We start from the raw sequence: 113,696 nt of genomic DNA on the forward strand, positions 1-113,696 counted from the left end.
CAGCTACAACTCCAGCTACGACAACGCCCGGGAAAAATCCTGGCAAGTGCGCCACGACTACAACTTCGTTGCCCTCGGCGTGCCTGGCCTGACGCTGATGAACCGCTACATCAGTGGCGACAACGTGCACACCGGTACGATTACCGATGGCAAGGAATGGGGACGTGAATCGGAATTGGGCTACACCGTGCAGAGCGGCGCGCTGAAAGACTTGAACGTGAAATGGCGCAACTCGACCATGCGCCGGGATTACAGCAACAACGAGTTCGATGAGAACCGGGTGATCATCAGCTATCCGATTAGCCTGTTGTAAATTTCACCACCACCATCGCGAGCAGGCTCGCTCCCACATTAGACCGCGTCCGCCATGGCAACTCGGTCAACTGTGGGAGCGAGCCTGCTCGCGATGGCGTCAGCTCAAACACCGCTGAATCCAGAGATCACTCCCGCGATTCAACCCCCAACTCATCCCACACCGACTCCGCCAGGTGGATCGTCGCGTTCGCTGCCGGAATGCCGCAATAGATCGCACTCTGCATGATCACTTCCTTGATCTCGCCACGGCTGACGCCATTGTTGGCGGCGGCACGCAGGTGCAGTTTGAGTTCGCCCTCGCGGTTCATGCCGATCAGCATGGCGATGGTGATCAGGCTGCGGGTGTGGCGTGGCAGGCCGGGGCGTGTCCAGATGTCGCCCCAAGCGTGACGGGTGATCATCTCCTGAAACTCCGAGTTGAACTCGGTCAGGGCGGTCAGGCTGCGGTCGACGTGGGCGTCGCCGAGCACCGCGCGGCGGACTTTCATTCCCTCGTCGTAACGTTGTTTCTCGTCCACAAAAAAATCCTCAATGAGCCGACAGAAACGCCAGAACCCGCTCGCTGAACGCGCTGCCGGCCTGGACGTTGGACAGGTGCGCGGCATAAAACTCAGCGTATTCGGCGCCCGGCACATGTTCCTGAATGAAATGCCCGCCGGACGGCGGAGTGACCGCATCCTGAGCGCCGGCGATCACCAGCAATGGCGCCTTGATCGACGACAACTGATCACGGAAATCGGCATCGCGCACCGCCGCACAGTTGGCTGCGTAGCCTTGCGGCGAAGTCGCCGCGAGCATGTCGGTAATCTGTTTGGCCGCCTTCGGGTTGGCCTCGGAGAAGTCCGGAGTGAACCAGCGTGCAATCGACGCGTCACGCAGGGCAACCATGGCCGCCTGACCATCGCGCAGCACCATTTCAATGCGCGGATTCCAGATCGACGGATCGCCGATTTTCGCTGCGGTATTGCAGACGATCAGCTTGTTCAGACGATCGCCGGCATTGACGCCCAGCCACTGACCGATCAACCCGCCCATGGACAATCCACAGAAATGCGCACGCTCGATGTGCAAGGCATTGAGTAGCGCCAGCACGTCGTGGCCCAGTTGCTCGATGCTGTACGGCCCCGGCGTCACCAGCGATTTGCCGTGACCGCGAGTGTCGAAACGCAGCACGCGGAAATGCTCGGTGAATGCAGGGATTTGTGCGTCCCACATGTGCAGGTCAGTGCCCAGGGAGTTGGACAGCACCAGCACCGGCGCATCGACCGGTCCATCGAGTTGGTAATGCAGTTCGCCATCGGCGAGTTGAACGAAAGCCACAGCAATCTCCTTCAGGCAGTCAATGCAGAATGTTCGGACACCGCTCGCTCGACCCAGGTTTTGGCCTGGCCGAGGTAATAAGCGGGGTCCAGCAGATGATCGAGTTCGGCGGCCGACAGTTCGGCAGTCACTTGCGGTTCGTCGCCAAGCACCGCACGCAGATGACGCTGTTCGGCCACGGCGCGTTTGCAGCATTGCTCCAACAGATGATGCGCGGTATCGCGCCCCACCCGTTGTGCGAGAACGATGCTCACCGCTTCGGCGAGCACCAGGCCTTGGGTCAGGTCGAGGTTGCGCGCCATGCGTTGGGCGTCCACTTCCAGACCCTGGGCGACCAACAGCGCTTGTTGCAGGCTGCCGGACACCAGGCAGCAAATCTCCGGCAGGGTTTCCCACTCGGCATGCCACAACCCAAGGCTGCGCTCGTGTTCCTGGGGCATGGCGCTGAACAGCGTCGAGAGCAAACCCGGTACGCGAGTCGCCGCGCCGATCAGCACAGCAGCCCCTACCGGGTTGCGTTTGTGCGGCATGGTCGAGGAACCGCCCTTGCCTGGCGCCGACGGCTCGAACACTTCGCCCGCTTCGGTTTGCATCAACAGGCTGATGTCGCGACCGAATTTTCCGAGGCTACCGGCGATCAGTCCAAGCACCGCGCCAAATTCCACCACGCGATCGCGTTGGGTGTGCCATGGCTGTTCAGGCAGATTCAGTTGCAGCTCTTCGGCCAACGCCTGGGCAATCGGCATGGCCTGATCACCGAGCGCGGCGAGCGTCCCGGAAGCACCGCCGAATTGCAGCACCAGCAGGCGTGGCTTGAGTTCGATCAGACGCTGGCGACTGCGTGTTACCGCGCCCAGCCAACCGGCGATTTTCATGCCGAGGGTGACCGGCGTGGCGTGCTGCAACCAGGTGCGTCCAGCCAGCGGCGTGGCCGCATAACGCTGAGCCTGAGTCGCCAGAGTCTGCCCCAATTGCGCCAGTCCTTTCTCGATCAGTTCCAGCGCCTGGCGCAGTTGCAGCACCAGGCCGCTGTCCATCACATCCTGACTGGTCGCGCCCAAATGTACGTAGCGCTCGGCTTCGGCATCCTTCGTGGCGATCTGCTTGCCCAATGCCTTGACCAACGGAATCGCCGAATTCCCCGCCGTGGCAATCGCCTCGCCGAGGGCTGCAAAGTCGTAATGCCCGGCCTGACACGCCGCCATGATCGGCGCCACCGCCGTCTGCGGAATCAAACCGACCCGTGCTTCGGCCCGGGCCAACGCTGCTTCGAAATCGAGCATGGCCTGGACCCGGCCCTGATCGCAGAACACGTCGCGCATATCTCGGGCAGTGAAATAGGCATCGAACAATTGATTGCCCGGTCGCTGGTTCATAAACAGTCCCTGGAGGCGCGGGCCGGTGAGGCCCGCGTAAAGATCAAAGATCGTGGTGCAGATACTTCGCCTGTCTCGGCAGACGCAGGCTGAACAGGAACGCGATCGCCATCATCACCGTCACGTACCAGTAGAAGGAGTTTTCCATGCCCACGGCCTTGAGGCTCAAGGCCACATATTCCGCCGAACCGCCGAAGATTGCATTCGCCACCGCGTACGCCAGGCCAACGCCCAGTGCGCGCACTTCCGGTGGGAACATTTCGGCTTTCACCAGGCCGCTGATCGAAGTGTAGAAACTGACGATTGCCAGCGCCACGGTGATCAATACAAACGCCAGGAACGGGCTGCTGACGCTTTTCAGGCTCAGCAAAATCGGCACGGTGCACAAAGTGCCAAGGGCGCCGAACCAGAGCATCGAGTTACGTCGGCCGATCTTGTCGGCGAGCATGCCGAAGATCGGTTGCATGCACATGTAAAAGAAAAGCGCGCCGGTCATGATGTAGCTGGCGGTCTTGGCGTGCATGCCGGCGGTGTTCACCAGGTACTTCTGCATGTACGTGGTGAAGGTGTAGAAAATCAGCGAGCCACCGGCGGTGTAACCCAACACGGTGATGAACGCGGCTTTGTGGTCGCGAAACAGCGCCTTGATGCTACCGGCATCCTTGTTCTCGCGCATTTCCTTGCTGGTGGTTTCTTTCAGCGAACGACGCAGGAACAGCGAAATCACCGCCGCCACCGCACCGACCACGAACGGGATCCGCCAGCCGTAGGCACGCAATTCGTCTTCATTGAGGAACTGTTGCAGGATCACCACCAGCGACACCGCCAACAGCTGGCCGCCAATCAGGGTCACGTACTGGAACGACGCGAAGAACCCGCGCTGGCCCTTGAGCGCGACTTCGCTCATGTAGGTCGCTGTGGTGCCGTACTCGCCACCCACCGACAAGCCTTGCAGCAAGCGAGCGAACAGCAACAGGATCGGCGCCCAGACGCCGATGCTGGCGTACGTCGGCAGGCAGGCGATCAGCAAAGAGCCGAAGCACATCATCAGAATCGAGATCAGCATCGAATTCTTGCGCCCGTGCTTGTCCGCGACACGGCCGAAGATCCAGCCGCCAATCGGCCGCATCAGGAACCCGGCGGCGAACACCCCCGCGGTGTTGACCAACTGCACCGTGGGGTTGTCAGACGGGAAGAACGCCGGGGCGAAGTAGATCGCACAGAAGGCGTACACGTAGAAGTCGAACCATTCGACGAGGTTGCCGGACGAAGCGCCGACAATGGCGAAGATCCGCTTGCTGCGTTCTTCGCCCGTATAAAGAGCTGTAGGTGCTGTGGGCGTTGTCATTGTTTTTTCACTCAATGGGGACAGTGAGAGTCTAGACACACTTTGCAACAGTCCCGTTCCGCAGATAGATCAGCAACATAAACCCCTGTAGGAGCGAGCCTGCTCGCGATGGCGTCGTATCAGGCGATATCAATGTTGTCTGATACACCACTTTCGCGAGCAGGCTCGCTCCTACAGGTGTTGCGGTGTTCACTTAATAATCGAAAAACACCGTTTCCGCATCGGTACCCTGCAGAATCACATTCCACTGGTACACACCCGCCGCATCCGGCTTGGCCAGCAGCGTCCCGCGACGTTCGACCGGTACGCATTCCAGCAGCGGATCGTCGACGTTGGCCGGCTCGCCATCAAAGTAGATGCGCGTCAGCAGGTGCTTCACCAGGCCACGGGCAAACACCAGCACGACAAGGTGCGGCGCCTGGGTCGAGCCCTTCAGGCCTTCGACCGTACCCGGTTTGATCGTGGTGAACCGGAAACGCCCTTCAGCGTCCACCGGCACCCGGCCAAAACCTTCGAAATTCGGGTCGAGGGGTTTGTCCTGTTCGTCTTCCGGATGGTCGTACTTGCCGGCAGCGTTGGCCTGCCAGACTTCCAGCATCGCGTCGTTGACGACATCGCCGTTGCCATCGACCACTTGCCCGGAGATCGCCACGCGCTCGCCCAGGGTTTGTTCGACGGTCAGGTTTTCGCGGTTCAGCCAGGTCAGGCCGATGTGATAGTACGGCCCGACGGTGTGGGACGTGGTCGCAGTCAGCGTCATCTTATTTCTCCATCGGCGTGGCATCGCGGCCGCGCAAGACGATGTCCCAGCGATAACCGAGGGCATAGGAAGGGATGGTTTTTTCCAGATCGAACGTGGCGATCAAACGCTCTTTGGCGCGGGTATCGGGCACGCAGTTGTAGATCGGGTCATACGCCAGCAGCGGGTCGCCCGGGAAATACATCTGCGTGACCAGACGCGTCAGGATGCTCGGCCCGAACAGCGAGAAATGGATGTGCGCCGGGCGCCAGGCGTTGTGGTGGTTACCCCACGGATACGCGCCAGGCTTGATGGTCTGGAACTGGTACCAGCCATCGGCGTCGGTCACGGTGCGACCAGTACCGGTGAAGTTCGGGTCCAGCGGCGCGTCGTGCAGATCACGGGCATGGGCGTAGCGACCGGCGGCGTTGGCCTGCCAGATCTCCACCAGAATCCCCGGCACCGGCAGACCGTTCTCATCCAGCACACGGCCGTGGATGATGATGCGCTCGCCCTGCGGCTCACCTTCGTGTTGAGCGGTCAGGTCGTTGTCTTTCTCATTGACGCGCTCGGCGCCGATGGTCGGACCGGTGATTTCCGACAGTGAGTGCGGCAAGAACACCAACGGCTTGGACGGCGAGCGCAGGTTGGTGGATTGGTAGGTCGGGTGCAGGTATGGCGGTTGAGTGCCTTCCTGCGGACGACGGTAACCAGGCTTGTCAGTCATGAAACATTCCTCTGTTCTTATAAATCGTCAGAGCGCGTCAGACGCGCTCGATCGCCAAAGCCAGACCTTGGCCGACGCCGACGCACATGGTCGCGAGACCTTTCTTGCCACCGGTTTTTTCCAGCTGATGCAACGCGGTCAACACCAGACGCGCACCGCTCATGCCCAACGGATGGCCCAACGCAATGGCGCCACCGTTAGGGTTGACCTGGGCCGCGTCGTCGGCGACTCCCAGCTCACGCAACACCGCCAGGCCTTGGCTGGCGAAGGCTTCATTGAGTTCGATCACGTCGAAATCGCTGACCGCCACACCGAGGCGCTCGATCAGTTTGCGCACCGCGGGGACCGGGCCGATACCCATCACGCGTGGTGCAACACCGGCGCTGGCCATGCCCAGCACTTTGGCGCGAGCGGTCAGACCGTGTTTTTTCACTGCTTCGGCTGAAGCCAGGATCAACGCGGCGGCACCGTCGTTCACGCCCGAGGCGTTGCCGGCAGTGACGGTTTTGTCGGGACCATTGACCGGTTTGAGTTTAGTCAGCGCTTCCAGCGTGGTGTCGGCGCGAGGATGCTCGTCCTGGCTGACCACGGTTTCACCCTTCTTATGGCTGATGCGCACTTCGACGATTTCTTCGGCGAAAAAGCCTGCGGCTTGCGCGGCGGCGGTGCGTTGCTGACTGCGCAGGGCAAACGCGTCCTGATCGGCGCGGGACACCTTGTAGTCGTCAGCCACGTTGTCGGCGGTTTGCGGCATCGCGTCCACGCCGTACTGGGCTTTCATCAACGGGTTGATGAAGCGCCAGCCGATGGTGGTGTCTTCCAGCTTCATGTTGCGCGAAAACGCCGCATCAGCCTTGCCCATCACGAACGGCGCACGGGACATCGACTCGACACCACCGGCAATCGTCAGCTCCATTTCGCCACTGGCGATGGCGCGGAACGCGGTGCCGATGGCGTCCATGCCCGAAGCACAAAGACGATTGAGCGTTACGCCCGGAATGGTTTCCGGCAGGCCCGCCAGCAGCAGCGCCATGCGCGCCACGTTGCGGTTGTCTTCACCGGCCTGGTTGGCGCAGCCGAGGAACACCTCGTCCACCGCGTTCCAGTCCACCGACGGATTGCGCTCCATCAAGGCCTTGATTGGCACGGCGGCCAGGTCGTCGGCGCGAACGGTCGACAAGCCGCCGCCAAAACGGCCGATGGGGGTACGAATCGCATCGCAGATATAAACGTCACGCATCAAGCTTCTCCTGGGGTTTGGCCATGGGCGGCAGCGGTACGGGCTTCAAGATCACGCAGTGCGGTGAGTTCAACCTCGGACGGCTCCGCGGTGATTGCCACGCTGTCGGCAAAACGGATCGGCCAACCGGTGGCGGCGACCACTTGCTCGCGGGTCACGCCCGGATGCAATGCGGTGACCACGAATTCGTGGGTGCCCTCTTCCGGCTCCATGGTGCACAGGTCGGTGATGATCCCGACTGGACCAGCGCCGGGCAGGCCGAGACGCTTGCGCGAGTCGCCGCCTTCACCGTGGCCGACCGAAGTAATGAAGTCGAGCTTGTCGACGAAGGAACGCGACGATTGCTTGAGGATGATCAGCACGCTCTTGGCGGAACCTGCAATCTCCGGCGCGCCACCGGCACCGGGTAGACGGACTTTTGGTGCGTGGTAATCGCCAACCACGGTGGTGTTGATGTTGCCGAAACGGTCGACTTGCGCGGCGCCGAGGAAACCGACGTCAATGCGCCCGCCCTGCAGCCAGTAACGGAAAATCTCGCCGGTCGGGACCACGGTGTCGGCGGTTTCCGCCAACTCACCATCACCGATCGACAATGGCAACACGCTCGGCTTCGCACCGATCGGACCTGATTCGTAGATCAGCACGACGTCCGGTGAAGACGTCAGGCGCGCCAGGTTGGCGGCTTTCGATGGCAGGCCGATACCGACGAAGCACACCGAACCGTTCTTCAGACGGCGAGCGGCGGCGACGGTCATCATTTCATTGGTGGTGTAAGTCATGACTTCGCCTCCGAAGCGGCGGCCAGTTTGGCCTGGAACTCGCTAAAGTCTGCGCTGCCATGGATGTACTCGTTGATCCACGCGGTGAAGGTGTCACGGTCGCGGGCAATCGGGTCCCAGGCTTGATAGAAGCGGTTGTCGCGTTCGTTGTAACCGTGGGCGTAGGACGGATGCGCGCCGCCCGGTACATGGCAGACCGCGCTCAAGGCCCAGGTCGGCAGCACGCAAGAGTTCATCGGCGCGTTGAGGTCGTCGACGATTTCTTCAACGGTAACGATGCAACGCTTGGCGGCCAGTGCGGCTTCTTTCTGCACGCCGAGGATGCCCCACAGCAGCACGTTGCCCTTGCGGTCGGCTTTCTGCGCGTGGATCACGGTGATGTCCGGGCGAACCGAAGGCACCGCGGCCAGCACTTCACCGGTGAATGGGCAGGTGACCGATTTGATCAGCGGGTTGACCTTCGGCAGGTCGGAACCGGCGTAGGCACGCAGCACCGCGAACGGTAGGCCGGAAGCGCCGGCGACGTAGGCATTGGCCAGGTCGGCGTGGCTGTGTTCTTCGATTTCCAGCGCGCGTGGCCACTGCTTCTCGACCGCGTCACGCAGACGATGCAGCGAACCGACGCCCGGGTTACCGCCCCAGGAGAAAATCAGCTTGCGGGCACAACCGGCACCGATCAACTGGTCGTAGATCAGGTCAGGGGTCATCCGCACCAGGGTCAGATCTTTCTTGCCCTGACGAATGATTTCGTGACCTGCCGCCGTAGGGATCAGATGGGTAAAGCCTTCGAGCGCAACGGTATCGCCGTCGTTTACGAACTGCTTCACCGCGTCGTGCAGCGAAAGAATCTCAGCCATTGGGGCAGGCTCCCATTTGGTATTAACCGACAGTGAAAAAAAGGCGCCGATGCGCAGCGCCTCAATGACTGCAGATTAAGCCTGTGAAAAATGCCAAACAATCCGATAATCGACTGAGTGTTCGTTTATCGAACACATTGTTGTCTGGCTACCGATCGTCGCTCAAGTCGCGTCCGCATGGCTGACCATGCCCTTGATCACCACCGCCGTGGTCGCCAACGCTGCCGGAATCACCAATGCCGTCAGCACTTGCTCGAAGTTCCAGCCCAGGCCCAACAGCGTCGCGCCCATCCAGGCGCCGAGGATCGCGCCAAAGCGGCCGATGCCGAGCATCCACGACACACCGGTCGCACGTCCCTGAGTCGGATAGAACCGCGCAGCCAGCGACGGCATCGCCGATTGAGCACCGTTGACGCACATCCCGGCTACCAGCACCAGAGTCGCCAGCAACGTGATGTTGCCCAGGCTCTGCCCTACCGCGTAGGCAAATACCCCGGCCAGCAGGTAGAAAATGCCGATGACCTTGTGCGGATTGAACCGGTCCATCGCCCAACCTACGCCCACCGCGCTCAGTACACCGCCAAACTGGAACAGTGCGCCGATGAACGCTGCTTGCTCCATGCTCGCGCCGCTGTCGCGCATCAGGGTCGGCAGCCAACTGGTCAGCAGGTAAACGATCACCAGGCCCATGAAATAGGTCAGCCACAGCAGCAACGTGCCGACGCTGTAGGTGCCGGAGAAGATCACCGCAAACACGTTGCGCGCCTTCACGGTTTTCTGTTCCGGCACGCTGAAGCTCGACGCTTGGGCTACGACGGTTGGGTCGATGGGCGCCAGGGTCTTGCGCACCTTGTCGGTGCCACGGTTACGGACGACGAGATAGCGCGCCGACTCCGGCAGCCAGAACAGCAGGACGACCGCAAGGATCAACGGCAAAATCCCGCCGATCAGCAACAGGCTGTGCCAGCCGAATGCCGGGATCAGCTTGGCCGAAATGAATCCGCCACCGGCCATGCCCAGGTTGAAACCACAGAACATGCTGGTCACCAGCAGGGATTTCTTGCGTTCCGGGGTGTACTCCGACAGCAGCGTGGTGGCGTTCGGCATGCCCGCGCCCAAGCCCAAACCGGTCAGAAAGCGCAGCACCAGCAATTGATCGACGTTGGTGCTGTACGCCGAAGCCAGGCTGAAGGCGCCGAACAGCAATACCGCGCCCACCAGCACGACTTTTCGCCCGAAGCGGTCAGCCAACGGGCCGGAGCCCAGTGCACCGAACACCATGCCGATCAGTGCCGCACTCATCACCGGGCCCAGGCTGGCGCGGTCAATGCCCCAGTCCTGAGACAGCGCCGGCGCAATGAATCCCATGGCCGCGGTATCGAGGCCATCGAGGAAGACAATCAGGAAACACAGGATCACCACCCGCCACTGATAGCGCGAAATGGGTTGAGCATTGATGAAGGACTGCACGTCTAGGCAGTTACCTACAGCGGACTGAGGCTGGTTCATTATTTTTATCCATGTATCACAGTCAAACGGGGAGCCAGCCAACGCTGGCGCAGCCGCGACAGTAATGATCCGGAGGAAACAGCGTCAATTCGCCGGACGCAACTCTGTGCGTTTATCGAACACCTTAGGCAAACAGCTGAGCGCTGAGGTCGCGACTGGCGCTTAACAAGCCGGGAAGAAAGCGTTGTTCCAGTTCGTTGCGGCTGACCCGCCCGGCATGGGTGCTGACGTTAAGGGCCGCGACCACTTGACCGGAGGCGTCGTACACCGGGACGGCAATCGAGCGCAGGCCTTGCTCTAGCTCCTGATCGACGATGCACCAGCCCTGTTGTCGAACTTCCTGAAGGCATTCGAGCAGCGCTTCGGGTGTGTGAATGGTTCGGCTGGTCTTGGCCTGCATGTCGGCGTGATCAAGGTATTCGCCGAGCGACGTGTCATCCAGCGCGGCGAGCAAAATCCGGCCCATCGACGTGCAATAAGCCGGCAAGCGCCCGCCCACCGAAAGGTCGACCGAAATCAGGCGCTGGGTCGTCGCCGAACGGGCGATGTAGAGGATGTCGTCGCCTTCCAGGGTGGCCATGTTGCAGGCTTCGTGCAATTGCTCGCTCATGCGGTCCAGGTACGGCTGAGCCGAAACCGCGAGTGGCGTCGAGGATACGTAGGCATGGCCGAGGGTCAGCACTTTGGGCAGCAATGAATAGGTGCGACCGTCGGTGGTGGCATAACCGAGTTTGATCAGGGTATGCAGGCAACGTCTGACAGCGGCGCGAGGAATTTCCGTGCGGTGGCTGATCTGGGCGATGGTCAGGTGCCGTTTGCGCTCCTGGAATGCCTGCACGACAGCCAGCCCACGCGCCAGCGAGGTCATGAAGTCCGGGTCACCGGTCATGGCCTGGATCCGCTTGGCGGGCGAAGCGACGATCGGAGGTGCGACTGAAGCGAAGGAATTGCGCAGTTGATCGTTCATTTAAGGTCCTTTTCCCACACGGATCAGCGCCTATTACAAGCGCCATGGACCCGGTAAACAAGACCGGGCAAGCAACATCGGGCGATTATCGAACCATCGACCGATAATCGCAATCGACTGATCCCACCTTTGCAGCCATCAACAGACGGGATTACGACCCTCTCATTACATATTTTTGCCGAGGCCGGAATGCAGACTTAAAGGCAGATGTAGTTGCCACTAAGTTGTTCGACTTAATGGCGCCAGAAAGGCATCGCTGCACCGTGACCCTAGCCAATGCGCTAGTTGACAGTAAAAGTTACGAGCAACAAAACAATCACACATCAAGATCTACTTTTAACTGTTTGGCGATAGTGTTCTGTGAATCGCTCGCTATAATGCAAATCAGTAGCCAGACGGTTTTTTACTCGCCGTTCCCGCTACCTGGTGGCGCGATGTCCCATCGCCGCTGCCTCCGGCAAGCGCCCTACGCTGACTGCATTCGCATCGCCAATGCGCTCGCCGAAACAGGAATCTGATGCTACGTCAGCTATTTGCCTCTGGTGCCGTGGCCGCCTGCAACATGGACGTATTGATCGCCCTGCCGTAAAAACAATGCCTGCATGGGCCTTGTCCTTTCGACGAGCGTGGTCAATACATTGAACGCAGCGCGTTTCACCAGAATTTATCTCAACTCAATCAGGTAGCACTGTGACGAAAGACGAACTGCGCGTGGAACTTGAGCGCCAGGAACAACGTTACAAGGAAGTTTACGGCGGGGAAGTCACCACCTACGCCGCCCAGCCCGAACCGGAACGCAAGCCCTGGCGTAAACGCGCCACCGTTCAGGATCAGGTTTTCAAGCAAGAACTGGAAAAAATGGAAAAGGAACTCAAAACCGAAGAGCCATGACGACCTCGGTTTGAATCCCTCCAAGGGTCTGCGTTTGCACCCGGTAAAAGCGGGATGCATCGATGTTGCCTTTCGCGCCCGCTACAAGCGGGCAGCGGCCACCTTGATCATCTGACAGGGTAAAAGGCTCATAACTGACCCTGTTCTCAGAATTTTCATACAAGCGAACAAGCCCGTCCTCCAGGCTTGCGAAACCCTTGTAGCAAAAGCGTTTTCGAATAAATTCAATGACTTGCAACCCCTGAAAAAACACGGGGACCGAAGCTACGGTCCCAAGAAAATTCGTTGAAGAATGTTACCGACGAGCAGCTAGTGCATTGATTGGCACGCTTTTCTGGCATAATCCCGCCCCCCTTATGACCGGGTCAGAAAACCTTCATGATCGATTTATTCAGCGGACTGGATGCTTGGGTGCTTGTGAGCCTCCTGCTCGCCCTGACTTTTGTCCTCGCCTTCGAGTTCATCAACGGATTTCATGACACCGCTAACGCGGTAGCCACTGTTATCTACACCAAAGCGATGCCGCCTCATCTGGCAGTGTTCTTTTCCGGTGTGTTCAATTTCCTCGGCGTGTTGCTGGGCGGCGTTGGCGTGGCGTATGCCATTGTCCACTTGCTGCCGGTGGAACTGCTGATCAATGTGAACACCGGTCACGGACTGGCGATGGTGTTCTCGTTGCTCGCCGCAGCCATCACCTGGAACCTGGGCACCTGGTACTTCGGTATCCCCGCTTCCAGCTCCCATACGCTGATCGGTTCGATCCTCGGCGTGGGCCTGGCGAACGCCCTGATCAACGAAATTCCGTTGGCCGATGGCGTGAACTGGCAGAAAGCGATCGATATCGGCATGTCGCTGGTGTTCTCGCCAATGGCAGGTTTCCTGATCGCCGCGCTGATCCTGATCGGTCTGAAATGGTGGCGTCCGCTGTCGAAGATGCACAAGACCCCGGAACAGCGCCGCAAGATCGACGACAAGAAACACCCGCCGTTCTGGAATCGCCTCGTGCTGGTGATCTCGGCCATGGCCGTGAGCTTCGTGCACGGTTCCAACGACGGTCAGAAAGGTATCGGCCTGATCATGCTGGTGCTGATCGGTATCGTGCCGGCGCAGTTCGTTCTCGACTTGAACAGCACCACGTACCAGATCGAGCGTACCCGCGACGCCACCCTGCACCTGAGCCAGTTCTACCAGCGCAATTCCGAAACCCTGGGCGAGTTCCTGGCCCTGGGCAAAAGCGTGGAAGGTGACCTGCCGGAGAAATTCCGTTGCAACCCGCAACAGACCGAACCGACCATCACCGCCCTGCTGGGCACTCTCAAGGGCGTAGCCGACTACCACTCGCTGCCGTCTGAAAGCCGCATCGAAGTGCGTCGCTACCTGCTCTGCCTGGATGACACGGCGAAGAAGGTCAGCAAGCTGCCAAGCCTGGCCCCTCGTGAAAAGGCTGACCTGGACAAACTGCGCAAAGACCTGACCACCACCACCGAATACGCGCCGTTCTGGGTGATTCTGGCGGTCGCACTGGCCTTGGGCCTGGGCACCATGGTTGGTTGGAAACGCGTGGTACTGACCATCGGCGAGAAGATCGGCAAGCAGGGCATGACCTATTCCCAGGGCATGTCGGCGCAGATCACCACTGCCAGCCTGATCGGCATGGCCAACATCTTCAGCCTGCCGGTGTCGACCACCCACGTCCTGTCCTCGGGCGTAGCCGGCACCATGGTCGCCAACAAAAGCGGCCTGCAGGGCGGCACCGTCAAGACCATCCTGCTGGCCTGGGTTCTGACCCTGCCGGCAACCGTGGCCCTGTCGGCCGGGTTGTTCTGGTTGGCGTCGAAGGCACTCGGCAGCTGATAAGCCGCCGAACGAAAAAGGCGCGCTCCGCAAGGACCGCGCCTTTTTTATTACCGAATCTTCGCGACATCACAAATCACGGCAGGAGCTGCCGCAGGTTTGCGCGTATCAATTTTCAGGATCGAGTAGGAGGCGGGGTTGCCCCCGCCGTCCTCTCACACCACCGTACATACGGTTCCGTATACGGCGGTTCCTGCCTACTGACATACAACGTCAGCGAGCTTGGTTCCGTTGATGTGTCGCCTGTGGTATCTAAGCGCCCAGACCGGCCCTCGGAGCTTCCGGCTCCTACCTCCTGATGGTCTCGACCCCCGCTATGCGGTGTTTCTGCTTTACGCTCCAACAGAGATCACACCCGACTATCCACTCATGGCAGGTTCAGCCCTTCGTTACTCCGGTGTCGAGCAACTACTACGGCCTCTGCTGACTTCTGTCGCCCATCCCGTCATCTCGCGACGCCGGTAGCACATGGCAGGCTATACAGATCTCCCAGGGTGATTCGCGCGACCTTCCTGCTTATGCCTGTCGGATCTACGTCACAGCGTTCCGTGCAAGTATTGGGCTTTGAAGATATTGGCCTTCTTACCCCGCTGCACCGCCTAATCCGCTTCCTGTTCGTCAGGCCAGCATTTTGCCTCGGGCTTCCTTCAGATTCGCAGTCACCCGCGACACCCTTGCCTCTGGCTAACACTTCCCCTTGCCGGGTGTGTAGAGGACTTTCACCTCCAAGTCACCAGCGTGGCCACCACAGCCAAGCTGGTTGCGCTTACGCGCAACGCGCCATGCCTGGCGCACCAAAAAAAAGGTTCTCCACGGAATCCCGGGAAACACAGAAACAAGAACGCCGATTTGATTGATGATGTTCGTGCGAGCAAACACATCTAACAAACCGGCGTTCTTATGCGCGATATTAATACTTTCCTTCCGTTTTGGGAGGGCTTTTCTGTCGTCACGATCAAGCCTGAGGGTGATGCCCTACGGATCGAACTGACTCCTCACGCCACCCGATTTCCTTCCTGTGGCGGCTGCCAAAAGCCTTGTTCAACCACTCATGAGTATTGCGAGCGAACCGTTCGCGATTTGCCCATTCTCGGCCGCGCGGTACGCCTCAGCGTGCTGCTCAGGCGCGTTGGCTGCCGCGACTGTGGCAAACGCATGGAGGCCGTGAGTTGGCTGGATCGCTATGCGCGCATGACACGCCGCTTGGCTGATGCGGTTATTCAGGCCAGCGAACGCCTTCCCACCCTGCACGTGGCCCAGATGTTTGGGCTGCATTGGGACACCGTGCGGTTGCTGGAGCGTCGGGCCTTGCAAGCGGCATTGAGCGAGTTGCCGACGGCTCAACCACGACGCCTGGTGATGGATGAATTCGCGCTGTTTAAAGGGCATCGCTACGCCAGTGTTGTGTTGGATGCCGATACGCGACGAGTGCTATGGATCGGCGAAGGTCGCAGCCGGGCGGCAGTTCGGCCCTTTTTCGAAGAGCTTGGGCCAGAGGGATGTGCTCGAATCGAAGCGGTGGCAATGGACATGAACACTGCGTTTGACCTGGAGGTTCGTCAGCACTGCCCGAAAGCGCGTGTGGTCTACGACCTCTTTCATGTGGTGGCCAAATATGGCCGAGAGGTCATTGACCGGGTCCGCGTCGACGAAGCTAACCGATTGCGTCATGACAAGCCGGCTCGCAAGGTCATCAAGCAGGCGCGATGGCTATTGCTGCGCAATCCACAGAATCTGAAAACGCCGGAACAGCAGGTTCGCTTGCAAGATTTGTTGGCGGCCAACCAATCGCTGATGACGGTGTATTTGATGAAGGCTGAGCTCAAAACACTCTGGACACCGAGTGCTGCCTGGGCTTGGCGATCGGCCTGGAAGCAATGGCTGCGCCATGCTCATGAAAGCGAACTACCGGCACTGATCCAGTTCGCCAATCGGCTGAAGGCTTACTGGCGAGGCATCGTCAGTCGGGTTCGCTGGCCGATGCACACAGGGCAGTTGGAAGGTATAAACAATCGAATAAAGGTCATCAAACGGATGGCGTACGGTTACCGGGATAGCGAATTCTTTTTCATGAAGATCAAGAGCGTCTTTCCCGGTAATCCGTGAAGAACCAAAAAAAAGGGCAACCGAAGTTGCCCAAAATGCCTTGCGTGCTCATTACATCCAGAAAGACCTACGGCTTTTTCCGCTTGTGCGAATCCTTCCAGATAAAAAATCCGAATCCTGCAAAAAAAACGAACATGAGGCTGACAGTCAGCACTCCGGCGATCACCACGTTGTCGAAAAACATGACGCGTCTCCTGCTGTTGCCCTGTTGCGATAGGGCTAAGTTACCCAAACGGGCAGGAGAAAATATTGACCGGGATCAATGTCGCCCGAGACTGGGCCTAAAGGAGGGGAAAAACTGACCTGCATCAATCGATGCAGGGGATTCAGCGTTTTTTCGGCTTGTTTTTCGGCTTCTTCTTCTCTTTACCCAGCGGCATGGCCTGTTCGAACGCCTGGCGAACTTCATTGAGTCGCTTGTCGTTGAGGTCATGGACACGCTTGGCGCGTTCGGCGTTGAGGTCGATTAACTTGTCGTCTTGGCTCATGTTCTGTGCATCGCTTGGAATGAAATTCAGCTGCCGCAACATCCGACAGGATTGCCCCAATAATGCGGTCTGGCGACGGTGCTGACCAGCCGCGACCTCAAATCTCGATATCGACCCACAAGCCCTGACGGGGCTGATCTTCCATCAGCGGCGCCACAGGTACCGTGTTGTCGGCATTGAGTTCGTCACCCGGAATGGCCAGGTGCGCTTCAGGGTCTTCGTCGGCTTCTCGGCGACGCCTTTGCTGTTCCTGCTTGCGACGCTGTTCCTCGCGCAGCAGCAAGGCGGCGTCTTCAGGATCGCGTTTTTTCAGGTCGATGGTGCTGTCGGTGGAGCTTTCCTGCACCGGTACAACGGGCGCGATGTCCGGGCGCGGGCGGACCGGGTCGTGCTGGGAAGTGATCGGCACGGCACTCAAGGGAAGCATCGGTGGCAGCATATTTTTTAGTCTCCTGTCAGCAGGATGTCGGCTGCGGGGATAGCGACTTGAGCCATCGGTCGCAAACTGTGACCCAATTGGCACTGTAGTGACGGTCGCAGGCTAGGATTTGTTCAGGTCCTGAAGATCAAAGGATCGCAGCCAAAGACAGCGCCTGCACAGGTATTCCTTTGGTCTGAAGAGCTGATTCCGTTAAGATAGCCCGCTTTTTCAAGGTGGGAGTCAGGCAGCATGGCGCAGCAGTATCAACCGGGGCAACGCTGGATCAGTGACAGCGAAGCCGAGCTGGGTTTGGGCACCGTTCTGGCACAGGACGGCCGCTTGTTGACCGTGCTCTATCCGGCCACTGGCGACACCCGCCAGTACGCGCTACGGAATGCGCCCCTCACTCGTGTGCGGTTTTCGCCGGGTGACACCATCACTCATTTCGAAGGCTGGAAACTCACCGTTCGCGAAGTCGATGACATGGACGGCCTGCTGGTTTACCACGGCCTGAACGCGCAGAACGAAGTGGTCACCCTGCCGGAAACCCAACTGTCGAACTTCATCCAGTTCCGCCTGGCCAGCGACCGTCTGTTCGCCGGCCAGATCGACCCGTTGGCCTGGTTCTCCCTGCGTTATCACACCCTGGAACACACCAGCCGCCAGTTGCAGTCCGCGCTGTGGGGCCTGGGTGGCGTGCGTGCGCAACCGATTGCGCACCAGTTGCACATCGCCCGTGAAGTCGCCGACCGTATCGCGCCTCGGGTTCTGCTGGCAGACGAAGTGGGCCTGGGTAAAACCATCGAAGCCGGTCTGGTCATTCATCGCCAACTGCTCTCGGGCCGCGCCAATCGCGTGCTGATCCTGGTACCGGAAAACCTCCAGCACCAGTGGCTGGTGGAGATGCGTCGCCGTTTCAACCTGCAGGTTGCGCTGTTCGACGAAGAACGCTTCATCGAAAGCGATGCCTCCAACCCGTTCGAAGACACCCAGCTCGCGCTGGTGGCCCTGGAATGGCTGGTGGACGACGAGAAGGCCCAGGACGCGCTGTTCGCAGCCGGCTGGGATTTGCTGGTGGTCGACGAAGCGCATCACCTGGTGTGGCACGAAGATCAGGCCAGCCCTGAGTACTCGCTGGTTGAGCAACTCGCTGAAACCATTCCCGGCGTGCTGCTGTTGACCGCGACCCCGGAACAACTCGGCCAGGACAGCCACTTCGCCCGTCTGCGCCTGCTCGATCCGAACCGTTTCCATGACCTGGCCGCCTTCCGCGCCGAGAGCGAAAACTATCGCCCGGTGGCCGAAGCCGTCCAGGAGTTGCTGGAGAAGGGTCGCCTGTCGCCAGCAGCACACAAGACCATCCACGGTTTCCTCGGCAACGAAGGCGAAGCCCTGCTGACTGCGGTCAACGACGGCGATACCGAAGCCAGCGCCCGCCTGGTGCGCGAACTGCTCGACCGTCACGGCACCGGCCGCGTCCTGTTCCGTAACACCCGCGCCGCGGTGCAAGGCTTCCCGGAGCGCAAACTGCACCCGTATCCGCTGCCGTGCCCGGACGAATACCTCGAACTGCCGCTGGGCGATCACGCCGAGCTGTACCCGGAAGTCAGCTTCCAGGCCCAGCCGGACGCCAGCGAAGAAGAACGTTGGTGGAAATTCGACCCGCGCGTCGAATGGCTGATCGATCAGCTGAAAATGCTCAAGCGCACCAAAGTGCTGGTGATCTGCGCCCACGCCGAAACCGCCATGGACCTGGAAGACGCCCTGCGCGTGCGTTCCGGCATTCCGGCCACGGTGTTCCACGAAGGTATGAACATCCTCGAGCGTGACCGCGCCGCCGCCTACTTCGCCGACGAAGAGTTTGGCGCGCAAGTGCTGATCTGCTCGGAAATCGGCAGTGAAGGCCGCAACTTCCAGTTCTCCCATCATCTGGTGCTGTTCGACCTGCCGTCCCACCCGGACCTGTTGGAACAACGCATCGGTCGTCTGGACCGGATCGGCCAGAAGCACATCATCGAACTGCACGTACCGTATCTGGAAACCAGCCCGCAAGAGCGTCTGTTCCAGTGGTACCACGAAGCACTGAACGCATTCCTCAACACCTGCCCGACCGGTAACGCGTTGCAGCACCAGTTCGGCCCGCGCCTGCTGCCGCTGCTGGAAGAGGCCGACGACGGTGAATGGCAAGCGCTGATCGACGAAGCCCGTACCGAGCGTGAACGTCTGGAAGCCGAGCTGCACACCGGTCGCGACCGCCTGCTGGAACTCAACTCCGGCGGCGCTGGCGAAGGCGATGCACTGGTTGAAGACATCCTTGAGCAGGACGACCAGTTCGCCCTGCCGATCTACATGGAAACCCTGTTCGACGCTTTCGGCATCGACAGCGAAGACCATTCGGAAAACGCCCTGATCCTCAAGCCGAGCGAAAAAATGCTCGACGCCAGCTTCCCGCTGGGCGACGACGAAGGCGTGACCATCACCTACGATCGTAACCAGGCGCTGTCTCGCGAAGACATGCAGTTCATCACTTGGGAACACCCGATGGTGCAAGGCGGCATGGACCTGGTGCTGTCCGGCTCCATGGGCAACACCGCCGTGGCGCTGATCAAGAACAAGGCGCTGAAACCCGGCACCGTGTTGCTGGAACTGCTCTATGTCAGCGAAGTGGTTGCCCCGCGTTCGCTGCAACTGGGCCGTTACCTGCCGCCGGCTGCCCTGCGCTGCCTGCTCGATGCCAACGGCAACGACCTGTCGGCCCGGGTGTCGTTCGAGACCCTGAATGATCAACTGGAAAGCGTGCCGCGCGCCAGCGCCAACAAGTTCATCCAGGCTCAGCGTGACCAGCTGACACCACGGATCAACGCCGGTGAAGACAAGATTTACCCGCGTCACGCCGAACGTGTGGCTGAGGCGCAACGTCGTCTGGCCGCCGACACCGACGAAGAACTGGCGCGCCTGACTGCATTGCAAGCGGTCAACCCGACCGTACGCGACAGCGAACTGGTTGCCCTGCGCAAACAACGCGAGCAAGGCCTGGCCATGCTCGACAAAGCTGCGCTGCGACTGGAAGCGATTCGGGTGTTGGTGGCGGGTTAAGTCCCCTGCTCTACCCTGCTAAAAGAAGGCCCGCAGCGATGCGGGCCTTTTTTATTTATGAATCAAAATCTTTTGATCTTAAGCAGTCGCCACTGCAACCTCAGGCTCAACCACACCAACCAACCCGTCCTTCATCCGCTTGGCATCGCGCACAAAACACCGCGAAGCCAATACCAGAAACACCATGGTGAAAAACAGCGCCACCGGGATCAGGTACATCGCGTCATGCAGGCCGACGGCCTTGAACGCCTCGGTCATCTGTTCGGCACCCGCCGCGAGCATCGCGGTGCCGATCATCCCCAGGCTCTGCGCGGGAATGCGGCCTTGGACGCTCTGCGTCCCTTTCGAGACCTTGAACGCGCACCGATCCTTCAGGCGATCTATGTAGGAGCTACCCTATTAATCGACAGATAAACAGGACGCCTCGGAAACTTACGTAACACAATAAAAACTAAATTTCACTCCGGCTTTTTCCTACTTTAAAAAAGATATTTCCGACGAAATTCTCGGACCCATTTCGCCAAAAACCCGATTAGCATAGAAATGCAACCCCCAGACCAAACTTCTCCAATGAAGAATCTTAGCCATGTGAGCGGATGATTTTTTTCAACTCACAGCAACATCTCGAACCAAGGAATTTACCTATGAGTAATGGAATAACTCTCCCACCAATCAACGTTACTGCCGCAGCACCTGGGTATTCCCCCCCCATCAAACGGAGTTACTTGGCCAGCTCCAAACCCCGCATTGATATTTATTGCTCAACAGCAACAACGCAACGAATTTTACAGTCAGGGCCTATGGCGAGAGATGATCATAAAAATAACCAACGAACAGCAACCCTACATTAGAAATGGGGTTACTCTTGGGCTCGCTAGTTCCATTGTGCGTGACATGCAGGCAATTCCCTTTGCCGATAACCATATCTGCTTGAACCCGAACATATCAGCCCGACAAGCACTGCATTATGCAATGAACAACTTTAAGGCTGGATCCGTTCCGGAATCGAAATGGTTATCTGGGGGACTACTAACTCCAGTTGCCGCTTTTGGCCATTTCCTTTACGGAAAAGGTGCGGCCGCCGAGACGAACATCAACAATTTGGGGTTGAAGCTTTCTGGCACGAAGATCCCGATGCTCGAGTCGGCGTTTGCCCGCTCGCCTATGGGTCAAACAACAATCACGCTGGATAGGGTACCGTACAACACGGGTTCTAGCTCATGGCATACCGAGTCATGGCTTGGTAATATCACATTAAAGATCGAAGGCACAGTCACCAAACATGAAAGTGGAAAGCTATCTTTCAATGGTGGTGCGCGAGCTTACAACGATGTATACGACGCAAACCCAAGCACGTTCCGCGACGCAATAGGTGAAAACTCGACTCGTGTACTCGCTGCCGTTGAGAAACACTTGAACGCCCAGCCGTATGAAATAGCGATCAAAGGGACCCATATTATAGTCATAGAGCGCTAGGTATCACAGACATCTTTCCAGGCGCCATACGATTTATAAAGCCAAACTGGTCGCATGACGGCCAGTTACCTATCTCAGGAACAATACCAGCCATGACCTCATACCAACGGTTATTATCTTCCATCTTACTGTTCATCGGGGCTTGGTTCTGCCTGTTCAATGCAGCCATCCAACTTCCAATCAACTCGCAAGATCTTTCCGATAGCGAAGGCTTATCGGTAGTTGTATTACTAACAATAGCCCTGGTATGCCTGGGCCTTCCAGGCAGTGCACTAACAATTGCCGGCGTGTTTTTTTCGGCCCTGATAAAACCGAAATCACTGATCGTCCGAAGATGGATTTTCTGGGTTTCAAATTTGCTCTTATTGCTTTCTTCGCTTTTTGGAATACTGGTGATTGGTTTATTTGCGCTCGATACGCTGCTCAGCATCGTCGGCATCAGTCTTTTTATAAGTGTAATCGCTCTAATATTGTCTGCCACCCCAAAACGAATAGCAGACAAAAACCAGGAATGACCATTCCCTCTCAGGTCACTCATGCCGTCGCCGCAACACCCTCAGATTCAACCACCTGCACCAACCCGTCCTTCATCCGCTTGGCATCGCGCACAAAACACCGCGAAGCCAATACCAGAAACACCATGGTGAAAAACAGCGCCACCGGAATCAGGTACATCGCGTCATGCAGGCCGACGGCCTTGAACGCTTCAGTCATCTGTTCGGCACCCGCCGCGAGCATCGCCGTGTGGGCGAAGTGATCAGACAGCGCACCGACCACTACCGGCCCAAGACCACCGCCCAACAGGTACAGTCCGGCGAAGAACAACGCCATGGCCGTAGCCCGCAGGCGCGGCTCGACCACGTCCTGAATCGCCGTGTACACGCAGGTATAGAAGTTGTAGGCAAACAACCAGCCCAGGCTGAACACCGCGACAAAAACGCCGATTTCGATTCGACCGGAGTGCAGCGCCCACGCCGTGCACACCGTGGAGATGATCAGGCTGAACGCAGCAAACAGCAGGCGGCCGTTGGCGACCCGTTGATGGATTTTGTCCGCGATCCAGCCGCCCAACGTCAGGCCGACCAACCCCGTCACGCCGACGATAATCCCGGTCGCCACCGCAGCTTCCTGCAACGGCATCAGGAAATAACGCTGCAGCATCGGCACCAGGAACGAGTTGCAGGCGTAGGTGGCGAAGTTGAAACACAGCCCGGCCATCACCAGCCACAGGAAGGTCGGCACTGTCAGGACACGGCGAATTGGCCGGTCTACTCGCTCTTGCGAGACTTGCACGCTTTCGGCGGCGCCGCGTTTCGGTTCCTTGATGAAAAACATGAAGACGGCGAGGATCAGCCCCGGCACGGCGGCAATGAAGAACGGCGCGCGCCAGCTGTCGAACGCCTTGACCATCGCACCGATGGTGAAGAACGCCAGCAACAGTCCAAGCGGCAGGCCCAACATGAAAATCCCCATGGCCCGCGCCCGACGATGAGCCGGGAACAAGTCACCGATCAACGAGTTGGCGGCCGGCGCGTAGCTGGCTTCACCGATGCCAATGCCCATGCGCACGATCAGGAAACTCCAGAAACTGCCGACCATGCCATTGACCGCCGTCAACCCGCTCCATGCCGCCAGGCCCCAACCCATCAATTTGGCGCGCGAGCCAGTGTCGGCCATTCGTCCTAGAGGCAGGCCGGCAATCGCGTAGACAATGGTGAATGCGGTGCCGATGATCCCCAACTGAAAATCGCTGAGGTGCCATTCCATGCGGATCGGTTCGATGATGATGGCCGGGATGGTGCGGTCGAAGAAATTGAACAGGTTGGCCAGGAACAGCAGGAACAGAATGCGCCAGGCATTCGCCGCTTGGGTCGAGTTCTGCATGGGTCCGTCTCTTTATTGTTATGGGGGGCTTCGCTGCTCCCGGAATCAGCAATCTAGTCAGGCCCGCCAAAACTGTCTGTAATTATTCGTAAAGCTGATACCAGCCCATGGAACCCGGCGTAGCCCATGCAACATTTTATTTCCAAACGTTCTAAACCCCATTCCAAAATGGTAGAGACCAATTTGCCACTACCGCTTGCGTTCCATCCGCGGCCTCTATACTCCAAGACATTCGTCGGCGCTCCTTGCGCCGGTCAGGGAAACAACAACGGGGCATGCTATGGAGTGGCTTGGTCTGCATTTTTTTACCGAGCTGCCAGAGGGTGGGCAGGTTGTACTCAATTGCATACATGACCCTTTTCTGGTGCTGCTGGCTTTTCTGGTCGCCTGTGCCGGCAGCTTTGCTACGCTGGACATGGCCGAGCGCGTCGCGCACGCGGAAAAACCTGCCTCACGCAGACTTTGGCGCTGGGTCGGTGCCGGTTGCCTGGCCGGTGGAATCTGGGCCATGCACTTCATCGGCATGCTGGCGTTCCAGGCCCCCATCAACGTGCACTACCAACTGCCAATTACGCTGATTTCCCTGTTGATCGCCCTGCTCGCGTCGTGGCTGGCGATGCATACGCTCAGTCGTCCTTTCCTGAGTTTCCGGCAATGCCTCAAGGCTTCGATCTGTGTCGGCCTGGGCATAGCCACCATGCATTACGTCGGCATGTCCGCCATGCGTTCGCAGGCGACGGCCTACTACCAAACCGGCTTGTTCGTCTTGTCTATCGTGATTGCGATTGGCGCCAGCCTGGCGGCATTGCTACTGGCGACTTACCTGCGCAACGGCACCGGCATGTTCCATCAGTTGCTCAAGTACAGCGCCAGCCTGGTGCTCGGGGCCGGCATCATCAGCATGCATTTCACCGGCATGGCCGCCTTCAATCTGGTGCTGCCCACCGGCAGTCTCCTGACCCAGCCCGAAGAAAACAATCACCTGCAACTGGGCCTGACGGTGGCGGTCATGACGCTGCTGATCATCGGCAGCAGCATCAGCGCGGCGCTGGCGGACAAGAAGCTGCAACACAAGGAGCATGACCTGCAGCGGGTCAATTCACTGCTCAGCCAACTGGATCAGGCGCGCATGTCCCTGCAACAGGTGGCGCACTACGATCCCCTGACCAACCTGATCAACCGTCGTGGTTTCAACCAGCTCTTCGCCGAGAAACTCAGCGAGAAAACCCACGACGGCGGCATGCTCGCCGTGATCTTCCTCGACATCGACCATTTCAAGCGCATCAACGACAGCCTCGGTCACGACGCCGGCGACGAATTGCTCAAGGTGCTTGCCAGCCATATCAAAGGCTCGGTGCGCAGCCACGACGATGTGGTGGCGCGCTTCGGCGGCGACGAGTTCTGCATGCTCATCGACTTGCACGATCGCGAAGAAGCGCGACACATGGCCCAGCGCATCATGCAAAAAATGAAAGACCCGATCGAGCTGGCCGGGCGGCGCATGGTCATGACCACCAGCATCGGTATCAGTCTGTTTCCCGAAGACGGCAAGACCTGTGAAGAGCTGCTGAAAAATGCCGACCTGGCGCTGTATCAGTCCAAGGGCAGCGGTCGAAACGGCCTGAATTTCTTCAGTGCTAACCTCAAGGCCCGTGCCACGCTGGAACTGCAACTGGAAGAAGAACTGCGCCACGCCCTGCGTGAAGACGCCGGCCTGATGCTCTATTACCAACCGATCTACGACCTGAAAACCGGCCAGGTCAGCAAACTTGAGGCATTGATTCGCTGGCAACACCCGGTCCACGGCTTCCTCGCCCCGGACCGTTTCATCTCTATCGCTGAGGCCAACGGCCTGATCATCGAACTGGACAACTGGGTGTTGCGCAAGGCGTGTGAGGATCTGGGCGAGTTATCGCGTCAGGGTTGCGAAGCGTTGAAGATCGCCGTGAACTGCTCGCCCCTTAGCCTGGCCCGCGAAGAACTGGCGGGGCAAATCGAGCAGGCGTTGCGCAACGCCGGGGTAGCGCCGCAGCGATTGGAACTGGAGGTCACTGAAAATGCGCTGATGGGCAACATCGCCGACACGCTTGAGCTGCTGCGACAGATTCGCGCCTTGGGCGTATCGCTGTCGATCGATGATTTCGGCACCGGTTACTCGTCCTTGGCCTACCTCAAGCGCTTACCGCTCAACACATTGAAAATCGACCGTTCGTTCATTCAGGACATCCCCAAATCGACCCAGGACATGGAAATCGTCCAGGCAATTATCGTCATGGCGCACACCCTGCACCTGGATGTGGTCACCGAGGGCGTTGAAACCTTCGAGCAATACCAGTTTCTCGAAGGCCACGGCTGTGACTTCGTCCAGGGCTACCTGCTCAGTCGCCCGGTGCCGCTGGCCGAACTACATCCGGTACTGGACGAAATCAACCAGCGCCAGCGCGCTTACACCGTCACGTCGTTGAGTCTGGTTCACGGTACATCCGCACTAATGTAGACGGGTCTTTTTCCAGGTATCCCTGCCCGCCATGCAACCGCATCAGCTGCGCCGCCAAGCCACTGATCGGCGTCGCCGAGCCCTGTTCACGGGAAAACTTCACCGCAGTGTCCAGATCCTTGAGCAAGGTGCGCACGTGCCATTTCACCGGTTCGAAATGGCTTTCGGCCATTTGCGGGGCGAGGATCTGCAAAGGTTTTGAATCGGCAAAACCTCCGGCCAGCGCCTCGGCGATCAGACTGGCATCGACCCCGGAACGCTCCGCCAGCGCCACCACTTCGGCAATCACCAGGGCGTTGCAAGCAACGATCATCTGGTTGCAGGCCTTGGTCACCTGCCCGGCTCCGACCGCCCCCATGTGTGTCACGCGCTGCCCCAGACTCAGCAGTACGGGCTTGATGCGTTCAAGATCCGACGCTTGGCCACCGACCATGATCGCCAGGCTGCCCGCCTCGGCACCGACCACGCCGCCAGACACCGGCGCATCGAGCCAGCTCATGCCGGTTTTGCTCGCGAGGGCTGCTGCCATTTCCCGGGTCGCGGTGGGCTCCAGGCTGGAAAAGTCCACCAGCAACTGGCTGCTTTTCGCGCCCTCTGCAACGCCGTTCGCACCAAACACCACTTCTTGCACCACCGACGTGTCGGCCAGACACAACATCACCACGTCGGCGTGCCGGCACAACTCGGCTGGAGTAGCGACCTGACGGGCCCCGGCCTCGACCAGCGGCGCGCACTTGGCCGGATTGCGGTTCCATACCGTCAGCGGGTAACCGGCCGCCAACAAGCGCCGGCACATTGGCAGCCCCATCAATCCGATCCCGGCAAACCCCAACGAAGGTAGCGTTGACATCATTTGGCCTCCTTTTTGATTAAAGATCAGCGAATCTTGGCCGATTTATCATGACTTAGGAAAGGATTCCCCCGAGCGACGCTCAGGCCAAGGCTCTGACGCTTGGGCCAAATACGCGCTGATAAAAGACGCGAGTTCTCATTCCGTGACGGTTCGACGACAGCGTGTCGCCCGACCAACCAGCCCAGGTACATGGCGAACAATGACTTCTAAAAATAACCCGGCCACTGCGATTTCCGATCTGACGCTGAGCCCCGCGGCGAACAGCCCCGCACCGTCGAAGCCATTGACGCCGTCGCGCCCGCTGGCGACCCAGCAATACTTGTACTTCACCGAAACCAACACCGACCGCATTCTCGATAACCTCGACGGCCTGCGCGACATGGTGTTTCCGCGCCCACCCCACCTGGAAGGCGACAACGAACAGCACAGCGATCAGGAATTCCCGTCGGTGTGCCTGATCGGCCTGGGCCGCTGCGGTTCGAACATTGCGTTGGATGTCGCGGAGCTGGTGTACAACGCCCGCAAGTTCTACCTCAACGAATTCAACAATGAAGACCGCCTGTCGCCGGACAAACGCTACGCCGAAAAGGGCTACAGCCCGGCACAGTGGATTCGCAACAGCCTGCGCCTGATTCCGAACAAGGCGACCAAACCGGTATTCCTGGTTGAGCCGCTGGTCATGCTCGGCGACCTGGACAAGGACATCGCCGGTCGCATCCGTTTCTCGCGCAAGGGCGAAAAAAGCGGTTTCCTGCGCGACTACAGCAAAATGAAAATCATGGACTTGTCGGAAGTCCACGCCGGTGGCGCCGGTAACGCACCGATCCTCGGCCAGTACCTGGCCAAGATCATCCTGAACAAGGACACCCAGCGTTTCTCCAGCCCCGACTGGAAGATGATTCACTCGTACCTGATCGACAGCTGCGGCATCAAGGCCAACCAGTCGCGCCTGTACTTCTCGATCTTCAGTGCCGGCGGCGGTACGGGTTCGGGCATGGCCTCGGAATTCGGCCTGGCCCAACAGCACTCGTACATGAATAAGACGTTCGACACCAAGCCGATGGACGAGCACGACGGCAAAAGCGGTCATTCGTTCGTCTTCGAGCCGATCTTCACCAGCGGCATCTGCGTACTGCCGAATATTTCCGATCACCGCAGCGAAATGTCCGAAGCGTTGCACATCAACGCCGGCCGCCTGTTGTGCAAATACCTGTCGGAGGAATGGGACTTCTCCTACAACTTCGCCAATGAAGACAGCAGCGAAGCCAGCGTCATGGGCCGCATCCGCCCATGGAACGCCATGATGCTGATCTCCAACGACATCATGCGTTATGCCGAAGAGAACGATGACGGCAACATCCAGAACATTGATGTCAATGCGATGGAAAAGCACGCCAACCAGTACATCTCACAGCAGATCTTCAACATTCTGACAGCGCAAGCAGTCACGACTGACTACGACCAGAACTACTTCCGTCGCGCCGGCATCGACATCGGCGAAACCATTCGCCTGGACGCCAACGACCTGTTCATGAGTCTGGCCGGGCCAGTGGCGATTGCCTACGCAGAGTCCGTAGTTCCGGAAACCCCGGCGCCGACCAGCGACAAATTCAAGGTGTTCGAGAAAGAGCCACAGCGCCTGAACATCGACGACCTGTTCTTCCGTTCGATCGACCTGCCGCACTTCAACAAGGTCACCCAGGCCATCGAAGGCATCAGCCTGCTGCCGATCGAATCCAAGCGTTATCGTGCGTCGCTGGAGCAGTACAAGAATTCGGGGTACGACGCCGCTGCCCTGCACGACCTGCACTTCTTCAAGAACTGCTCGTCGGTAGTGTCGATCGTTTCCTTGCCGAAGGACTACAAACTGTCCTACATGGACCTGAACCGGCTCAAGACTCATCTCAACAGCCTGTTCCCGAACACTACGCTCAAGCGCTACGCACTGGTGATCGGCGCCTCGGCCAACCTGTCGCTGACCACCCTGATCGCCAAGAGCCCGTGCCTGTCGGACGACTTCCTGACGCTGATCGTGGCGTTCATCAAGCGTTGCTTCGCGAAAAACCCGTACCGTTTCGACGAGACACTGGACAACTCGATCCTGGACTTCATCATCAACGAACACTTTGACGAAGACCTGATCGACGATCTGCTCAATGAGTTCGAGAACCCGGCAAAGATCCTCGATACCAACTGGTACGCGATCAAGCCGATGTACGAGAAGAAGTACCGCGAACTGATCAATGACAAGGACAAGTTCGTCTCGATCAACGACATCCGCCTGTCGCGCGATTGCGTAAAGAAAGCGATCAAGTACCTGCGCGAGATCTACCGTCATCGCATTGGCAAGACCAAGGTTATTTCGCTGAATAACCATACGGGCAAGACGTTTTCGGTCTGACCCGGAACCGAGCGGCCCCAATCGCTGGCAAGCCAGCTCCCACAGGTTCGTAACGGAACGCTCCGGACTTTGTGAGGGCTGGCTTGCCAGCGATGAAACCCTGAAATTCGCTGAAGACTTCAGCCATTCCAACATCCAGAAACAATTAAGCAGCCTTCAGGCTGCTCGCTCAACTGTTCCCGTTACGTTTACGTCACCGTGAGGCTGGGGCCTTTCTCTACGGCAACGTGCCATCACGCTACTCGGCTACACACTTTAACGGATGGCACATCGCACCAAACAAGTGCGCACGTTCAGGTCTTCGCTCTTTCCTGGATCATAATCCACGGCGAAACGACCACTGCCCACAACTCCGGATCACGTTCGAAAAGATCCAGCGCCCGCGTTTCAGACAGCTTCGCGACTTTGTCGGCGGCCAGCCAGGCAGCCACTTTCTCGCCCTCATCGGTCGCCATGGCCTCGGCGGCAGCGATTAAATCCAGGCCGGGGTCGACCCACAATAGGGCACCCTTGGCGAAGAACGGCTCCAACTCCTTCCAGGTAATAGATGCGGTTTCACCAAGCAGCTTGGCATAGAGGGTGCTAGGTTCTTCAGTCATGGGTCCGGTCCGGAAAAGAAATCGACGCAATGATAACGTCGGTGGTCTGGCAGAAAAACCCAGTTGCACTTAGCTTCACTGAATGAAAAGAGCAGGAATGCCAAGGAATGCACGGAATCTGGCTATAAGCCCTTCAAAGCCCCGCCGCAATTCTGTCTCTTTCTTTCAAAAAGGCGACACCTCCAAGTTTTGCCCCCTGGCGCCAGCTTCCCAGGCTGACAATCGGCGCTCTACACTGTACCGGTACAGTTGCCGGGGGCATTTCCGGGGGATGTCGAAGATATCTGACCCGGTTCTATCGCCTACGGCGCCAGGACTATAAAAACTACAACAGTAAGAGTGGAGCACTATGACTAAGGCTACTAAGCAGATTTCCAAACTGTTTGCCGCTATGGTTCTGGCCGGGGTTGCCAGCCATTCGTTCGCAGCTGACACCATCAAGATCGGCATCGCCGGCCCTAAGACCGGTCCTGTAGCCCAATACGGCGACATGCAGTTCAGTGGCGCCAAAATGGCCATCGAGCAAATCAACGCCAAAGGCGGCGTAGACGGCAAGAAACTCGAAGCCGTTGAATACGATGACGCCTGTGATCCAAAACAAGCGGTAGCGGTAGCGAACAAGGTCGTCAACGACGGCGTCAAGTTCGTGGTCGGCCACCTGTGCTCCAGCTCCACTCAACCGGCTTCGGACATCTACGAAGACGAAGGCGTGATCATGATCACCCCGGCTGCCACCAGCCCGGACATCACCGCACGTGGTTACAAAATGGTGTTCCGCACCATCGGTCTGGACAGCGCCCAAGGCCCTGCCGCCGGTAACTACATCGCTGACTTCGTAAAACCGAAGATCGTTGCTGTTCTGCACGACAAACAGCAATACGGTGAAGGTATCGCCACCGCCGTTAAATCGACCCTCGAGAAGAAAGGCACCAAGGTTGCCGTGTTCGAAGGCATCAACGCCGGTGACAAAGACTTCTCCTCGATCATCGCCAAGCTCAAGCAAGCCAACGTCGACTTCGTCTACTACGGCGGCTACCACCCGGAACTGGGTCTGATCCTGCGTCAATCCGCAGAAAAAGGCCTGAAAGCCAAGTTCATGGGTCCGGAAGGCGTGGGTAACGACTCCATTTCGCAGATCGCCAAGGACGCTTCCGAAGGCCTGCTGGTGACCCTGCCGAAATCCTTCGACCAGGATCCTGCCAACGTTGCCCTGGCTGACGCGTTCAAGGCCAAGAAAGAAGACCCGAGCGGTCCGTTCGTGTTCCCGGCCTATTCGGCTGTGGAAGTGATCGCCGAAGGCATCAAGGCTGCCAAGTCCGAAGACACCGCCAAAGTGGCTGCAGAAATCCACAAAGGCACCTTCAAGACTCCAACCGGCGACCTGAGCTTCGACGAGAAAGGCGACCTGAAGGACTTCAAATTTGTGGTTTACGAGTGGCACTTCGGCAAACCAAAAACTGAGGCCAAGCCTCAGTAAGGCCTTGCCTGACTGATTGCCAATAAAGCCCACGGCGTGCCGTGGGCTTTGTTTTACGAACGTACCTGGGCCGCACTGGCGTGATCCGCTAGTCTCCCCACCTGAAAATCTCAAAACCGTCATCAGCGGTTCGCTGGCAAACCTCGAATTCGAAGTGGATGCAGATCCACGGGGCTCGGGCGGGAAAATGACTCCACCAGTGAAATGCGTATCAGGTTTTTAGGAGCGCTGTAATGCCTGACATCTATCACTTCTTCCAACAGCTGGTTAATGGCCTGACCATTGGCAGCACGTATGCCCTGATCGCCATCGGCTATACGATGGTTTACGGCATCATTGGAATGATCAACTTCGCCCACGGCGAGGTGTACATGATCGGTTCCTACGTGGCGTTCATCGCCATCGCCGGGCTGGCCATGATGGGACTCGACAGTGTTCCGCTGTTGATGACCGCCGCTTTCATCGCCACCATCGTGGTGACCAGTGCCTACGGCTACAGCATCGAACGGATCGCCTACCGCCCCTTGCGCGGCAGCAACCGTCTGATCCCGCTGATTTCCGCCATCGGCATGTCGATCTTCCTGCAGAACACGGTTCTGCTGGCGCAAGACTCCAAGGACAAATCCATCCCCAACCTGATTCCGGGCAACTTTGCCTTTGGGCCAGGTGGCGCACATGAAGTGCTGATTTCCTACATGCAAATCGTTGTGTTCGTGGTGACCCTGGTCGCCATGCTCGGCCTGACGCTGTTCATCTCCCGCTCTCGCCTGGGTCGCGCCTGCCGCGCCTGCGCCGAAGACATCAAGATGGCCAACCTGCTGGGTATCAACACCAACAACATCATCGCCCTGACCTTCGTCATCGGTGCCGCGCTGGCGGCCATCGCGGCCGTGCTGCTGAGCATGCAATACGGCGTGATCAACCCGAACGCCGGTTTCCTGGTCGGCCTCAAGGCCTTCACCGCAGCGGTACTGGGCGGTATCGGCAGCATTCCGGGCGCCATGCTCGGCGGTCTGGTACTGGGTGTGGCAGAAGCCTTCGGTGCCGATATCTTCGGCGACCAGTACAAGGACGTCGTGGCTTTCGGTCTCCTGGTTTTGGTGTTGTTGTTCCGGCCAACCGGCCTGCTGGGCCGTCCGGAGGTTGAGAAAGTATGACTAGGAATCTTAAACAGGCGCTATTCAGCGCCTTGCTGGTGTGGGCCGTTGCCTACCCGGTACTGGGTCTGAAGCTGACCATCGTCGGCATCAATCTCGAAGTTCACGGCACCAGCAACGCTACCCTGATCACCATCGCCGTTTGTTCGGTGCTGATGTTCCTGCGCGTATTGTTCGACCAGCAGATCAGCTCGGCCTGGCGCTCCTCGCCAAGCATGCCGCTGATTCCGGCCAAGGCCAGCAACTTCCTGACCCTGCCGACCACCCAGCGCTGGATCATCATTGCACTGATCGCCGGCGCGTTGATCTGGCCGTTCTTCGGTTCCCGTGGCGCAGTGGACATCGCGACCCTGGTCCTGATCTACGTGATGCTGGGCCTGGGCCTGAACATCGTGGTCGGCCTGGCCGGTCTGCTCGACCTCGGTTACGTCGGTTTCTACGCCGTCGGCGCCTACAGCTACGCGCTGCTGTCGCACTACTTCGGCTTGAGCTTCTGGATCTGCCTGCCGATCGCCGGCCTGATGGCGGCCACATTCGGCTTCCTGCTGGGCTTCCCGGTGTTGCGTCTGCGCGGTGACTACCTGGCAATCGTGACCCTGGGCTTCGGTGAAATCATCCGTCTGTTCCTGCGTAACCTGACCGATATCACCGGTGGTCCGAACGGCATCAGCAACATCGAGAAACCAACGTTCTTCGGCCTGACCTTCGAACGCAAAGCCGCGGAAGGCCTGCAAACCTTCCATGAGTACTTCGGGCTGGAATACAACTCGATCAACAAGGTGATTTTCCTTTACCTCGTTGCCCTGTTCCTCGCTCTGGCTGCGCTGTTCGTCATCAATCGCCTGCTGCGCATGCCTCTGGGCCGCGCGTGGGAAGCGTTGCGTGAAGACGAAATCGCCTGCCGTGCACTGGGCCTCAACCCGACCATCATCAAACTGTCGGCCTTCACCCTGGGCGCGAGCTTCGCCGGTTTCGCCGGGAGCTTCTTCGCTGCCCGTCAGGGCCTGGTAACGCCGGAGTCCTTCACCTTCATCGAGTCGGCGATCATCCTCGCCATCGTGGTGCTGGGTGGCATGGGCTCGCAGCTGGGTGTGATCCTCGCTGCCGTGGTGATGATCCTGCTGCCGGAAATGATGCGTGAGTTCAGTGAGTACCGCATGTTGATGTTCGGTGCCTTGATGGTACTGATGATGATCTGGCGCCCTCAGGGTCTGCTGCCCATGCAACGTCCTCACATGGAGCTGCGCAAATGAGCCGCGAGATCCTTAAAGTAGAAAACCTGAGCATGCGCTTCGGCGGCTTGCTGGCGGTCAACGGCGTTGCCTTGAGCGTGAAAGAGAAACAAGTGGTTGCGCTGATCGGCCCCAACGGCGCCGGCAAGACCACCGTGTTCAACTGCCTGACCGGCTTCTACAAGCCGAGCGGCGGCAGCATCCTGCTGGACGGCGAGCCGATCGAAGGCCTGCCGGGCCACAAGATCGCCCTCAAAGGCGTGGTGCGTACGTTCCAGAACGTGCGGTTGTTCAAAGACATGACCGCGGTCGAGAACCTGTTGATCGCCCAGCACCGTCACCTGAACACCAACTTCCTGTCCGGCCTGTTCAAGACCCCGGCGTTCCGCAAAAGCGAACGCGAGGCCATGGACTTCGCTGAATACTGGCTGGAAAAGGTCAACCTGAAAGAGTTCGCCAACCGTCCGGCCGGCACCCTGGCCTACGGTCAGCAACGTCGTCTGGAAATCGCCCGCTGCATGATGACCCGCCCGCGGATCCTCATGCTCGACGAACCGGCCGCCGGCCTGAACCCGAAGGAAACCGAAGACCTGAAGGCGCTGATCAGCGTGCTGCGTGAAGAGCACAACGTGACCGTGCTGCTGATCGAACACGACATGAAACTGGTCATGAGCATTTCCGACCATATCGTCGTGATCAACCAGGGCACGCCTCTGGCCGACGGTACGCCGGAACAGATCCGCGACAATCCTGAAGTGATCAAAGCCTACCTGGGGGAAGCGTAAATGCTGCAGTTCGAAAACGTTTCCACCTTCTACGGCAAGATCCAGGCCCTGCACAGCGTCAACGTCGAAGTCCGCCAGGGCGAGATCGTGACCCTGATCGGCGCCAACGGTGCCGGCAAGTCCACGCTGCTGATGACCCTCTGTGGTTCGCCGCGCGCCCACAGCGGCAGCATCCGCTACATGGGTGAGGAACTGGTGGGCCAGGACTCTTCGCAGATCATGCGCAAGAGCATTGCCGTGGTGCCGGAAGGTCGTCGGGTGTTTTCCCGCCTGACCGTGGAAGAGAACCTGTCCATGGGCGGATTCTTCACGGCGAAAGGCGACTATCAGGAACAGATGGACAAGGTCCTCGGACTTTTCCCACGCCTGAAAGAACGCTTCAGCCAGCGCGGCGGCACCATGTCCGGCGGCGAACAGCAAATGCTCGCCATCGGCCGTGCGCTGATGAGCAAGCCCAAGCTGCTGCTGCTCGACGAGCCATCGCTGGGCTTGGCACCGATCATCATCCAGCAGATCTTCGACATCATCGAAATGCTGCGCAAGGACGGTGTGACCGTGTTCCTGGTCGAGCAGAACGCCAACCAGGCACTGAAAATCGCTGACCGCGCCTACGTTCTGGAGAACGGCCGGGTGGTGATGACAGGCACCGGTGAAGCGCTGCTGACCGATCCGAAAGTGCGTGATGCGTACCTCGGCGGCTAAACCTTTGCTGTAAACAGAAAACGGCCTTCGGGCCGTTTTTTTATGCCTGGAACACAGCCCCCTGCAGGAGCGAGCCTGCTCGCGATCGCGGTGGGTCAGGCAGCATTTCTTTTGAATGTGAAATTGATATCGCGAGCAGGCTCACTCCCACATTGACCGTGTGATGACTTACAACCGATCCAGCGCCTCCCCACTCCTCTTGAACCATCCCAGCAAATAATCCGCCAACACCTGCGTACGTTTCGGCAATCCCCCCTGATACGGATGCACCAGGTACATCGGCATGCTGCGGGTCTGATAATCGCGCAGGAGCCAGCGTAAACGGCCGTCAGCCAATTCCGCCGGTAGCAAGTAGGAAGGCAGGCGCGCAATGCCAGCGCCGGCCAGTGCGGCTTTTTTCAACAGGTTGTAGTGGTTGCTGGCAAACGGCCCCGACACCCGCACCCGCAGCAATTCATGTTGTTGGTGATACAGCCACTCTTCGCGACCGCTGTAATGGCTATTGAGCAAACAGCGATGCTCGGCCAATGCCTGCGGTGTCTGAGGTTCACCGTACTGCTCAAGATAAGCCGGGCTGGCACAAGTCATTTCCTTCCACGCCAACAACGGGCGCGCCACCAGCCGCTGGTCGATCGCCACGTCGGAGCGAATCGCCAGATCAAAGCCGTCACGGGACAGTTCGCGATAACTGTTGTTGAGCTCCAGCTCGATCTGCACCTGCGGGTATTGGGCGGAGAATTCCAGCAGCATACCGTCGAAAAAAGTTTCCCCCAGCGACACCGGAACCGTCATGCGCACCGGGCCGGCCATGTCGTCTTTCAACCGCGCCAGTGCCTGACGCGCTCGTTCGACTTGAACCACCAGTGCCTGGGCCTGCGGCAGCAACGCTGCGCCCGCCGCCGTCAGGCTCAAGCGCCGCGTAGTGCGTTGCAGCAGGACGACGGAAAACTGCGCTTCCAGCTGACTGATGCGCTTGGACAGTTGCCCTTTGCTGCAACCGAGCTGCTGCGCGGCCAGGGTAAAACTGCCCGCTTCGACCAGTACCGCAAACGCCGCCAGATCATCCATTTCGCTCACGGATTGTTTCCAATAGAAAACCAAAGGTTGCCTATTAGCACGCTTATCCACAGAAAAAACCACTCTAAACTGAAACCTCATTCAACCCACTTGAGGATCAGCTCCCATGAAAATTCTTTTGATCGGCGCAGGCGGCACCATCGGATCGGCCGTCGACAAAGAACTGTCGCAACGTCACGAAATCATCCGCATCGGCCGCAACAGCGGTGATTTTCAGGTGGATATCAGCGACAGCGCGTCGATTCGTAAACTGTTCGAGAAGACCGGCAAGTTCGACGCACTGGTCTGCGCGGCGGGCAATGTGACCTTCGCACCGCTGGCCGAAATGACCGAGGAAAGTTTTGCCCTGGGCCTGAAAGACAAGTTGATGGGTCAGGTCAACCTGCTGCTGATCGGCCGCGAGTTCGCCAATGACGGCGCGTCGTTCACCTTCACCACCGGTGTGCTCAGCCACGACCCGATTTACAGCGGCGCCTCGGCAGCCTTGGTCAACGGCGCACTGGACAGTTTTGTCCGCGCCGCCGCCATCGAACTGCCGCGCGGCCTGCGTGTGAACTCGATCAGCCCCAATGTCCTAGTCGAAGCCATGGGCAAATACGCACCTTACTTCCGTGGCTTCAAACCGGTTCCTGCAGCGGATGTGGCGCTGGCCTACGCCAAAAGTGTCGAAGGCCTGCAAACGGGTCAGACATTTCACATCTGAGGAGTAAAAGATCCCGGGTTGTGCCATCGCCCATACAAAGTGGAAACGATAACCGGTTGTGATGAACGGTCAGGCTGAGTAACGTGGCGGCACTTGTCAGGAGACCCCAAGATGCGTGTTGCCCGTTCCCTAGTCCTCGTTGCCCTGCTTCCGCTGTTCGCCGCTTGCCAGTTGCTGGATGGCTCGCGTGAAAGCGCCTCCCACGTCGGCCAGACCCGCATGCAAGGCCAGTTGACGGCGGCGGACGGCAAGCTGTTGTTCCAGCCGTGCGGCGACCAGCGTCGTTATGTGGTCAACGACACGGGCGGCACCAGCGTGCTGCAACAGGCGGCGAGCCTGGCCGATGCCCAAGGCAAACTGTTCGCCGATGTGCGCGGGCGGATCGTTACCGGCAACGGCGATGGCCAGCTCGATCTGGAAACGCTGTACCGGGTGGAGCGCTCGGGCAATGCCTGCGAAGACCCCAACTTTAAGCAGCTGATCCTGCGCGCCGCCGGCCACACTCCGGAGTGGAACGTGAAAGTCAGCGGCAAAGGCATGATCATCGACCGCGCCGGCCAACCGCCATTGGCCGTGCCCTACGTCGAAGAGCAACTGGGCGATGGCCGCTTCAACCTCAGCACCGAAGCCAATAATCAGCACATTGAATTGTGGGTCGCACCGCAGCGCTGCGTCGACAACAGCACCGGCAGCATCCAGCACATGAGCGCCGAACTGCGAATCGACGGCCAGGTGCAGCGCGGTTGCGGGTATTTCGGCGGATCACGCGACGACTGATCGTTTAAGCCTCACAGGGCAAGGTCTTTGGCGCTTATAATCGCCGGCTTCAAACGCCCTGGCGCAGTTGTGCGCCCCGCGAACCGGATCCTGCCATGTTACGAATCACCGAACTCAAGCTGCCAATCGACCATCCCGAAGAAGACCTGCGCCCTGCCATCGTGCAACGCCTGGGCATCGCCAGCGATGATTTGCTCGATTTCACCTTGTTCAAGCGCAGCTACGATGCGCGCAAAAAGTCTTCCGAACTGTGCTTCATCTACACCATCGACCTCAACGTTCGCGATGAGGCGGCGGCGCTGCACAAGTTCGCCGATGACCGTAACGTCAACGTGGCACCGGATGTCAGCTACAAAGAAGTCGGCCAGGCACCGGCCGATCTGAGCGCTCGCCCGATCGTCGTCGGGTTCGGTCCGTGCGGGATTTTCGCCGGCCTGTTGCTCGCGCAAATGGGCTTCAAGCCGATCATCCTCGAACGCGGCACCGAAGTACGCCAGCGCACCAAGGACACCTGGGGCCTGTGGCGCAAAAGCGTGCTCAACCCCGAGTCCAACGTGCAGTTCGGCGAAGGTGGTGCGGGGACCTTCTCCGACGGCAAGCTCTACAGCCAGATCAAAGACCCGAAATTCCTTGGCCGCAAAGTCCTGCACGAGTTCGTCAAGGCCGGCGCGCCGGAAGAAATTCTCTACGTCAGCAAACCGCACATCGGTACATTCCGTCTGACCGGTGTCGTGGAAAACATGCGTGAGCAGATTCGCGCCCTCGGCGGTGAAGTGCGTTTCCAGCAACGTGTCACCGACGTACTGATCGAAGACGGGCAACTGGTCGGCGTCGAACTCCATGGCGGCGAGCAGATCCATTCCAAACACGTGATCCTGGCCCTCGGCCACAGTGCCCGCGACACTTTCCGCATGCTCCACGGTCGCGGTGTGTACATGGAGGCCAAACCGTTCTCGGTGGGTTTCCGTATCGAGCACCCGCAGTCGCTGATCGACCGCGCGCGCCTGGGCAAGTACGCCGGCCACCCGAAACTCGGCGCCGCCGACTACAAACTGGTACACCACGCCAAGAACGGCCGCTCGGTCTACAGCTTCTGCATGTGCCCGGGCGGTACGGTGGTGGCGGCGACTTCCGAGCCAAATCGTGTCGTAACCAACGGCATGAGCCAGTACTCGCGCAATGAACGCAACGCCAACTCCGGGATCGTCGTCGGGATCACCCCGGAAGTCGATTATCCGGGCGGTCCGCTGGCCGGCATCGAATTGCAGGAACGCCTGGAATCCCACGCCTTTGTGCTGGGCGGCAGCAACTACGAAGCCCCGGCGCAACTGGTTGGTGACTTCATCGCCGGCAAACCCTCCACCGAGTTGGGCAGCGTCGAACCGTCCTACAAGCCCGGTGTCGCCCTGGGCGATCTGGCCTTGGCTTTGCCTGAATTCGCTATTGAAGCGATTCGTGAAGCATTGCCGGCGTTCGAGAAGCAGATTCGCGGTTACTCGTTACACGACGCGGTATTGACCGGGATCGAGACCCGTACTTCGTCGCCACTGCGGATCACCCGCAACGAGTCGATGCAGAGCCTGAACGTGAAGGGCTTGTTCCCGGCCGGTGAAGGCGCGGGTTATGCGGGCGGGATTCTGTCGGCGGGTGTCGACGGGATTCGGATTGCCGAGGCTGTGGCCCGCGACATCCTGGGCCTGGAAGCCTGATACAAAACCTCTGAAACGACACAAAAGCCTGTGTGAGCGAGCCTGCTCGCGATATCGGATAAGCATTCAACAGTGATGTTGGCTGATCTACCGCAATCGCGAGCAGGCTCGCTTGTATGCTAGGACTTGAAGGGAGGAGGAGGGACAAGGCTCGATTCTGACTGTTAGCGCAGTACAGATCCGTGGGAGATTTCGCCCCTCCTCCTTTCACCCAAGCGCCGATAAAGAATGCATCTGGCTAGACCGACGATAGGAACAAGCCTGCGCCTCTGGGTGAGCCCTTCAAGTGCTCAAAACCATATCTCGGGGGATGTTTAATGGCAATGCCGGTTTCTGCTATCAAGCCAATCGTGGGCGTGGATGTCGCCAAGAGTGAGTTGATGATCTATCAGGCCGAACTGGATCTGCTTGAGACGCTTCCCAATAACAAGCCAGCCATCAAGAAATGGCTGAAAGCCTTGCTGGCACCGGTCGATATCGCTATTGAGTCGACCAATATCTATCACCTGGAGTTCGCCGACCTGGCCCATGAGGCCGGTTGCACCATTTACATGGTCGGTGGCTATGAACTGAGCCATTACCGCAAAGGTGTGAAAGTTCGCGCCAAAACTGACGCGCTGGATGCAAAGTTACTCGCTCGCTATCTGAAGAACGAGTATGAAGAGCTTCATCCATGGATTCCGCCATCGCCGTTGTACCGCTGCCTCTTGAGCCTTTTCCGCCGGCGCGCGGCGCTGGTTCAGGCGCGGGTTGGCTTGGTGCAGAGCTGGACAAATGAACCGCTGCTCAAAGCCGCTTTTGCCGAGCAAGTGGCCTCCATGCAGAGGCTTGAAGGGCTGGTCGAGAAAATGATCAACGACCGCCTGAAAGAAGCCGGCTTGCTTGCCCAGTTGAAGCGTTGCATGAAAGTCGAAGGTATCGGCTTTCTGACTGGTGCCCGCTTGATCGCGGCTTTTCAGCGAGGCGATTTCAGAAATGCAGATGCCTTCATCGCGTTTTTGGGGATGGATTTGCGGGTATCGCAGTCAGGACAAAAAGACGGTCGCCGCAGCCTGACCAAGCGCGGCGATCCGGAGGCGCGTCGGCTTTTGCACAACGCTGCCATGTCGGCCAGCCGCACAGCCGCCTGGAAAGGTTTTTACCAAGAACAAAGAGCTAAAGGGTTCAGTACTACGCAGGCACTGGTGATCTTGGCCCGTAAACTTGCCCGGATCGTATTTGCACTGCTGAAAGGGCAAGGTGAATACCAACCGAAAGCAGGTTGAAGGCTTCCCCTCAACCATAGAATCTCCCACATAGGGCTTTCAGTGTTTGATAGATCTCAGATATTGGCGCGCAAAACCGAGGCCGGCAGCGGCTCCCCACGCTCAACCGTCGCCGCCACCGCATCAATCAACCCGCTCAACTCATACCCCTGGGCCTTGAGCCATTTCGGATCGTAATAGGTCGTGGCATAACGCTCGCCGCTGTCGCACAGTAACGCCACCACCGACCCCGACTCTCCCGCCGCTTTCATGTGCTGAGCCGCCATCAATGCGCCGATCAGATTGGTCCCGCTCGACCCACCCACATGCCGCCCCAAGCGCTCCGCCAGGTAATGCATCGCCGCCAGCGACAACGCATCCGGCACCTTGACCATCGCGTCGATCACTTTGGGTAAAAACGACGCCTCCACCCGCGGACGGCCAATGCCTTCGATACGCGAGCCGTGGTCCAGGCGTAGGCTGGCATCGCCAGTCTGGTAGTAATCGAAGAACACCGAACGTTCGGCATCGGCGCACAGCACGCGGGTGCAATGCTGGCGATAGCGCACGTAACGGCCAAGCGTCGCAGTCGTGCCGCCGGTGCCGGGGCTGGAAATCAGCCAGCTTGGTTCAGGATGTTTTTCGAAACGCATCTGCTGAAAGATCGACTCGGCGATGTTGTTGTTCGCCCGCCAGTCAGTGGCGCGCTCGGCGTAGGTGAACTGGTCGATGAAATGCCCGTCGTGTTCACGGGCCAGTCGTTCGGATTCGGCGTAGATCTGCGTCGGATCTTTCACCAGATGAGTCTGGCCACCATAGAAGGCGATCTGCGTAATTTTTTCTTTGGAGGTACTGGCCGGCACCACCGCAATAAACGGCACGCCAAGCAATCGAGCGAAATAGGCTTCGGAAATCGCCGTCGAACCACTGGATGCTTCAATCACCGGAGCACCGGGCTTGAGCCAGCCGTTACACAACGCATAAAGGAACAGTGAACGCGCCAGTCGATGCTTGAGGCTGCCGGTGGGATGGCTGGATTCATCCTTGAAGTACAACTCGATGCCCGGAAAACCCGGCAATCGCAACGGGATCAGATGGGTGTCGGCGCTACGCTGGAAATCGGCTTCGATGATCCGGATCGCTTCGCGGGACCACTGTCGGTTGTCGCTCATGATGGTTTTCTCGTTGAATCGGGCAGATTGGCCTTTGACAGGGCTCAGCCAACAAGCTTAGGAAAAAACCTACATTCAGCACAGATACAGCTGCGCTCCAATACCTCTGACAACTGCTAGGCTCAGCTCCGTAGGACCGAATCGCCCTGTAACGACATATAACAAAAAAGAATATAACTTTTGTTTTAACAACTAACAGGAATTGTTAGGGTGTAACACCTTTTGAATTCACAGATGGAGAGCGACCTTGCCTCTGCGTAGCACTTTCACGCGTTTCTTTCAGTTGGAAGCTGCCAGCGGTCTGTTACTGATCGCTGCGGCCGTTCTGGCGCTAATCATCAACAACTCGCCACTGTCGTGGCTGTACAACGGCCTGCTGGAAACTCCAGTGGTCGCCCAGGTTGGCGCCTTGAAGATCGCCAAGCCACTGCTGTTGTGGATCAACGACGGCCTGATGGCGATGTTCTTCCTGTTGATCGGCCTGGAGGTCAAGCGCGAAGTCCTCGACGGCCAACTCGCCAAGCCTTCGCAGATCGTCCTGCCCGGTGCGGCGGCGATCGGCGGCATGGTCGTGCCAGCGCTGATCTACTGGTTCCTCAACCGTGACAACCCTTCAGCCCTGAGCGGCTGGGCAATCCCGACCGCCACCGACATCGCTTTCGCCCTCGGCGTGCTCGCACTGTTGGGCAAACGGGTTCCGGTGTCGCTGAAGCTGTTCCTGATGACCCTGGCGATCATCGACGACCTCGGCGCGATCATCATCATTGCGATTTTCTATTCCGGTGCACTGTCGACCCTGTCCCTGGCGCTGGCCGCAGCCTGTATCGCGGCCCTGATCGGCATGAACCGGCTCGGCGTGGTCAAGCTCGGGCCGTACATGATCGTTGGTTTGATTCTATGGGTCTGCGTACTCAAGAGCGGTGTTCACGCCACGCTGGCCGGTGTGACCCTGGCGTTCTGCATTCCGTTGCGCACGAAAAACGCCGAGCCTTCGCCGCTGCTGACCCTCGAACACGCACTGCACCCGTGGGTGGCCTACGGCATCTTGCCGCTGTTCGCCTTCGCCAACGCCGGTCTGTCCTTGAGCGGCGTCACCGTCGACAGCTTCACCCACGACGTACCGATGGGCATCGCAGTCGGCCTGCTGCTGGGCAAAACCGTTGGCGTGTTCGGGTTGACCTGGCTGGCAGTCAAAATCGGCATCGCCGCCCTGCCCCAAGGTGCCAATTGGGGTCAGATACTGGGCGTGGCGATTCTCTGCGGCATTGGTTTCACCATGAGCCTGTTCGTCGGCTCCCTGGCCTTCGAGCCGGGTGTCAGCGACTACGCCGGGATGGACCGCATGGGGATTCTGACAGGCTCGATTCTGGCCGCATTGATCGGTTATGCGGTGACGGCAATGGCGAGTCGCAAGAACACTGCCCAGCCCTCCTGAGAAACAGGGACAACTCCTAACGTCTTTCAAGACGCGTCCTACAGTCACGCTTTGTCCCGTTCGTTAACGTCGTGCAGCCCTTTCAGAGGGCTGCCGATGGATGAACACACAAGGACAATCAGTGGCTGGCAGCAAGGACATCCCCTGGGTTAGAAACCCGCCGTCAGGTGACGGGCATCACGTCACCTATCGCTTTATGACGCGCAGCGAACTGGCTGAGCGCGAAGCTCGGCAAATTGCCTACGAGGCCATGCTCGCCAGGCAAGATGACTACATGCGCAAGCGCCAGGTTACGGAGGTCGAACAGAAACCTGTTCAAGTCGGATGCGTCTTCGCCAAATCCTGCAAGCTGCCGGATGCAGTAATCAACTACACCAATCCCTCGGGAATGGTGCCGACCGATAGCTTGAAGGACTACGGCGAAATTGCCTGGCTCGGGGCTCGCGAGGCAGACGATGGCGGTTTGCTGAATCTGCAAACGATTAGCGGCAGCACCGCTGCACTTGGCATCGGCCAACTGGCGCTACGCGTTCCATCGCTTGTCGTCCCGGCAATAGGTACCGTCGGGCCTGCTGTCTCTGCTGCTCTTGGCGGTCTGGTCGCGATTTTCTGGACGCCCAGCCTCGGCGACAGTGCCCTCTACTCTGAAGACCAGCTCCGCACCCTCAAACAGGCCCGCACCCGCGTTCGCCTCAGCGTTGAACAACAAGCCGACGGCAGCCTCAAGGGTTACGGCTTCTACACCGGCAAGAACCGCGATTGGGAAATGGTCGATGTCGTGCAGATCGCTTTGCGAGGCAGCCAATACGTCGCCGACCTCGGCGACGGTATCGAACTGATCTGGACCCCAGCCGAAGACGGCTCCGACATCCGCGGCATTCCCGCGCTGGAAGCGGCGCCACAAGCCCCACACATTTGGGTTTACCCGCCGACTAAACAGGCGGACAGCATCATCGTCAACCCGATTTATCCGCCTGAGTACAAGGATTTCATTCTTGTGTTTCCGGTGGGGTCGGGGGTGAAGCCGGTATATGTTGTGGTGAGTGTTACGGAAAGAAAACTTCCTAACCCCGATCACGATTATCACTCACCGCCGGAAACCGAAGAGATCACGGGTTTCAAAGGGCTAAGGGAGGTGAAAAAGAAAACTCCAAAACAGGGTGGTGGCGGACTTAGATCCCGCTGGATGGATGCCAAGGGACGGACAATTTATGAGTGGGACTCGTTGCATGGTGAACTAGAGGCATATCTTGCTAGCGATGGCAGTCATCTGGGGTCATTCGATCACACAACAGGCGAGCAAATAGACCCGCCCAAGAAAAAACGCAATATCAAAAAGTATTTGTGAGGTTCCCATGGGGTTGAAAGTTATTTTGGATTGGTACGATAAAAAAACCGAAGCCGCAGAAGGAAAAGAATACTCCGCGGATTTAGGTGACGACCCATCAATAATTGAAGTATTGGGACTGATGGATGAAGGCGAGATCTACGATGGTGGCTTCGATTTAAAAACAGCCTGGATACAGCAGCTTCAACCCCTGTTCAACCATAAAATAGAGGCTGCCATTTATGACTATCAAATATCGTTTAGGTACAGGTAGGTTTGGTGAATATTCTAGTTAAACGTGTCGCAAGATTGTAGATACGAAAAAACCCCGACCAGCGACCTGATCGGGGTTTTCTTTTACCCAAATTCCCGCTTAGTGCGTAACGCGGCTGGTGCCATCAACCGTGGCAATCCGTACACGCTCGCCAACACGGAATACTTCGTTTTCCTGAACCTGTTGCACGTAGGCGCGCATGCTGCCGTCGTCTTCGCGAACGGTGATTTCCACGCCTTGGGTACGGGTCAGGCCTTCTTCAGCTGCCGAGCCGACCAGGCCGCCGGCAACGGCGCCGATGACCGCAGCAACGATGCTGCCTTTACCGCCACCGATGGCGCTGCCGCCAACGCCACCCACCGCTGCACCGGCGAGGCCGCCGATCGGGGTTTTGGTACCTTCGATTTTCACCGGACGCAGTGCTTCGATGGTGCCCATGCGAATGGTCTGCACGCGACGCGCTTCGTCACGGGAGTAGGAGTCACCGGTCAGGCTCGATTGGCAACCAGTGAGCAACATCGCCATCGTGGAAAAGGAAGCAACCAGCAGGACAGACTTACGCATAGCATCAACTCCAAAGGACAGGTATTCATTAAACTCCGCAGCTTGACGCCTGTCACGGCATCGCCCGGATAAAAATGATTTCATTCAGTTCCAGTACAGGCCACGCGTGCGAACTCACCACACATTAGCGGCAAATTCGGCAATCTGCGCCGCTGGCCGAGGATTTTCATGGATTACTTTATCATTGTCGTCACTACCGTCGCGGGTCTGTACTTCCATTGGTGGCTGTACGTACGGATCAAACGCTGGATGGACCGCGATCTGGCGTTAGCGCTGGCCGGGAATGACGAACGGAAAAAAGCGTTCATGCTCCAGCAACTGGCAACCGCTCAAGCGCAGAAGATCAAGCGTCGAGACCTGCCGCATTGGCTGGAGGCCGCTGCGGCAGGCTATCTCGAGCGGTAGACTGCTCAGGGTGCCAGACGTTCAAGAATCCAGGCGGCGCCCTGCAAACGATAGTTGAGGCGATCGTGCAGACGGCTCGAACGGCCCTGCCAGAATTCGACGCGCTCAGGCAGCAAACGATATCCACCCCAGTGTTCAGGGCAATGAGGCTGACTGTCGCTGAAACGTTGCTCGGTATCCTTGAGCAACGCTTCCAGTTCCCCCCGATCGGCGATCACCCGGCTCTGCGGCGAAGCCCAGGCACCGAGGCGACTGCCCAGCGGACGAACCTGATAGTAAGCATCGGACTCTTCCGGTGTGACCTTCACCACTCGCCCTTCGATGCGCACTTGGCGTTCCAGGGTAGGCCAAAAGAACGTCATGGCCGCAAACGGGTTCGCGGCGATGTGTTGGCCCTTGGCGCTGCCGTAATTGGTGAAGAAGGTGAAACCCTGCTCGTCCAGCCCCTTGAGCAGCAGGATGCGGCAATGCGGTCGACCGTCCGGGTCGACCGTGGCCAAGGTCATGGCGTTCGCTTCCACCGGCGCCTGTTCGGTTTTCACCGCGTCGGCGAACCATTGGTGAAACAGCGCAAACGGCTCGGTCGGGGCTTGCGCCTCGGTCAAGCCATCACGGGTGTAGTCGCGGCGCATATCAGCCAGGGCCTTGGTCATGGCGCAGTCCTTTTGGTTAACGAATCACTTCTTTGTGGTATCGGCAGCAGCGACTTTTTTGGTGTCGGCAGCGGCTTTGGCCGGTGCAGTCTTTTTCGCCGGAGTCGCGGTTTTAGCCGGAGTCTTCTTGGCGGCGGCTTTCTTGGCCGGCGCTTTTTTCGTGGCAGGCACGGCGGCCTTTTTGGCGGCTGGTGCCGGGGTCACTGGCTTGGCGGCAGGTTTGATGTCTTGCGCGGCCACCAGGGTGACCGGCGCCGGGGCCGGCATGTTGTACTTGCTGAGCAAGGCAACCATGGTGTTTTGCGGGGTCACCAGCAGTTCCACGCGGCGGTTCAAGGCACGCCCTTCAACGCTGTCGTTGGCGGCTCGCGGGGCTTCGCCGCCCATGCCGCGCAGCATCAGACGATCACGCTGCAAGCCGCTGAGACGGAAAATCGCGGCGACGGCCTGAGCACGTTCCTGGCTCAACTTGACGTTGGCTGGCGCGGCGCCCGAGGTATCGCTGTGGCCGAGTACCAACACGGCAGTCTTTGGATCGACTTCAAGGATTTTCGCGACACGGGTGAACGGGCCGAGGGTCACCGGCAGCAACATGGCCGGACGATCCGGGTTGAACGAGCCTTCAACCGGCGCGGTCACTACCAACACGTTTTCACGGCGTTCGAGTTGCAGGTTGCTGTCCTTGATCGCAGTGCGCAGGCGCGGCTCGTAGTCATCGAGCCAGGCCTGGGTGACTTTAGGGTCAGGCATCGGCACGACTTTGGCGGTGCTCTGCTCTTTGCCGCCGAACGGCCACCACCATTTACCGCCTGCGTCGGCATCAGCCTTGGCGACAGCGGCGGGTTTGGCTTCAGGTTTCACTTGCGGTTTGGCAGCAGGCTTGTTCGCCTCGTCATCGGAACCGAACGGCCAGTACCAGTGGCTGGTGCTTTCAGTCTTGGCTACCGGGGCGGTCGCTGCCGGTTTCAAGGGTGCCGGAGCCGGTTCTTTGGCTGCGACCTTGTCGGACGAACCGAACGGCCACCAGCTGCCGCCGTCCGCATCATTTTTCGGATTCTGTGCGCAACCGGTAATAGCGAAGCACAGTGCCAAGGCGAGGGTTGGTTTGGTTGACATTGGATATCCACAAAAATGAGGTCATGAAAAAATCAGGCCCGATCGGCCCGCATAAACAGACGATTTGAAACTGAAAAGGCTATCGGGTTCCTGACCTGGGACCCTCCAGCAAGATTTACAGACAAGTGGCCAGTACCCGCACAAGCTTTTGTGCGCGCGGATCCATCAAGACGTACGGCCCCAGTGTATTTGTCACAAAACCGAAAGCCACATCGTGCTCCGGGTCAGCAAAACCGATGGACCCACCTGCGCCGGGATGCCCGAACGCGCGCGGTCCCAAGCCGAATGTGGCATTGGGCACATCCGGTTGATCAAGCATGCAACCCAGGCCGAAACGGGTCCGGGTCAGTAGAGTCTTGTCCTCGCCGAGGCTGTGCTCGCGGGTCAGTTCGTCGAGCATTTCGCTTTCCAGCAGGCTACCGTCGAGCAGACCTGCATAGAACCCGGCCAGGCTGCGGGCGTTGCCGTGGCCATTGGCCGCGGGTTGCTGCATGCGTCGCCATTCCGGCTTGTTGGTGCTGGTCAGCACCGACGGCGGATTGGTGAACGCACGGGTGGTCATGGCCGTCGGTTCACGCATGGTCACTTGCAACAGACGCTGGGCCGCGGCGTCACCGACGTTGCCCTTGCCGCGGGCGATGTGCGCCACGCGATGGAATTCTTCATCGGCCAGTCCGACGTGGAAATCCAGGCCCAACGGCTTGGCGACCCGCGCGACGATGGACTCGCCCGGTCCGCGACCGTCAGCCCGGCGCAACAACTCGCCGACTAACCAGCCGTAAGTGATGGCCGCATAACCATGACCTTCACCTGGCGTCCACCACGGGGCTTCGGCGGCCAGGGCGTCGACCATGGTTTGCCAGTCGTAGAGAGCTTCCGGCGCCAGCAATTCGCGCAACGCCGGCAGGCCGGCCTGATGGCAGAGCAGTTGGCGCAGGGTCACCGACTCTTTGCCGGCCGCTGCGAACTCCGGCCAGTAACGTGCAACCGGGGCGTCCAGTTGCAACTTACCTTCGGCGACCAGTTGCAGCGCGGTCACGGCGGTAAACGTTTTGGTGCAGGAGAACAGGTTGGCGATGGTGTCGCTGTGCCAGGCCTCGGCGCCATCCTTGTCGGCGGTGCCGGACCAGAGGTCGAGCACGGTTTCGCCACCGATCTTGATGCACAACGCCGCGCCACGCTCCTGGGGATCGTCGAACAGCGCCGCGAATGCCTCACGCACTGCCTCGAACTTAAGCTCGTAATGACCCTGAATCTGCACCCGCAACTCCCCGGATAAACACTCTACAAAGTGGCCCGCATTGTTCCAGCCCTTGAGGGTTTTGGGAACAGGGGCGAGCCGGGCGGTCGATAGAAGATCAAGATCAAAAGATCGCAGCCTGCGGGAACTGCCGCAGGCTGCGATCTCGGCGGCAACCGCTTTTAGTGACCTTTACCCGAATGCCCACCCGCGCCCTTCCCCGGCCCTTTGCCGGCATTGGCCTCTCTGCCACCCTCGGCGTCGTGGCTGGCCTTGTTCGCCTCGGCGGCAGCCTTCTCGACTTCTTTGCTTAATTGGTCAACCGCCGCGAGGTTGCTTTTGCGCACCCTGTCGACGAAGCCCAGGAATGGCAGGTCGGTAATGCCTACCAGGCCGAAGTGGCCGTTTTCACCATCCAGCAGACGCCCGGTCACAGGCTGGTCGAGGTATTGGAACCAGTGCACACCGACAATCGACGGTTCGCTCAGGGCCTGTTTGAGGAAGTTGGTGTAGGCCGGGGCACGGTCCTCTTCCTTCACCACTTGCGTCACGCCGCCCCAGAATGGGCCGCGATCAGCGGAGCCGAAGTTGAACTCGGTAATCAGCACCGGTTTGTCGAGGCTGCGCAGTTTGGCGAAGTCGTAACCGTCCTGCGGTTGCAGGGTGTACAGGTTGAAACTCAACACGTCGCAATACTGGGCGCAGGACTCGACCGCTTCGGGCGTACTGACGGCGAACCGGCCGCCCAGTAACAGCTGGTTTGGCGCGTGCCATTTGAGCGAGTCGGAAATGGTCTTGAAGTAAGTGTCGGCGAAGACCTTCTGGAAGTATTTGAAGTCCGCTTCGATTTCCGGATGATCAGCGCTCGGCAGCGGCGGCACGAACCCCGGATCCTCCATCAATTCCCAGGCCGGCAGATCAATGCCCCAGGCTTTGGAAAGGCCCGCCTGGTTGCGGTACTTGTCGCGCAGTTGCTTGAGGAACGCACGCTTGGCCGGCACGTCGGTGGTCATTTTCAAAGTGCCGTAAGCCAGTGCATAGCGGGCTTTCGGGTCATCGCCCGGACCGGCCCAGGCCAGTTCGTTGTCAGCGTAGTAACCAATCAGCCATGGGTCGTCGCGATGGTCGCGGGCGGCGATGGCCACGGCGCGTTCGGTGGCCATGGCGAAGCGCGGGTCGAACGGGTCAGGCATGCCGCCCCACCAATCGCTGCCGGTGCTGATGCTGGCGTAATCGCCAACGATCGACAACGGCAAGGTGTACGGCACTCGGTCCGCGTTGGCCAACGCCGACGCACTCCAGTTACCGACGGTATTGAAGCCCCAGGCTTGCAGGCGATCAAGGGTGTGGCTGGCCCAGCGTTTTTCGTCGAATGCCACCTTGCAAGGTTCGGCGGGTGCCGGCTCGGCCGCTTTAGCGGCGGTCGCGTCGACGGCATCGGTTTTGGCCGCTTCGGCAATACCGGATTCAGCACTCGAAGGCGCCACCGGTTGCTCGGCGGCTTTTTCTGCCGTGGCTTCTACCGCATCAGCCTTGGCCGCGGCGGCGACTCCGGCCTTGGTATCGCTGCCCAGTGCGCAAGGGTCGCCGTACAGGCGTTGCAGGTTGGCGCCATAGAAGTCGTACCAGCGCCCGAAATTGAAACCCCGCCCTTGATCAACGCCGTTGCCGCCACGGTTGTCGCCTTCGCCGTAGTGGCTGGCCAAAGGCTCGTCAGGCTTGGGCAGGGATTCGAACATCGATTCGCGACCGGCGATGTAGGTCTGGTTGACGTCCGCAGTGACAGTGTTGACCCCCAGCGAATAGAACGGATGCCCTTCTGGTGTCACCAGATACCAGCGCCCGTCACGTTTCTCGGTGCGGAAAAAGCCACTGGCCTTGAAGGCCGGGCCTTTGCTCCAGCCGCCAAACTTGTCCAGCGACGATTTCCCGCGCTCGTCCAACCAGGATTTCAGTTGTTGCTGCTCCTTGGCGGCGGCGTTTTTCAGTTGTTCGTCGCTGCTGACTTTCTCCGGCCATTTGGCCCGGGTCGATTGACCGTACGCGTCCACCAGCCCGCCATAAACGGCTTGGGTGACGGATTCGCCGTCCTGAACACCAAAGCGTTCCAGCAAGATGCTCTGGGCAACTTTCGGTTGGTCCATCGACACGCTCACCGACACCACCTGGCTGCGATCCAGTTCACCGGCGCTGCTGGTTAGCAGAATGCGCTGACCGTCTACGGTCATCGGCATCGGTGGCCCGGCCTTCATGCCCTGGCTCAGCGGCGTCGTCGGTTGCAATGGCACCAACAGGGTTTGCGCAGGGCCGGCGGGCAGATCGACACGGCTAACCAGAGTCTTGCCGTCATTGCTCTGGATGGTCACATACAGGGTCAAGGCCCAGTCCATGGCGCTCTGGATTCGCAGGCTCATGACGCCCGATTGCGACCAGTCCCAGGCTCCAGTCTGCGGAGTCAGGCGCAGGGTTGGCTTGGCAACCGGGTTGAACGTCACCCGGCGCAGCACTTCACCTTCGGCGGTTTGCTCGGCGTTGGATTGCGGCAGGCTGGCGTCCTGAGTCGCCACCTGGACCACATCGGCGGGGCGCACAAAGTTGAACAGCGTCTGCTGTCCGGCGGGCGCGGCCAGCAAGGGCGTTGCGAACAACAGGGCAAAAACAGCGGGCAACGAACGGCGAATCATGAGAACGAAATTCTCCCTAACGACCTTCAATGGGCCAGTGGAAAAGCGATGGCTGAAAGATAGACAACGCGGTGGGCAAATCTGCCCACCGGTGTTTCAGGAAATTTCACGTCGGAAAGGAGGCAATGCATTGAGGATCGCTTTGCCATAGCGCTGGGTGACCAGACGCCGGTCGAGCAAAGTGATGGTGCCGCGGTCTTCTTCGGTGCGCAGCAAGCGCCCGCAGGCCTGAACCAGTTTCAGCGAGGCGTCCGGCACGGAGATTTCCATGAACGGATTACCGCCCCGGGCTTCGATCCATTCAGCCAGCGCCGCTTCGACCGGATCGTCGGGCACCGAGAACGGAATCTTCGCGATCACCACGTGCTCGCAATACGCGCCGGGCAAGTCGACCCCTTCGGCAAAACTCGCCAGGCCGAACAACACGCTCGAATCGCCGCCATCGACTCGCGCCTTGTGCTTGTTCAGGGTTTCTTGCTTCGACAGGTTGCCCTGAATGAACACTTGCTTGCGCCAATCGCGGTCGAGACCGTCGAACACATCCTGCATCTGTTTGCGCGACGAGAACAACACCAGGGTCCCACGCGAGCCTTCGACCAGTTCCGGCAGATCACGGATGATCGCCGCCGTGTGCGCCGCCGCATCACGCGGGTCGGCGTTCAGGTTTGGCACCCGCAGCACACCAGCGTCGGCGTGATGGAACGGGCTCGGCACTACTGCGGTCACGGCTTTTTTCGGCAGGCCGGCGCGCATACGGAAGCGGTCGAAGGTGCCGAGCGCGGTCAAAGTCGCCGAGGTGACCAGACAGCCGTACGCCACGTTCCACAGGTTGCGCCGAAGCATTTCCGCCGCGAGGATCGGACTGGCGTTAACCTCGATGTCGAACAGCGAGCCGCTTTCGGCCAGGGTCAGCCAACGCGCCATCGGTGGATTGTCTTCCGGGTCTTCGACGGTGAAGGCGGTCCACAACTCCCAGTTGCCGGAAGAACGGGACAACAGGCTGCCGAAAAGCGGATACCACTCTTCAGCCTGGTTGCTGGCGATGCCAATGTTGACCTCGCCATCCATGCCTTCCTTGAGCAGATCGGTAAGACGGGTGAACAGGTCGGTCAGGCGCGCAAAGCCCTTCTTCAGTTCGATGCCCATTTCGCGCATGTGCTCGGGAATCACTCCGCCGACGAAGCGGTGACGCGGACGTTCACGACCTTCGACGTCTTCACCGGGTTTAAAATCGGCGACTTGCTCGCAGGCGCTGAACATGAATTGCTGCTGGGTCTTGATCTCCCGCGCCAGCTCCGGCACCTGTTCGATCAACTTGCCCAGGTCACCCGGCAACGGATGTTGGGCCAACAGTTTGGTGAGATTCTTGGCGGTGGTTTCCAGCCAGTCGGCGGTGGAACGCAGCCGGGTGTAATGGGCGAAGTGGCCGATAGCCTTGTCCGGCAGGTGGTGGCCTTCGTCGAACACGTAAATGGTGTCGCGCGGGTCCGGCAGCACGGCGCCGCCGCCCAGGGCCAGGTCGGCCAGGACCATGTCGTGGTTGGTGACGATTACGTCGACTTTGCCCATGCCTTCGCGAGCCTTGTAAAAGGCGCATTGGCCGAAGTTCGGGCAATGGCGATTGGTGCACTGGCTGTGATCGGTGGTCAGACGCGCCCAGTCGGCGTCTTCCAGGGCAGTAGACCAACTGTCGCGGTCGCCGTCCCATTTATTGCCGGCCAATTTTTCGATCATGCTGGTAAACAGCTTTTGACTGGCTTCATCAACTTCGATCTTGAAGCCTTCTTCTTCGAACAGCTGGGCTGTGGCGGTTTGTGCGTGGCCTTCCTGAAGCAACATATCGAGCTTGGACAGGCACATGTAGCGCCCGCGCCCCTTGGCCAGGGCAAAGCTGAAATTCAGCCCGCTGTTGCGCATCAGGTCAGGCAAATCCTTGTAGACGATCTGCTCTTGCAGGGCGACGGTTGCGGTGGCGATCACCAGGCGCTTGCCAGCCGCCTTGGCCGTCGGGATCGCTGCCAGGCTGTAGGCCACGGTTTTACCAGTACCGGTGCCGGCTTCCACCGCGACAATCGCGGGGTCGCCACTGCGCCGGCCTTCGTCGTCGGTGTCGATATCACCGAGGACTTTGGCAACTTCGGCGATCATCAGGCGTTGGCCGTAGCGCGGCTTGAGGCTCTTGGCTTCGAGAAAACGCGAGTAGGCGCCCTGGATCGTGGTTTTGAGTTCAGTGCTGATCATGAATTGTCGGGCGCAAAAACGCTGGATAAATTTTCAGTAGTTCGGTTCGGCCGCTATCATACCCCGCTAATGAATCCCGCGCAGAACGGAGTACCCGAATGACCGCTTTTAGCCTTGTTTACAGCCTGCATGTCCTCGCCGCACTGGTCTGGGTCGGCGGCATGTTTTTCGCTTGGATGGTCTTGCGCCCTGCGGCGATGACAGCACTGGAAGGCCCTGCCCGATTGAAGCTGTGGGTAGAAGTGTTTCAAGGTTTTTTCCGCTGGGTCTGGGGGGCGGTCGTGCTGTTGCCCGTCAGTGGCGTGGTCATGCTGAACCTGAACTTCAGCGGTTTTGAACACGCGCCGCGCTATGTGCAGGTGATGATGGGCTTGTACGTGGTAATGACCGCGCTGTTCATCCGGATTCAGGCGTTGATGCTGCCGGAACTGCGCACGGCCGTGGAGGCGCAGGATTGGCCGGCGGGGGCTGCGGTGCTGGGTAGGATTCGGCGCTTGGTGGGGATTAATCTGATTGTCGGGTTAGCTGTTGTAACAATTGCCGCAGTTCGTCCGATGCTTTAGGCAATCCCGTTGTAGGAGCGGCCGCAGGCTGCGATCTTTTGATGTTGCCTTTAAAAGATCGCAGCCTGCGGCAGCTACAAGTCATTCCAGAAATGGATTACAACCGCTGCACCACCACCGAACCCGCCGCGCCGGCAGGCCCAGGTTGCCCGTCGGTACCAGGCTTTCCGCTCTTGCCACCATCGGTTGTATAGATAAAGCAGCCCTTGGCCTTGCCGCCGGCTCCCGGTTTGCCACCAGGCCCCGCCAGGCCACCGGCACCGCCGGCCACTTGCACCTTGATCTGTTCTTCCGGGTAATCATGCGGCACCGCCAGTTTGACCAAAGCCCCCGGCGCGCCTGGCTGACCATCACTGCCGTCGCTGCCGTCGGCACCCCGCCCGGCCTGGCCCCAGGTACAACCCGGCGCCTGACCGTTAGCCCCGTCGAGACCTACAAACCCTGGCGCCCCCGCACCACCGCGCGCGTCAATCAGCAATTGCGGCGCACTCAGGGTCTTGATCTGCAGGTTCAGATTGCGCCCGGAGCGAGCGGCCTTCTGATAAGTGCCCGGCGCGCCGCGAGCGGTGATCTGGCTACCCTCGGACAACGCTGCGCGGCTGACTTTCAGTTCCAGCGCCTGCTCACTGGGCACGATCGCGATTCGCGCGTCACGGCCCAAGTGCAGTTCGCCAACAGTCACTTCGGTCACGTTCGAAGGAATCAGTAATGTGCCGTAGTCCGCCACTTCCAGACGTTCCAGTTGCAGGGTGCTGGCGGTGTTGGGCAGACGCATCAACGAGTTGGTTTCGACGCTCACTACCTGAGCGCAGGCCAGTGGGCTGATGAGGGCGGCGAGCAGACAGAGTTTACGCATGGGAAGCCTTAGATGCGGTGGGAGCGGGGATGGTTTGCAGGTGGAAAACGCCGAAAATCAAGATCTTCAGGCGATCGAGCCAAGGATGGGCACGACCTTTGAGGCTGCGATTGCACAGCAGCGCTTCAAGCAAATGAAGGATCGCCAGAACACCGCCGGCCAGGTTGGTCAGCAGATGCAGCGGGTAGATAAACGGCATGAGCAGATTGACCAGCACTACCGCCCAGAACAGCAGGGTCAACAGCTTCCCTAGCCCCCATATCACCTTCATACGCCCCTCGATGAGAATTATTCTTTGCGCGCACAGTAACGGCTTCCACGCGGGATAAGCCAGAGGGCAATCGAAAATTCTTCATGAAGATCGCCGAATGGCCGTCGAAACGCTGCAAATCCGCGCTCGACAGCTCTATTCCGCGGCTCAGCGTTTGATATGCAACTCCACGCGACGGTTTTTCGCACGCCCCTCTTCGGTTTCGTTGTCGGCCACTGGCTGACTTTCACCTTTGCCTTCGCTGGTGAGTTTGTTCGGCGCCACGCCCTGGCCCAACAGGTACTCGGCAACGCTGTTGGCGCGACGTTCCGACAGAGCCTGGTTGTAAGTATCTACACCGACGCTGTCGGTATGCCCGATCACCTTGATGCTCACCACATCGGCGTCCAGCAATTTGCTCATGATCGTATCGAGCTCGCTTTGCGCGGTCGGCGTCAGGTCTGATTTATCGAAGCCAAAAAACACGTCATTGCTCAACGTGATGACTTCAGGCGCAACAGGTACCGCAGGGCTGGCCGGGTATTGCGGAAGCGGGCAACCGTGATGCTCCACAGGAGTATTGGCCGGTGTGTCGGGGCAGCGATCGCGCCGGTCGAAAACGCCATCGCCATCTTCATCACCATCCTGGGCATAGCAGATCAAACCACCGGTCAAGATACCGAGCGCCGCTCCACCGGCCGCCCAACCGCCACTTTCGATAGCGCCCAGGCCTCCACCGACCAGTCCGCCAATGAGGCTACAGATCGGCCAGGTTCGTTGATTGAGGGGGGCAGTGCCATCACTGTGAGTAGCGCAACCGGTCAACAGGCTGCCAAGCAGCAGAACCGGCAGGACGGTCCGTGTGAGGTTGGTCATTTTGAAAGCTCCTGTGTCACCGGCCAATGCCGGTTACACAGGAGTAAAGACCCGCATCCGCAACTGCACAAGCCGCGGATGCGAGGGACCTAGCGGTTGATTTTGATTTCAGTGCGACGGTTCATCGCGCGGCCGTCAGCGGTTTTGTTGTCGGCAACCGGCTGGCTTTCGCCCGCACCGGCAACAGACACGAAGCTGCTGCGTGGCACGCCTTCCTCAATCAGGTATTCAACCACCGAGTGGGCGCGTTTATCCGACAGTTTCTGGTTGTAAGCATCACTGCCCACGCTGTCGGTGTGACCGGTTACCGTCAATTGGGCGTTAGGTGCTTCCCCTTTCAGGCGAGTGGCGATCTTGTCGAGCACGCCTTTGTCAGCCTGGGTCAATGTAGCTTTATCGAACTGGAAGTGGACATCACGAATGACGATGGTTTCTTCCTTGACCACCACAACTTCTTCAACCACTGGAGCAGGTGGTGGGCAACCATCAGCATCGACCTGTACGCCTTTAGGCGTGCCCGGGCACTTGTCGCGACTATCCAGCACACCATCGCCGTCTTCGTCGCCATCGCCGTGAACCCAGCAATAGGCGGCCGCAGTACCACCGACAACCAATGCGCCCCAACCTGCCCACGACGAACTCTCGGTCGCACCGAGACCCGCACCTACGACACCGCCAACTGCCGCACAGGTCGGCCAGTCGGTTTTCTGCAAACCTGCGCAACCAGTCAACACACTGGTTAGCAGAACCAGGGGTAATGCTGTCCGAACTATGCTCATCTAGTTTTCTCCTTAAGGATCGGCTTAGAACCGATTCTGGGAGTAAAGACCGGAGTTTAATTCTCCGCCAGCAATAGGCCATTGCAGTTTTGTCCCGTGTTGACGGGAGATCGTCACTTTTGCGGCAAACCCGCTCTAGGCTCGAACTTGCGGGCAGGCTAGTCTTGGCAGATCTGAGTGAGGATTTTCAATGATTGCAGGTATTTCTTCGCGTACGCCACAACAGGCGCTGGCCGCTTTGCTGGACCGATACGCCCCTTCGCGCCTGTTGCTGATTGGTGCCAGCGAGTTCCCCGCACTTGAAGCCTTCAAGCTCGCGCACCCGGACAGCTGTGTGGCACACGCGGCGCCCGGGGCGCTGCCTGCCGAACTGGCGGCACGCCGGTTTGACCTGGCGCTGGTAGTCGATTGCCTCGAGCACCTGCCCAAGCGCGACGGTCTGAATTTGCTGGGCGGCATTCGTAACCTCAACGCCAGCCGCATCGCGGTATTGGCGGACTTGCCCGCCAGCGGCTGGCAGGAAACGGATTTTTTCTCCTTGGCCTTGCAAGCCAGTGAGCGCTTCCAGCGTGATGATCAAGTGTTGACCCTGTTCACCTATGATCTGCTTGACTACAAACAAGTACCTGACTGGCTCAATTCACGGTTCTGGGCCAATCCGGAAAACTTCGGGAAATATTGGTGGTAACGCAATGAGTACATCCATTTGCCCTTGCGGCAGCGGCACCCTGCTCGACGCCTGCTGCGGTCATTACCATACCGGCCACCCGGCCCCTTGCGCGGAAGCCTTGATGCGTTCGCGCTACAGCGCCTATGTGCTTGGCCTGATCGACTACCTGGTGGCAACGACCCTGCCCGCCCAGCAGTCCGGGCTCGATCGGCAATCGATCAGCGACTGGAGCGCGCAAAGTACCTGGCTCGGTCTTGAGGTGGAAAGCTCGGAAGTGCTCGGTGGCCAGCCGGAACACGCATTCGTGACGTTCACCGCACGCTGGCACGACGGCAGTGGCGAACACAGTCATCGCGAACGTTCATCGTTCGTACAGAACGCTGGGCGCTGGTACTTCATCGACCCGACCGTGGCACTCGACATCGGACGCAACGACGCCTGCCCGTGCGCCAGCGGGCAGAAGTTCAAGAAATGCTGCTCGGGGTATTTCGGCAGTTGAGGTGATGCTTTTAAAAGATCGGGCTCAAGGGAGAGGAACGACCATGATCACCCGGCGACTCGCACAATGTCTGCTCACGCTTGCCCTTTGTCTGGCGCTCGGCGGCTGCGCGTCCTGGTTCAGCAATGACGAGCCAGACCCCGAGGTGCATCTGGCCAGGGTGGAAGTGGTGCGGGCCAAGCTGCTGGAGCAGCGTTTCATCCTGCACTTTCGCATCGACAACCGCAGCGAAAACGAGCTGACCGTGCGCGGCCTGGAGTATCGCATTCACCTGGGCGACATCCTGCTGGCCGATGGCGCGCATGAACACTGGATGACCATCGGCCCCAAGGCCAGCCGCTCTTACCGGGTGCCGATCCGCACTAATCTGTGGCCCAAGGTCAAGGATCTGGTCAAACAGCTGAAAAATCCCGAGCGGGCCATTCCCTATCGTCTGGAAGGTGAGATGGAAACCGGTTTATTCATCGCTCACTACGTGCACCTGGCGCGTAATGGCGTGATAATCCCCGCCGATCTAATTCCGGAGTAACCCCGATGACCCAGCAACCCCATGTCCATGGCCCAGATTGCAACCACGATCATGACCACCATGATCACGACCATGGCCATGTCCACGGCCCGAACTGCGGCCACGCCCACCAGGAGCCGGTGCGCAACGCCCTGAAAGACGTTGGCCGCAACGACCCTTGCCCATGCGGCAACGGCAAGAAATTCAAGAAGTGCCACGGCGCTTGATGCGTCGGGCGAAGAGTTTCTTCGCCGGTTGAATCGCCATTGCGAGCAGGCTCGCACACACTTGATCTGCGCCGAACACATGTTGTGTGCACGCAAGAGATTCAATGTGGGTGCGAGCCTGCTCTCGAAGAGGCCCGCACAGTCAGCATTAATTCAGAATCTGCGCACTACTGACCACCGTCGCATACTCCCCATGCAAGTTCCCCAGCGACATTGCGTGTACCTCCTCGGCTGAGCGGGCATGCCCGAAAAAGTCGGCCTTGTCGAAGGTAAAGCACGCATCCTCGACCACCCAGGTATCGAACCCCAGATTGCCCGCCGTACGCGCCGTGGATTCCACTGAGTTGTGGGTCGCCACGCCAACGATGATCAGTTGCCCGATCCCCGTCCCGAGCAACAGAGCCTCCAGCCCCGTCGAACAAAACGCATCCGGCACCTGTTTTTGAATCAGATGCTCACCCGGCAATGGTAGAAATCGCTCCTGAAATTCCACGCCCGACTGCTGCGGCCAGAACACTGAATCTTCCGATCGCGACAAGTGCTGCACATGAATGATCGGTCGCCCGCTGCGCCGCCATTGGCCCAGCAGTTCCAGCATGCGGTCCTCGGCCTCGGGATTATTCCGGCGGCCGAGCCTGGGGTGCAGGATGCCTTTCTGTTGATCAATGATGATCAGCGCTGCGTTTGCCATTAACTCCATACCGAAGACTCTCCCTGACCATTGGTCGCTGAACTTATCAGACAAATCCTGAAATAACCTTGTACCCCGCTTGCGCGCCCACCTCCCGCTCACTAACGTAGCGCCTTTACTGACGCTACCCCCGCAGGAGCTTTGCCATGGCCTCGCCAGCCCTTACACATTTTCTACCCCGGTTCGGCGTTGCCGCAGCAGTGGCGGGGGTTTTGAGCCTGACCGGTTGTCAGAGCTTCAACGCCCAGGACACCCTTACACCGACCTCCGGCGTACAGCCGCTGAAGGGGCTGGCGCAGAACGTTTCGGTGCGCCGCAATGCCATGGGCATGCCGTTGATCGAAAGCAGCACGTTCCACGACGCGCTGTTCAGCCTCGGTTATGTGCACGCCAGCGACCGAATCACACAAATGGTCACCCTGCGTTTGCTGGCTCAGGGTCGTCTGGCTGAAATGCACGGTGCGGACCTGCTGGACGCCGACCGCTACATGCGCGCGGTCAATCTGAAGAAAAGCGCTGGTGAGCTGTACAAAGCGTCTTCGCCGCGCCTCAAGCGTTTCTTCGAAGTCTATGCTCGCGGGGTCAACGCTTACCTGTTCCGCTACCGCGACAAGTTGCCGGCGGACCTCGCCGCCAGCGGCTACAAACCTGAATACTGGCAACCGGAAGATTCGGCGCTGATTTTCTGCCTGTTGAACTTCAGCCAGTCCGCCAACCTGCCGGAAGAGATTTCCGCGCTGGTGCTCGCGCAAACCATCACCACCGACAAACTGCCGTGGCTGACGCCGTCCGCTCCTGACGAAAAATTGCCATTGGCTGAAAGCGAAAAGCTGCAAGGCATCAACCTCAACGGACAAATTCCGGGGCTGGCCGACATCAGCAAAGCCACAGGCCAGCTCTCTGATCTGAATCTGCTCGGTGCCACTTCGTCGAACAACTGGGCGATCGCCCCGCAACGCAGCCGCAGCGGTAAAAGTCTGCTGGCCAGCGACAGCCATGGCCCGATGGGCGTGCCGTCATTGTTCAGCTATGTGCAGATTCGCGCGCCGAAGTATCAGGCTTCCGGCGTGACCATCGCCGGGTTGCCAATGGTGCTGGGCGGGTTCAACGGTAAAGTGGCGTGGAGCACGACCAGCGTCATGGGCGACAACCAGGACCTGTTCCTGGAAAAAATCCGCCGCCAGGGCAATGATCTCGCCTACGAAACCAACGGCAAATGGCAGCCGGCGATCGTGCGTAACGAAACCTATTTCGTCAAAGGCCAGCGACCGATTCGCGAAGCGGTGTACGAAACACGCCATGGCCCACTACTCAACAGCGCCCAAGGCCTGGCACAAGGAAGCGGTTTCGGCCTGGCGTTGCAGACGCCGAACTTCACCGACGACAGGAGCCTGGACGCGTTTTTCGACCTGTCCCGTGCGCAGAGTGTCGAAAAAGCCTCGGACGCCAGCCGCGAGATCCGCGCCATCGCCTTGAACCTGGTGTTTGCCGATGCCAGCAACATCGGCTGGCAAGTCACCGGCCGCTACCCGAATCGCCGCGAAGGCGAAGGCCTGCTGCCTTCGCCGGGCTGGGAAGATCGCTACGATTGGGACGGTTACGCCGACCCGATGCTGCACCCCTACGATCAAGACCCGGCGCAAGGCTGGCTCGGCACCGCCAACCAGCGGGTCATTCCCCATGGCTATGGCATGCAGCTGTCCAACTCCTGGTCGGCCCCGGAACGTGGCGAACGTCTGGCGGAACTGGCCGGTGCGGGCAAACATGACACCCGCAGCCTGATCGCCATGCAATACGACCAGACCACCACCTTCGCCGCCAAACTGAAGAAGATGTTCGAAGCACCGGGCATGGCCCAGCCGCTCAAACAGGCGATCGAAGCCCTGCCGGTGGCGGATCGCGGCAAGGCGCGTGAGGCGTTGACGCGCTTGATGGCGTTCGACGGCAAACTGGCCCCGACCTCCACCGACGCGGCGATCTACGAGCTGTTCTTGCAAGAAAGCATGAAGCAGATTTTCCTCGATGAACTGGGCCCGGAAAGCAGCCCGGCCTGGAAAGCCTTCGTCGCCAATGGCAAATTGTCCTATGCCGCCCAGGCCGATCACCTGCTGGGCTGCGAAGACAGTCCGTTCTGGGACGATGCTCGCACCGCTCAGAAAGAAGACAAACCGGCGATCCTCGCTCGCAGCCTCGCAGCGGCCATTACTGCAGGCGACAGCCAGTTGGGTGGCGATCACAAAGCCTGGCAGTGGGGCAAATTGCACCGCTATGAATGGAAGAACGCCAATGGCCAGACCGTGCGCGGTCCGGTACCGGCGGGCGGCGATCACACCACGCTCAATACTGCCGCGTTCGCTTGGGGTCAGGACTTCAATACGACGCTGGCACCGGCCATGCGCTTTATCGTCGACTTCGGCCAACCCGAACCGCTGATGAGCCAGAACGCCACCGGCCAGTCCGGCAACCCAGCCAGCCCGAACTACCTGAACAGCATCGAACCGTGGCTCAAGGGGCAGTATCAGAGCTTGCCGATGCAGCCGCAGAACTTCGACAAGGTGTACGGGACCAAACGTTTGACCCTGACACCGGGTAAATAAGATCAAGAGATCGCAGCCTGCGGCAACTCCTGCAGAGATCGGTGCAGGAGCTGTCGCAGGCTGCGATCTTTTGCTTTTTGATCCCGGAAAATCGATAGAACTTCTCTCCCCGCGCCCTGGGACGGCTTGCCCGACGCCAGCGAACGCACACTGGTGCCCTTTGCCAAAGCCTGTTCCGGACTGACCGATGAAGAGATGCGAGAACCAAAAGAGTGCGGGTCTTCCAAGGCGCCCATTTTCGTGCACTAATCCCATCCCGGCGATTTCCTGAATGCCTGTTAAACGCTTGTTCGGCACTCTGGTTCGGAAATTGCTACTTTCATTAGGTCTTACGCTTACCAGTAACAATAATTCTGCGCCACAAGCGCTCATATTGGTTTTAGGGAATAAATAATGAAAAAAGCATTGCTGACCCTTTCTGCACTGGCGTTGTGCATGGCCGCTGGCTCCGCCATGGCAAAGGAATACAAAGAATTGCGTTTTGGCGTTGACCCTTCCTACGCACCGTTCGAGTCGAAAGCGGCCGACGGGAACCTGGTGGGTTTCGACATCGATCTGGGTAACGCAATCTGCGCCGAGCTGAAGGTCAAGTGCAAATGGGTCGAAAGCGATTTCGACGGGATGATTCCTGGCCTCAAGGCCAATAAATTCGACGGCGTGATCTCTTCGATGACCGTCACCGAAGCCCGCGAAAAAGTCATCGACTTCTCCAGCGAGCTGTTCTCCGGCCCAACCGCTTACGTGTCCAAGAAAGGTTCCGGCATCACCGCCGACGTCGCTTCGCTGAAGGGCAAAACCGTTGGCTACGAACAAGGCACCATCCAGGAAGCCTATGCCAAAGCCGTTCTGGACAAGGCAGGCGTGAAAACCCAGGCCTATCAGAACCAGGACCAGGTGTATTCCGACCTGACTTCCGGTCGTCTCGACGCTGGCATCCAGGACATGCTGCAAGCCGAACTGGGCTTCCTCAAGTCCCCACAAGGTGCCGACTACGACGTCAGCAAGCCAGTTGACAACGCTTTGCTCCCAGCCAAGACAGCGGTCGGTATTAAGAAAGGTAACACCGAGCTGAAAGCACTTTTGGATAAAGGTATCAAAGCGTTACACGATGATGGCACCTACGCCACCATTCAGAAGAAACACTTTGGCGATCTGAATCTGTACAGCGGCAAATAATGCCCGGCGCCCATCTCGCGATGGGCGCTTTTTTCACCCGATCAGGTTGCTGATTTATGTTCGAAAACCTCTTACAAAATCTGGGGCTCTCAGCCTTCAGCCTCAAGGGCTTCGGTCCTTTGCTGATGGAAGGCACCTGGATGACCATCAAATTATCGGCGATGTCGCTGCTGGTGGCCGTGTTGCTCGGCCTGCTCGGCGCCAGTGCCAAACTGTCAAAAGTCAAACTGCTGCGCCTGGTTGCCCAGTGCTACACCACGCTGATTCGCGGGGTGCCGGACCTGGTGCTGATGCTGTTGATTTTCTACAGCCTGCAAACCTGGCTGACGTCGCTCACCGACTACATGGAATGGGAATACATCGAGATCAACCCGTTCAGCGCCGGGGTACTGACCCTGGGCTTCATTTACGGCGCGTATTTCACCGAGACATTCCGCGGCGCCATCCTTGCCGTGCCTCGCGGCCAGGTTGAAGCGGCCACCGCCTACGGCCTCAAGCGCGGCCAGCGTTTTCGCATCGTGGTGTTCCCGCAGATGATGCGCTATGCCCTGCCGGGTATTGGCAACAACTGGATGGTCATGCTCAAGGCCACTGCGCTGGTGTCGATCATCGGCCTCGCCGATCTGGTCAAGGCTGCCCAGGACGCCGGTAAAAGCAGCTATCAACTGTTCTACTTCCTGGTGCTCGCGGCCTTGATCTATCTGCTGATCACCAGTGCCTCCAACTTCATTCTGCGCTGGCTCGAACGCCGCTACGCCGCCGGTACCCGGGAGGCCGTACGATGATCGAACTTCTGCAGGAATACTGGAGACCCTTCCTCTACAGTGACGGCCAAAACATCACCGGTCTGGCGATGACCATGTGGTTGCTCAGCGCGTCGATCTTCATCGGTTTCATCGTCTCGATTCCGCTGTCGATCGCCCGTGTTTCGCCGCACTTCTACATTCGCTGGCCGGTGCAGTTCTACACCTACCTGTTCCGTGGCACGCCGCTCTATATCCAGTTGCTGATCTGCTACACCGGGATCTACAGCCTGGCCGCCGTGCGCGCGCAACCGGTGCTCGACAGTTTCTTCCGCGACGCGATGAACTGCACCATCCTGGCGTTCGCCCTGAATACCTGCGCCTACACCACGGAGATTTTCGCCGGGGCGATTCGCAGCATGGCCCATGGTGAAGTCGAAGCGGCCAAGGCCTACGGCCTGACAGGCTGGAAGTTGTATGCCTACGTGATCATGCCTTCGGCTCTGCGTCGTTCGCTGCCGTACTACAGCAACGAAGTGATCCTGATGCTGCACTCGACCACCGTGGCGTTCACCGCAACCATCCCGGACATTTTGAAAGTCGCTCGGGACGCCAACTCGGCGACCTTCCTGACCTTTCAGTCGTTCGGTATTGCCGCGCTGATCTACCTGTCCGTCACCTTTGCGCTGGTCGGCCTGTTCCGTCTCGCCGAACGTCGCTGGCTAGCCTTCCTTGGTCCGACCCACTAGGATTTTTCGCAATGCGCCACCAGATTCACGACCTGCTGGCCCCGCTGCCGGGGACAGCACGACAGATCCACAGCTTCCACTTCGGGCCGGCATCGGCCCAAGGCAAAATCTACATCCAGGCTTCCCTGCACGCCGATGAAATGCCCGGCATGCTGGTCGCCTGGCACCTCAAGCAGCGTCTGGCGGAGCTGGAAGCCGCAGGTCGCCTGCGCAGCGAAATCGTCCTGGTGCCGGTGGCCAACCCCGTCGGCCTGGAACAAGTGCTGATGGACGTGCCGCTGGGTCGCTATGAGCTGGAAAGCGGGCAGAACTTCAACCGCTGGTTCGTCGACTTGAGCGAAGAGGTCGGCAACGAGATCGAAGGCCAACTCGGCGACGACTCGCAACACAACCTCGAACTGATCCGCAACAGCCTGCGCAATGCACTGGCGCGCCAGACTCCCGGCACTCAGTTGCAATCCCAACGCCTGACCCTGCAACGGCTGGCCTGCGATGCCGACATGGTGCTGGACCTGCATTGCGATTTCGAAGCCGTCGCGCACCTGTACACCACGCCCGAGGCCTGGCCACAGGTCGAGCCGCTGGCCCGCTACATCGGCGCAGAAGCCAGTCTGCTGGCCACTGATTCTGGCGGTCAGTCGTTCGATGAATGCTTCACTTTGCTCTGGTGGCAGCTCAAAGAGCGCTTCGGTGAACACTTCGACATTCCACCGGGGAGTTTTTCGGTCACGGTCGAACTGCGCGGCCAAGGCGACGTCAATCACCCGCTGGCCAGTCTCGACAGCCAGGCACTGATCGAATACCTGATTCACTTCGGCGCGATTGCCGGCGAACCGGCGCCATTGCCCGACCTGCCCTACCCGGCTACACCGCTGGCCGGTGTTGAACCCGTAGCAACGCCGGTCGGCGGGCTGCTGGTGTTCACCGCGCTGCCCGGGGAATACCTGGAGGCCGGACAACTGATCGCCGAAATCATCGACCCGATCCTTGACCGCGTCACCCCCGTGCACTGCACCGCCGCCGGGCTGATGTACGCCCGTTCGCTGCGCCGCATGGCCACCGCCGGCATGGTGATCGCCCACGTCGCGGGCGCCGAAGCCTATCGCAGCGGCTACCTACTTTCGCCTTGAGGATGCTTGTTCCATGTACAAACTGACCATCGAAGGCCTGCATAAAAGCTATGGCGATCATGAGGTGCTCAAAGGCGTTTCGCTCAAGGCCCACACCGGCGACGTCATCAGCCTGATTGGCGCCAGCGGCTCGGGTAAAAGTACCTTTCTGCGCTGCATCAACTTTCTCGAACAACCCAATGACGGCGCCATGAGCCTCGACGGCCAGGCGATCCGCATGGTCAAGGATCGTCACGGCATGCACGTCGCCGATCCCGACGAGCTGCAACGGATCCGCACCCGTCTGGCCATGGTGTTCCAGCATTTCAACCTGTGGAGCCACATGACCGTGCTGGAAAACATCACCATGGCCCCGCGCCGGGTGCTGGGTTGCAGCAAGCAGGAAGCCGAAGACCGTGCCCGTCGTTACCTGGACAAGGTCGGCCTGCCGGCGCGCGTGGCCGATCAGTACCCGGCGTTCCTGTCTGGCGGCCAGCAACAACGCGTGGCGATTGCCCGGGCCTTGGCCATGGAACCGGAAGTCATGCTGTTCGACGAACCGACGTCGGCCCTGGACCCGGAACTGGTCGGTGAAGTGCTGAAGGTGATCCAGGGTCTGGCTGAAGAAGGTCGGACCATGATCATGGTCACCCACGAAATGAGCTTCGCACGCAAAGTCTCCAGCCAGGTGCTGTTCCTGCACCAAGGCCTGGTAGAAGAAGAAGGCGCGCCGGAAGACGTGCTGGGTAATCCGAAGAGTGAGCGTTTGAAGCAATTCCTGAGCGGCAATCTGAAGTAATACGCCTTGCAAGAGCTGCCGCAGGCTGCGGCAGCTCTTGCAGGATTAGATACTCGCTTCGTACTCCAGCCTGAAGCTACCGTTCTCCACCTGCATGCCATCGGCATCAAGCCCGCTGAAGCTACCGGCAAATTGCGTATCCCCGCCTACCATCAACTCAAGCGTGCCTCGATACAGCTCCGCTTCAGAATGACCTGTCACATGAATAATCATGGGGGACCGTTCACTCAGCCCCAGACTGTAGCTACCGGATTGCATTCCGACCGGCAGATACACGTAAAACTCGTTCCCTTCGCCGTTACTGGCCTCGATACAGTGCAGACCATTGCGTTCATAGTGATAGAGCCCTTGCGTCACCCGAAACTCTATTGCTCCGCTCGCCGTGATCACATTGGCACTCAAACGTCCCGTTCGATTCGTACTCACCCTGAAATTCCCTTTTCATATTGTTGTGCGCGGGCCTTTGCACAAGGTCTTGGGCGCGTGCAAAACCGAAATGAAACCACGGCTGCTCCGCCGATTGGTTTCAACGGCAAACACAGTTATTTCCGAATATGAGAAGTCAGGATCAGAGCTGTAAACGGCAACCGTTTGGTAAACGGAAAATGCAAACAAGGCCAATGCCCGAAGAGCGAAAACGAACTCGGGGCACTGACCTTGTTACAAGCCGGATTCAGGCGACAGGGGCAGGAGGCGGCTCATCCGGCAACGTTGGTTCGCCAGGCTCGGTAGGTTGTTCGTTCGGAGTATCTGGATCGGGTTGACCGGGGATCCCGCCAGCCTGGACGACCGAGGGATACGCCAACAAGGACCAGGCCAGCACGCCCACTTGATTGGGTTCAAGCCTTGCCAGTTCGGCACTTATTCGCGGATCGATCTTCATAACGCACTCCTGAGCGATGGCCCGGTCCGCCTTGCGCGAATCGGAGCAGTACACTCCATAGAGTGTACGCTCGCTCAGGAATTCCCACTTTTTGTCAGACGGCTGACTCAGGTCCGTGGCAGGGTCACGCCACGCTGGCCCTGATACTTGCCGCCGCGATCCTTGTAGGACACTTCACACTCTTCGTCAGACTCAAGGAACAGCATCTGCGCCACGCCTTCGTTGGCGTAGATTTTCGCCGGCAGATTGGTGGTGTTCGAGAATTCCAGGGTCACATGACCTTCCCACTCGGGCTCGAGCGGTGTGACGTTGACGATGATGCCGCAGCGCGCGTAGGTGCTTTTACCCAGGCAGATGGTCAATACATTGCGCGGAATGCGGAAGTATTCGACGGTACTGGCCAGGGCGAAGGAGTTCGGCGGAATGATGCACACGTCGCTGTGGATATCGACGAAGCTGCCGGCATCGAAGTTTTTTGGGTCGACGATGGCCGAATTGATGTTGGTGAACACTTTGAAGTGATTGGTGCAACGTACATCGTAGCCGTAGCTGGACACGCCGTAGGAGATCACACGGCTATCGTCGCTGCCACGCATCTGACGCTCTACGAACGGCTCGATCATGCCGTGCTCTTGCGCCATGCGGCGAATCCACTTGTCCGATTTGATGCTCATGGCGGGTGTCCTGAATAGCGAGGTGGAAAAAATCTGTCCGGCATCTTACCGGGGCGCGCCGCCGGGTTCAAAGTGCCGCACACAATTCTCGACGATACTGCCGGATTTGCGCAGCTTCGAAGCAATACGGTGCACCGTCGATCACGAAAACCGAGAAACCTTCGCAAGAAGCATTGGCACGTTCCGGAAAAAGGGTTAAGGTGGCGCCACTGTGCTGCTTGTGTCACTGAGAATCTCTACACGATATGTTGAATTTCGATCCAACCATCTACAAGAATTTTTCCTGCTCTTTGCACTCAGTCTCGGCCAGGGTTCTTCCTGAGTCGCAGTTATCTTTGTTCAAGGAGTTACACCATGTCTAATCGCCAAACCGGTACCGTTAAGTGGTTCAACGATGAAAAAGGCTTCGGCTTCATCACTCCACAATCCGGTGACGACTTGTTCGTTCACTTCAAAGCTATCCAATCCGACGGCTTCAAAAGCCTGAAAGAAGGCCAACAGGTTTCTTTCATCGCTACCCGCGGTCAGAAAGGCATGCAAGCTGAAGAAGTTCAAGTTATCTAACTTGTACTTGCTTTAGTAAAAAGCCCCGCCCTCAAAAGCGGGGCTTTTTTGTGTCTGCAGGTTTTTCGCAGGCGAAAAAAGATCGCAGCCTTCGGCAGCCCCTACAAGGTTGTGTGTACACCTGTGGAGTTGCCGAAGGCTGCGATCTTTTTGGTGTTTACCAGGTCACGCCAAACCCGGCGGTATAGCGGGTCTTGTCCAGATCGGCATCATCCGTACCCTCAATGATGTTGCGCTCAGCCTTGAGATTGAGCGAAGCCCAGTCCGTCACCTTGTAACGCAGGCCGATTTCCGAATCCAGCGCGTACTCAGCCACACCCGACAACGGCTTGCCCACCTCGCCATTGGTGAAGAACTCTACCTTCTTGCCAATCAGGTAGCGGTTGTAGTCCCACTTCATGGCCACGGAGTAGAAGTTCTCCTTGCTGCCGTCGGCGAACTCGTAATCCGTGCGGTTGACCAGCGAACCGAGGGAGAACGCCCCCAGTTCGTCATCCCAGAACTGGTACCCCGGACCGGTACCGACCGTGCGCTGGCGGGACAGGTCTTCAACCTTGTCGCGCTTGTAGACCATACGCCCCTGCCAGAACCATTTATCGGTCAGGAAGCGGTCGAGAGAGTACTCGCCCCGCCAGTTGTCCGTGGTGACCACGTCATCCTGGAATTCGCGGTTGTACTCGCCTTCCGCCGTGTGCCGCCAACGACCATGGCGCGCAGTGGTCTTGAAGTCGATGTCGTAATCGTCGGTGTCCTTGTCGGCGCGCTGGTAATCCAGCGCTGCATCGATATTGCCCTTCCACACCAGATCCTCGACCACCGGCTTGGGCTTGAGCATCTGCTGGATACTCGCCAGCTCCACGGTTTTTGGCGCATCACCGTTGGCCAGGGTCACCTTGCCGTCCTCCGCCGCGTGCAGCGACTTGGCCACTTCGCCGGTATAGGCATCCTGCTTGACCAACAAGTGCTGATCACTCTCCAGGGTTTTCACCTTGCTCCAATCGATCGGCACAGCGCCGGCGTACTCGGTCTGGACCAACAGCTTGCCGCCATCAAACAGAATGATCTTGCCGCTCAACTTGTCACCGTTCTTCAACCAGACGGTATCCGCGAGCAAGGGAGTGGAAGCACTGACGACAGCGAGGCACAGCAGGGTTCTGGACAACATAAGCAAATACAGGCTCAAGTTCGCGAAAAAAAGTCGGCATTATCCGCAGGAATAAGGCCCTAGCAAGGACTGACCCGACTATTTCTATTGAGTTCATTTCTCAACTGGCGATCCAGGATTTACTCTACGGACGGTACTGCGAATTTATTCAGGGAACTGCGCACGTGATCGAAACAACGGCTGAACCCGAAAGCGCTGCTCAAATCCGACGCACGGCGCTCTATCTGACCCTGGCCCAAGTGCCCGAAGGCAAAGTGGTGAGTTATGGTCAGTTGGCGGAGCTGGCCGGTCTGGGTCGGGCGGCGCGCTGGGTTGGACGAACCTTGAGCCAGCTGCCCGGCGACAGCAAATTACCCTGGCACCGTGTACTGGGCGCCGGTGGGCGCATCAGCCTCCCCGCCGGCAGCCCATCGGGGGACGAACAACGCGCGCGATTGCGCATGGAGGGCATCAGTATCCTGAATAATCGTGTTGATATTCAGCGCCATGGGTGGCGCCCGGTAGAGCACAGCGGTTAGAGTGCGCGCTTTGTTTCCGTATTTCTTGAGGCAGACTCCAGCCCATGCCCCGTAAAACCTGGCGCGCCGCGCTTGCTGCCTATGCCAGCCCCTCGACGCTTGTACTGCTATTGCTGGGATTCGCTGCCGGCCTGCCCTACATGCTGGTGTTCTCAACACTGTCGGTCTGGTTGCGTGAAGCCGGCGTGGCGCGCGAAACCATCGGCTATGCAAGCCTGATCGGTCTGGCCTACGCCTTTAAATGGGTCTGGTCACCGTTGCTTGACCAATGGCGCCTGCCCTTACTCGGCAAGCTCGGCCGACGCCGCTCATGGCTGGTGCTTTCCCAGGCACTGGTGATCCTTGGCCTGATCGGCATGGGGTTCTGCGACCCGCAAAAGCATTTGTCCTGGCTGATCGCCATCGCGGTAGTCGTTGCGTTCGCCTCCGCGACGCAAGACATTGCCGTAGACGCCTATCGCCTGGAAATCGCCGAAGACAATCGCCAGGCCGCTCTGGCCGCCAGTTACATGTCCGGTTATCGAATCGCAGCACTGCTGGCTACGGCGGGCGCGCTGTACTTCGCCGAAGGCTTCGGCTCCACCGGCTTCAACTACAAGCACTCGGCCTGGGCCGGCACTTACATCCTGTTCGGGGTGTTGATGGTCCCCGCGTTGCTGACCTCCCTGTTCATGCGCGAACCGCCGGTGCCGCTGCGCACGCAATTGCAGGCCGGGCGCTACAGCTTCGTGCATCAACTGGCCTCGGTATTCGTGCTGATCGTATTACTGGTGTCCGTGCCGGCCATGTTCACCCAGCTCTACAACACCGACTTCGCCAGCGTGCTGTTCGAAGGCGTGAGCCTGCTGGACCTGCTACTCCAGGATCGCGCCTTCCTGCGAGCGATCCTCTACACCACGCTCACAGCCCTGTGCCTGTCAGCCATGGGCCGTCGTGGCCTGGCGCCGGTGCTGACCCCGGTCAACGACTTCATTCTGCGTTATCGCTGGCAAGCGCTGCTGTTGCTTGGTCTGATCGCCACCTATCGGATGTCCGATACGGTCATGGGCGTGATGGCCAACGTGTTCTACATTGACCAGGGTTTCACCAAGGACCAGATCGCCAGCGTCAGTAAAATTTTCGGCCTGATTATGACCTTGGTCGGCGCCGGTATGGGCGGCCTGCTGATCGTGCGTTTCGGCATCCTGCCGATCCTGTTCATCGGCGGAGTGGCCTCCGCAGCGACCAATATCCTGTTCCTGATGCTCGCCGACATGGGCGCCAACCTGAACATGCTGATCCTGACCATTTCTCTGGACAACTTCAGTTCAGGCCTGGCGACCTCGGCATTCGTGGCTTACTTGTCGAGCCTGACCAACCTCAAATTCTCCGCCACCCAATACGCCCTGCTCAGCTCGATCATGCTCTTGCTGCCACGCCTGATCGGCGGGTATTCCGGGGTCATGGTGGAAAAATTCGGTTATCACAATTTCTTCCTGATCACCGCCCTCCTGGGTGTTCCGACACTGGTGCTGATCGCCTTGCACTGGTTCCAGGAAAGCCGCCGCGAAGGCCCGACACCCAGCCCGGACCCCGTACCGACCCAGGTCGCAGAGGAATCGTAGGATGCATCTGTAGGAAACAAGACCGATGGAGGAACGATTCCCGCCCTCCTGCCACACCGCCGACCGCACGCCTGTACGACAGCGGATCTCGCCCGTACAATGCTCCGTCATTTCTCGTCATCAGCAATCGATAACGGCCAACCATGCGCACCAGTCAATTTTTGCTCGCCACACAGAAAGAAACGCCTTCCGACGCGGTCGTGATCAGCCACCAGCTGATGCTGCGCGCCGGCATGATCCGCAAACTCGCCTCGGGCCTGTACACCTGGTTGCCGATGGGCTTGCGAGTGATGCGCAAGGTCGAAGCCGTCGTTCGCGAAGAAATGAACGCCGCCGGCTCGCTCGAAGTGTTGATGCCGAGTACTCAACCGGCTGAACTGTGGCAGGAATCGGGTCGCTGGGAAGAGTACGGTCCTGAACTGCTGCGCTTCAAGGATCGCCACGGTCGCGATTTCTGCGCCGGCCCGACTCACGAAGAAGTCATCACCGACCTGATGCGCAACGAGCTAAGCAGCTACAAACAGCTGCCGATCAACCTGTACCAGATCCAGACCAAATTCCGTGATGAGATCCGTCCACGCTTCGGCTTGATGCGCGGCCGCGAATTCATCATGAAGGACGCCTACTCGTTCCATGCTGACCAGCCATCGCTGCAGGTCACTTACGACCGCATGCACCTGGCGTACTGCAACGTGTTCACCCGTCTGGGCCTGAAATTCCGCCCTGTGGAAGCTGACAACGGTTCCATCGGCGGCGCCGGCTCCCACGAATTCCATGTCCTGGCCGAGTCCGGCGAAGACGATATCGTCTTCAGCAACGGCTCCGACTACGCCGCGAACATCGAGAAAGCCGAAGCTGTGCCACGCGAAACCTCGCGTGCCGCACCGAGCGAAGAGCTGCGCTTGGTCGACACCCCAGATACCAAGACCATTGCCGCACTGGTGGAAAAATTCAATCTGCCGATTGAAAAGACCATCAAGACCCTGATCGTGCATGCCGAGGAAGAAGGCAAGTTGATTGCCCTGATCATCCGTGGCGACCACGAACTCAACGAGATCAAGGCTGCGAACCAGCCAGGCGTGGCCAGTCCGCTGGTGATGGCCAGCGATGCCGAACTGCGTGACGCCATTGGCGCTGGCGCCGGCTCCCTCGGCCCGCTGAACCTGCCACTGCCGATCATCATCGACCGTTCCGTCGAGCTGATGAGCGACTTCGGCATCGGTGCCAACATCGACGACAAGCACTACTTCGGCGTGAACTGGGAGCGCGACTTGCCGGTTCCGACCGTTGCCGACCTGCGTAACGTGGTCAGCGGCGACCCAAGCCCGGACGGCAAGGGCACTCTGGAAATCAAGCGCGGCATCGAAGTCGGGCACATCTTCCAGCTGGGCAACAAGTACAGCAAGGCGATGAAATGCGAAGTGCTGGGCGAGAACGGCAAGCCGGTCACCCTGGAAATGGGCTGCTACGGCATCGGCGTTTCCCGCGTGGTCGCGGCTGCCATCGAACAGAACAACGACGACAAAGGCATCATCTGGAGTGACACCCTGGCGCCATTCCAGATCGCCCTGGTGCCGCTGCGCTACGAAACCGACCTGGTTCGCGAAGCCACCGACAAGCTGTATGCCGAACTGACGGCGGCAGGCTTCGAAGTACTGCTGGACGACCGCGACAAGAAAACCAGCCCGGGCATCAAGTTCGCGGACATGGAGCTGATCGGCATTCCACACCGGATCGTGGTCAGCGACCGCGGCCTCGCCGATGGCAACCTGGAATACAAGAGCCGTACCGAGGCCGAGCCGCAAGCGCTGCCGGTTGCTGACGTACTGTCGTTCCTTCAGGCCCGTATCCGCCGCTGAAACCAGATAGAGACGTCATGTTCAAGCGAAACACCTTAGGCCTCGGTGGTGCCGCCCTGTGCGGCACCCTGCTGGTCAGCGGCTGTGCCAATCACATGTCGCAACGCAGCGAGCACGAGGAACGTGTCGAGCGCAAACTGCTCGATCACAGCTTGCAGATCGATGTTGGTGAGCCCAAGGTGCTTGAGCTGCCGCAACGCCGGGTAAAAATCCACGAGCAAAAGACCTTCGAAATCACCGAGTTCGAAGTCACGCGCCATTACGATCGCTACACGCCTTACCAACCCTGGCGGGAGATCTATGAGATCCCGCTGGGCGCGGTGGCGGTGGTCGGTGGTGTCGGCGCGAACGTGGTCAACGTGTTCGCCCTCGGCAATCTTCCGGATAGCGTGACCAAAGACTGGTTCAGTTACGGCTTTGCCGGGCTCAACCCGTTCATGAACGTGCAATCCAACGGTCGTGCGCAACAAAACCTGGCCGGGATCGACGAAGTCCAGCGCGACAAGCGTACGGAATACTCGAGCCTGCCGTGGAGCGAGCGTCCGGTCGAGGTCAAGGCCGGCAAGGAAACCTTCGAACTGAGCACCGACAAAAACGGCGTCCTGCGCCTGAACCTGTTGGACAGCCCTTTCGCGGAACACGACCTCAATCATCTGAGCAAACTGCAGATCAATGTCGAGGATGCCAAGGACGACGTGCATAGCGACTCGTCCCTGGCACTCAGCAGCAGCCTGCGCGGCAAACTGCTCGAAGCCCACGGACTGATTTACGACGACCTCGAAGACGACGAAGTGAGCCAGTGGGTACACCGGGTCAAACGCCTGTCGGAACTGGGGTTGGAGGAAGAAGCCAGCGAGCTGGAGCAGAGCCTGATCGAGCTGACCCGTAACGATCCTGAACTGCAGACCGAATTTCTCAAGTCCTTGACCAGAGATGCCGGGCGATTGGTGGCGGATCCGGGGCCGAACTAGCCCCACACTGAAAGAACGCAGCCTTTGGCAGCGCCTACAGAGGAACGCATTCCCATGTAGGTGCTGTCAAAGGCTGCGATCTTTTGCATTTAGCGCTCAACGCTCAAACAACTCCATCTGCTCAAACCCGCCCCGCAAATCCTCCAGCCTCACCCCCACCCCCAACAACCGTACCGGTTTGCCGCCGCGATTGAACGCCTGGGTCAGCAATAGCTGATAACTGCCCAAATCCCGCCCTGCCCCGGCCTGCTCCAGCGTGGTCTGGGTGAAATCATGAAACTTCACTTTGACGAACGGCTTGCCCGGCCGGTAGCTGCTGTCGATTCGTGCCATGCGGGTTTTGAGGGTTTCCAGCAATTCCGGCAATTTATCCAGGCAACTGTGCAGATCCGGCAGATCGACATCGTAGGTATTTTCGACACTGATCGACTGCCGGCGACTGTCGTTATGCACCTGGCGGTCATCGATCCCACGGGCCAGGCTCCACATTCGCTCACCAAAGCTGCCAAATTCGCGCACCAGCGCCAACTTGTCCCACTCGCGTAATTGCGCACAATCAACGATGCCCAATTTGCCTAACTTGTCGGCGGTGACTTTACCGACCCCGTGAAGCTTGCTGACCGGCAGACCACTGACGAAGTCCTCGACCTGATCCGGAGTAATGACGAACAGACCGTTGGGTTTTTTCCAGTCGCTGGCGATCTTGGCGAGAAACTTGTTCGGCGCCACGCCGGCCGAAACGGTGATGTGCAACTGATTCGAGACCCGCCGACGGATGTCCTGGGCGATGCGCGTGGCGCTACCACCGAAATGCGCGCAGTCCGACACATCGAGATAGGCCTCGTCGAGGGAAAGCGGCTCAATGATGTCGGTGTAATCGCGAAAGATCGTATGAATTTCCTTCGACGCTTCTCTGTAAGCCTCCATCCGCGGCCTGACGATGGTCAGGTCGGGACACAGTTTCAACGCATGCCCGGAGGACATGGCCGAACGTACGCCATAGGCCCGAGCCTCATAATTACAGGTAGCAATCACCCCGCGTCGATCTGGCGAGCCGCCCACTGCCAGTGGTTTGCCGGCTAGGTTCGGATCGTCACGCATTTCGATGGCGGCGTAGAAACAGTCACAATCGACGTGGATGATTTTTCGCTGGGTCATATGAAAGCAGTTTAAGGGTGAAGAAATGGCGGCATGCCGTGTCTGAAAAGCAGTATCTCACTGACACCTGTATATAGCACCAGTAGTGTGAATGTTCTTCTTCCCCCGTAGGAGAAACCCTCTGAATTTATTTTTTCAATCGCATAGCAGGTGCTAATAGAGCCGCAAGCCTTGCCACGCCTACCTCTCAGGCCAACCAATACCGAGGCAGATGACCTAAGCGATTGAACCTGAAGAGGTTTTACTGAGGTTGGCGGTTGACACCCCGTCGATCCTCTGTAGAATGCCGACACACAGACGCGGGATGGAGCAGTCTGGTAGCTCGTCGGGCTCATAACCCGAAGGTCGTCGGTTCAAATCCGGCTCCCGCAACCAAACATCAAAAAAGGCTACTCGAAAGAGTGGCCTTTTTTGTGCGCGCCCGTTTTGCAGAATGCTGATTTCATGGCTGCACACGGCCGGAATGAGAATTCGTTCAGATTCCGAAACTTAGGCGAGCCTGCGACCGTTTGCCGCGTTTATACGTTTATTTGACCCGAGTCGGTTTTAACGGTTGACACCCCGGCGTATCTCTATAGAATGCCGCCACACAGACGCGGGATGGAGCAGTCTGGTAGCTCGTCGGGCTCATAACCCGAAGGTCGTCGGTTCAAATCCGGCTCCCGCAACCAAACATCAAAAAAGGCTACTCGAAAGAGTGGCCTTTTTTGTATCTGTTGAAAAAGTCCTTTCGCAACAATGATCTGTCACCGTGTGGTGAGCCGCTGGGGGTCACCCATGCGCCGAGTTCAGACTATGCTCAATCGCAGACTCAGCCCTCTCCGACTGATGATATGCAATCACCGACCGCCGGTGATTGGCGTTAATATTTGTGATTATTTTTTTCTACAGGGATTGGTAACTTGGCTGGATACCTCCATCCTGTCGCGCACAATCCAAGAGGTGATTGATGCGCGCCAACTCGTCTGATTCACAAGACACCGTCACAGCAACACAACCGATCAAGGCCGAGCGGTTGCGCTTGCTTGATCGCGTCAGCAAATACCGTCAGTCCATCGGCCTGGCGATCACGCTGCTGTTGTTTACGATTGCGCTGATTGCCTGTCGTCATCTGCTGAGCGAACTCGATCTGGACGCTCTGCACGACTCAATCCTTGAAATCCCCAAACCGGCCTTGCTCGGTGCGTTCGGCGCGACCGTCTTGGGTTTCATCATCCTGCTGGGTTATGAATGGTCGGCCAGTCGATACGCCGGCGTGACCCTGGCACCGCGCACCCTTGCTTTGGGCGGGTTCACCGCCTTCGCCATCGGCAATGCCATCGGTCTTTCGATGCTGTCGGGCGGCTCGGTTCGCTACCGTCTATATGCACGCCATGGGCTGGGGGCCACTGAAGTCGCCCACATGACACTGTTCGCCAGCCTCTCGCTCGGCTGCGCCCTGCCGCCGCTCGCCGCCCTAGCGACGCTCAGCAACCTGCCAGCCGCCGCTGTCGCACTGGGTCTCTCCGAAACCTTGCTGGGCGCCGTTGCGGGCGCCGTGCTGCTACTGTTTTGCGTAGTAGCCGTCGGGATTTACCGTCGTCGCCTGCCGGAGCAACCTTACGCCGACAACCTGCTGGTCAGAGTCGGCCGTCGTACCTTGCGCCTGCCCGGGCGCCGCCTGACCTTCCTGCAACTGGTGATTACCGCACTGGATGTGGCAGCCGCCGCCACCGTGCTCTATCTGTTGCTGCCGGAAGCACCACCCTTCGGCGCCTTCCTGCTGGTTTACCTCCTGGCGCTGGCCGCCGGGGTGCTCAGCCATGTGCCGGGCGGTGTCGGGGTGTTCGAAGCGATTTTGCTGGCGGCGTTCTCCGACAAGCTCGGTGCTGCGCCTCTGGCGGCCGCCCTGCTGCTCTATCGCCTGATTTATGTGGTGCTGCCGATGCTGGTGGCGTGTCTGTTTCTGCTGATCAGCGAAGGGCAGCGCTTGTTCCAGACGCGTCAGACTCTGCGCGCAGCTTCCGGCCTGGCCGCGCCGATCCTGGCGGTGCTGGTATTCCTGTCTGGCGTGGTGCTGCTGTTCTCCGGAGCCACCCCGGAAATCGACACCCGCCTGGAACACATCGGCTTCCTGATCCCGCACCGTCTGGTTGATGCCTCGCACTTTGGTGCCAGCCTGGTCGGCGTGCTGTGCCTGTTGCTGGCCCAGGGCTTGCGTCGCCGACTGTCGGCAGCCTGGATGCTGACCACCATTCTGTTGCTGGTCGGCGCCCTGCTCTCCCTGCTCAAGGGTTTCGACTGGGAGGAAGCCAGCCTGATGGTGCTGACGGCAAGCCTGCTAGGGGTTTTCCGGCGTTCGTTCTATCGCCCGAGCCGCCTGACTGAATTGCCGTTCTCGCCGCTGTACCTGGTGGCGAGCCTGTGCGTTCTCGGCGCATCGATGTGGCTGCTGCTGTTCGCCTATCAAGACGTGCCGTACAGCCATCAACTCTGGTGGCAGTTCACCCTCGACGCCGACGCCCCTCGTGGCTTGCGCTCGCTGCTCGGCGCCGCCGTGTTGCTGGTGGTGGTGTCCCTGACCTGGCTGCTGCGCACCGCCCGCCCGGTGATCCACCTGCCGACACCCGATGAACTGGAGCGCGCAAGCAAGATCCTCATGGCTTCGGCACAACCGGACGGCGGCCTGGCCCTGACCGGTGACAAGGCGTTGCTGTTCCACCCCAACGACGAAGCGTTCCTGATGTACGCCCGCCGTGGCCGCAGTCTGGTGGCGCTGTATGATCCGATCGGCCCGGGCCAGCAACGGGCGGAAATGATCTGGCAGTTCCGCGACCTGTGCGACATCCATCACGCCCGCCCTGTGTTCTATCAAGTGCGTGCGGAGAACCTGCCGTACTACATGGACATCGGCCTGACCGCGATCAAGCTCGGCGAAGAAGCCAGGGTCGATCTCAAACGCTTTGATCTCGAAGCCAAAGGCAAAGAGATGAAGGACCTGCGCTACACCTGGAACCGTGGCACCCGCGATGGTTTGTCGCTGGAAATCCATGAGCCGGGCCAGGCGCCGATGGATGAGCTCAAGGTGATTTCCGATGCCTGGCTGACCGGCAAGAACGTGCGCGAGAAAGGCTTCTCCCTCGGCCGTTTCAGTGATGATTACCTCAAGCATTTCCGCATTGCGGTGATCCGTTTCGAAGGGCGCCCGGTGGCGTTCGCCAACCTGCTCGAGACCTACGGCCATGACCTGGCCAGCCTCGACCTGATGCGCGCGCACCCGGACGCCCCCAAGCTGACCATGGAGTTCATGATGGTCGGCCTGATCCAACATTATAAGAGTCACGGATACGCGCGCTTCAGCCTGGGCATGGTGCCGTTGTCGGGGTTGCAACCCCGTCGCGGCGCACCGCTGACCCAGCGCTTGGGCTCGATGGTATTCCGCCGTGGTGAGCAGCTCTACAACTTCCAAGGCTTGCGCCGCTTCAAAGACAAGTTCCAGCCTGACTGGGAACCCCGTTATATGGCCGTACCTGCCGGACTCGATCCGCTGGTTGCTTTGGCCGACACTGCTGCCCTGATCGCGGGCGGCTTGACTGGATTGGTGAAACGCTGATGATTCAACGCTCCCTGAAGTACATCCTGGCCGTACTGATTGTGCTGGCCGTGATTCTCGGTGGCGGTTTCTGGTACCTCAAACGCCCGGCACCGGAACCGACCCTCGAACAGCTCACCCCGGCCGATGGCGCCGCCATGACCCGCGTCATTCCTGGCACGACGCCGAAGGCTCAGGTGCTAGTGGCGGTCAACGACGACCAGAAGCTCAATGACAAGCAACTGACCACCCTGAGCCGCAGCGCCTCGGCGCAAATCGTCCAGGTGATCCTGCCCAAGGACTGCCTGCTGCAAAGCCGCGCCCTGCAAGCCGGCCTGCGCGAATTGAAAGGCCCGGCAACGCTGGTCAGCGGCATCGGCCCGGGCGCCGTGCTGGCGTGGCGCTGGTTGTCGGAACAGAAGAACGACAAGGCCCAGGCCATTTCGGTGGACCTGGCCCTGGAAAAACCCGGTGGCTGCACTCACCTGCTGCCGAAAAGCGCCGCCCACGGCCATTGGCTGGTGGCCTGGAACGACAGCCCGGACGATACCAGCGCCGGCTTCGTGCGCGACCAGCCCAACGCCGAAACCAGCATCAGCGACTACGACATCAACCTGCCGCAAGTGCTGAACAACGAACTGCGCAAAATCCTCGTCGGCGGTGACAAAGCTGCGGGCGGTCTGCAGATTCCGGTGGTTGAAGTGCCGGCCGGCCAGGCCAAGGACACCGTGACTCTGTTCCTGTCCGGTGATGGCGGCTGGCGCGATCTCGACCGCGATGTTGCAGGCGAAATGGCCAAAATCGGCTATCCCGTGGTCGGCATCGACACCCTGCGCTACTACTGGCAGCACAAGAGTCCCGAGCAAAGCGCCCTGGACCTGGCAGAACTGATGCAGCACTACCGGCAGAAATGGGGCACCAAACGCTTCATCCTGACCGGTTACTCGTTCGGTGCCGACGTCTTGCCGGCGATCTACAACCGACTGGCCGAATCGGAACAGAATCGCGTCGACGCAATCATCCTGCTGGCCTTCGCCCGCACCGGCAGCTTCGAAATCGAAGTCGAAGGCTGGCTCGGCAACGCCGGCAAAGAAGCCGCCACCGGCCCGGAAATGGCCAAGCTGCCCGCCGCCAAAGTGGTGTGCATCTACGGTGAAGAAGAAGTCGATGAGAGCGGCTGCACCGACAAGACCGTCGTGGGCGAAGTCATCAAACTGCCCGGCGGCCACCACTTCGATGAGAACTACCCGGCGCTGGCACAGCGATTGGTGGGCGTGATCGAAAAGCGTCAAGCGCAGGACACGGAAGCTCAGGAATAAGCTGAACAACGCCTGTAAAAAAGCCCCCGCAGTCTTTTGATTGCGGGGGCTTTTTGTTGGACGCTTACATTTCCACCTGCGTCCCCAGCTCGATCACCCGATTCAGCGGCAGGTTGAAGAAGCGCAGGTTGCCGTTGGCGTTCTGCAACATGAAGGCGAACAGCGCCGCACGCCAACGCGACATGCCTACAAGTTTAGAGGCGATGACCGTCTCGCGGCTGAGGAAGTAGGTGGTGCGCATCGGGCCGAAATCCAACTCTGGGAGATGGCACAGTTTCAGCGCCTTCGGTACGTCCGGTTCATCCGTGAAACCAAAGTGCAGGATGACCCGGAAGAAACCTTCACCATGGGAATCCACCTCGAAGCGCCGTGAAGGTGGCACACGCGGGATGTCTTCGTAAACCACCGTCAGCAACACCACCTGTTCGTGCAGCACCTGGTTGTGCAGCAGGTTGTGCAACAGCGCGTGGGGCACGGCATCCGGGCGCGCTGTCAGGAACACGGCGGTGCCCTGGACCCGGTGTGGCGGTTGTACGGCGATACTGCTGATGAAGATCGGCAGCGGCAATCCACCCTCATCGATGCGATCGACCAGCAACTGCTTGCCGCGCTTCCAGGTGGTCATCAGCACGAACAGCGCGAGACCGGCGATCACCGGGAACGCACCGCCCTGGGCAATCTTCGGCACGTTGGCGGCAAAGTACAAACCGTCGACGAACAGAAAACCCAGCAGGAGCGGCGCCACAAGGAGCGGCGGCCATTTCCACAGCAACAGGATCACGGCCGATACCAGAATGCTGGTCATCAGCATGGTGCCGGTCACGGCCACACCGTAGGCCGAAGCCAGCGCGCCCGAGGATTCAAAGCCCAGCACCAGCAAAACCACGCCGACCATCAGCGACCAGTTCACCGCACCGATGTAGATCTGGCCCTGCTCGGCGCTGGAGGTGTGCTGGATGCGCATGCGCGGGATGTAGCCGAGCTGAATCGCCTGGCGAGTCAGCGAGAAAGCCCCGGAGATCACTGCTTGCGAAGCAATCACTGTGGCCATGGTCGACAGGCCGACCAGGGGAATCAACGCCCAACTCGGCGCCAGCAGATAGAACGGGTTGCGCGCGGCTTCCGGATCACCGAGCAGCAAGGCGCCCTGACCGAAGTAATTGAGCACCAGCGCCGGCAGCACCAGAATGAACCACGCACGGGCAATCGGCTTGCGGCCGAAGTGGCCCATGTCGGCGTACAACGCTTCGGCACCGGTCAACGCCAGTACCACCGCACCCAGGATTGCCACGCCCATGCCCGGGTGAACGATGAAGAAACGCACGCCCCACACCGGGTTCATCGCTTGCAGCACTTCCGGGTGCTGAATGATCCCATGGACACCCAATGCCCCCAGCACCACAAACCAGGTGACCATGATCGGTCCGAACAGAATGCCAATGCGCGCGGTGCCATGACGCTGGATGAGAAACAACGCGACCAGCACCACCAGCGACAGCGGCACAACCCAATGGTCAATGCCATCGAATGCCAGCCCGAGCCCCTCAATGGCCGACAGTACGGAAATCGCCGGGGTGATCATGCTGTCGCCATAAAACAGCGCCGCGCCGATCAGCCCGCAAACCACCAGGAATCCACGCAACTTCGCATGCCCCGCCGCCGCCCGCCGGGCCAGCGCAGTCAAGGCCATGATCCCGCCTTCGCCCTGGTTGTCGGCGCGCAAGACGAACATCATGTACTTGATCGACACGACCCAGATCAGCGACCAGAAGATCAGCGATAGAATTCCCAACACGCCGTCATGGTTGACCGGCACGCCATAGCCACCAGAGAACACTTCTTTGAGGGTGTACAAAGGGCTGGTGCCGATATCGCCATAAACCACCCCGACTGCCGCGACCAGCATACCGATCGGTTTGGCCGCCGAATGACCGACCCCGTCAGCCTGACTACTTGCCTGCCCCATCCACCACTCCTGATTCCCAGACCCGGCTTCTTTGAAAGAAGCACTATGCTTTGTCACGCAGCATGCGCTGTTTTACTTCACGTTACAGACGTTTTGTTGACAGTAAAAAATCGGTAAAGCCCAACGGCGCGAAGCATAGCGCAGCACTCGTCGTATTTCCCTGCATAAAGCTGGTCAAGTGAACGTCTCATCGCTAGAATTGCGCACTTTTTGATCAGAGGCGCAGTTCAAGCGCCCGTCCGTCGGTTTTGCCCACCCCGGCAAGCGGCGTCACAAAATACCGAGGTTAGACATGTCCACCACTCCCGCGCCGGCCAATCCAAAGGTTGGCTTCGTATCCCTGGGTTGCCCGAAAGCTCTGGTCGACTCCGAGCGCATCCTTACCCAGCTGCGCATGGAAGGCTATGACGTCGTGTCCACTTATCAGGACGCCGATGTCGTGGTGGTCAACACCTGCGGTTTCATCGATTCGGCCAAGGCTGAATCCCTGGAAGTGATCGGCGAAGCCATCAAGGAAAACGGCAAGGTCATCGTGACCGGCTGCATGGGCGTCGAAGAAGGCAACATCCGCGACGTACACCCGAGCGTGCTGGCCGTGACCGGTCCGCAGCAGTACGAGCAAGTGGTCAACGCCGTGCACGAAGTCGTGCCGCCGCGTCAGGACCACAACCCGCTGATCGACCTGGTGCCGCCACAAGGGATCAAACTGACCCCGCGCCACTACGCGTACCTGAAGATTTCCGAAGGCTGCAACCATAGCTGCAGCTTCTGCATTATCCCGTCGATGCGCGGCAAACTGGTCAGCCGTCCGGTCGGCGATGTCCTGGACGAGGCCCAGCGCCTGGTCAAGTCCGGCGTCAAAGAGCTGCTGGTGATTTCGCAAGACACCAGCGCCTACGGCGTCGACGTGAAATACCGCACCGGCTTCTGGAACGGCGCGCCGGTGAAAACCCGCATGACCGAACTCTGCGAAGCCCTGAGCACTCTTGGCGTCTGGGTTCGCCTGCACTACGTTTACCCGTACCCGCACGTCGACGAGCTGATCCCGCTGATGGCCGCCGGCAAGATCCTGCCGTACCTGGACATCCCGTTCCAGCACGCCAGCCCGAAAGTGCTGAAGTCGATGAAACGCCCGGCGTTCGAAGACAAGACCCTGGCGCGCATCAAGAACTGGCGCGAGATCTGCCCGGACCTGATCATCCGTTCGACCTTCATCGTCGGTTTCCCCGGCGAAACCGAAGAAGACTTTCAGTACCTGCTGAACTGGCTGACCGAAGCCCAGCTCGACCGCGTCGGCTGCTTCCAGTACTCGCCGGTCGATGGCGCTCCGGCCAACGACCTGGATCTGGAAATTGTTCCGGATGACGTCAAGCAAGACCGTTGGGAGCGTTTCATGGCGCACCAGCAGGCCATCAGCTCGGCGCGCCTGCAAATGCGCATCGGCCGTGAAATCGAAGTGCTGGTCGATGAAGTCGACGAGCAAGGCGCGGTCGGCCGCTGCTTCTTCGACGCCCCGGAAATCGACGGCAATGTATTCATCGACAACGGCAGCAACCTGAAGCCGGGCGACAAAGTCTGGTGCAAAGTGACTGACGCCGACGAATACGACCTGTGGGCTGAACAGATCTAAACGCAAAAAATACGAAAAGCCCCGCTCTCTTGACGAGATGCGGGGCTTTTTTACAGCTATCGTTTGGTGAGGAACGGATTCTCATCTTTTACAGCCGGTTGAAAAAATAAGGAGCAGGCGGGCATGCGCCAACATTCGGTCGTCCATACACCGAAACAAAGCGATTACGAAGAACTGACCCAGGTCTGGGAGGCCTCGGTCCGTGCCACCCACGATTTCCTACCGGGCAGCTACATCGAGTTGCTGAAAAACCTCGTGCTGACCCGCTACCTCGACGCGGTGATGCTGATTTGCACCAAAGACGCCCACCAGCACATCACCGGGTTCGCCGGGGTCGCGGCGGGCAAGATCGAAATGCTCTTCATCGACCCGGCGCATCGCGGCCAGGGTCTGGGCAAGAAATTGCTGCGCTACGCGATGGAGAATCTCAATGCCGATGAGCTGGACGTCAACGAACAGAACCCGCAGGCCCTGGGCTTTTACTTCAAGCAGGGTTTTGAGGTGATCGGTCGTTCGGAAGTAGACGGCATGGGGCAGCCGTATCCCCTGTTGCACATGCGGATGCGCCAGCCGCAACAATTGACACGCAATGGCTGACCCAATGCGAAACCAATGCAGGAGCGAGCAGGCTCACTCCTACAAAAAAGTATTACCAAAATGGAATCGGGATTAACCGACGCCAGGCAGGTACAATGCCCACCCCTTTTTTGTTACGGCCCTGTCATGACCGACCCGATTCGTCTCTCCAAACGCCTCATCGAACTCGTCGGCTGTTCCCGTCGGGAGGCTGAGCTGTTCATCGAGGGCGGCTGGGTCACCGTCGACGGCGAAGTCATCGACGAGCCGCAGTTCAAGGTCGGCGCGCAAAAAGTCGAGCTGGATCCAGAGGCCAAGGCCACTGCGCCGGAACCGGTGACTATCCTGTTCAACGTGCCAGCCGGCATGGACGCGGACACCGCCATGGCAACCATCACCGCCGAAACCCTGAGCGAAGAACACCGCTACGGCAAACGCCCGCTCAAGGGCCACTTCCAGCGCCTGACCGCCAGCACTGACTTGCAGGCAAACGCCAGCGGCTTGCTGGTGTTCACCCAGGACTGGAAAATCCTGCGCAAGCTCACTGCCGACTCCAACAAGATCGAGCAGGAATACGTGGTCGAAGTCGAAGGCAACATGGTCGAGCATGGCCTCAACCGCCTGCAGCACGGCCTGACCTACAAGGGCAAGGAGCTGCCGCCGGTCAAGGCCAGCTGGCAGAACGAAAACCGTCTGCGCTTCGCCATGAAGAACCCGCAACCGGGCGTGATCGCCCTGTTCTGCCAGGCCGTCGGCCTGAAGGTCGTGGGCATCCGCCGCATCCGCATCGGCGGCGTGTCCATCGGCAAAGTGCCCGTGGGGCAATGGCGCTACTTGTCCGGCAAAGAAAAGTTCTAAGGCTTTTCACGCCGCCACACATTTCGGCGTCGCGCCTGGCCGCGATGCCCACAGCTGAATATCAGGACTGCCCACATGATTCATAACGACGTACTGCGCAGCGTGCGCTACATGCTCGACATCAGCGACAAGAAAGTCATCGAGATCATCAAGCTCGGTGGCATGGATGTGAAACTCGAAGACCTGCTGACTTACCTCGACAAGAAAGAGGAAGACGAGGAAGGCTTCGTACGCTGCCCGGACGAAGTCATGGCGCATTTCCTCGATGGCCTGGTGATCTTCAAGCGCGGCAAGGACGAAAGCCGTCCGCCGCAGCCGATTGAAGTGCCGGTGACCAACAACATCATCCTGAAAAAACTGCGCGTGGCCTTCGAATTGAAGGAAGACGACATGCACGCGATCCTCAAGGCCGCCGAGTTCCCGGTGTCCAAGCCTGAGCTGAGCGCGCTGTTCCGCAAGTTCGGCCACACCAACTACCGCCCGTGCGGCGACCAATTGCTGCGCAACTTCCTCAAGGGCCTGACCCTGCGTGTTCGCCCGCAGTAAGCCCTGCGCCCTCCTTGGGCTGCAAACGCGCAGCTCAAGGCCAGGCCATATGGCCTCTCATTCCGCTCAAAAATAGTGGCTCCGCTTCTGGCGGCTGACGACTAGGGTGTATAGACCCTCAGTTCTCAGGACTCGTCATGCATCCCTACTTTTCCCTGCAAGGCCGCACCGCTCTGGTGACCGGCGGCACCCGTGGCATCGGCAAAATGATCGCCAAAGCCTACGTCGAGGCAGGTGCCACCGTGTACGTCTGTGCCCGCGATGCCGAAGCCTGCCAGCAAACGGCTGACGAACTCGGTGCGTTCGGACGCTGCTACGGCGTGGCGGCCAACCTCGCCACCGAAGCAGGCGTGTTGCAATTGGCCACGCGACTCGGCGAGCAAATCAGCCATCTCGACATTCTGGTGAACAACGCCGGCACCACGTGGGGCGCGCCACTGGAGAGCTACCCGATCAAGGGTTGGGAAAAGGTCATGCAGCTCAACGTGACGTCGGTCTTCAACTGCATCCAGCAATTCCTGCCGCTGCTGCGCAAGGCGGGTTCACCGGCAAATCCGGCACGCATCATCAACATCGGTTCGGTCGCAGGGATTTCATCGTTCGGCGAGCAGGCGTATGCCTATGGGCCGAGCAAAGCGGCATTGCATCAACTGTCGCGGATTCTGGCGCGGGAACTGGTGACCCAGCACATCAACGTCAACGTGATCGCACCGGGGCGCTTTCCGAGCAAGATGACCCAGCACATCGGTAATGATGAACAGGCATTGGCCGAGGATTCGGCGTTGATCCCGATGAAGCGCTGGGGGCGCGAGGAAGAAATGGCGGCGCTGGCGATCAGCCTGGCGAGTACTGCCGGGGCGTACATGACAGGGAACATCATTCCTCTGGATGGCGGGTTCAGCCTTTGAAAGATCGTAGCCTGCGGCAGCGCCTGCACTGGACGAACTCCTCAGTAGGCGCTGCCAAAGGCTGCGATCTTTTGCTCTTTGCGGCATCATGCCCTACCTGATTGCGCCTCGACCCCAGACCATGACCTACAGCGTTTCCCCCATCGGCTTCGTGCGTTCCTGTTTCAAGGAGAAGTTCGCCATCCCGCGCCAACCGCAACTGGCTCCAGCCGCGCGCGGTGTTCTGGAACTGGTGGCGCCATTCGACCAGGGCGATGCGGTGCAAGGGCTGGAACAGGTCAGCCATGTCTGGCTGCTGTTCCTGTTTCATCAGGCACTGGAAGAAAAACCACGCCTCAAAGTCCGCCCGCCTCGCCTGGGCGGCAACAAGTCGATGGGCGTGTTCGCCACCCGCGCGACTCATCGTCCCAATGGCATCGGTCAGTCAGTGGTCAAACTGGACAAGGTCGAAGCCAATCGCCTGTGGATATCCGGCATCGACTTGCTGGACGGCACGCCGATTCTCGATATCAAACCCTACGTGCCTTACGCCGACATCATCGACAGCGCCTCCAACAGCATCGCCAGCGCCGCGCCGCAACTGATTGCCGTGCAGTGGACGGATGTCGCACTGCAACAGGCTCATGGGCACGCTCAGCGCCTGGAAGAGCCACTGGTCGAGCTGATCGAGCAATGCCTGGCACAAGATCCGCGCCCGGCGTATCAAACGCCTGCACCGGAACGGGAGTACGGCGCGCAGTTCTGGGATATCGATGTGCGCTGGCACTACCCGACACCGGAGCTGATCCGCGTTCTCGAAGTCATTCCCGCGAAAGCCTGAACGCCAGACACGAAAAAGCCCGCATGACCTTCCCAGGTCATGCGGGCTTTTCAGATGCGCTGCGAATCTATTTCTCGACGAACGCACGCTCGATCAGGTAATCACCCGGCTCGCGCATCCGTGGCGAAACCTTCAGGCCGAAGCTGTTCAGCACTTCGCTGGTTTCGTCGAGCATGCTCGGGCTGCCGCACAGCATGGCGCGGTCGTCCTGCGGGTTGATCGGCGGCAGGCCGATGTCGCTGAACAGCTTGCCACTGCGCATCAGGTCGGTCAGGCGGCCTTCGTTTTCGAACGGCTCGCGGGTCACGGTCGGGTAGTAGATCAACTTGTCACGCAGCGCGTCGCCGAAGAACTCGTTCTGCGGCAGGTGCTCGGTGATGAACTCGCGGTAAGCGACTTCGTTGACGTAACGCACGCCGTGGCACAGGATCACTTTTTCGAAACGCTCGTAGGTTTCAGGGTCCTGAATGACGCTCATGAACGGCGCCAGACCGGTACCGGTGCTGAGCAGGTACAAATGTTTGCCAGGCTTCAGGTCATCGAGCACCAGCGTGCCGGTAGGCTTCTTGCTGATGATGATCTCGTCGCCTTCCTTCAGGTGCTGCAACTGGGAAGTCAGCGGGCCATCAGGCACCTTGATGCTGAAAAACTCGAGATGCTCTTCCCAGTTCGGGCTGGCAATCGAGTAAGCGCGCATAAGCGGGCGGCCGTTGGGCTGTTGCAGGCCGATCATCACGAACTGACCGTTCTCGAAGCGCAGGCCCGGATCACGGGTGCACTTGAAGCTGAACAGAGTGTCGTTCCAGTGATGAACACTGAGGACACGCTCGTGGTTCATGTTGCTCATGTACGTGGGACTCCTGGGGATTGGTCTGCGCATGCGCTGCTAAAGAGGCGGTGCGCAATTGCATCGCATTCTAATAGCAGTAACAATATCTGTTAAATGGATTATTAAGATAAGGGTTATCGGTTATATCGATATGCGATTTACTCTCCGTCAACTTCAAGTATTCGTCGCCGTCGCCCAGCAGGAAAGCGTATCCCGTGCTGCGGGCCTGCTCAACCTCTCGCAATCGGCGGCGAGCACCTCCATCACCGAACTGGAGCGCCAGTGCAGCTGCCAGTTATTCGACCGCGCCGGTAAACGGCTGAGCCTCAACGCCCTCGGCAAACAACTGTTGCCGCAAGCGGTGGCTCTGCTCGACCAGGCCAAGGAAATCGAAGACCTGCTCAACGGCAAATCCGGTTTTGGTTCTTTGGCCGTGGGCGCGACCCTGACCATCGGCAACTACCTGGCCACGCTGTTGATCGGCAGCTTCATGCAGCGCCACCCGGAAAGCCAGGTGAAACTGCACGTGCAGAACACTGCCAACATAGTGCAACAAGTGGCCCACTACGAAATTGATCTGGGTCTGATTGAAGGCGATTGCAGCCACCCGGACATCGAGGTGCAGAGCTGGGTCGAAGATGAGCTGGTGGTGTTTTGCGCGCCACAGCATCCGCTGGCCAAACGCGGCACCGCAACCATGGATGAGCTGAGCCACGAAGCCTGGATTTTGCGTGAGCAAGGTTCGGGCACGCGACTGACTTTCGATCAGGCCATGCGTCATCACCGCAGCGCGCTGAACATCCGCCTGGAGCTTGAGCACACCGAAGCGATCAAGCGCGCGGTGGAATCGGGTCTGGGGATCGGCTGCATTTCGCGCCTGGCGCTGCGGGACGCGTTCCGTCGAGGCAGCCTGGTGGCGGTGGAAACGCCAGACCTGGACCTGGCGCGGCAGTTCTACTTCATCTGGCACAAACAGAAATACCAGACCTCAGCGATGCGTGAGTTCCTCGATCTGTGCCGCGCCTTTACCGCCGGGGTCCAGCGCAGCGACGAGATCGTGTTGCCGACAATCGCTTAAAGCAGAATCAATGCCCACACCAGACCAATCATGGTCAACGCCACGAGTTGCGCGGCGCTGCCCATGTCCTTGGCGTTCTTCGACAGCGGATGCCGCTCAAGGGAAATGCGGTCGATAGCCGCTTCCACCGCCGAATTGAGCAGTTCGACGATCAAGGCCAGCAGGCACACGGCGACCAGCAGCGCTTGCTCGACGCGGCTGACGTTCAGGAAGAACGACAGCGGAATCAGGATGACGTTGAGCAACACCAGCTGCCGGAAAGCCGCCTCGCCGGTAAAGGCTGCGCGCAGACCATCAAAGGAATAGCCGGAGGCGTTGAGAATACGTTTCAGGCCGGTCTGGCCTTTGAAAGGAGACATAGAGTGGGCAACTGACCAATAAAGGAGTGAGAAAGCTAGATTAACCAAAGTCAAAAAAGCGTGAATATGCCAACCCTTAGTGGCTCGAAATTGACTCAAGTTGTTGCAGCAGCAACGCCGCCTGAGTCCGGGTCCGTACGTTCAGTTTACGGAAAATCGCGGTTACGTGAGCCTTGATGGTCGCTTCGGAAACGCTCAACTCGTAGGCAATCTGCTTGTTGAGCAAGCCTTCGCAGACCATGGTCAACACCCGGAACTGCTGCGGCGTCAGGCTGGCAAGCCCTTCGCTGGCAGCCTTGGCCTCATCGGAAACACTGACCGCTTCGAATGCCTGCGGCGGCCAGTACACGTCGCCATCCAGCACCGCACGCACGGCTTTCTGGATCACGCTGAGGTCGCTGGACTTGGGAATAAAGCCGCTGGCGCCGAATTCACGGGACTTGACCATCACCGAGGCTTCTTCCTGGGCCGAAACCATCACCACCGGAATCTGTGGGTATTGCCCGCGCAGCAGCACCAGGCCGGAAAAACCGTACGCACCCGGCATGTTCAGATCCAGCAGTACCAGATCCCAGTCGGATTTTTCGGTGAGGCGGGTTTCCAGCTCCGCAATGCTCGCCACTTCCACCAGACGGACATCCGGGCCAAGGCCCAGGGTCAACGCTTGATGCAAGGCAGAACGAAAAAGTGGGTGGTCATCGGCAATCAGGATTTCGTATGTGGCCATTTTTCAAATGATCCTGTTCTTCTAACAACTCGAGGTGCAGCCACGGAGCTGCACCTGGGGGCACGTTCAACGCCAATACGTGGCAATTCACGTAGCTATTCACATAAGAATACGGCGTATCAAACTTCGGCCGCGCCCTGATCGGCGCCAAGCATGCCCAGCGAAACCGGGGTGGTCAAGCTACATGGCCAGTACAGTCTTTTGCAGTATGGGCGACAATCAGCCCATGACCGGGGCAAGGTTCTGCACAAACGGCAGCAGCTCGGCATGCGCTGGCGTTTCGACGTTCATTTCCAGCTGCCGCTTGGCGTCGAGGTAATGCTGACTGAACACATCGAAATAAGCGTCCAGTGCCGATGCCGCTTGCACATCGCCCGCCAGATCGAGACACAGCGCCGCGACTTCCGCGGTGCACAAGTGCTCGCTGCGGGTAGATCGACGCAATTGGTAGCGTGAGAGTTTCTCTGGCAACAGGCTGAGGATCGGCAACCCGTCGAAGTAAGGACTTTTACGGAAAATCTTCCGCGCTTCGGTCCAGGTCGCGTCCAACAGAATGAACAGCGGCCGCTTGGCGCCATCCACCGCCACACTGTGGGTCACGCGCTCAGGCTCGACATATTCCCCTGGAAATACCAGGTAAGGCTGCCATTGCGGGTCGGACAACAGCGCCAGCAATTGCTGATCGACCTCGGTCCGCGACCAGATGAACGCGTGGTTATCGCGCACCACATCGGCAATCAGCCAACCGGTGTTGCTCGGTTTGAACACTTCCTTGCCGGTCATGATCAGGCAAACCCCGGAACGGGTCTCGACCTGTGGGCGCCAAGCGCACAAGCAATGGCTCTCGATCACACGGCAGTTACGGCAACGGGGTGCGCGCCAGCCGCGGGCCTGAATCGGCTTGATACCTTCGTCTTCGCGCTGATCGCGCAGGCGGGCTACGGCGTTGGGGGCATGGCTCATCGCAGGGGACGCCGACAAAACAGGAAAATCGACACGAAAAACACTCGGCAAGGCAAAAAGTCCCGGCAGTTTACCAGACCGGTTGGCGCAAACCTGTACCGTCCAGGCCACCTCCCCTATAATTCGCGGCCACTGAACGCACCGTCACGTGATGGGTCAAACCACCCATCACTGCCCCAGGAGAGTTTCATGCTGCGCTTTATCGCTCCCCCCACTGCCATTCTGCTGGCGTTGTCTTTCAACGCTCAGGCCGCATCCCTGAGTGAGCAGAATCTGAACAAAGAGCTGCAAAACGTCGCCAAACAAAGCAGCGTTGGCACTCCACGGGCAATCAATGAAGACATTCTCGATCAGGGCTACACCGTCGAAGGCAAAACGCTGATCAACCACTTGAGCGTGCAAAGCAGCCACGCCGACAAGATGCGCGCCGACCCGAAAGCCGTGTACTTCCAGCTTGGCGCCTCGGTCTGCAACAACCCGTCGTTCCGCAAGCTGATGGCCAAGGGCGCGATCATGCGTTACGACTTCACCGAAGTGAAAACCAACCGTGCAGTCGGGTCCGCGAGTTATCAGGAATCTGATTGCCCGAAAACACCGAAGAAAAAGTAATCAGTGGGATTTGGCGCGCCGCTGTTCATCCTCGGCGCGCAATTCTGCCAGCAGTGCCTGCAAATAACGTGACCGACGCTCCGCGCCCATCAAGCGTCGGCAGCACTCCTCTTCAAGACTCAAATGATTGGTCTCGGCTGATGACTTGAGCAATCGATACAGTTGCGTATCGATCTCCAGAATGACTCTGGCCATTGGCTTCCCGCCTCCATGCACTCACTCGTGTTGAGCGATAAATCCTTAAACCGCTTATACCCTGCGCCCTGCGCCCTGCCGTTTACGCGAAGCTGTCGCATGACGCCTGTAACTTAGTAAATCAGAGTGCAGGACACTTGGCGTACGTTCAGACGAGCGGCGAAACCACCTTGCAAATCGTCAATAAGCGATTGCCAGGAAAGACTTTGTGGCGCAATGATCAAGACAGCGCAAATCACCGCGAGGGTCTAGATTTCAGGTATCCACATTCACTTTTTCAGGGCGGGAAAGGGGCCGCCCGTTACGCGTTGTGTTATGCGAACGTTTCTTTCATCCAAGGGAAAAACAGAGCCTGTATGGATGACCCGATGACCATTCGGGTCAAGTGGATCGCCCAGGCACGGGCTTGGGCAGACAGCGACACATGAAGTGTCGTGGCGTCGACGAATGCGTTGTCGGCGCCAAGGGTTCTGCGCAGAAGGAGAAGTTGAATGCCTTACCAACCGAATGACCTCCTGAGCCGTCATTTTGAAGAAAGCGGCCACGACCTCATCAGCAAGGTCGAAGAACAACTCAACCTGGTTTCACCCAACAGCCCGAACATCCCCATCTACCGCGACATGATCCTGACCGTGCTGCGCATGGCCCAGGAAGACCACAACCGCTGGAATGCGAAGATCACCCTGCAAGCCCTGCGCGAACTGGAGCATGCATTCCGTGTGCTCGAGCAGTTCAAGGGGCGCCGCAAAGTCACGGTATTCGGCTCGGCACGCACACCCATCGAACACCCGCTGTACGCAATGGCCCGGGAACTTGGTGCCGCGCTGGCACGCTCGGACCTGATGGTTATCACCGGTGCCGGTGGTGGGATCATGGCAGCGGCCCACGAAGGTGCCGGTCGGGATCACAGCCTGGGCTTCAACATCACCCTACCCTTCGAGCAGCATGCCAACCCGACCGTCAACGGTACGAGCAACCTGCTGCCCTTCCACTTCTTCTTCACCCGCAAGCTGTTCTTCGTCAAGGAAGCCGATGCGCTGGTGCTGTGCCCTGGCGGTTTCGGCACCCTGGATGAAGCACTGGAAGTACTGACGCTGATTCAGACCGGCAAAAGTCCGCTGGTGCCGGTGGTGCTGCTGGACGCGCCGGGCGGCAGGTTCTGGCAAGGCGCGCTGGACTTCATCCACCAGCAACTGGAGGAAAATCGCTACATCCTGCCCACCGACATGAAACTGGTGAGACTGGTCTACAGCGCCGAGGAAGCTGTCGAACACATCAACCAGTTCTACAACAACTTCCACTCCAGCCGCTGGCTCAAGCACCAGTTCGTGATCCGCATGAACCATAAGCTCAGCGACCGGGCACTCGAACATATGCAAGAGTCGTTCGCCGACCTGTGCCTGAGTGATCAATTCCATCAACACGCCTACAGTGGCGAAGAACACGATGAAGCGCAGTTCAGCCACCTGGCGCGACTGGCCTTCACCTTCAACGCCCGTGATCATGGTCGGTTACGAGAACTGGTGGATTACATCAACCTGCCTGAAAACTGGGCGCACTCCCAACCCCAGGCCCAACAGCGCACACGGGAACCCTCAAAGGTTACGTGAGGCACAAAAAAACGGCCCGCTATCGAAATAGCGAGCCGTTTCAGTCAATCGTCCATCCCTCGGCCGCTGAACAAGCGGCTGATCATTTCCATGGAAAATCCCCGATACGCCAGGAACCTGCCCTGTTTGGCACGTTCCCGGGCGTCGATCGGTAATTGCCCGGAAAACTTGCGCCGCCAGGTGTCCGTCAGTTGCTCCTGCCAGTCGATACCGCTCTCGCGCAAGGCGAGCTCGATGTCGCTGCGTTGCAGGCCGCGCTGGCTCAACTCTTCACGAATACGCAACGGGCCATAACCGGATCGGGCACGGTAGGAAACGAAGCTTTCGAGGTAACGGGATTCGGACAACAGGCCCTCTTCCGTCAACCGGTCGAGTGCTGTTTCGATCATTTCAGGGAGAGCGCCGCGCTGACGCAGTTTGCGCATCAGCTCGACTCGACCGTGCTCGCGTCGTGCGAGCAGGTCCATTGCGGTTCGCCGCACCGCGACGAGTGTATCGAGTACGGCGGTCATCGGATCAATCAGATATCAGCATCAGCCAGATCGTCTTCAGTCTCTTTGACTGCAGAGGCTTTGGCGTCCGCTACCGACGCAGGCGACAGCAACTTGTCACGCAGTTGCTTCTCGAGCTTTGCCGCGACTTCCGGATTGTCTGCCAGGAACTTGGCCGAGTTAGCCTTACCCTGACCGATCTTGGTGCCTTCATAGGCATACCACGCACCGGATTTTTCAACGAAGCCGTGCAGAACCCCCAGGTCGATCATCTCGCCATTGAGGTAGATGCCCTTGCCGTAAAGAATCTGGAACTCGGCCTGACGGAACGGCGAAGCCACCTTGTTCTTCACAACCTTGACGCGGGTTTCGCTACCGACGACTTCATCACCTTCTTTCACCGCGCCAGTACGACGGATGTCCAGACGAACCGAAGCGTAGAACTTCAGCGCGTTACCACCGGTGGTGGTCTCCGGGCTGCCGAACATCACGCCGATTTTCATACGGATCTGGTTGATGAAGATCACCAGGCAGTTGGCGTTCTTGATGTTACCGGTGATTTTACGCAGCGCCTGGGACATCAGACGGGCTTGCAGGCCCACGTGCATGTCACCCATTTCGCCTTCGATTTCAGCCTTTGGCACCAGAGCGGCCACGGAGTCGACGATGATTACGTCAACCGCGTTGGAACGCACCAGCATGTCGGTGATTTCCAGGGCCTGTTCACCTGTGTCCGGCTGGGAAACCAGCAGGTCGTCGACGTTGACGCCCAACTTGCCGGCGTACTCAGGGTCGAGGGCGTGTTCGGCGTCGACGAATGCGCAGGTCGCGCCGGCTTTTTGAGCCTGGGCGATCACGGACAAGGTCAGCGTGGTTTTACCGGAAGATTCAGGACCGTAGATTTCAACAATACGGCCTTTTGGCAGACCGCCGATGCCGAGAGCGATGTCCAGACCCAGAGAGCCAGTGGAGATGGCCGGGATCGCCTGACGGTCCTGATCGCCCATACGCATTACGGCACCCTTGCCGAATTGACGTTCGATCTGACCCAGGGCCGCAGCCAAGGCTTTCTTCTTGTTGTCGTCCATTAAAGTCCTCACGTAATCAATAAGGCCTGACGGCCAACACCTGTATAAGTAGCCAGTATTATTCCACAGCGATTCCGGATCGCCTACCCCCGATTTGAGTTTTCTTCCGCGGTGTAGCGCAGCAGCCCCTCTAGCGCGGCCTTCACCGTTTGTCGGCGGACCTCATCGCGGTCACCGGCGAAGTGCTGCACCTCGCTGAACACTCGCTCACCGACGCCCCAGGCCAGCCAGACCGTGCCCACCGGTTTGCTCGGCGAACCACCGTCCGGCCCCGCCACGCCACTGACCGCCACGGAAAAAAACGCTCGGCTTTTATCCTGCGCGCCTTTGGCCATCGCCTCGACCACCTCGCGACTGACCGCCCCCACCGTGGTGAACAACTCCACCGGAACGTTCAGTTGCAGGTTTTTCTGCAGGTTGGAATAGGTGACATAGCCGGCCTCGAACCACGCCGAGCTGCCGGGAATCCGGGTAATTGCCTCGGCGATCCCGCCGCCGGTGCAAGACTCGGCCGTGGAAACATGGGCATTGAGCATCTGCAATTGCCTGCCAAGGTCAGCGGCCAGTTGGGTGATTACTTTCACGGTCATCTCCTGATCGGGCGGAATGAGACTAACCGTACACCAGCGCATAGCACTTGCAAGTTATAGGCTCGATCAAAGTGTTAACAGGTAAGAGCCCTGACATACGCCTGACACGCCTGCAAGGCGATCAGCCCTCCATTGAGACGTCGGCTGAGGGCATAAAAACTTCCTGTTCATGCGTCGAAGGGATCACGGTGGGTCGGAGCGAGAATCACGAGGCGCCACCTCACACACACCGATCCGTTTGGCCGCCCAGCGCTCATACAGCCCGATGACCACGTCCGCCCCGGCCATCGCCGTCAGGCAACCAAAGGCGCCAGCTGTCCAGATCGACACGCCGGCGGCATACAGCAGCAGGATGGCGGAGACTCCGCAGACCATGCAGGCGCCGGAGCGCAAGCTCAGCCGCCGCAGCAGTGTCCAGCCGCGGGCGCCGTCCTTGTCGGCGCGCCACATTTCGCCGGACACCCCGCCCACTAGGGCGAGGACGATCACGAGCCAGATCGGCATGTCCAGCAACGCTTGGTGCTCGTTTGTCATGTCACACCTCCCGGGGTGATTGATGAGTGATCGGTGCTGGATTCAATCGCTGCCTCTTGTGTGCCTGACATCAGGTAGGCATTCCAAAAATCCCGACTGGCGTCGGGCTTTTCAGTAATGCGGTCCTTCGCGTCGTCCTTTCGACGCCATTGGCGCAGTACGGGTCCGTTCAAATTGTTCTTCCGACCGCCGTCCCTGCCCGCCGAAAAACTGCTTCTGGTGCTTTACGCTGCACACCCGGGTTAATTGCCAACCCTCTGAACCATTGAGGCCGGTTCAGCGCTGCCTTTTTTTGGTGGAACTAAAGAGCTTCGTATCGAGCCGCTTTGTTGAGCGGCTTGAGACAAAGATTATGCATGTATGCATATACAGTCAATGCACTGATGCATTTTTCTGTGCACAACAAATGCATCAACGCATTAATGACCCGCAAACAAAGGCGTTAGCGGCTAACGGCAGGCGAAATAAACCCGCCTGATGGCGGGGTTTATCTGACAGCGGTGAGGTTAACGGGCGTACATTCCCCACCAGAAGACGTGACCGAGGATGACGATTTGCTCTTCCTGCATTTTCTGGAAGCTGTAGTCCTCGTCCGGATGTTCATCGCGGTTGAAGCTGCGCAGGCGAATCCCGGTCGGCAGACGATACAGCTGCTTCACCCGCAACTGGCCGTTATGGTTGATTGCATAAAGATCGCCATCAATGATGTCGCCAATCCCGCATTTACCGGCATTGACCCCGACCGTGGCACCGTCGCGAAGCACCGGCAACATACTGTTGCCACGCACGGTCACGCATTTGGCCTGGTCGAACTGCACACCGTTGTGGCGCAAGCTGCGCTTGCCGAAGCGCAGGCTAGAGCGCTCGCTCTCTTCGATGACGAATCTTCCTGATCCCGCAGCCAATTCAACCTCGCGAAGAAAGGGCACCGACACCTCGTCGTCATCGACAGGGGTGTCGTCGTCCCACAGACTTATATCCTTGAGTTCCGAATGCAATTCTTCGCGCGCGCCAACGCCAGCCGGCGCGACTTCGGCGCGGCCGCGTAATTGATCGGTGCTCACGGTGAAGTATTCGGCGATCTTCGAAATGTGTTTATCTGAAGGATCGCCGATCTTCCCGCTGAGAATCCGAGAGAGTGTGGATTGAGGCACGCCGGTGCGACGGTGAAGCTCCGTGGGGGAGATCCCGTGCTGATCGAGCAGCGCTCTTAAGACGGTAGAAACATTGCGTTTTTGCATAACGCGCATAGTGCTTGTTCTTTTCTCGGGCGGCAAATGCATATTTGCATTTATGACGCCTAAGCTGCGCATTAAGCAGCAGAACCACACCGAGTGGCGTTCGTGCCTGCGTCCGGCAGACAGCCCATGTTAATCTTGCGCCCATTGCGGAAAAGCCGGGCTGATGCCCCACTTTTGCCCCACACCTTTCGACGAGTTTTCCGATCCCCGATGAATAAAGCCCTGTCCGACCTGTCCTCCCACACGCCGATGATGCAGCAGTACTGGCGCCTGAAGAACCAACACCCTGACCAGTTGATGTTCTACCGCATGGGTGACTTCTACGAGATCTTCTATGAGGACGCGAAGAAGGCCGCCAAGTTGCTGGACATTACCCTGACCGCTCGCGGACAGTCGGCCGGGCAGGCGATTCCGATGTGCGGGATTCCTTACCACGCCGCCGAAGGTTATCTGGCGAAACTGGTGAAGCTCGGCGAGTCGGTGGTGATCTGCGAACAGGTCGGCGATCCGGCCACCAGCAAAGGGCCGGTGGAGCGTCAGGTGGTGCGGATCATTACGCCAGGGACGGTGAGTGACGAAGCGCTGCTGGATGAACGTCGCGACAACCTGATCGCTGCCGTGCTGGGTGATGAACGCTTGTTCGGCCTGGCCGTGCTGGATATCACCAGCGGTAACTTCAGCGTGCTGGAAATCAAGGGCTGGGAAAACCTGTTGGCGGAGCTGGAGCGGGTCAATCCGGTGGAGCTGTTGATTCCGGATGACTGGCCAAAGGATCTGCCGGCGGAAAAGCGTCGTGGGGTTCGTCGTCGTGCACCGTGGGATTTCGAGCGCGATTCGGCACTGAAAAGTCTTTGCCAGCAATTTTCCACCCAAGACCTCAAAGGTTTCGGTTGCGAGAACCTGACGCTCGCCATCGGTGCCGCCGGCTGTCTGCTGGCTTATGCCAAAGAAACCCAGCGCACCGCCCTGCCGCACTTGCGTAGCCTACGCCATGAACGCCTGGACGACACCGTGGTGCTGGACGGTGCGAGTCGTCGCAACCTGGAGCTGGACACCAACCTCGCCGGCGGTCGTGACAACACCTTGCAATCGGTGGTCGACCGTTGTCAGACAGCCATGGGCAGCCGTCTGCTGACCCGCTGGCTGAACCGTCCGCTGCGCGACCTGACCGTTTTGCTGGCACGCCAGACGTCGATTACCTGCCTCCTCGACGGCTACCGTTTCGAGAAGCTGCAACCGCAACTCAAGGAAATCGGTGACATCGAGCGGATTCTCGCGCGGATTGGCCTGCGCAATGCCCGCCCGCGCGACCTCGCACGTCTGCGTGATGCCCTCGGCGCACTGCCAGCGCTGCAAGTGGCGATGACCGAACTGGAAGCCCCGCACCTGCAACAACTGGCGACGATCACAAGTACCTACCCGGAACTGGCGGCCCTGCTGGAAAAAGCCATCATCGACAACCCGCCGGCGGTGATCCGCGACGGCGGCGTGTTGAAGACCGGTTACGACAGCGAACTCGATGAACTGCAATCTCTCAGCGAGAACGCCGGGCAATTCCTGATCGACCTCGAAGCACGCGAAAAGGCCCGTACCGGGTTGTCGCACCTGAAGGTCGGCTACAACCGCATCCACGGTTACTTCATCGAACTGCCGAGCAAGCAGGCTGAGTCGGCGCCGGCCGATTACATCCGTCGCCAAACGCTCAAGGGCGCCGAGCGTTTCATCACGCCGGAACTGAAGGCCTTTGAAGACAAAGCGCTGTCAGCCAAGAGCCGGGCGCTGGCTCGCGAGAAAATGCTCTACGAGGCGCTGCTCGAAGACCTGATCTCGCAATTGCCGCCGTTGCAGGACACCGCCGGCGCACTGGCTGAGCTGGACGTCTTGAGCAACCTGGCCGAGCGCGCGCTGAACCTGGACCTGAACTGCCCGCGCTTCGTCAGTGAACCGTGCATGCGCATTACCCAAGGTCGCCACCCGGTGGTCGAACAGGTGTTGACCACGCCGTTCGTGGCCAACGACCTGAGCCTCGACGACAACACGCGCATGCTGGTGATCACCGGTCCGAACATGGGCGGTAAATCCACCTACATGCGCCAGACCGCTTTGATCGTGCTGCTGGCGCACATCGGCAGCTTCGTGCCGGCGGCCAGTTGTGAACTGTCGTTGGTCGATCGCATTTTCACCCGAATCGGCTCCAGCGATGACCTGGCCGGCGGGCGTTCGACCTTCATGGTCGAAATGAGCGAAACCGCGAACATCCTGCACAACGCTACCGAGCGCAGCCTGGTGCTGATGGACGAAGTCGGCCGCGGCACCAGCACTTTCGACGGTTTGTCCCTGGCTTGGGCGGCGGCGGAACGACTGGCGCACTTGCGCGCCTACACGCTGTTCGCCACCCACTACTTTGAGCTGACGGTCCTGCCGGAAGCTCAACCGCTGGTGGCCAACGTGCACCTCAACGCCACCGAACACAACGAACGCATCGTGTTCCTGCACCACGTGCTGCCGGGACCTGCCAGCCAGAGCTACGGCCTGGCGGTGGCGCAGTTGGCCGGGGTGCCAAGCGAAGTGATCGTGCGCGCCCGCGAGCATTTGAGCCGCCTGGAAGACACTGCCCTGCCCCATGAAACGCCCAAGCCAACCAAAGGCAAACCGGCCGCTCCGCAGCAAAGTGACCTGTTCGCCAGCCTGCCGCATCCAGTGCTGGATGAACTGGCCAAGCTCGACCTGGACGACATGACGCCGCGTCGTGCACTCGAAATGCTCTATACACTAAAGAACCGGATCTAACGCATAGCCTTGCAAGCTGTTAGAATCTCGCGCGGTTTGGGATGCTGCCGGCTTTAGCCTGGCCTGCAGACTATCGCTCCCGAACCATGCGACCCCCACGTGAAGGGGCGCAGCAAGCCGCGCCTGAGGAGAAAATTAGAAATGACCTTCGTCGTCACCGACAACTGCATCAAGTGCAAGTACACCGACTGCGTAGAAGTCTGTCCGGTGGACTGCTTTTACGAAGGCCCGAATTTCCTGGTGATTCACCCGGATGAGTGCATCGACTGCGCACTGTGCGAACCTGAATGCCCTGCTGTGGCCATCTTCTCCGAAGATGAAATCCCTGCCGGCATGGAAAACTTCATTCAGCTGAACGTAGAGCTGGCTGAAATCTGGCCGAACATCACCGAGCGCAAGGATCCTTTGCCGGACTCCGCCGAGTGGGATGGCAAGCCAGGCAAGATCGAACACCTCGAACGCTGATTACCCCCGCGTTCCCGAAAAAGGCCCCACAAGGGCCTTTTTGCTTTTTTGCAGGCGAAAAAAAGGGGCGGTTTGACCCGCCCACATTTTTTCCTTATTCCCTGTGTTCCTTTTCATCGTCCTGATGAATCGCTTCCTGCGATATCCATTACCCTCATCCTTGAAGGGCGTGTCTGTCCGTTGACACAAGCCAGATACTAATGCGTTCCTGGATCAGAGCAACCGCTCTCAAGTACCGTGGCACGCTGTCATACGCCGTTAATCTTTATAAATATTGTTGTTTTTCAATGATATGCATCAATCTAAAAAATGCCCTGTCGACTACCACAGTGTAAAAATAACGAACACTTACGACAGAGTAAGCAAAGACTTACAACACGAGACTACAAACCTGCGGCAGTCACACAGTCGTGCGACTGCCTTCGTTCAGGCAACAAAAAGCCCCGAACCAGTCGGGGCTTTTTGTTGCTTGCTACACGAGTCGGTTACTGAAACAGCGACTCGCTCGACAGGCCGTTTTTCTCCAGGATCTCCCGAAGACGCTTCAGGCCTTCAACCTGAATTTGTCTGACCCGTTCCCGGGTCAGGCCAATTTCCAGACCTACGTCTTCAAGGGTGCTGCTCTCATGACCGCGCAGGCCGAAGCGGCGTACAACCACCTCGCGCTGCTTGTCGGTCAACTCCGAGAGCCATTGATCGATGCTCTGAGACAGGTCGTCATCCTGCAACAGTTCACATGGATCGGTTGGGCGATCGTCGGTAAGGGTGTCCAGCAGGGTTTTATCCGAATCCGGACCCAGCGAGACGTCGACCGAAGAAACCCGCTCGTTCAGGCCCAGCATGCGCTTGACCTCTCCCACCGGTTTTTCCAGCAGATTGGCGATTTCTTCGGGTGAGGGTTCATGGTCGAGTTTTTGCGTCAGCTCCCGTGCAGCCCGCAGGTACACGTTAAGCTCTTTGACCACATGGATCGGCAACCGGATGGTCCGGGTCTGATTCATGATCGCGCGCTCGATGGTCTGACGAATCCACCAGGTTGCGTAAGTCGAAAAGCGGAAGCCGCGTTCAGGGTCGAACTTCTCCACCGCCCGAATCAAGCCGAGGTTGCCCTCTTCGATCAGATCGAGCAGCGACAAGCCACGGTTGACGTAACGCCGGGCGATTTTCACCACCAGCCGCAGGTTACTTTCAATCATGCGTTTGCGCCCGGCCGGATCGCCACTTTGCGACAGGCGCGCAAAATGAACTTCTTCTTCGGGGGACAACAGAGGGGAAAAGCCGATTTCATTGAGGTACAGCTGCGTGGCATCAAGTGCCCGCGTGTAGTCAATGTACTTGTGTTGCTTCAACGACGCGGAGTGTTTGGATTTGGCACGAACGGAAGGTGGAGCCGCCCCTTCATCATTCGACATCGAATCCGTATCGATACCGGTCTCCATCAGGAGAACCTCATCGTCGATGTCAAACTCCGGCACTTCTTTACTGAGAGCCATTGTTATAGTCCTTTGGTGAGTTCGACCTCAAGCTCAAGCGGCGCCTTTATCCTTGGCAACGCTGGAGCCTGTCCCCTCTACGTGACGGAACAGGCTGGAAGCGATCAACGACGTGGCAGGAATTGCAGTGGATCTACAGGTTTACCTTGGCGGCGAATCTCAAAATGCAGTTTCACCCGGTCTGTACCCGTTGACCCCATTTCGGCAATTGTCTGTCCGACCTTGACCTGCTGCCCCTCCCGAACCAACAGCCTGCGGTTATGTCCGTAGGCACTGACGTAGGTTTCGCTGTGTTTGATGATGACCAATTCGCCGTAGCCCCTTAAGCCACTCCCGGCGTATACCACCGTCCCATCAGACGCAGCTAAAACAGGCTGTCCCAAATCCCCGGCGATATCAATTCCTTTATTCAAACTACCGTTTGAAGAGAATTTTCCAATCAAAATGCCATTGGATGGCCATCCCCAGCCGGTCGGGGCCGGACCCGGAGGAGGCAATGGAGCGGGTGCCGGCTTGTTGGCGACGGACGGTACAACCACCGCAGTGGTGGGAGTGCCACCGTCGACCGGACGACGAATGACCGTGGTTTTACTCGAGGAGGAAGGTGTTGAATTCGAGGAACTGACCACCGTTGTCGGCGTTGAACCGGTGCGGCCATCAAAGCGAATCGTCTGACCCGGATGGATCGTGTAAGGCGCCGGGATGTTGTTGCGTGCAGCCAGGGCCTTGTAGTCCCAGCCGTAGCGGAAAGCGATCGAGAACAAGGTGTCTTTCGGTCGAACGACGTACTGCCCCGTCGTCACTGCCGGACGCTGAGCGGCGGCATTGTTGCGGTCGACGACGCGCACGTCGCTGGATTTGTTGCTGGAACAACCGACCAGCAAGGTGCTCATGACAAGGCCAGTCACCAGGCGCTGAAAGCTCGTTTTACCCATACGCTGCGCTATGACTGTGAGACTCACCCGCCGCTCCCTTTGTGGTGGCTGAAAATGTGATTTGCCGTGTTCCGGCAGGAAATGTCGCAAGTATAACGGGCCGTGCAAGCTTTACCCTTAATGAAGCGAAATGGCATCGCGCACACGTTTGCTGTCTGACAAAACAACCCGTTTAACCAATCGACGCCGCTGTAAGACAAAGGCCATCGAAGAGAATTCAGCGCGCTGAAATAAATGCTCAGGCCAGTGGCCCGTTGAGCAATGGAACGAAGCGAACGTTCCCCAGAACCCGTCTGGAAAAACCCTGTTCTTCTCGAATGATCAGCAGCAATTGTTGCACCTCGCCGGAGCCGACCGGGATCACCAGACGCCCCCCGGGCGCCAATTGATCGAGTAAGGCCTGAGGCACATCGGTGGCCACTGCCGTCACGATAATGCCGTTGTACGGTGCCAACGCCGGCCACCCTTCCCAGCCATCGCCCCAGCGGAAAACCACGTTGCGCAGGTTCAACTCGACCAGGCGTTCCTTGGCCCGGTCTTGCAGCACCTTGATGCGCTCCACGGAAAACACCCGCTCGACCAGTTGCGACAACACCGCCGTCTGATAACCCGACCCCGTACCGATTTCCATGACCTTGTCCAGCGGCCCGGCTTCCAGCAGCAACTCGCTCATGCGAGCGACCATATAAGGCTGGGAGATGGTCTGGTTATGGCCGATCGGCAGCGCGGTGTCCTCGTAGGCACGGTGCGCCAGCGCCTCGTCGACGAACAGGTGGCGCGGTGTACGACGGATGACTTCCAGCACCTTGGCGTTGGAGACCCCTTCCTCGTACAGACGCTGAATCAGCCGCTCGCGGGTCCGCTGCGAGGTCATGCCGATGCCGCGATGCAGCATATCGTCTTGTCCACGAGTCATCCGCGCAGCCCCTCCAGCCAGCCATCAAGACTTCTGAAGGCATCGTTGAAGGTGCGATCCAATTGCAACGGGGTGACCGAGACATAGCCCTGCATGACTGCATGGAAATCGGTGCCTGGCCCGCCGTCTTCGGCGTCCCCTGCGGCAGCGATCCAGTAACCTGCCTTGCCCCGCGGGTCGACCACTTTGATCGGCGCTGCGGCGCGGGCGCGATGCCCGAGACGGGTCAATTGAATGCCGCGGATGTGTTCCAGCGGCAAGTTGGGAATGTTCACGTTCAGTACCGTGCGCGGTGGCAAGTCGAGATCAGCATGGGCCTCGACCAGTTTTCGCGCAAAGTACGCCGCTGTAGGAAGGTTCTCGACTTGTCTTGAGGCCAACGAAAAGGCGAATGCAGGACGCTCGAGAAAACGCCCTTCCAACGCTGCCGCCACCGTGCCGGAATACAGCACATCGTCACCCAGGTTGGCGCCCAGGTTGATCCCGGAAACCACCATGTCCGCTTCGCGCTCCAGCAAGCCGTTAAGGCCCAGGTGCACGCAATCGGTGGGAGTGCCGTTGACGCTGATAAAGCCGTTGCCCAGCGTCTGCGGGTGCAACGGACGGTCGAGCGTCAGCGAACTGCTGGCGCCGCTTTTGTCCTGGTCCGGGGCGATAACCACGCATTCGGTGTAATCCGCCAGCGCAACATAAAGCGCGGCGAGACCGGGTGCGGTTACCCCATCGTCGTTAGAAATCAGAATACGCATGGGCTGTCCGTCTGCCCCACCGGCACCAGATCAACGAGCTCGCGCACCAATACGGTGGCGAAGCATCCGGCCGGAAGGACGAATTCCAGTTGCAGAATGTCAGGCTCGGGATAATGCCACGTCAACCCACCAATGGGCAGCCGCAGGATGCGACGTTCGTGGCTCATACCGGCGTTGATCAACCAATCGCGAAGGTCTGCTTCGCGCGAGGCAATCGCCTGCTCCAGTTCATGGACAGCGCCCGTGGCCGGCGAGTCACCTTCGCCCCACTGCGGGCCGGTCGGGTGCAGATCGAGAATCGCCAGACGCGGGTCGCTGCACTCGGCCTCACCGGCCGCAAAGAAGCTGCGGCTATCGGTGAACGCCAGCAAGTCACCGACCTGGGCACGCTGCCAGGTGCCATCGGCGACACGCGCAGCCAACACCTGGTTGAACAGGAAACTGCGGGCGGTCGAGAGCAGACGCGAACGCACGTTGCGTTGCTCAGGCAAGGCCTTGCGCGCTGCCCAGGCACGGGCGTCGACCACATTGCCGCCGTCATGCCCGAAGCGCTGGGCGCCGAAATAATTGGGGATACCGTGTTCGACGATCAGTTGCAGGCGCTCTTCGATAGCCGCCTTGTCACCGGCGAACTGGGTCAGGCGCAAAGTGAAACCGTTGGCCGAGTGCGCACCGCGTTGCAGCTTGCGTTTGTGTCGGCTGGTCTTGAGGATTTTCAGCGTGTCGTTTTCTGCCGCGGACAAATCCGGGTCAGCCTTGCCCGGCAGTTGTACGCTGAACCACTGGCGCGTCAGCGCCTGACGATCCTTGAGCCCGGCATAGCTGACGGTGCGCAGTGGCACGCCGGCAGCTTTAGCGATCCGCCGAGCCGCCTCCTCGGTATTCAGGCCGCGTTTCTCCACCCAGATCCACAGGTGTTCGCCGTCGCCGCTCAGGGGAATATCAAGGACTTCATCGACCTGGAAATCTTCCGCGATCGCCTTCAGTACCGCTGTGCCCAGGGCCTCGCCATAGGCACGCGGGCCGAGTAGTTGCAGTTCGTTCATGCGCGCAACAACAAGGCAACGGAATGCACGGCAATGCCTTCTTCGCGACCGACAAAGCCAAGCTTTTCGGTGGTGGTAGCTTTTACGTTCACTTGATCCAACTCAACTTGAAGATCCGCGGCAATCAGCGCACGCATCGATTCGATATGCGGCGCCATTTTCGGCGCCTGGGCAACGATGGTGTTATCGACGTTGCCGACCTTCCAGCCTTTGGCGTGGATCAGTGCGACGACATGACGCAACAGCGCACGGCTGTCGGCGCCTTTGAATTGCGGGTCGGTATCCGGGAAATGCTTGCCGATGTCACCCAGCGCAGCAGCGCCGAGCAAGGCATCGCTCAAGGCGTGCAGCAGGACGTCACCGTCGGAATGAGCGAGCAGCCCGAAGCTGTGTGCAATGCGCACGCCGCCCAGAGTAATGAAATCGCCTTCAGCGAAACGGTGCACATCATAGCCGTGGCCAATACGCATAAAAAAACGCCCCGATTTTTGTCAGGGCGTGATTCTACCTGCTATTGGACATCGAGAGCATGCGCGTGATGCCGCAAGTGATCTTCGATGAAACTGGCGATGAAGAAATAGCTGTGGTCGTAGCCGGGTTGCAGGCGCAACGTCAGCGGATGACCGGCCAGTTTGGTCGCCTGTTGCAGGGCTTCAGGCTTGAGCTGGGTGGCGAGGAAGTCGTCCCGATCGCCTTGATCAACCAGCAGCGGCAGTTTTTCCTCCGCCTCGGCAATCAACGTACAGGCATCCCACTCGCGCCACTTGGATCGGTCTTCTCCCAGATACCGAGAGAACGCCTTCTGCCCCCAAGGGCAGTCCATTGGATTGTTGATCGGCGAGAACGCCGACACCGACAGATAACGCCCAGGATTGCGCAGCGCACAGACCAGCGCACCGTGGCCACCCATGGAGTGACCGCTGATGCCACGCTTGTCCGACGCCGGGAAATGGGCTTCGACCAATGCCGGCAATTCCTGCACGACGTAGTCATGCATCCGATAGTGGCGCGACCAGGGCTCCTGCGTAGCGTTCAGATAAAACCCGGCACCCAGGCCAAAGTCCCAGGCACCGTCCGGATCACCCGGCACATCGGCGCCGCGCGGGCTGGTGTCCGGTGCGACGATGATCAGCCCCAGCTCGGCGGCCATGCGCATGGCGCCGGCCTTCTGCATGAAATTCTCGTCGGTGCAGGTCAGGCCGGACAGCCAATACAACACCGGCAGCTTGCCTCCCTGCTCCGCTTGCGGTGGCAAGTACACGGCAAACACCATGTCGCAGCCAAGCACGTCGGAGCGGTGTCGATAACGCTTGTGCCAGCCGCCGAAGCTTTTCTGACAGGAGATATTTTCCAGGCTCATGGCAGACCTCAGAAATGGATGACGGAGCGGATGCTTTTTCCTTCATGCATCAGGTCGAACGCCTTGTTGATATCTTCCAGGCCCATGGTGTGGGTGATGAACGTGTCCAACGGGATTTCGCCGGTTTCGGCCATTTCCACATAGCTTGGCAACTCGGTACGACCACGCACGCCACCGAACGCCGAACCGCGCCAGACGCGACCGGTCACCAACTGGAATGGACGAGTAGCGATTTCCTGGCCAGCACCGGCGACACCGATGATGACCGACTCGCCCCAACCCTTGTGGCAGCACTCGAGGGCGGCACGCATCAATTGCACGTTGCCGATGCACTCGAACGAGAAATCGACGCCGCCATCGGTCATGTCGACGATGACTTCCTGGATTGGACGCTCGAAGTCTTTCGGGTTCACGCAGTCGGTTGCACCCAACTGTTTGGCGATCTCGAATTTCGCCGGGTTGATGTCGATGGCGATGATGCGCCCTGCCTTGGCTTTGACCGCGCCAATGATCGCCGACAGACCAATGCCGCCAAGGCCGAAAATGGCCACGGTATCACCTGGTTTCACCTTGGCTGTATTGAGCACCGCGCCGATCCCGGTGGTGACACCGCAGCCCAGCAGGCAGACTTTTTCCAGTGGCGCTTCTTTAGCAATCTTGGCGACGGAAATTTCCGGCAGCACGGTGTACTCGGAGAACGTGGAAGTCCCCATGTAATGGAAAATCGGCTGTCCCTTGTAGGAAAAGCGCGAAGTACCGTCAGGCATCAGGCCTTTGCCCTGGGTCGCACGGATGGCTTGGCAGAGGTTGGTTTTGCCCGACAGGCAGAACTTGCACTGACGGCATTCCGGGGTGTACAGCGGAATGACATGATCGCCGACGGCAACGGAAGTCACGCCCTCGCCGATCGCCTCGACAATCGCCCCGCCCTCGTGACCGAGGATCGACGGGAAGATGCCTTCCGGATCAGAACCCGACAGTGTGTAGGCATCGGTATGGCAGACACCGGAAGCCACCACGCGCAGCAACACTTCACCTGCCTTGGGCATGGCGACATCGACTTCAACGATCTCCAGAGGTTTCTTGGCCTCGAAGGCAACGGCGGCGCGCGACTTGATCATGGTGATGCTCCAGTGAATAAAAACGAGACAGTGAGTGTAATACAGTGCTTTACGGTGAATAATCCGGAAAAAAGCAAAATATTATTGCCACACAGGGATAATCATTCATGTCCGACAACCGCTGGGAAGGCATCGACGAATTCGTCGCCGTCGCCGAATGCAGCCAATTCACCGCTGCCGCGGAGCGTCTTGGGGTTTCTTCTTCCCATGTCAGTCGACAAATCGTACGCCTTGAAGAGCGATTGCAAACCCGCTTGCTCTATCGCAGCACTCGCCGGGTCACGCTGACCGAGGCTGGGCAAACGTTTCTACAGCATTGCCAACGCTTGCAGGACGGTCGCGAAGAGGCGTTGCGAGCGGTGGGGGATTTGACCAGCGAACCCAAAGGCATGTTGCGCATGACTTGCGCAGTGGCTTACGGCGAACGCTTCATCGTGCCGTTGGTGACACGTTTCATGGGGCTTTATCCGCAACTGCGGATCGACATCGAACTGAGCAACCGCCAACTCGACCTGGTGCACGAAGGCCTCGACCTGGCGATCCGCCTCGGGCGTCTGCAAGATTCACGATTAGTCGCTACCCGCCTCGCTCCGCGGCGCATGTTTCTCTGTGCGTCACCTTCCTACGTTGAGCGATATGGTCGCCCACACAGCTTGTCGGAATTGAGCCGTCACAACTGCCTCATCGGCAGCTCGGACCTGTGGCAACTGGAACAGAACGGGCGGGAGTTTTCGCAACGTGTGCAGGGAAACTGGCGCTGCAACAGTGGGCAAGCGGTGCTGGACGCGGCATTACAGGGCGTGGGGTTGTGTCAGTTGCCGGACTATTACGTGCTCGAACATCTGAAAAGCGGTGCCTTGATTTCGCTGCTGGAGGCGCATCAACCGCCGAACACAGCGGTTTGGGCGCTGTATCCACAGCAACGGCATCTGTCGCCGAAAGTGCGAAAACTGGTGGATTACTTGAAGGAAAGATTGGCCGAACGGCCGGAGTACGCCACCTAGCGGCGATTGGCCCAACGTAGACGCAACCACTCAAGGTCCTCGGGGCGCGTCACCTTGAGATTATCGGCCCGCCCTTCGATCAGGCGCGGCGCCGAACCGGCCCACTCCATGGCCGAAGCTTCATCGGTGACCATTGCATCAGCCACAAGACTATCGGCCAACGCCCGATGCAACGCGCCAAGACGAAACATCTGTGGCGTGTACGCCTGCCAGATCACACTGCGATCCACGGTCTCGACGACGCGACCCTGTTTATCGACGCGCTTGAGGGTATCCCGCGCGGGAACCGCCAGCAGCCCACCCACCGGATCGTCAGCCAGTTCGGCCAGCAGTTTGTCCAGATCATCACGACTGAGATTCGGTCGCGCCGCATCGTGAACCAACACCCAATCCTCATCATCGGCACCCTGAGCATGCAAATGCAGCAAGGCATTGAGCACCGACCCGGAACGTTCCGAGCCGCCCTCGACCCGCGTAATGCGCGCATCGCCAGCACAAGCCAGGTTCGGCCAGTAAGGATCATCAACAGCAAGACTGACCACCAACCCTTTCAGGGAAGGATGATCAAGGAAACAGCCGAGGCTGTGTTCGAGAATAGTGCGACCACCCAGTTGCAAGTATTGCTTGGGACGGTCCGCGGCCATACGGGCACCGACGCCCGCGGCAGGAATCACGGCCCAGAAGGCCGGTAACGTCGGGTTCATTGCGCCAACTGGTAAAGGGTTTCACCGTCCTTGACCATGCCCAACTCATGACGAGCCCGCTCTTCTACGGTCTCCATGCCCTTTTTCAACTCGCTGACTTCAGCGTCCATCACCCGATTGCGCTCAAGCAACACCTGGTTCTCGGCTTCCTGATCCGCGATCTGCTGCTTCAGCTCGGCCACTTGCGCCAGACTGCCATTACCCACCCATAGGCGGTATTGCAGGCCAGCCAGCAGCAGGAGCAGGACGAGGAACAACCAATTGGGACTGCGCATCGAATATCAGGTATCCAGTGAAAAAAGACAGCCATACCAAAACATGAAGCTACTGATAGCACGAAGCCTGGAAGAACCAGGCTTGTGCTCATAAGGCATCAGATTAGTGGCAAAAACGTCGCTGTAGCGATTTTTCCGACACAATCCGCTGACTTTTTTACCTTGTACTCAATTAACCGCGGAATTCGCTGCGGCCGTTGTACTTGGCTTTACCGTTCAACTGCTCTTCGATACGCAGCAGTTGGTTGTACTTGGAAACGCGATCGGAACGGCACAGGGAACCGGTCTTGATCTGGCCAGCCGAAGTGCCCACAGCCAGGTCGGCAATGGTCGAATCTTCGGTTTCGCCCGAGCGGTGCGAGATCACCGCGGTGTAACCGGCAGCCTTGGCCATCTGGATGGCTTCCAGGGTTTCGGTCAGGGTGCCGATCTGGTTGAACTTGATCAGGATCGAGTTGGCGATCTTTTTATCGATGCCTTCTTTCAGGATTTTGGTGTTGGTCACGAACAGGTCGTCACCTACCAGCTGAGTCTTCTCGCCGATCTTGTCGGTAAGGATTTTCCAGCCAGCCCAATCGGACTCGTCCAGGCCGTCTTCGATGGAGATGATCGGGTAACGCTCTGTCAGACCTTTCAGGTAATCAGCGAAACCTTCAGCGGTGAACACCTGACCTTCGCCGGACAGGTTGTACTTGCCGTCTTCGTAGAATTCGCTGGCCGCGCAGTCCAGAGCCAGGGTCACGTCGGTTCCCAGTTTGTAACCAGCGTTGGCCACAGCTTCGGAGATCACTTTCAAAGCGTCTTCGTTGGAAGCCAGGTTAGGTGCGAAGCCACCTTCGTCACCGACCGCAGTGCTCAGGCCACGGGCCTTCAGCACAGCTTTGAGGTGATGGAAAATCTCGGTGCCCATGCGCAGGCCTTCCGAGAAAGACTTGGCGCCAACCGGCTGAACCATGAATTCCTGGATGTCGACGTTGTTGTCGGCGTGCTCGCCACCGTTGATGATGTTCATCATCGGGACCGGCATCGAGTAAACACCCGGAGTGCCGTTCAGGTTGGCGATGTGAGCGTACAGCGGCAGGTCCTGGTCTTGTGCTGCTGCCTTGGCCGCGGCCAGGGAAACGGCGAGGATCGCGTTAGCGCCCAGGGAGCCTTTGTTTTCAGTACCGTCGAGCTTGATCATCGCCAGATCCAGCGCTTTCTGATCGCTTGGATCAGTGCCTTTCAACAGGTCGCGGATCGGACCGTTGATGTTGGCTACAGCTTTGAGTACGCCCTTGCCCAGGTAACGGCTCTTGTCGCCATCACGCAGCTCGAGCGCTTCACGCGAGCCAGTGGAAGCACCGGACGGCGCGCAAGCGCTACCGATGATGCCGTTATCGAGAAGCACATCCGCTTCCACGGTGGGGTTGCCACGGGAGTCGAGAACTTCACGACCTTTGATGTCGACGATTTTAGCCATTGTTGTAAACACTCCAAAGTTGACGAAAACGACGCAGCTGTAGGAAATCTTCAATCGTCGGCAAGTGAGGTGCAGCGGGCAGTCTTGCAGACGACAAAGCTCAAGCCCGAGGGCCTGAGCGTTAAATCGTGCGGTACTTTACCGGAGAAATGAGGATTACGCGGTTTCTACCGTCGGAAAACTCTTCACCAGTTCGTCCAAAGCTTTGAGCTGGGCCAGGAATGGCTCCAGTTTGTCCAGACGCAAGGCGCAAGGGCCGTCGCATTTGGCGTTGTCCGGGTCCGGGTGGGCTTCGAGGAACAGGCCGGCCAGAGATTGGCTCATGCCGGCTTTCGCCAGGTCGAGAACCTGGGCGCGACGGCCGCCGGCGGAGTCGGAACGACCGCCAGGCATTTGCAGCGCATGGGTCACGTCGAAGAATACCGGGTATTCGAACTGCTTCATGATGCCGAAGCCGAGCATGTCGACGACCAGGTTGTTGTAGCCGAAGCTCGAACCGCGCTCGCAAAGGATCAACTGATCGTTACCCGCTTCCACGCACTTGTTCAGAATGTGCTTCATTTCCTGAGGCGCGAGGAACTGGGCTTTCTTGATGTTGATCACGGCACCCGTCTTGGCCATCGCGACCACCAGGTCGGTCTGGCGTGACAGGAAGGCCGGCAA

General features: G+C 59.1%; 110 protein-coding genes, 2 tRNA genes and 1 pseudogene (2 of these 113 running past the window's edge). 54 read left to right on the top strand and 59 right to left on the bottom strand.

The window, feature by feature from the left end; translation table 11 throughout:
- A protein-coding gene (locus tag ACNYC6_RS06950; protein WP_419711673.1) for an OprD family porin crosses the window boundary here: on the top strand, positions 1-313 show its end. Its footprint begins 947 nt before the window's first position; the window shows 313 of its 1,260 coding nt (coding positions 948-1,260); its start codon lies beyond the left edge, outside the window; its stop codon occupies positions 311-313.
- A 127-nt stretch (positions 314-440) separates the two neighbouring features.
- Here the strand turns inward: ACNYC6_RS06950 and pcaC are convergent, their stop codons facing one another.
- The 11 genes from pcaC to pcaR all read right to left on the bottom strand — a co-directional run bounded on the left by pcaC (position 441) and on the right by pcaR (position 11,177).
- Positions 441-833, bottom strand: a complete 393-nt coding sequence (gene pcaC, locus ACNYC6_RS06955) for a 4-carboxymuconolactone decarboxylase (protein WP_419711674.1) — start codon at positions 831-833, stop codon at positions 441-443.
- A 10-nt stretch (positions 834-843) separates the two neighbouring features.
- The gene (gene pcaD, locus ACNYC6_RS06960; protein ID WP_419711675.1) at positions 844-1,635 is read right to left on the bottom strand and encodes a 3-oxoadipate enol-lactonase; all 792 of its coding nucleotides are present in this window, start codon (positions 1,633-1,635) and stop codon (positions 844-846) included.
- A gap of 11 nt (positions 1,636-1,646) precedes the next feature.
- Complete coding sequence (locus ACNYC6_RS06965) at positions 1,647-3,011, bottom strand: 3-carboxy-cis,cis-muconate cycloisomerase (RefSeq protein ID WP_419711676.1); 1,365 nt, start codon at positions 3,009-3,011, stop codon at positions 1,647-1,649.
- Positions 3,012-3,054: 43 nt separating this feature from the next.
- Positions 3,055-4,359, bottom strand: a complete 1,305-nt coding sequence (locus ACNYC6_RS06970) for an MFS family transporter (protein WP_419711677.1) — start codon at positions 4,357-4,359, stop codon at positions 3,055-3,057.
- A gap of 193 nt (positions 4,360-4,552) precedes the next feature.
- Positions 4,553-5,119, bottom strand: coding sequence for a protocatechuate 3,4-dioxygenase subunit alpha (gene pcaG / locus ACNYC6_RS06975; protein ID WP_419711678.1), 567 nt, complete (start codon positions 5,117-5,119; stop codon positions 4,553-4,555).
- A 1-nt stretch (position 5,120) separates the two neighbouring features.
- Positions 5,121-5,825, bottom strand: a complete 705-nt coding sequence (pcaH, locus tag ACNYC6_RS06980) for a protocatechuate 3,4-dioxygenase subunit beta (RefSeq protein WP_419711679.1) — start codon at positions 5,823-5,825, stop codon at positions 5,121-5,123.
- Positions 5,826-5,862: 37 nt separating this feature from the next.
- Positions 5,863-7,068 (bottom strand): 3-oxoadipyl-CoA thiolase, encoded by a 1,206-nt coding sequence (pcaF, locus tag ACNYC6_RS06985; RefSeq protein ID WP_419711680.1) that lies wholly within the window; start codon positions 7,066-7,068, stop codon positions 5,863-5,865.
- Complete coding sequence (locus tag ACNYC6_RS06990; RefSeq protein ID WP_419711681.1) at positions 7,065-7,844, bottom strand: CoA-transferase subunit beta; 780 nt, start codon at positions 7,842-7,844, stop codon at positions 7,065-7,067. Before ACNYC6_RS06990 ends, pcaF begins: the two co-directional genes overlap by 4 nt.
- Positions 7,841-8,701, bottom strand: coding sequence for a CoA transferase subunit A (locus tag ACNYC6_RS06995; protein WP_419711682.1), 861 nt, complete (start codon positions 8,699-8,701; stop codon positions 7,841-7,843). Before ACNYC6_RS06995 ends, ACNYC6_RS06990 begins: the two co-directional genes overlap by 4 nt.
- A gap of 162 nt (positions 8,702-8,863) precedes the next feature.
- A complete protein-coding gene (locus ACNYC6_RS07000; RefSeq protein ID WP_419711683.1) occupies positions 8,864-10,210 on the bottom strand; it encodes an MFS transporter in 1,347 nt (448 codons plus the stop codon).
- A 124-nt stretch (positions 10,211-10,334) separates the two neighbouring features.
- On the bottom strand, positions 10,335-11,177 hold the full coding sequence (pcaR, locus tag ACNYC6_RS07005; RefSeq protein WP_419711684.1) for a pca regulon transcriptional regulator PcaR: 843 nt from the start codon (positions 11,175-11,177) through the stop codon (positions 10,335-10,337).
- Positions 11,178-11,867: 690 nt separating this feature from the next.
- Between pcaR and ACNYC6_RS07010 the strand changes: the two genes are divergently transcribed.
- The 3 genes from ACNYC6_RS07010 to ACNYC6_RS07020 all read left to right on the top strand — a co-directional run bounded on the left by ACNYC6_RS07010 (position 11,868) and on the right by ACNYC6_RS07020 (position 16,028).
- Entirely contained in the window at positions 11,868-12,068 is a 201-nt protein-coding gene (locus ACNYC6_RS07010; protein WP_419711685.1) for a hypothetical protein, read from the top strand.
- 378 nt (positions 12,069-12,446) lie between these two features.
- Entirely contained in the window at positions 12,447-13,922 is a 1,476-nt protein-coding gene (locus tag ACNYC6_RS07015; protein WP_419711686.1) for an inorganic phosphate transporter, read from the top strand.
- A gap of 900 nt (positions 13,923-14,822) precedes the next feature.
- Positions 14,823-16,028: an ISL3 family transposase gene (locus ACNYC6_RS07020; RefSeq protein ID WP_419709226.1), complete on the top strand. Its 1,206-nt coding sequence runs from the start codon at positions 14,823-14,825 to the stop codon at positions 16,026-16,028.
- A gap of 67 nt (positions 16,029-16,095) precedes the next feature.
- Here the strand turns inward: ACNYC6_RS07020 and ccoM are convergent, their stop codons facing one another.
- From ccoM to ACNYC6_RS07035, 3 genes are all read right to left on the bottom strand, one after another.
- Positions 16,096-16,212 (bottom strand): cytochrome c oxidase subunit CcoM, encoded by a 117-nt coding sequence (gene ccoM / locus ACNYC6_RS07025; RefSeq protein ID WP_056856105.1) that lies wholly within the window; start codon positions 16,210-16,212, stop codon positions 16,096-16,098.
- A gap of 142 nt (positions 16,213-16,354) precedes the next feature.
- On the bottom strand, positions 16,355-16,516 hold the full coding sequence (locus ACNYC6_RS07030) for a hypothetical protein (protein ID WP_419711687.1): 162 nt from the start codon (positions 16,514-16,516) through the stop codon (positions 16,355-16,357).
- Between the two features lie 97 nt (positions 16,517-16,613).
- Positions 16,614-16,955, bottom strand: a complete 342-nt coding sequence (locus tag ACNYC6_RS07035) for an aspartate-semialdehyde dehydrogenase (protein ID WP_419711688.1) — start codon at positions 16,953-16,955, stop codon at positions 16,614-16,616.
- 231 nt (positions 16,956-17,186) lie between these two features.
- Here ACNYC6_RS07035 and rapA point away from each other — a divergent pair, with 231 nt between their 5' ends.
- A complete protein-coding gene (rapA, locus tag ACNYC6_RS07040) occupies positions 17,187-20,033 on the top strand; it encodes an RNA polymerase-associated protein RapA (RefSeq protein ID WP_419711689.1) in 2,847 nt (948 codons plus the stop codon).
- 78 nt (positions 20,034-20,111) lie between these two features.
- Here the strand turns inward: rapA and ACNYC6_RS07045 are convergent.
- Positions 20,112-20,321: pseudogene (locus ACNYC6_RS07045) on the bottom strand (MFS transporter); the annotation flags it as partial.
- Positions 20,322-20,732: 411 nt separating this feature from the next.
- Here ACNYC6_RS07045 and ACNYC6_RS07050 point away from each other — a divergent pair.
- Both ACNYC6_RS07050 and ACNYC6_RS07055 read left to right on the top strand, forming a co-directional pair.
- On the top strand, positions 20,733-21,509 hold the full coding sequence (locus ACNYC6_RS07050) for a lipid II-degrading bacteriocin (RefSeq protein ID WP_419712920.1): 777 nt from the start codon (positions 20,733-20,735) through the stop codon (positions 21,507-21,509).
- Between the two features lie 92 nt (positions 21,510-21,601).
- Entirely contained in the window at positions 21,602-22,024 is a 423-nt protein-coding gene (locus ACNYC6_RS07055; RefSeq protein WP_419711690.1) for a hypothetical protein, read from the top strand.
- Positions 22,025-22,043: 19 nt separating this feature from the next.
- Here the strand turns inward: ACNYC6_RS07055 and ACNYC6_RS07060 are convergent, their stop codons facing one another.
- Positions 22,044-23,393: a spinster family MFS transporter gene (locus ACNYC6_RS07060; protein WP_419711691.1), complete on the bottom strand. Its 1,350-nt coding sequence runs from the start codon at positions 23,391-23,393 to the stop codon at positions 22,044-22,046.
- 280 nt (positions 23,394-23,673) lie between these two features.
- On the opposite strand from ACNYC6_RS07060, the gene ACNYC6_RS07065 reads away from it, so the two are divergent.
- Positions 23,674-25,890, top strand: a complete 2,217-nt coding sequence (locus ACNYC6_RS07065) for a putative bifunctional diguanylate cyclase/phosphodiesterase (RefSeq protein ID WP_419711692.1) — start codon at positions 23,674-23,676, stop codon at positions 25,888-25,890.
- Here ACNYC6_RS07065 and ACNYC6_RS07070 read toward each other — a convergent pair.
- Positions 25,847-26,743, bottom strand: coding sequence for an NAD(P)-dependent oxidoreductase (locus tag ACNYC6_RS07070; RefSeq protein WP_419711693.1), 897 nt, complete (start codon positions 26,741-26,743; stop codon positions 25,847-25,849). The two genes, ACNYC6_RS07065 and ACNYC6_RS07070, sit on opposite strands and share 44 nt — an antisense overlap.
- A gap of 199 nt (positions 26,744-26,942) precedes the next feature.
- On the opposite strand from ACNYC6_RS07070, the gene ACNYC6_RS07075 reads away from it, so the two are divergent.
- Positions 26,943-29,144 carry a hypothetical protein gene (locus tag ACNYC6_RS07075; protein WP_419711694.1) on the top strand — a complete coding sequence of 734 codons (2,202 nt, stop codon included), beginning with the start codon at positions 26,943-26,945 and terminating at the stop codon, positions 29,142-29,144.
- Between the two features lie 293 nt (positions 29,145-29,437).
- On the opposite strand, the gene ACNYC6_RS07080 is transcribed toward ACNYC6_RS07075, so the two are convergent.
- Positions 29,438-29,743: a DUF2288 domain-containing protein gene (locus ACNYC6_RS07080; RefSeq protein ID WP_419711695.1), complete on the bottom strand. Its 306-nt coding sequence runs from the start codon at positions 29,741-29,743 to the stop codon at positions 29,438-29,440.
- 349 nt (positions 29,744-30,092) lie between these two features.
- Here ACNYC6_RS07080 and ACNYC6_RS07085 point away from each other — a divergent pair, with 349 nt between their 5' ends.
- The 5 genes from ACNYC6_RS07085 (at position 30,093) to ACNYC6_RS07105 (ending at position 35,096) form a co-directional block, all read left to right on the top strand.
- Positions 30,093-31,220 carry a branched-chain amino acid ABC transporter substrate-binding protein gene (locus ACNYC6_RS07085; RefSeq protein WP_419711696.1) on the top strand — a complete coding sequence of 376 codons (1,128 nt, stop codon included), beginning with the start codon at positions 30,093-30,095 and terminating at the stop codon, positions 31,218-31,220.
- A 233-nt stretch (positions 31,221-31,453) separates the two neighbouring features.
- Positions 31,454-32,377: a high-affinity branched-chain amino acid ABC transporter permease LivH gene (gene livH, locus ACNYC6_RS07090; protein WP_056856113.1), complete on the top strand. Its 924-nt coding sequence runs from the start codon at positions 31,454-31,456 to the stop codon at positions 32,375-32,377.
- On the top strand, positions 32,374-33,630 hold the full coding sequence (locus ACNYC6_RS07095) for a high-affinity branched-chain amino acid ABC transporter permease LivM (protein ID WP_419711697.1): 1,257 nt from the start codon (positions 32,374-32,376) through the stop codon (positions 33,628-33,630). The genes livH and ACNYC6_RS07095 overlap by 4 nt, the downstream gene beginning before the upstream one ends.
- Positions 33,627-34,394 (top strand): high-affinity branched-chain amino acid ABC transporter ATP-binding protein LivG, encoded by a 768-nt coding sequence (livG, locus tag ACNYC6_RS07100; protein ID WP_150704524.1) that lies wholly within the window; start codon positions 33,627-33,629, stop codon positions 34,392-34,394. The genes ACNYC6_RS07095 and livG overlap by 4 nt, the downstream gene beginning before the upstream one ends.
- The gene (locus ACNYC6_RS07105) at positions 34,395-35,096 is read left to right on the top strand and encodes an ABC transporter ATP-binding protein (protein WP_419711698.1); all 702 of its coding nucleotides are present in this window, start codon (positions 34,395-34,397) and stop codon (positions 35,094-35,096) included. It begins immediately after the preceding gene.
- 168 nt (positions 35,097-35,264) lie between these two features.
- On the opposite strand, the gene ACNYC6_RS07110 is transcribed toward ACNYC6_RS07105, so the two are convergent.
- Positions 35,265-36,173, bottom strand: a complete 909-nt coding sequence (locus ACNYC6_RS07110; RefSeq protein ID WP_419711699.1) for a LysR family transcriptional regulator — start codon at positions 36,171-36,173, stop codon at positions 35,265-35,267.
- Between the two features lie 106 nt (positions 36,174-36,279).
- Here ACNYC6_RS07110 and ACNYC6_RS07115 point away from each other — a divergent pair, with 106 nt between their 5' ends.
- From ACNYC6_RS07115 to ACNYC6_RS07130, 4 genes are all read left to right on the top strand, one after another.
- On the top strand, positions 36,280-36,876 hold the full coding sequence (locus ACNYC6_RS07115) for a short chain dehydrogenase (RefSeq protein WP_419711700.1): 597 nt from the start codon (positions 36,280-36,282) through the stop codon (positions 36,874-36,876).
- A 111-nt stretch (positions 36,877-36,987) separates the two neighbouring features.
- Positions 36,988-37,653, top strand: a complete 666-nt coding sequence (locus ACNYC6_RS07120) for a COG3650 family protein (protein ID WP_419711701.1) — start codon at positions 36,988-36,990, stop codon at positions 37,651-37,653.
- Between the two features lie 95 nt (positions 37,654-37,748).
- Positions 37,749-39,362, top strand: a complete 1,614-nt coding sequence (locus ACNYC6_RS07125) for an NAD(P)/FAD-dependent oxidoreductase (RefSeq protein WP_419711702.1) — start codon at positions 37,749-37,751, stop codon at positions 39,360-39,362.
- A 317-nt stretch (positions 39,363-39,679) separates the two neighbouring features.
- Positions 39,680-40,627: an IS110 family transposase gene (locus tag ACNYC6_RS07130; RefSeq protein ID WP_419708264.1), complete on the top strand. Its 948-nt coding sequence runs from the start codon at positions 39,680-39,682 to the stop codon at positions 40,625-40,627.
- 56 nt (positions 40,628-40,683) lie between these two features.
- Here the strand turns inward: ACNYC6_RS07130 and ACNYC6_RS07135 are convergent, their stop codons facing one another.
- Positions 40,684-41,781: a PLP-dependent cysteine synthase family protein gene (locus ACNYC6_RS07135; RefSeq protein ID WP_419712921.1), complete on the bottom strand. Its 1,098-nt coding sequence runs from the start codon at positions 41,779-41,781 to the stop codon at positions 40,684-40,686.
- A 244-nt stretch (positions 41,782-42,025) separates the two neighbouring features.
- On the opposite strand from ACNYC6_RS07135, the gene nhaA reads away from it, so the two are divergent.
- From nhaA to ACNYC6_RS07150, 3 genes are all read left to right on the top strand, one after another.
- Positions 42,026-43,213, top strand: coding sequence for a Na+/H+ antiporter NhaA (gene nhaA / locus ACNYC6_RS07140; RefSeq protein WP_419711703.1), 1,188 nt, complete (start codon positions 42,026-42,028; stop codon positions 43,211-43,213).
- 121 nt (positions 43,214-43,334) lie between these two features.
- A complete protein-coding gene (locus ACNYC6_RS07145) occupies positions 43,335-44,561 on the top strand; it encodes a colicin E3/pyocin S6 family cytotoxin (protein WP_419712922.1) in 1,227 nt (408 codons plus the stop codon).
- A 7-nt stretch (positions 44,562-44,568) separates the two neighbouring features.
- Positions 44,569-44,814: a colicin E3-like toxin immunity protein gene (locus tag ACNYC6_RS07150; protein ID WP_419711704.1), complete on the top strand. Its 246-nt coding sequence runs from the start codon at positions 44,569-44,571 to the stop codon at positions 44,812-44,814.
- 99 nt (positions 44,815-44,913) lie between these two features.
- Here the strand turns inward: ACNYC6_RS07150 and ACNYC6_RS07155 are convergent, their stop codons facing one another.
- Complete coding sequence (locus ACNYC6_RS07155) at positions 44,914-45,378, bottom strand: glycine zipper 2TM domain-containing protein (RefSeq protein WP_419711705.1); 465 nt, start codon at positions 45,376-45,378, stop codon at positions 44,914-44,916.
- Positions 45,379-45,546: 168 nt separating this feature from the next.
- Here ACNYC6_RS07155 and ACNYC6_RS07160 point away from each other — a divergent pair, with 168 nt between their 5' ends.
- Entirely contained in the window at positions 45,547-45,783 is a 237-nt protein-coding gene (locus ACNYC6_RS07160) for a hypothetical protein (protein ID WP_419711706.1), read from the top strand.
- Positions 45,784-45,788: 5 nt separating this feature from the next.
- On the opposite strand, the gene pdxH is transcribed toward ACNYC6_RS07160, so the two are convergent.
- The 5 genes from pdxH to dinG all read right to left on the bottom strand — a co-directional run bounded on the left by pdxH (position 45,789) and on the right by dinG (position 53,717).
- Positions 45,789-46,436, bottom strand: a complete 648-nt coding sequence (gene pdxH / locus ACNYC6_RS07165) for a pyridoxamine 5'-phosphate oxidase (protein ID WP_419711707.1) — start codon at positions 46,434-46,436, stop codon at positions 45,789-45,791.
- A gap of 24 nt (positions 46,437-46,460) precedes the next feature.
- Positions 46,461-47,552 (bottom strand): OmpA family protein, encoded by a 1,092-nt coding sequence (locus tag ACNYC6_RS07170; RefSeq protein WP_419711708.1) that lies wholly within the window; start codon positions 47,550-47,552, stop codon positions 46,461-46,463.
- A gap of 115 nt (positions 47,553-47,667) precedes the next feature.
- Positions 47,668-48,813: a serine hydrolase domain-containing protein gene (locus ACNYC6_RS07175; RefSeq protein WP_419711709.1), complete on the bottom strand. Its 1,146-nt coding sequence runs from the start codon at positions 48,811-48,813 to the stop codon at positions 47,668-47,670.
- 161 nt (positions 48,814-48,974) lie between these two features.
- The gene (locus ACNYC6_RS07180) at positions 48,975-51,476 is read right to left on the bottom strand and encodes a beta-agarase (protein ID WP_419711710.1); all 2,502 of its coding nucleotides are present in this window, start codon (positions 51,474-51,476) and stop codon (positions 48,975-48,977) included.
- Between the two features lie 96 nt (positions 51,477-51,572).
- Positions 51,573-53,717, bottom strand: a complete 2,145-nt coding sequence (gene dinG / locus ACNYC6_RS07185) for an ATP-dependent DNA helicase DinG (protein WP_419711711.1) — start codon at positions 53,715-53,717, stop codon at positions 51,573-51,575.
- A 98-nt stretch (positions 53,718-53,815) separates the two neighbouring features.
- Here dinG and ACNYC6_RS07190 point away from each other — a divergent pair, with 98 nt between their 5' ends.
- Positions 53,816-54,280 (top strand): CopD family protein, encoded by a 465-nt coding sequence (locus ACNYC6_RS07190; protein ID WP_419711712.1) that lies wholly within the window; start codon positions 53,816-53,818, stop codon positions 54,278-54,280.
- 97 nt (positions 54,281-54,377) lie between these two features.
- On the opposite strand, the gene ACNYC6_RS07195 is transcribed toward ACNYC6_RS07190, so the two are convergent.
- The 4 genes from ACNYC6_RS07195 to ACNYC6_RS07210 form a co-directional block, all read right to left on the bottom strand.
- A complete protein-coding gene (locus ACNYC6_RS07195) occupies positions 54,378-55,136 on the bottom strand; it encodes a collagen-like triple helix repeat-containing protein (protein ID WP_419711713.1) in 759 nt (252 codons plus the stop codon).
- Positions 55,129-55,407, bottom strand: a complete 279-nt coding sequence (locus ACNYC6_RS07200; RefSeq protein ID WP_419711714.1) for a DUF1145 domain-containing protein — start codon at positions 55,405-55,407, stop codon at positions 55,129-55,131. The genes ACNYC6_RS07195 and ACNYC6_RS07200 overlap by 8 nt, the downstream gene beginning before the upstream one ends.
- A gap of 147 nt (positions 55,408-55,554) precedes the next feature.
- Complete coding sequence (locus ACNYC6_RS07205) at positions 55,555-56,262, bottom strand: OmpA family protein (RefSeq protein WP_419711715.1); 708 nt, start codon at positions 56,260-56,262, stop codon at positions 55,555-55,557.
- A gap of 89 nt (positions 56,263-56,351) precedes the next feature.
- A complete protein-coding gene (locus ACNYC6_RS07210; protein ID WP_419711716.1) occupies positions 56,352-57,041 on the bottom strand; it encodes an OmpA family protein in 690 nt (229 codons plus the stop codon).
- A gap of 190 nt (positions 57,042-57,231) precedes the next feature.
- On the opposite strand from ACNYC6_RS07210, the gene ACNYC6_RS07215 reads away from it, so the two are divergent.
- From ACNYC6_RS07215 to ACNYC6_RS07230, 4 genes are read left to right on the top strand one after another with little or no spacing between them, the layout of a single operon-like run.
- Complete coding sequence (locus ACNYC6_RS07215; protein WP_419711717.1) at positions 57,232-57,729, top strand: DUF6231 family protein; 498 nt, start codon at positions 57,232-57,234, stop codon at positions 57,727-57,729.
- Positions 57,730-57,733: 4 nt separating this feature from the next.
- Positions 57,734-58,210, top strand: a complete 477-nt coding sequence (locus ACNYC6_RS07220; protein WP_419711718.1) for a YchJ family protein — start codon at positions 57,734-57,736, stop codon at positions 58,208-58,210.
- A 43-nt stretch (positions 58,211-58,253) separates the two neighbouring features.
- Positions 58,254-58,739, top strand: coding sequence for an LEA type 2 family protein (locus tag ACNYC6_RS07225; RefSeq protein WP_419711719.1), 486 nt, complete (start codon positions 58,254-58,256; stop codon positions 58,737-58,739).
- 5 nt (positions 58,740-58,744) lie between these two features.
- Positions 58,745-58,945 carry an SEC-C metal-binding domain-containing protein gene (locus tag ACNYC6_RS07230; RefSeq protein ID WP_034146774.1) on the top strand — a complete coding sequence of 67 codons (201 nt, stop codon included), beginning with the start codon at positions 58,745-58,747 and terminating at the stop codon, positions 58,943-58,945.
- Positions 58,946-59,093: 148 nt separating this feature from the next.
- Here the strand turns inward: ACNYC6_RS07230 and ACNYC6_RS07235 are convergent, their stop codons facing one another.
- Complete coding sequence (locus ACNYC6_RS07235) at positions 59,094-59,645, bottom strand: cysteine hydrolase family protein (RefSeq protein WP_419712923.1); 552 nt, start codon at positions 59,643-59,645, stop codon at positions 59,094-59,096.
- Between the two features lie 137 nt (positions 59,646-59,782).
- Here ACNYC6_RS07235 and ACNYC6_RS07240 point away from each other — a divergent pair, with 137 nt between their 5' ends.
- The 6 genes from ACNYC6_RS07240 (at position 59,783) to ACNYC6_RS07265 (ending at position 66,809) form a co-directional block, all read left to right on the top strand.
- Positions 59,783-62,233 (top strand): penicillin acylase family protein, encoded by a 2,451-nt coding sequence (locus ACNYC6_RS07240; RefSeq protein WP_419711720.1) that lies wholly within the window; start codon positions 59,783-59,785, stop codon positions 62,231-62,233.
- Between the two features lie 393 nt (positions 62,234-62,626).
- On the top strand, positions 62,627-63,409 hold the full coding sequence (locus tag ACNYC6_RS07245; RefSeq protein WP_419711721.1) for a transporter substrate-binding domain-containing protein: 783 nt from the start codon (positions 62,627-62,629) through the stop codon (positions 63,407-63,409).
- 56 nt (positions 63,410-63,465) lie between these two features.
- The gene (locus ACNYC6_RS07250) at positions 63,466-64,194 is read left to right on the top strand and encodes an ABC transporter permease (protein ID WP_150704500.1); all 729 of its coding nucleotides are present in this window, start codon (positions 63,466-63,468) and stop codon (positions 64,192-64,194) included.
- Positions 64,191-64,901, top strand: a complete 711-nt coding sequence (locus ACNYC6_RS07255; RefSeq protein WP_419711722.1) for an ABC transporter permease — start codon at positions 64,191-64,193, stop codon at positions 64,899-64,901. The genes ACNYC6_RS07250 and ACNYC6_RS07255 overlap by 4 nt, the downstream gene beginning before the upstream one ends.
- An 11-nt stretch (positions 64,902-64,912) precedes the next feature.
- On the top strand, positions 64,913-66,031 hold the full coding sequence (locus ACNYC6_RS07260; RefSeq protein ID WP_419711723.1) for a succinylglutamate desuccinylase/aspartoacylase family protein: 1,119 nt from the start codon (positions 64,913-64,915) through the stop codon (positions 66,029-66,031).
- Between the two features lie 13 nt (positions 66,032-66,044).
- Positions 66,045-66,809, top strand: a complete 765-nt coding sequence (locus ACNYC6_RS07265) for an ABC transporter ATP-binding protein (RefSeq protein WP_419711724.1) — start codon at positions 66,045-66,047, stop codon at positions 66,807-66,809.
- Positions 66,810-66,854: 45 nt separating this feature from the next.
- On the opposite strand, the gene ACNYC6_RS07270 is transcribed toward ACNYC6_RS07265, so the two are convergent.
- From ACNYC6_RS07270 to dcd, 3 genes are all read right to left on the bottom strand, one after another.
- Positions 66,855-67,211, bottom strand: coding sequence for a hypothetical protein (locus ACNYC6_RS07270; RefSeq protein ID WP_419711725.1), 357 nt, complete (start codon positions 67,209-67,211; stop codon positions 66,855-66,857).
- A gap of 271 nt (positions 67,212-67,482) precedes the next feature.
- Entirely contained in the window at positions 67,483-67,692 is a 210-nt protein-coding gene (locus tag ACNYC6_RS07275) for a hypothetical protein (protein ID WP_419711726.1), read from the bottom strand.
- Positions 67,693-67,799: 107 nt separating this feature from the next.
- Positions 67,800-68,366: a dCTP deaminase gene (gene dcd / locus ACNYC6_RS07280; RefSeq protein WP_007940589.1), complete on the bottom strand. Its 567-nt coding sequence runs from the start codon at positions 68,364-68,366 to the stop codon at positions 67,800-67,802.
- A gap of 354 nt (positions 68,367-68,720) precedes the next feature.
- Here dcd and ACNYC6_RS07285 point away from each other — a divergent pair, with 354 nt between their 5' ends.
- Positions 68,721-68,930 (top strand): cold-shock protein, encoded by a 210-nt coding sequence (locus ACNYC6_RS07285; RefSeq protein WP_002554837.1) that lies wholly within the window; start codon positions 68,721-68,723, stop codon positions 68,928-68,930.
- A gap of 157 nt (positions 68,931-69,087) precedes the next feature.
- Here ACNYC6_RS07285 and ACNYC6_RS07290 read toward each other — a convergent pair whose 3' ends face one another.
- A complete protein-coding gene (locus tag ACNYC6_RS07290) occupies positions 69,088-70,095 on the bottom strand; it encodes a DUF481 domain-containing protein (RefSeq protein WP_419711727.1) in 1,008 nt (335 codons plus the stop codon).
- A 146-nt stretch (positions 70,096-70,241) separates the two neighbouring features.
- On the opposite strand from ACNYC6_RS07290, the gene ACNYC6_RS07295 reads away from it, so the two are divergent.
- The 4 genes from ACNYC6_RS07295 to ACNYC6_RS07310 all read left to right on the top strand — a co-directional run bounded on the left by ACNYC6_RS07295 (position 70,242) and on the right by ACNYC6_RS07310 (position 75,047).
- Positions 70,242-70,613 carry an MGMT family protein gene (locus ACNYC6_RS07295; protein ID WP_419712924.1) on the top strand — a complete coding sequence of 124 codons (372 nt, stop codon included), beginning with the start codon at positions 70,242-70,244 and terminating at the stop codon, positions 70,611-70,613.
- 44 nt (positions 70,614-70,657) lie between these two features.
- Positions 70,658-72,217 carry an AmpG family muropeptide MFS transporter gene (locus ACNYC6_RS07300; protein WP_419711728.1) on the top strand — a complete coding sequence of 520 codons (1,560 nt, stop codon included), beginning with the start codon at positions 70,658-70,660 and terminating at the stop codon, positions 72,215-72,217.
- A 143-nt stretch (positions 72,218-72,360) separates the two neighbouring features.
- Positions 72,361-74,076 carry a proline--tRNA ligase gene (locus ACNYC6_RS07305; protein ID WP_419711729.1) on the top strand — a complete coding sequence of 572 codons (1,716 nt, stop codon included), beginning with the start codon at positions 72,361-72,363 and terminating at the stop codon, positions 74,074-74,076.
- A gap of 17 nt (positions 74,077-74,093) precedes the next feature.
- The gene (locus ACNYC6_RS07310; RefSeq protein ID WP_419711730.1) at positions 74,094-75,047 is read left to right on the top strand and encodes a hypothetical protein; all 954 of its coding nucleotides are present in this window, start codon (positions 74,094-74,096) and stop codon (positions 75,045-75,047) included.
- 96 nt (positions 75,048-75,143) lie between these two features.
- On the opposite strand, the gene dinB is transcribed toward ACNYC6_RS07310, so the two are convergent.
- Positions 75,144-76,205: a DNA polymerase IV gene (gene dinB, locus ACNYC6_RS07315; RefSeq protein ID WP_419711731.1), complete on the bottom strand. Its 1,062-nt coding sequence runs from the start codon at positions 76,203-76,205 to the stop codon at positions 75,144-75,146.
- A gap of 298 nt (positions 76,206-76,503) precedes the next feature.
- Here dinB and ACNYC6_RS07320 point away from each other — a divergent pair.
- The 4 genes from ACNYC6_RS07320 to ACNYC6_RS07335 all read left to right on the top strand — a co-directional run bounded on the left by ACNYC6_RS07320 (position 76,504) and on the right by ACNYC6_RS07335 (position 81,095).
- Positions 76,504-76,580, top strand: a tRNA-Met gene (locus ACNYC6_RS07320).
- A 219-nt stretch (positions 76,581-76,799) separates the two neighbouring features.
- A tRNA-Met gene (locus ACNYC6_RS07325) sits at positions 76,800-76,876 on the top strand.
- Positions 76,877-77,154: 278 nt separating this feature from the next.
- The gene (gene mprF, locus ACNYC6_RS07330; protein WP_419711732.1) at positions 77,155-79,797 is read left to right on the top strand and encodes a bifunctional lysylphosphatidylglycerol flippase/synthetase MprF; all 2,643 of its coding nucleotides are present in this window, start codon (positions 77,155-77,157) and stop codon (positions 79,795-79,797) included.
- Entirely contained in the window at positions 79,797-81,095 is a 1,299-nt protein-coding gene (locus ACNYC6_RS07335) for an AcvB/VirJ family lysyl-phosphatidylglycerol hydrolase (RefSeq protein ID WP_419711733.1), read from the top strand. The genes mprF and ACNYC6_RS07335 overlap by 1 nt, the downstream gene beginning before the upstream one ends.
- A gap of 64 nt (positions 81,096-81,159) precedes the next feature.
- Here the strand turns inward: ACNYC6_RS07335 and ACNYC6_RS07340 are convergent, their stop codons facing one another.
- Positions 81,160-83,061 (bottom strand): potassium transporter Kup, encoded by a 1,902-nt coding sequence (locus ACNYC6_RS07340; RefSeq protein WP_419711734.1) that lies wholly within the window; start codon positions 83,059-83,061, stop codon positions 81,160-81,162.
- Between the two features lie 292 nt (positions 83,062-83,353).
- Between ACNYC6_RS07340 and rimO the strand changes: the two genes are divergently transcribed.
- The 6 genes from rimO (at position 83,354) to tsaA (ending at position 88,399) form a co-directional block, all read left to right on the top strand.
- A complete protein-coding gene (gene rimO / locus ACNYC6_RS07345) occupies positions 83,354-84,691 on the top strand; it encodes a 30S ribosomal protein S12 methylthiotransferase RimO (RefSeq protein WP_419711735.1) in 1,338 nt (445 codons plus the stop codon).
- A 123-nt stretch (positions 84,692-84,814) separates the two neighbouring features.
- On the top strand, positions 84,815-85,288 hold the full coding sequence (locus ACNYC6_RS07350; RefSeq protein WP_419711736.1) for a GNAT family N-acetyltransferase: 474 nt from the start codon (positions 84,815-84,817) through the stop codon (positions 85,286-85,288).
- A gap of 126 nt (positions 85,289-85,414) precedes the next feature.
- Positions 85,415-86,125, top strand: coding sequence for an rRNA pseudouridine synthase (locus ACNYC6_RS07355; protein WP_419711737.1), 711 nt, complete (start codon positions 85,415-85,417; stop codon positions 86,123-86,125).
- 75 nt (positions 86,126-86,200) lie between these two features.
- Positions 86,201-86,671, top strand: a complete 471-nt coding sequence (locus tag ACNYC6_RS07360) for a DUF1456 family protein (RefSeq protein WP_338585081.1) — start codon at positions 86,201-86,203, stop codon at positions 86,669-86,671.
- A gap of 137 nt (positions 86,672-86,808) precedes the next feature.
- Positions 86,809-87,579: an SDR family oxidoreductase gene (locus tag ACNYC6_RS07365; protein WP_419711738.1), complete on the top strand. Its 771-nt coding sequence runs from the start codon at positions 86,809-86,811 to the stop codon at positions 87,577-87,579.
- A 121-nt stretch (positions 87,580-87,700) separates the two neighbouring features.
- On the top strand, positions 87,701-88,399 hold the full coding sequence (gene tsaA, locus ACNYC6_RS07370) for a tRNA (N6-threonylcarbamoyladenosine(37)-N6)-methyltransferase TrmO (RefSeq protein WP_419711739.1): 699 nt from the start codon (positions 87,701-87,703) through the stop codon (positions 88,397-88,399).
- A 67-nt stretch (positions 88,400-88,466) separates the two neighbouring features.
- Here the strand turns inward: tsaA and fpr are convergent, their stop codons facing one another.
- Positions 88,467-89,246, bottom strand: a complete 780-nt coding sequence (gene fpr / locus ACNYC6_RS07375; protein WP_008054100.1) for a ferredoxin-NADP reductase — start codon at positions 89,244-89,246, stop codon at positions 88,467-88,469.
- Between the two features lie 133 nt (positions 89,247-89,379).
- Between fpr and ACNYC6_RS07380 the strand changes: the two genes are divergently transcribed.
- Positions 89,380-90,306 carry a LysR family transcriptional regulator gene (locus ACNYC6_RS07380; protein ID WP_075946790.1) on the top strand — a complete coding sequence of 309 codons (927 nt, stop codon included), beginning with the start codon at positions 89,380-89,382 and terminating at the stop codon, positions 90,304-90,306.
- Here ACNYC6_RS07380 and ACNYC6_RS07385 read toward each other — a convergent pair.
- The 3 genes from ACNYC6_RS07385 to ACNYC6_RS07395 form a co-directional block, all read right to left on the bottom strand.
- Positions 90,303-90,665, bottom strand: a complete 363-nt coding sequence (locus ACNYC6_RS07385) for a diacylglycerol kinase (RefSeq protein ID WP_419711740.1) — start codon at positions 90,663-90,665, stop codon at positions 90,303-90,305. The two genes, ACNYC6_RS07380 and ACNYC6_RS07385, sit on opposite strands and share 4 nt — an antisense overlap.
- A gap of 76 nt (positions 90,666-90,741) precedes the next feature.
- Positions 90,742-91,392, bottom strand: a complete 651-nt coding sequence (erdR, locus tag ACNYC6_RS07390) for a response regulator transcription factor ErdR (RefSeq protein WP_175389034.1) — start codon at positions 91,390-91,392, stop codon at positions 90,742-90,744.
- A gap of 219 nt (positions 91,393-91,611) precedes the next feature.
- A complete protein-coding gene (locus ACNYC6_RS07395) occupies positions 91,612-92,355 on the bottom strand; it encodes a tRNA-uridine aminocarboxypropyltransferase (RefSeq protein ID WP_419711741.1) in 744 nt (247 codons plus the stop codon).
- 189 nt (positions 92,356-92,544) lie between these two features.
- On the opposite strand from ACNYC6_RS07395, the gene ACNYC6_RS07400 reads away from it, so the two are divergent.
- Positions 92,545-92,964 (top strand): PA3611 family quorum-sensing-regulated virulence factor, encoded by a 420-nt coding sequence (locus ACNYC6_RS07400; RefSeq protein WP_419711742.1) that lies wholly within the window; start codon positions 92,545-92,547, stop codon positions 92,962-92,964.
- On the opposite strand, the gene ACNYC6_RS07405 is transcribed toward ACNYC6_RS07400, so the two are convergent.
- Complete coding sequence (locus tag ACNYC6_RS07405; protein ID WP_338585075.1) at positions 92,965-93,159, bottom strand: hypothetical protein; 195 nt, start codon at positions 93,157-93,159, stop codon at positions 92,965-92,967.
- A gap of 491 nt (positions 93,160-93,650) precedes the next feature.
- On the opposite strand from ACNYC6_RS07405, the gene ACNYC6_RS07410 reads away from it, so the two are divergent.
- Positions 93,651-94,769: an LOG family protein gene (locus ACNYC6_RS07410; protein WP_419711743.1), complete on the top strand. Its 1,119-nt coding sequence runs from the start codon at positions 93,651-93,653 to the stop codon at positions 94,767-94,769.
- Positions 94,770-94,813: 44 nt separating this feature from the next.
- On the opposite strand, the gene recX is transcribed toward ACNYC6_RS07410, so the two are convergent.
- From recX to ACNYC6_RS07435, 5 genes are all read right to left on the bottom strand, one after another.
- Positions 94,814-95,281 carry a recombination regulator RecX gene (gene recX, locus ACNYC6_RS07415; protein ID WP_419711744.1) on the bottom strand — a complete coding sequence of 156 codons (468 nt, stop codon included), beginning with the start codon at positions 95,279-95,281 and terminating at the stop codon, positions 94,814-94,816.
- Positions 95,282-95,289: 8 nt separating this feature from the next.
- Positions 95,290-96,348 (bottom strand): recombinase RecA, encoded by a 1,059-nt coding sequence (recA, locus tag ACNYC6_RS07420; RefSeq protein WP_007996915.1) that lies wholly within the window; start codon positions 96,346-96,348, stop codon positions 95,290-95,292.
- 83 nt (positions 96,349-96,431) lie between these two features.
- Positions 96,432-96,932, bottom strand: a complete 501-nt coding sequence (locus ACNYC6_RS07425) for a CinA family protein (protein WP_419711745.1) — start codon at positions 96,930-96,932, stop codon at positions 96,432-96,434.
- A 189-nt stretch (positions 96,933-97,121) separates the two neighbouring features.
- Positions 97,122-97,472 (bottom strand): phage holin family protein, encoded by a 351-nt coding sequence (locus ACNYC6_RS07430; protein ID WP_419711746.1) that lies wholly within the window; start codon positions 97,470-97,472, stop codon positions 97,122-97,124.
- Between the two features lie 506 nt (positions 97,473-97,978).
- Entirely contained in the window at positions 97,979-98,713 is a 735-nt protein-coding gene (locus tag ACNYC6_RS07435) for a LexA family transcriptional regulator (RefSeq protein ID WP_419712925.1), read from the bottom strand.
- Between the two features lie 222 nt (positions 98,714-98,935).
- On the opposite strand from ACNYC6_RS07435, the gene mutS reads away from it, so the two are divergent.
- Entirely contained in the window at positions 98,936-101,503 is a 2,568-nt protein-coding gene (gene mutS, locus ACNYC6_RS07440; protein WP_419712926.1) for a DNA mismatch repair protein MutS, read from the top strand.
- Between the two features lie 141 nt (positions 101,504-101,644).
- The gene (fdxA, locus tag ACNYC6_RS07445; RefSeq protein WP_339554436.1) at positions 101,645-101,968 is read left to right on the top strand and encodes a ferredoxin FdxA; all 324 of its coding nucleotides are present in this window, start codon (positions 101,645-101,647) and stop codon (positions 101,966-101,968) included.
- A 485-nt stretch (positions 101,969-102,453) separates the two neighbouring features.
- Here the strand turns inward: fdxA and rpoS are convergent, their stop codons facing one another.
- The 8 genes from rpoS to ACNYC6_RS07485 all read right to left on the bottom strand — a co-directional run bounded on the left by rpoS (position 102,454) and on the right by ACNYC6_RS07485 (position 109,588).
- Complete coding sequence (gene rpoS, locus ACNYC6_RS07450; protein WP_077044318.1) at positions 102,454-103,461, bottom strand: RNA polymerase sigma factor RpoS; 1,008 nt, start codon at positions 103,459-103,461, stop codon at positions 102,454-102,456.
- A 104-nt stretch (positions 103,462-103,565) separates the two neighbouring features.
- Positions 103,566-104,423, bottom strand: a complete 858-nt coding sequence (locus ACNYC6_RS07455) for a peptidoglycan DD-metalloendopeptidase family protein (RefSeq protein WP_338585053.1) — start codon at positions 104,421-104,423, stop codon at positions 103,566-103,568.
- A 211-nt stretch (positions 104,424-104,634) separates the two neighbouring features.
- Entirely contained in the window at positions 104,635-105,270 is a 636-nt protein-coding gene (locus ACNYC6_RS07460; protein ID WP_177336601.1) for a protein-L-isoaspartate(D-aspartate) O-methyltransferase, read from the bottom strand.
- A 38-nt stretch (positions 105,271-105,308) separates the two neighbouring features.
- The gene (surE, locus tag ACNYC6_RS07465; RefSeq protein WP_419711747.1) at positions 105,309-106,061 is read right to left on the bottom strand and encodes a 5'/3'-nucleotidase SurE; all 753 of its coding nucleotides are present in this window, start codon (positions 106,059-106,061) and stop codon (positions 105,309-105,311) included.
- Entirely contained in the window at positions 106,049-107,107 is a 1,059-nt protein-coding gene (truD, locus tag ACNYC6_RS07470) for a tRNA pseudouridine(13) synthase TruD (protein WP_419711748.1), read from the bottom strand. Before truD ends, surE begins: the two co-directional genes overlap by 13 nt.
- On the bottom strand, positions 107,104-107,577 hold the full coding sequence (gene ispF / locus ACNYC6_RS07475) for a 2-C-methyl-D-erythritol 2,4-cyclodiphosphate synthase (protein WP_034149878.1): 474 nt from the start codon (positions 107,575-107,577) through the stop codon (positions 107,104-107,106). The genes truD and ispF overlap by 4 nt, the downstream gene beginning before the upstream one ends.
- A gap of 41 nt (positions 107,578-107,618) precedes the next feature.
- Positions 107,619-108,467: an S-formylglutathione hydrolase gene (fghA, locus tag ACNYC6_RS07480; protein WP_419711749.1), complete on the bottom strand. Its 849-nt coding sequence runs from the start codon at positions 108,465-108,467 to the stop codon at positions 107,619-107,621.
- Between the two features lie 8 nt (positions 108,468-108,475).
- A complete protein-coding gene (locus ACNYC6_RS07485; protein ID WP_419711750.1) occupies positions 108,476-109,588 on the bottom strand; it encodes an S-(hydroxymethyl)glutathione dehydrogenase/class III alcohol dehydrogenase in 1,113 nt (370 codons plus the stop codon).
- Positions 109,589-109,695: 107 nt separating this feature from the next.
- Between ACNYC6_RS07485 and ACNYC6_RS07490 the strand changes: the two genes are divergently transcribed.
- On the top strand, positions 109,696-110,592 hold the full coding sequence (locus tag ACNYC6_RS07490; protein ID WP_419711751.1) for a LysR substrate-binding domain-containing protein: 897 nt from the start codon (positions 109,696-109,698) through the stop codon (positions 110,590-110,592).
- Here ACNYC6_RS07490 and ispD read toward each other — a convergent pair.
- From ispD to kdsA, 4 genes are all read right to left on the bottom strand, one after another.
- Positions 110,589-111,296: a 2-C-methyl-D-erythritol 4-phosphate cytidylyltransferase gene (ispD, locus tag ACNYC6_RS07495; RefSeq protein ID WP_419711752.1), complete on the bottom strand. Its 708-nt coding sequence runs from the start codon at positions 111,294-111,296 to the stop codon at positions 110,589-110,591. The genes ACNYC6_RS07490 and ispD overlap by 4 nt on opposite strands.
- A complete protein-coding gene (gene ftsB / locus ACNYC6_RS07500; protein WP_338585047.1) occupies positions 111,293-111,571 on the bottom strand; it encodes a cell division protein FtsB in 279 nt (92 codons plus the stop codon). Before ftsB ends, ispD begins: the two co-directional genes overlap by 4 nt.
- A 172-nt stretch (positions 111,572-111,743) precedes the next feature.
- Positions 111,744-113,033 carry a phosphopyruvate hydratase gene (eno, locus tag ACNYC6_RS07505; RefSeq protein WP_053159569.1) on the bottom strand — a complete coding sequence of 430 codons (1,290 nt, stop codon included), beginning with the start codon at positions 113,031-113,033 and terminating at the stop codon, positions 111,744-111,746.
- A gap of 156 nt (positions 113,034-113,189) precedes the next feature.
- Positions 113,190-113,696, bottom strand: partial view of a 3-deoxy-8-phosphooctulonate synthase gene (kdsA, locus tag ACNYC6_RS07510; protein ID WP_150704249.1) — the 3' portion only. Its footprint extends 339 nt past the window's final position; 507 of the gene's 846 nt are visible here — the last part of the coding sequence; its start codon lies off the right edge, out of view; the stop codon is at positions 113,190-113,192.

The sequence above is a fragment of the Pseudomonas sp. NFX224 genome (genome assembly GCF_048565165.1).
GTDB lineage: Bacteria > Pseudomonadota > Gammaproteobacteria > Pseudomonadales > Pseudomonadaceae > Aquipseudomonas.

Bases quoted from the DNA above. Each gene is read 5' to 3' on its own strand.
- ACNYC6_RS06965 (WP_419711676.1), bottom strand. From the start codon at position 3,011: ATGAACCAGCGACCGGGCAATCAATTGTTCGATGCCTATTTCACTGCC.
- ACNYC6_RS06970 (WP_419711677.1), bottom strand. From the start codon at position 4,359: ATGACAACGCCCACAGCACCTACAGCTCTTTATACGGGCGAAGAACGC.
- pcaG (WP_419711678.1), bottom strand. From the start codon at position 5,119: ATGACGCTGACTGCGACCACGTCCCACACCGTCGGGCCGTACTATCAC.
- pcaH (WP_419711679.1), bottom strand. From the start codon at position 5,825: ATGACTGACAAGCCTGGTTACCGTCGTCCGCAGGAAGGCACTCAACCG.
- ACNYC6_RS06990 (WP_419711681.1), bottom strand. From the start codon at position 7,844: ATGACTTACACCACCAATGAAATGATGACCGTCGCCGCCGCTCGCCGT.
- ACNYC6_RS06995 (WP_419711682.1), bottom strand. From the start codon at position 8,701: ATGGCTGAGATTCTTTCGCTGCACGACGCGGTGAAGCAGTTCGTAAAC.
- ACNYC6_RS07000 (WP_419711683.1), bottom strand. From the start codon at position 10,210: ATGAACCAGCCTCAGTCCGCTGTAGGTAACTGCCTAGACGTGCAGTCC.
- pcaR (WP_419711684.1), bottom strand. From the start codon at position 11,177: ATGAACGATCAACTGCGCAATTCCTTCGCTTCAGTCGCACCTCCGATC.
- ACNYC6_RS07015 (WP_419711686.1), top strand. From the start codon at position 12,447: ATGATCGATTTATTCAGCGGACTGGATGCTTGGGTGCTTGTGAGCCTC.
- ACNYC6_RS07020 (WP_419709226.1), top strand. From the start codon at position 14,823: ATGCGCGATATTAATACTTTCCTTCCGTTTTGGGAGGGCTTTTCTGTC.
- ccoM (WP_056856105.1), bottom strand. From the start codon at position 16,212: ATGTTTTTCGACAACGTGGTGATCGCCGGAGTGCTGACTGTCAGCCTC.
- ACNYC6_RS07030 (WP_419711687.1), bottom strand. From the start codon at position 16,516: ATGAGCCAAGACGACAAGTTAATCGACCTCAACGCCGAACGCGCCAAG.
- ACNYC6_RS07035 (WP_419711688.1), bottom strand. From the start codon at position 16,955: ATGCTGCCACCGATGCTTCCCTTGAGTGCCGTGCCGATCACTTCCCAG.
- rapA (WP_419711689.1), top strand. From the start codon at position 17,187: ATGGCGCAGCAGTATCAACCGGGGCAACGCTGGATCAGTGACAGCGAA.
- ACNYC6_RS07055 (WP_419711690.1), top strand. From the start codon at position 21,602: ATGACCTCATACCAACGGTTATTATCTTCCATCTTACTGTTCATCGGG.
- ACNYC6_RS07060 (WP_419711691.1), bottom strand. From the start codon at position 23,393: ATGCAGAACTCGACCCAAGCGGCGAATGCCTGGCGCATTCTGTTCCTG.
- ACNYC6_RS07065 (WP_419711692.1), top strand. From the start codon at position 23,674: ATGGAGTGGCTTGGTCTGCATTTTTTTACCGAGCTGCCAGAGGGTGGG.
- ACNYC6_RS07070 (WP_419711693.1), bottom strand. From the start codon at position 26,743: ATGATGTCAACGCTACCTTCGTTGGGGTTTGCCGGGATCGGATTGATG.
- ACNYC6_RS07075 (WP_419711694.1), top strand. From the start codon at position 26,943: ATGACTTCTAAAAATAACCCGGCCACTGCGATTTCCGATCTGACGCTG.
- ACNYC6_RS07080 (WP_419711695.1), bottom strand. From the start codon at position 29,743: ATGACTGAAGAACCTAGCACCCTCTATGCCAAGCTGCTTGGTGAAACC.
- ACNYC6_RS07085 (WP_419711696.1), top strand. From the start codon at position 30,093: ATGACTAAGGCTACTAAGCAGATTTCCAAACTGTTTGCCGCTATGGTT.
- livH (WP_056856113.1), top strand. From the start codon at position 31,454: ATGCCTGACATCTATCACTTCTTCCAACAGCTGGTTAATGGCCTGACC.
- ACNYC6_RS07095 (WP_419711697.1), top strand. From the start codon at position 32,374: ATGACTAGGAATCTTAAACAGGCGCTATTCAGCGCCTTGCTGGTGTGG.
- livG (WP_150704524.1), top strand. From the start codon at position 33,627: ATGAGCCGCGAGATCCTTAAAGTAGAAAACCTGAGCATGCGCTTCGGC.
- ACNYC6_RS07105 (WP_419711698.1), top strand. From the start codon at position 34,395: ATGCTGCAGTTCGAAAACGTTTCCACCTTCTACGGCAAGATCCAGGCC.
- ACNYC6_RS07115 (WP_419711700.1), top strand. From the start codon at position 36,280: ATGAAAATTCTTTTGATCGGCGCAGGCGGCACCATCGGATCGGCCGTC.
- ACNYC6_RS07120 (WP_419711701.1), top strand. From the start codon at position 36,988: ATGCGTGTTGCCCGTTCCCTAGTCCTCGTTGCCCTGCTTCCGCTGTTC.
- ACNYC6_RS07125 (WP_419711702.1), top strand. From the start codon at position 37,749: ATGTTACGAATCACCGAACTCAAGCTGCCAATCGACCATCCCGAAGAA.
- ACNYC6_RS07130 (WP_419708264.1), top strand. From the start codon at position 39,680: ATGGCAATGCCGGTTTCTGCTATCAAGCCAATCGTGGGCGTGGATGTC.
- ACNYC6_RS07150 (WP_419711704.1), top strand. From the start codon at position 44,569: ATGGGGTTGAAAGTTATTTTGGATTGGTACGATAAAAAAACCGAAGCC.
- ACNYC6_RS07155 (WP_419711705.1), bottom strand. From the start codon at position 45,378: ATGCGTAAGTCTGTCCTGCTGGTTGCTTCCTTTTCCACGATGGCGATG.
- ACNYC6_RS07160 (WP_419711706.1), top strand. From the start codon at position 45,547: ATGGATTACTTTATCATTGTCGTCACTACCGTCGCGGGTCTGTACTTC.
- pdxH (WP_419711707.1), bottom strand. From the start codon at position 46,436: ATGACCAAGGCCCTGGCTGATATGCGCCGCGACTACACCCGTGATGGC.
- ACNYC6_RS07170 (WP_419711708.1), bottom strand. From the start codon at position 47,552: ATGTCAACCAAACCAACCCTCGCCTTGGCACTGTGCTTCGCTATTACC.
- ACNYC6_RS07180 (WP_419711710.1), bottom strand. From the start codon at position 51,476: ATGATTCGCCGTTCGTTGCCCGCTGTTTTTGCCCTGTTGTTCGCAACG.
- dinG (WP_419711711.1), bottom strand. From the start codon at position 53,717: ATGATCAGCACTGAACTCAAAACCACGATCCAGGGCGCCTACTCGCGT.
- ACNYC6_RS07190 (WP_419711712.1), top strand. From the start codon at position 53,816: ATGACCGCTTTTAGCCTTGTTTACAGCCTGCATGTCCTCGCCGCACTG.
- ACNYC6_RS07195 (WP_419711713.1), bottom strand. From the start codon at position 55,136: ATGCGTAAACTCTGTCTGCTCGCCGCCCTCATCAGCCCACTGGCCTGC.
- ACNYC6_RS07200 (WP_419711714.1), bottom strand. From the start codon at position 55,407: ATGAAGGTGATATGGGGGCTAGGGAAGCTGTTGACCCTGCTGTTCTGG.
- ACNYC6_RS07205 (WP_419711715.1), bottom strand. From the start codon at position 56,262: ATGACCAACCTCACACGGACCGTCCTGCCGGTTCTGCTGCTTGGCAGC.
- ACNYC6_RS07210 (WP_419711716.1), bottom strand. From the start codon at position 57,041: ATGAGCATAGTTCGGACAGCATTACCCCTGGTTCTGCTAACCAGTGTG.
- ACNYC6_RS07215 (WP_419711717.1), top strand. From the start codon at position 57,232: ATGATTGCAGGTATTTCTTCGCGTACGCCACAACAGGCGCTGGCCGCT.
- ACNYC6_RS07220 (WP_419711718.1), top strand. From the start codon at position 57,734: ATGAGTACATCCATTTGCCCTTGCGGCAGCGGCACCCTGCTCGACGCC.
- ACNYC6_RS07225 (WP_419711719.1), top strand. From the start codon at position 58,254: ATGATCACCCGGCGACTCGCACAATGTCTGCTCACGCTTGCCCTTTGT.
- ACNYC6_RS07230 (WP_034146774.1), top strand. From the start codon at position 58,745: ATGACCCAGCAACCCCATGTCCATGGCCCAGATTGCAACCACGATCAT.
- ACNYC6_RS07235 (WP_419712923.1), bottom strand. From the start codon at position 59,645: ATGGAGTTAATGGCAAACGCAGCGCTGATCATCATTGATCAACAGAAA.
- ACNYC6_RS07240 (WP_419711720.1), top strand. From the start codon at position 59,783: ATGGCCTCGCCAGCCCTTACACATTTTCTACCCCGGTTCGGCGTTGCC.
- ACNYC6_RS07245 (WP_419711721.1), top strand. From the start codon at position 62,627: ATGAAAAAAGCATTGCTGACCCTTTCTGCACTGGCGTTGTGCATGGCC.
- ACNYC6_RS07250 (WP_150704500.1), top strand. From the start codon at position 63,466: ATGTTCGAAAACCTCTTACAAAATCTGGGGCTCTCAGCCTTCAGCCTC.
- ACNYC6_RS07255 (WP_419711722.1), top strand. From the start codon at position 64,191: ATGATCGAACTTCTGCAGGAATACTGGAGACCCTTCCTCTACAGTGAC.
- ACNYC6_RS07260 (WP_419711723.1), top strand. From the start codon at position 64,913: ATGCGCCACCAGATTCACGACCTGCTGGCCCCGCTGCCGGGGACAGCA.
- ACNYC6_RS07265 (WP_419711724.1), top strand. From the start codon at position 66,045: ATGTACAAACTGACCATCGAAGGCCTGCATAAAAGCTATGGCGATCAT.
- ACNYC6_RS07275 (WP_419711726.1), bottom strand. From the start codon at position 67,692: ATGAAGATCGATCCGCGAATAAGTGCCGAACTGGCAAGGCTTGAACCC.
- dcd (WP_007940589.1), bottom strand. From the start codon at position 68,366: ATGAGCATCAAATCGGACAAGTGGATTCGCCGCATGGCGCAAGAGCAC.
- ACNYC6_RS07285 (WP_002554837.1), top strand. From the start codon at position 68,721: ATGTCTAATCGCCAAACCGGTACCGTTAAGTGGTTCAACGATGAAAAA.
- ACNYC6_RS07290 (WP_419711727.1), bottom strand. From the start codon at position 70,095: ATGTTGTCCAGAACCCTGCTGTGCCTCGCTGTCGTCAGTGCTTCCACT.
- ACNYC6_RS07300 (WP_419711728.1), top strand. From the start codon at position 70,658: ATGCCCCGTAAAACCTGGCGCGCCGCGCTTGCTGCCTATGCCAGCCCC.
- ACNYC6_RS07305 (WP_419711729.1), top strand. From the start codon at position 72,361: ATGCGCACCAGTCAATTTTTGCTCGCCACACAGAAAGAAACGCCTTCC.
- ACNYC6_RS07310 (WP_419711730.1), top strand. From the start codon at position 74,094: ATGTTCAAGCGAAACACCTTAGGCCTCGGTGGTGCCGCCCTGTGCGGC.
- dinB (WP_419711731.1), bottom strand. From the start codon at position 76,205: ATGACCCAGCGAAAAATCATCCACGTCGATTGTGACTGTTTCTACGCC.
- mprF (WP_419711732.1), top strand. From the start codon at position 77,155: ATGCGCGCCAACTCGTCTGATTCACAAGACACCGTCACAGCAACACAA.
- ACNYC6_RS07335 (WP_419711733.1), top strand. From the start codon at position 79,797: ATGATTCAACGCTCCCTGAAGTACATCCTGGCCGTACTGATTGTGCTG.
- ACNYC6_RS07340 (WP_419711734.1), bottom strand. From the start codon at position 83,061: ATGGGGCAGGCAAGTAGTCAGGCTGACGGGGTCGGTCATTCGGCGGCC.
- rimO (WP_419711735.1), top strand. From the start codon at position 83,354: ATGTCCACCACTCCCGCGCCGGCCAATCCAAAGGTTGGCTTCGTATCC.
- ACNYC6_RS07350 (WP_419711736.1), top strand. From the start codon at position 84,815: ATGCGCCAACATTCGGTCGTCCATACACCGAAACAAAGCGATTACGAA.
- ACNYC6_RS07355 (WP_419711737.1), top strand. From the start codon at position 85,415: ATGACCGACCCGATTCGTCTCTCCAAACGCCTCATCGAACTCGTCGGC.
- ACNYC6_RS07360 (WP_338585081.1), top strand. From the start codon at position 86,201: ATGATTCATAACGACGTACTGCGCAGCGTGCGCTACATGCTCGACATC.
- ACNYC6_RS07365 (WP_419711738.1), top strand. From the start codon at position 86,809: ATGCATCCCTACTTTTCCCTGCAAGGCCGCACCGCTCTGGTGACCGGC.
- tsaA (WP_419711739.1), top strand. From the start codon at position 87,701: ATGACCTACAGCGTTTCCCCCATCGGCTTCGTGCGTTCCTGTTTCAAG.
- fpr (WP_008054100.1), bottom strand. From the start codon at position 89,246: ATGAGCAACATGAACCACGAGCGTGTCCTCAGTGTTCATCACTGGAAC.
- ACNYC6_RS07380 (WP_075946790.1), top strand. From the start codon at position 89,380: ATGCGATTTACTCTCCGTCAACTTCAAGTATTCGTCGCCGTCGCCCAG.
- ACNYC6_RS07385 (WP_419711740.1), bottom strand. From the start codon at position 90,665: ATGTCTCCTTTCAAAGGCCAGACCGGCCTGAAACGTATTCTCAACGCC.
- erdR (WP_175389034.1), bottom strand. From the start codon at position 91,392: ATGGCCACATACGAAATCCTGATTGCCGATGACCACCCACTTTTTCGT.
- ACNYC6_RS07395 (WP_419711741.1), bottom strand. From the start codon at position 92,355: ATGAGCCATGCCCCCAACGCCGTAGCCCGCCTGCGCGATCAGCGCGAA.
- ACNYC6_RS07400 (WP_419711742.1), top strand. From the start codon at position 92,545: ATGCTGCGCTTTATCGCTCCCCCCACTGCCATTCTGCTGGCGTTGTCT.
- ACNYC6_RS07405 (WP_338585075.1), bottom strand. From the start codon at position 93,159: ATGGCCAGAGTCATTCTGGAGATCGATACGCAACTGTATCGATTGCTC.
- ACNYC6_RS07410 (WP_419711743.1), top strand. From the start codon at position 93,651: ATGCCTTACCAACCGAATGACCTCCTGAGCCGTCATTTTGAAGAAAGC.
- recX (WP_419711744.1), bottom strand. From the start codon at position 95,281: ATGACCGCCGTACTCGATACACTCGTCGCGGTGCGGCGAACCGCAATG.
- recA (WP_007996915.1), bottom strand. From the start codon at position 96,348: ATGGACGACAACAAGAAGAAAGCCTTGGCTGCGGCCCTGGGTCAGATC.
- ACNYC6_RS07430 (WP_419711746.1), bottom strand. From the start codon at position 97,472: ATGACAAACGAGCACCAAGCGTTGCTGGACATGCCGATCTGGCTCGTG.
- ACNYC6_RS07435 (WP_419712925.1), bottom strand. From the start codon at position 98,713: ATGCAAAAACGCAATGTTTCTACCGTCTTAAGAGCGCTGCTCGATCAG.
- fdxA (WP_339554436.1), top strand. From the start codon at position 101,645: ATGACCTTCGTCGTCACCGACAACTGCATCAAGTGCAAGTACACCGAC.
- rpoS (WP_077044318.1), bottom strand. From the start codon at position 103,461: ATGGCTCTCAGTAAAGAAGTGCCGGAGTTTGACATCGACGATGAGGTT.
- ACNYC6_RS07460 (WP_177336601.1), bottom strand. From the start codon at position 105,270: ATGACCTCGCAGCGGACCCGCGAGCGGCTGATTCAGCGTCTGTACGAG.
- surE (WP_419711747.1), bottom strand. From the start codon at position 106,061: ATGCGTATTCTGATTTCTAACGACGATGGGGTAACCGCACCCGGTCTC.
- truD (WP_419711748.1), bottom strand. From the start codon at position 107,107: ATGAACGAACTGCAACTACTCGGCCCGCGTGCCTATGGCGAGGCCCTG.
- ispF (WP_034149878.1), bottom strand. From the start codon at position 107,577: ATGCGTATTGGCCACGGCTATGATGTGCACCGTTTCGCTGAAGGCGAT.
- fghA (WP_419711749.1), bottom strand. From the start codon at position 108,467: ATGAGCCTGGAAAATATCTCCTGTCAGAAAAGCTTCGGCGGCTGGCAC.
- ACNYC6_RS07485 (WP_419711750.1), bottom strand. From the start codon at position 109,588: ATGATCAAGTCGCGCGCCGCCGTTGCCTTCGAGGCCAAGAAACCTCTG.
- ACNYC6_RS07490 (WP_419711751.1), top strand. From the start codon at position 109,696: ATGTCCGACAACCGCTGGGAAGGCATCGACGAATTCGTCGCCGTCGCC.
- ispD (WP_419711752.1), bottom strand. From the start codon at position 111,296: ATGAACCCGACGTTACCGGCCTTCTGGGCCGTGATTCCTGCCGCGGGC.
- ftsB (WP_338585047.1), bottom strand. From the start codon at position 111,571: ATGCGCAGTCCCAATTGGTTGTTCCTCGTCCTGCTCCTGCTGCTGGCT.
- eno (WP_053159569.1), bottom strand. From the start codon at position 113,033: ATGGCTAAAATCGTCGACATCAAAGGTCGTGAAGTTCTCGACTCCCGT.